The sequence below is a fragment of the Delftia sp. WSY_10 genome (assembly GCF_043104705.1).
Lineage (GTDB): Bacteria > Pseudomonadota > Gammaproteobacteria > Burkholderiales > Burkholderiaceae_C > Comamonas > Comamonas tsuruhatensis.
In genome coordinates, this window is the sequence record NZ_JBICKY010000056.1 from 111676 (window position 1) to 221839 (window position 110164).

109 protein-coding genes and 1 pseudogene (1 of these 110 cut by a window edge) are annotated in these 110164 nt (G+C 68.1%); 67 read left to right on the plus strand and 43 right to left on the minus strand.

The genetic code is table 11. From position 1 onward, the window contains the following. The first annotated feature begins 60 nt into the window (after positions 1-60). On the plus strand, positions 61-1209 hold the full coding sequence (locus tag ACF8ML_RS23095) for an acyltransferase (protein WP_016449864.1): 1149 nt from the start codon (positions 61-63) through the stop codon (positions 1207-1209). 81 nt (positions 1210-1290) lie between these two features. Here ACF8ML_RS23095 and ACF8ML_RS23100 read toward each other — a convergent pair whose 3' ends face one another. Together ACF8ML_RS23100 and yjjJ are read right to left on the minus strand one after the other, a co-directional pair. After that, positions 1291-1938 (minus strand): DUF924 family protein, encoded by a 648-nt coding sequence (locus ACF8ML_RS23100; protein ID WP_392408120.1) that lies wholly within the window; start codon positions 1936-1938, stop codon positions 1291-1293. A 200-nt stretch (positions 1939-2138) separates the two neighbouring features. Beyond that, entirely contained in the window at positions 2139-3491 is a 1353-nt protein-coding gene (gene yjjJ / locus ACF8ML_RS23105; RefSeq protein WP_392408121.1) for a type II toxin-antitoxin system HipA family toxin YjjJ, read from the minus strand. Between the two features lie 497 nt (positions 3492-3988). Between yjjJ and ACF8ML_RS23110 the strand changes: the two genes are divergently transcribed. The 3 genes from ACF8ML_RS23110 to ACF8ML_RS23120 all read left to right on the plus strand — a co-directional run bounded on the left by ACF8ML_RS23110 (position 3989) and on the right by ACF8ML_RS23120 (position 6576). Further along, the gene (locus ACF8ML_RS23110; protein ID WP_223275342.1) at positions 3989-4438 is read left to right on the plus strand and encodes a DUF1439 domain-containing protein; all 450 of its coding nucleotides are present in this window, start codon (positions 3989-3991) and stop codon (positions 4436-4438) included. 237 nt (positions 4439-4675) lie between these two features. Beyond that, the gene (locus ACF8ML_RS23115) at positions 4676-5398 is read left to right on the plus strand and encodes a glutathione S-transferase C-terminal domain-containing protein (RefSeq protein WP_016449860.1); all 723 of its coding nucleotides are present in this window, start codon (positions 4676-4678) and stop codon (positions 5396-5398) included. 131 nt (positions 5399-5529) lie between these two features. Next, positions 5530-6576 (plus strand): pirin family protein, encoded by a 1047-nt coding sequence (locus ACF8ML_RS23120; RefSeq protein WP_012202840.1) that lies wholly within the window; start codon positions 5530-5532, stop codon positions 6574-6576. 6 nt (positions 6577-6582) lie between these two features. Here ACF8ML_RS23120 and ACF8ML_RS23125 read toward each other — a convergent pair whose 3' ends face one another. From ACF8ML_RS23125 to ACF8ML_RS23135, 3 genes are read right to left on the minus strand one after another with little or no spacing between them, the layout of a single operon-like run. Beyond that, entirely contained in the window at positions 6583-7035 is a 453-nt protein-coding gene (locus tag ACF8ML_RS23125; protein WP_088165816.1) for a carboxymuconolactone decarboxylase family protein, read from the minus strand. A 16-nt stretch (positions 7036-7051) separates the two neighbouring features. Next, a complete protein-coding gene (locus ACF8ML_RS23130) occupies positions 7052-8428 on the minus strand; it encodes a lyase family protein (protein ID WP_392408122.1) in 1377 nt (458 codons plus the stop codon). A gap of 16 nt (positions 8429-8444) precedes the next feature. Next, positions 8445-9470, minus strand: a complete 1026-nt coding sequence (locus ACF8ML_RS23135) for a Bug family tripartite tricarboxylate transporter substrate binding protein (RefSeq protein WP_392408123.1) — start codon at positions 9468-9470, stop codon at positions 8445-8447. Between the two features lie 101 nt (positions 9471-9571). Here ACF8ML_RS23135 and ACF8ML_RS23140 point away from each other — a divergent pair, with 101 nt between their 5' ends. Both ACF8ML_RS23140 and ACF8ML_RS23145 read left to right on the plus strand, forming a co-directional pair. Continuing rightward, positions 9572-10465 (plus strand): LysR family transcriptional regulator, encoded by an 894-nt coding sequence (locus ACF8ML_RS23140; RefSeq protein ID WP_047326367.1) that lies wholly within the window; start codon positions 9572-9574, stop codon positions 10463-10465. A 111-nt stretch (positions 10466-10576) separates the two neighbouring features. Continuing rightward, on the plus strand, positions 10577-11047 hold the full coding sequence (locus ACF8ML_RS23145) for a peptidylprolyl isomerase (RefSeq protein ID WP_034399899.1): 471 nt from the start codon (positions 10577-10579) through the stop codon (positions 11045-11047). Between the two features lie 87 nt (positions 11048-11134). Here the strand turns inward: ACF8ML_RS23145 and ACF8ML_RS23150 are convergent, their stop codons facing one another. Beyond that, positions 11135-11980, minus strand: a complete 846-nt coding sequence (locus ACF8ML_RS23150) for a class III extradiol dioxygenase family protein (RefSeq protein WP_016449853.1) — start codon at positions 11978-11980, stop codon at positions 11135-11137. Between the two features lie 47 nt (positions 11981-12027). Continuing rightward, positions 12028-12369 (minus strand): protocatechuate 4,5-dioxygenase subunit alpha, encoded by a 342-nt coding sequence (locus tag ACF8ML_RS23155; protein ID WP_392408125.1) that lies wholly within the window; start codon positions 12367-12369, stop codon positions 12028-12030. 76 nt (positions 12370-12445) lie between these two features. Here ACF8ML_RS23155 and ACF8ML_RS23160 point away from each other — a divergent pair, with 76 nt between their 5' ends. Next, positions 12446-13465: a LysR family transcriptional regulator gene (locus ACF8ML_RS23160; RefSeq protein ID WP_392408126.1), complete on the plus strand. Its 1020-nt coding sequence runs from the start codon at positions 12446-12448 to the stop codon at positions 13463-13465. On the opposite strand, the gene ACF8ML_RS23165 is transcribed toward ACF8ML_RS23160, so the two are convergent. Then, positions 13367-14248 (minus strand): gamma-glutamyl-gamma-aminobutyrate hydrolase family protein, encoded by an 882-nt coding sequence (locus tag ACF8ML_RS23165; protein ID WP_012202849.1) that lies wholly within the window; start codon positions 14246-14248, stop codon positions 13367-13369. The two genes, ACF8ML_RS23160 and ACF8ML_RS23165, sit on opposite strands and share 99 nt — an antisense overlap. A gap of 371 nt (positions 14249-14619) precedes the next feature. Between ACF8ML_RS23165 and ACF8ML_RS23170 the strand changes: the two genes are divergently transcribed. After that, positions 14620-15000 (plus strand): HPF/RaiA family ribosome-associated protein, encoded by a 381-nt coding sequence (locus ACF8ML_RS23170; protein ID WP_016449850.1) that lies wholly within the window; start codon positions 14620-14622, stop codon positions 14998-15000. A 97-nt stretch (positions 15001-15097) separates the two neighbouring features. On the opposite strand, the gene ACF8ML_RS23175 is transcribed toward ACF8ML_RS23170, so the two are convergent. Next, positions 15098-16036 carry a pirin family protein gene (locus ACF8ML_RS23175; protein ID WP_016452068.1) on the minus strand — a complete coding sequence of 313 codons (939 nt, stop codon included), beginning with the start codon at positions 16034-16036 and terminating at the stop codon, positions 15098-15100. A gap of 191 nt (positions 16037-16227) precedes the next feature. Here ACF8ML_RS23175 and ACF8ML_RS23180 point away from each other — a divergent pair, with 191 nt between their 5' ends. Next, the gene (locus tag ACF8ML_RS23180) at positions 16228-16524 is read left to right on the plus strand and encodes a hypothetical protein (RefSeq protein ID WP_392408127.1); all 297 of its coding nucleotides are present in this window, start codon (positions 16228-16230) and stop codon (positions 16522-16524) included. A gap of 81 nt (positions 16525-16605) precedes the next feature. Here the strand turns inward: ACF8ML_RS23180 and ACF8ML_RS23185 are convergent, their stop codons facing one another. Then, positions 16606-17016 carry an OsmC family protein gene (locus tag ACF8ML_RS23185; protein ID WP_047473446.1) on the minus strand — a complete coding sequence of 137 codons (411 nt, stop codon included), beginning with the start codon at positions 17014-17016 and terminating at the stop codon, positions 16606-16608. Positions 17017-17073: 57 nt separating this feature from the next. Further along, positions 17074-17970: an MBL fold metallo-hydrolase gene (locus ACF8ML_RS23190; protein ID WP_392408128.1), complete on the minus strand. Its 897-nt coding sequence runs from the start codon at positions 17968-17970 to the stop codon at positions 17074-17076. A gap of 81 nt (positions 17971-18051) precedes the next feature. On the opposite strand from ACF8ML_RS23190, the gene ACF8ML_RS23195 reads away from it, so the two are divergent. From ACF8ML_RS23195 to ACF8ML_RS23210, 4 genes are all read left to right on the plus strand, one after another. Further along, a complete protein-coding gene (locus ACF8ML_RS23195; RefSeq protein WP_017404646.1) occupies positions 18052-18369 on the plus strand; it encodes a helix-turn-helix transcriptional regulator in 318 nt (105 codons plus the stop codon). A 25-nt stretch (positions 18370-18394) separates the two neighbouring features. Further along, a complete protein-coding gene (locus ACF8ML_RS23200) occupies positions 18395-18925 on the plus strand; it encodes a rhodanese family protein (RefSeq protein WP_016452065.1) in 531 nt (176 codons plus the stop codon). 101 nt (positions 18926-19026) lie between these two features. Continuing rightward, positions 19027-20409, plus strand: coding sequence for an aminopeptidase P N-terminal domain-containing protein (locus ACF8ML_RS23205; protein ID WP_392408129.1), 1383 nt, complete (start codon positions 19027-19029; stop codon positions 20407-20409). Further along, a complete protein-coding gene (locus ACF8ML_RS23210) occupies positions 20402-21220 on the plus strand; it encodes a hypothetical protein (RefSeq protein WP_016449842.1) in 819 nt (272 codons plus the stop codon). The genes ACF8ML_RS23205 and ACF8ML_RS23210 overlap by 8 nt, the downstream gene beginning before the upstream one ends. A 39-nt stretch (positions 21221-21259) precedes the next feature. Here the strand turns inward: ACF8ML_RS23210 and ACF8ML_RS23215 are convergent, their stop codons facing one another. Beyond that, on the minus strand, positions 21260-22531 hold the full coding sequence (locus ACF8ML_RS23215; protein WP_212645182.1) for a TIGR03118 family protein: 1272 nt from the start codon (positions 22529-22531) through the stop codon (positions 21260-21262). Positions 22532-22997: 466 nt separating this feature from the next. Here ACF8ML_RS23215 and pyk point away from each other — a divergent pair, with 466 nt between their 5' ends. Further along, the gene (gene pyk, locus ACF8ML_RS23220; RefSeq protein WP_016449840.1) at positions 22998-24434 is read left to right on the plus strand and encodes a pyruvate kinase; all 1437 of its coding nucleotides are present in this window, start codon (positions 22998-23000) and stop codon (positions 24432-24434) included. A gap of 75 nt (positions 24435-24509) precedes the next feature. Here pyk and ACF8ML_RS23225 read toward each other — a convergent pair whose 3' ends face one another. Both ACF8ML_RS23225 and ACF8ML_RS23230 read right to left on the minus strand, forming a co-directional pair. Further along, on the minus strand, positions 24510-25079 hold the full coding sequence (locus tag ACF8ML_RS23225; RefSeq protein WP_034389851.1) for a phosphatase PAP2 family protein: 570 nt from the start codon (positions 25077-25079) through the stop codon (positions 24510-24512). A 12-nt stretch (positions 25080-25091) separates the two neighbouring features. Further along, positions 25092-25868, minus strand: a complete 777-nt coding sequence (locus ACF8ML_RS23230; RefSeq protein ID WP_199135956.1) for a phosphatase PAP2 family protein — start codon at positions 25866-25868, stop codon at positions 25092-25094. Positions 25869-25961: 93 nt separating this feature from the next. Between ACF8ML_RS23230 and ACF8ML_RS23235 the strand changes: the two genes are divergently transcribed. The 3 genes from ACF8ML_RS23235 (at position 25962) to fba (ending at position 29236) form a co-directional block, all read left to right on the plus strand. Continuing rightward, positions 25962-26660: a response regulator transcription factor gene (locus ACF8ML_RS23235; RefSeq protein WP_043825458.1), complete on the plus strand. Its 699-nt coding sequence runs from the start codon at positions 25962-25964 to the stop codon at positions 26658-26660. Beyond that, positions 26657-28042, plus strand: a complete 1386-nt coding sequence (locus ACF8ML_RS23240) for a histidine kinase dimerization/phospho-acceptor domain-containing protein (RefSeq protein WP_392408130.1) — start codon at positions 26657-26659, stop codon at positions 28040-28042. The genes ACF8ML_RS23235 and ACF8ML_RS23240 overlap by 4 nt, the downstream gene beginning before the upstream one ends. Positions 28043-28171: 129 nt before the next feature. Then, entirely contained in the window at positions 28172-29236 is a 1065-nt protein-coding gene (gene fba, locus ACF8ML_RS23245) for a class II fructose-bisphosphate aldolase (RefSeq protein ID WP_013804528.1), read from the plus strand. Between the two features lie 55 nt (positions 29237-29291). Here fba and ACF8ML_RS23250 read toward each other — a convergent pair whose 3' ends face one another. Further along, positions 29292-30128, minus strand: coding sequence for a TSUP family transporter (locus tag ACF8ML_RS23250; RefSeq protein ID WP_209672468.1), 837 nt, complete (start codon positions 30126-30128; stop codon positions 29292-29294). 132 nt (positions 30129-30260) lie between these two features. After that, on the minus strand, positions 30261-31049 hold the full coding sequence (locus tag ACF8ML_RS23255) for a nucleotidyltransferase family protein (RefSeq protein WP_061287286.1): 789 nt from the start codon (positions 31047-31049) through the stop codon (positions 30261-30263). A 117-nt stretch (positions 31050-31166) separates the two neighbouring features. Between ACF8ML_RS23255 and tkt the strand changes: the two genes are divergently transcribed. The 6 genes from tkt to ACF8ML_RS23285 all read left to right on the plus strand — a co-directional run bounded on the left by tkt (position 31167) and on the right by ACF8ML_RS23285 (position 36357). Beyond that, positions 31167-33203 (plus strand): transketolase, encoded by a 2037-nt coding sequence (tkt, locus tag ACF8ML_RS23260; RefSeq protein ID WP_392408133.1) that lies wholly within the window; start codon positions 31167-31169, stop codon positions 33201-33203. Positions 33204-33258: 55 nt separating this feature from the next. Beyond that, on the plus strand, positions 33259-33720 hold the full coding sequence (locus ACF8ML_RS23265; RefSeq protein ID WP_152683519.1) for a hypothetical protein: 462 nt from the start codon (positions 33259-33261) through the stop codon (positions 33718-33720). A 15-nt stretch (positions 33721-33735) separates the two neighbouring features. After that, positions 33736-34524, plus strand: a complete 789-nt coding sequence (locus ACF8ML_RS23270; RefSeq protein WP_152683518.1) for a hypothetical protein — start codon at positions 33736-33738, stop codon at positions 34522-34524. A 40-nt stretch (positions 34525-34564) separates the two neighbouring features. Next, positions 34565-35566, plus strand: a complete 1002-nt coding sequence (gene gap, locus ACF8ML_RS23275; RefSeq protein WP_047326356.1) for a type I glyceraldehyde-3-phosphate dehydrogenase — start codon at positions 34565-34567, stop codon at positions 35564-35566. A 127-nt stretch (positions 35567-35693) separates the two neighbouring features. Beyond that, positions 35694-35927 carry a hypothetical protein gene (locus ACF8ML_RS23280; protein WP_047217871.1) on the plus strand — a complete coding sequence of 78 codons (234 nt, stop codon included), beginning with the start codon at positions 35694-35696 and terminating at the stop codon, positions 35925-35927. 70 nt (positions 35928-35997) lie between these two features. Then, positions 35998-36357, plus strand: a complete 360-nt coding sequence (locus tag ACF8ML_RS23285) for a tRNA-binding protein (protein WP_026062619.1) — start codon at positions 35998-36000, stop codon at positions 36355-36357. Between the two features lie 101 nt (positions 36358-36458). On the opposite strand, the gene ACF8ML_RS23290 is transcribed toward ACF8ML_RS23285, so the two are convergent. Further along, positions 36459-37352, minus strand: coding sequence for a LysR family transcriptional regulator (locus ACF8ML_RS23290; protein ID WP_017406318.1), 894 nt, complete (start codon positions 37350-37352; stop codon positions 36459-36461). A 141-nt stretch (positions 37353-37493) separates the two neighbouring features. Between ACF8ML_RS23290 and dkgB the strand changes: the two genes are divergently transcribed. Together dkgB and ACF8ML_RS23300 are read left to right on the plus strand one after the other, a co-directional pair. Next, complete coding sequence (gene dkgB / locus ACF8ML_RS23295; protein WP_016449827.1) at positions 37494-38315, plus strand: 2,5-didehydrogluconate reductase DkgB; 822 nt, start codon at positions 37494-37496, stop codon at positions 38313-38315. A gap of 158 nt (positions 38316-38473) precedes the next feature. After that, positions 38474-40153 (plus strand): long-chain-fatty-acid--CoA ligase, encoded by a 1680-nt coding sequence (locus ACF8ML_RS23300; RefSeq protein ID WP_047217875.1) that lies wholly within the window; start codon positions 38474-38476, stop codon positions 40151-40153. A gap of 68 nt (positions 40154-40221) precedes the next feature. Here the strand turns inward: ACF8ML_RS23300 and ACF8ML_RS23305 are convergent, their stop codons facing one another. Further along, entirely contained in the window at positions 40222-41667 is a 1446-nt protein-coding gene (locus tag ACF8ML_RS23305) for a transporter (protein ID WP_392408136.1), read from the minus strand. A 143-nt stretch (positions 41668-41810) separates the two neighbouring features. On the opposite strand from ACF8ML_RS23305, the gene ACF8ML_RS23310 reads away from it, so the two are divergent. The 9 genes from ACF8ML_RS23310 to ACF8ML_RS23350 all read left to right on the plus strand — a co-directional run bounded on the left by ACF8ML_RS23310 (position 41811) and on the right by ACF8ML_RS23350 (position 49342). Then, on the plus strand, positions 41811-42302 hold the full coding sequence (locus tag ACF8ML_RS23310) for an Lrp/AsnC family transcriptional regulator (protein WP_016449824.1): 492 nt from the start codon (positions 41811-41813) through the stop codon (positions 42300-42302). An 81-nt stretch (positions 42303-42383) separates the two neighbouring features. Then, a complete protein-coding gene (locus ACF8ML_RS23315; protein ID WP_013804518.1) occupies positions 42384-42974 on the plus strand; it encodes a TetR/AcrR family transcriptional regulator in 591 nt (196 codons plus the stop codon). Positions 42975-43110: 136 nt separating this feature from the next. Further along, positions 43111-43995 (plus strand): NAD(P)-dependent oxidoreductase, encoded by an 885-nt coding sequence (locus ACF8ML_RS23320; protein ID WP_392408137.1) that lies wholly within the window; start codon positions 43111-43113, stop codon positions 43993-43995. A gap of 22 nt (positions 43996-44017) precedes the next feature. Beyond that, positions 44018-45214: an MFS transporter gene (locus ACF8ML_RS23325; RefSeq protein ID WP_392408138.1), complete on the plus strand. Its 1197-nt coding sequence runs from the start codon at positions 44018-44020 to the stop codon at positions 45212-45214. A 182-nt stretch (positions 45215-45396) separates the two neighbouring features. Continuing rightward, a complete protein-coding gene (locus ACF8ML_RS23330; protein WP_016449821.1) occupies positions 45397-45927 on the plus strand; it encodes a cupin domain-containing protein in 531 nt (176 codons plus the stop codon). Between the two features lie 14 nt (positions 45928-45941). Further along, positions 45942-46796: an alpha/beta fold hydrolase gene (locus ACF8ML_RS23335; protein WP_017406313.1), complete on the plus strand. Its 855-nt coding sequence runs from the start codon at positions 45942-45944 to the stop codon at positions 46794-46796. Positions 46797-46818: 22 nt separating this feature from the next. Beyond that, entirely contained in the window at positions 46819-47625 is an 807-nt protein-coding gene (locus ACF8ML_RS23340; RefSeq protein WP_047217879.1) for an IclR family transcriptional regulator, read from the plus strand. A gap of 54 nt (positions 47626-47679) precedes the next feature. Beyond that, a complete protein-coding gene (locus ACF8ML_RS23345) occupies positions 47680-48477 on the plus strand; it encodes an aspartate dehydrogenase (RefSeq protein WP_392408139.1) in 798 nt (265 codons plus the stop codon). A 103-nt stretch (positions 48478-48580) separates the two neighbouring features. Then, positions 48581-49342: a 5'-methylthioadenosine/adenosylhomocysteine nucleosidase gene (locus tag ACF8ML_RS23350; protein WP_016452051.1), complete on the plus strand. Its 762-nt coding sequence runs from the start codon at positions 48581-48583 to the stop codon at positions 49340-49342. Positions 49343-49354: 12 nt separating this feature from the next. On the opposite strand, the gene ACF8ML_RS23355 is transcribed toward ACF8ML_RS23350, so the two are convergent. The 3 genes from ACF8ML_RS23355 to ACF8ML_RS23365 form a co-directional block, all read right to left on the minus strand. Then, positions 49355-49663, minus strand: coding sequence for an XRE family transcriptional regulator (locus ACF8ML_RS23355; RefSeq protein ID WP_016452050.1), 309 nt, complete (start codon positions 49661-49663; stop codon positions 49355-49357). Further along, positions 49660-50007 carry a type II toxin-antitoxin system RelE/ParE family toxin gene (locus tag ACF8ML_RS23360; protein ID WP_017406311.1) on the minus strand — a complete coding sequence of 116 codons (348 nt, stop codon included), beginning with the start codon at positions 50005-50007 and terminating at the stop codon, positions 49660-49662. Before ACF8ML_RS23360 ends, ACF8ML_RS23355 begins: the two co-directional genes overlap by 4 nt. A 263-nt stretch (positions 50008-50270) precedes the next feature. Then, complete coding sequence (locus tag ACF8ML_RS23365) at positions 50271-50546, minus strand: hypothetical protein (RefSeq protein WP_082145171.1); 276 nt, start codon at positions 50544-50546, stop codon at positions 50271-50273. 552 nt (positions 50547-51098) lie between these two features. Between ACF8ML_RS23365 and ACF8ML_RS23370 the strand changes: the two genes are divergently transcribed. From ACF8ML_RS23370 to ACF8ML_RS23425, 12 genes are all read left to right on the plus strand, one after another. Further along, positions 51099-51869 carry an SDR family oxidoreductase gene (locus ACF8ML_RS23370; RefSeq protein ID WP_012202888.1) on the plus strand — a complete coding sequence of 257 codons (771 nt, stop codon included), beginning with the start codon at positions 51099-51101 and terminating at the stop codon, positions 51867-51869. 11 nt (positions 51870-51880) lie between these two features. Further along, a complete protein-coding gene (locus tag ACF8ML_RS23375) occupies positions 51881-52774 on the plus strand; it encodes an IclR family transcriptional regulator (protein ID WP_392408140.1) in 894 nt (297 codons plus the stop codon). Further along, entirely contained in the window at positions 52767-53564 is a 798-nt protein-coding gene (locus ACF8ML_RS23380; protein WP_047217882.1) for an SDR family oxidoreductase, read from the plus strand. Before ACF8ML_RS23375 ends, ACF8ML_RS23380 begins: the two co-directional genes overlap by 8 nt. A 34-nt stretch (positions 53565-53598) precedes the next feature. After that, positions 53599-55305, plus strand: coding sequence for a thiamine pyrophosphate-binding protein (locus ACF8ML_RS23385; protein WP_392408141.1), 1707 nt, complete (start codon positions 53599-53601; stop codon positions 55303-55305). 35 nt (positions 55306-55340) lie between these two features. Beyond that, on the plus strand, positions 55341-56816 hold the full coding sequence (locus tag ACF8ML_RS23390; protein ID WP_012202892.1) for an aldehyde dehydrogenase: 1476 nt from the start codon (positions 55341-55343) through the stop codon (positions 56814-56816). 12 nt (positions 56817-56828) lie between these two features. Then, positions 56829-57791 carry a VOC family protein gene (locus ACF8ML_RS23395; protein WP_016449101.1) on the plus strand — a complete coding sequence of 321 codons (963 nt, stop codon included), beginning with the start codon at positions 56829-56831 and terminating at the stop codon, positions 57789-57791. A gap of 52 nt (positions 57792-57843) precedes the next feature. Further along, positions 57844-58821, plus strand: a complete 978-nt coding sequence (locus ACF8ML_RS23400; RefSeq protein WP_047217886.1) for a tripartite tricarboxylate transporter substrate binding protein — start codon at positions 57844-57846, stop codon at positions 58819-58821. 43 nt (positions 58822-58864) lie between these two features. Then, entirely contained in the window at positions 58865-59086 is a 222-nt protein-coding gene (locus ACF8ML_RS23405) for a recombinase-like helix-turn-helix domain-containing protein (protein WP_012202895.1), read from the plus strand. 24 nt (positions 59087-59110) lie between these two features. Beyond that, entirely contained in the window at positions 59111-60136 is a 1026-nt protein-coding gene (locus ACF8ML_RS23410; RefSeq protein ID WP_392408142.1) for a Rieske 2Fe-2S domain-containing protein, read from the plus strand. Continuing rightward, positions 60133-61092, plus strand: a complete 960-nt coding sequence (locus ACF8ML_RS23415) for a PDR/VanB family oxidoreductase (protein WP_016449105.1) — start codon at positions 60133-60135, stop codon at positions 61090-61092. Before ACF8ML_RS23410 ends, ACF8ML_RS23415 begins: the two co-directional genes overlap by 4 nt. 68 nt (positions 61093-61160) lie before the next feature. Further along, on the plus strand, positions 61161-62228 hold the full coding sequence (locus ACF8ML_RS23420) for a porin (RefSeq protein WP_012202898.1): 1068 nt from the start codon (positions 61161-61163) through the stop codon (positions 62226-62228). Between the two features lie 29 nt (positions 62229-62257). Further along, a complete protein-coding gene (locus tag ACF8ML_RS23425; RefSeq protein ID WP_392408143.1) occupies positions 62258-63553 on the plus strand; it encodes an MFS transporter in 1296 nt (431 codons plus the stop codon). Between the two features lie 6 nt (positions 63554-63559). On the opposite strand, the gene ACF8ML_RS23430 is transcribed toward ACF8ML_RS23425, so the two are convergent. Next, positions 63560-64468: a LysR family transcriptional regulator gene (locus tag ACF8ML_RS23430; RefSeq protein ID WP_043789127.1), complete on the minus strand. Its 909-nt coding sequence runs from the start codon at positions 64466-64468 to the stop codon at positions 63560-63562. Between the two features lie 72 nt (positions 64469-64540). Between ACF8ML_RS23430 and ACF8ML_RS23435 the strand changes: the two genes are divergently transcribed. The 4 genes from ACF8ML_RS23435 to ACF8ML_RS23450 all read left to right on the plus strand — a co-directional run bounded on the left by ACF8ML_RS23435 (position 64541) and on the right by ACF8ML_RS23450 (position 67833). Next, entirely contained in the window at positions 64541-65206 is a 666-nt protein-coding gene (locus ACF8ML_RS23435) for an HAD family hydrolase (RefSeq protein WP_034363438.1), read from the plus strand. Positions 65207-65272: 66 nt separating this feature from the next. Further along, positions 65273-66286, plus strand: a complete 1014-nt coding sequence (locus tag ACF8ML_RS23440; protein ID WP_012202902.1) for a tripartite tricarboxylate transporter substrate binding protein BugD — start codon at positions 65273-65275, stop codon at positions 66284-66286. A gap of 19 nt (positions 66287-66305) precedes the next feature. Then, complete coding sequence (locus ACF8ML_RS23445; protein WP_047326344.1) at positions 66306-67448, plus strand: DSD1 family PLP-dependent enzyme; 1143 nt, start codon at positions 66306-66308, stop codon at positions 67446-67448. Beyond that, positions 67438-67833 carry a RidA family protein gene (locus ACF8ML_RS23450; RefSeq protein WP_047326343.1) on the plus strand — a complete coding sequence of 132 codons (396 nt, stop codon included), beginning with the start codon at positions 67438-67440 and terminating at the stop codon, positions 67831-67833. The genes ACF8ML_RS23445 and ACF8ML_RS23450 overlap by 11 nt, the downstream gene beginning before the upstream one ends. Positions 67834-67864: 31 nt before the next feature. Here ACF8ML_RS23450 and corA read toward each other — a convergent pair whose 3' ends face one another. The 4 genes from corA to tsaB form a co-directional block, all read right to left on the minus strand. Continuing rightward, entirely contained in the window at positions 67865-68851 is a 987-nt protein-coding gene (corA, locus tag ACF8ML_RS23455) for a magnesium/cobalt transporter CorA (protein WP_016449112.1), read from the minus strand. Positions 68852-69024: 173 nt separating this feature from the next. Next, positions 69025-69966: a uracil-DNA glycosylase family protein gene (locus tag ACF8ML_RS23460; RefSeq protein WP_392408144.1), complete on the minus strand. Its 942-nt coding sequence runs from the start codon at positions 69964-69966 to the stop codon at positions 69025-69027. After that, positions 69957-70481, minus strand: coding sequence for a ribosomal protein S18-alanine N-acetyltransferase (gene rimI, locus ACF8ML_RS23465; protein ID WP_016449114.1), 525 nt, complete (start codon positions 70479-70481; stop codon positions 69957-69959). The genes ACF8ML_RS23460 and rimI overlap by 10 nt, the downstream gene beginning before the upstream one ends. Next, positions 70478-71218, minus strand: a complete 741-nt coding sequence (gene tsaB / locus ACF8ML_RS23470) for a tRNA (adenosine(37)-N6)-threonylcarbamoyltransferase complex dimerization subunit type 1 TsaB (protein WP_016449115.1) — start codon at positions 71216-71218, stop codon at positions 70478-70480. Before tsaB ends, rimI begins: the two co-directional genes overlap by 4 nt. Positions 71219-71287: 69 nt before the next feature. Here tsaB and dacB point away from each other — a divergent pair, with 69 nt between their 5' ends. The 3 genes from dacB to ACF8ML_RS23485 all read left to right on the plus strand — a co-directional run bounded on the left by dacB (position 71288) and on the right by ACF8ML_RS23485 (position 74957). Further along, complete coding sequence (gene dacB / locus ACF8ML_RS23475; RefSeq protein WP_034363446.1) at positions 71288-72856, plus strand: D-alanyl-D-alanine carboxypeptidase/D-alanyl-D-alanine-endopeptidase; 1569 nt, start codon at positions 71288-71290, stop codon at positions 72854-72856. A 264-nt stretch (positions 72857-73120) separates the two neighbouring features. Beyond that, positions 73121-74254, plus strand: a complete 1134-nt coding sequence (locus ACF8ML_RS23480) for an SGNH/GDSL hydrolase family protein (protein WP_160851538.1) — start codon at positions 73121-73123, stop codon at positions 74252-74254. Positions 74255-74285: 31 nt separating this feature from the next. Further along, positions 74286-74957, plus strand: a complete 672-nt coding sequence (locus ACF8ML_RS23485; protein ID WP_016449118.1) for an OmpW family protein — start codon at positions 74286-74288, stop codon at positions 74955-74957. A 64-nt stretch (positions 74958-75021) separates the two neighbouring features. Here the strand turns inward: ACF8ML_RS23485 and ACF8ML_RS23490 are convergent, their stop codons facing one another. Beyond that, on the minus strand, positions 75022-76560 hold the full coding sequence (locus tag ACF8ML_RS23490) for a CoA-acylating methylmalonate-semialdehyde dehydrogenase (RefSeq protein ID WP_016449119.1): 1539 nt from the start codon (positions 76558-76560) through the stop codon (positions 75022-75024). A gap of 82 nt (positions 76561-76642) precedes the next feature. Between ACF8ML_RS23490 and ACF8ML_RS23495 the strand changes: the two genes are divergently transcribed. Beyond that, the gene (locus tag ACF8ML_RS23495) at positions 76643-77593 is read left to right on the plus strand and encodes a LysR family transcriptional regulator (RefSeq protein ID WP_016449120.1); all 951 of its coding nucleotides are present in this window, start codon (positions 76643-76645) and stop codon (positions 77591-77593) included. Positions 77594-77603: 10 nt separating this feature from the next. Here the strand turns inward: ACF8ML_RS23495 and ACF8ML_RS23500 are convergent, their stop codons facing one another. The 4 genes from ACF8ML_RS23500 to iolC are packed head-to-tail and all read right to left on the minus strand — an operon-like array spanning position 77604 to position 82469. Next, on the minus strand, positions 77604-78584 hold the full coding sequence (locus ACF8ML_RS23500; RefSeq protein ID WP_016452035.1) for a tripartite tricarboxylate transporter substrate binding protein: 981 nt from the start codon (positions 78582-78584) through the stop codon (positions 77604-77606). 46 nt (positions 78585-78630) lie between these two features. After that, positions 78631-79650 carry a tripartite tricarboxylate transporter substrate binding protein gene (locus ACF8ML_RS23505; protein WP_082145170.1) on the minus strand — a complete coding sequence of 340 codons (1020 nt, stop codon included), beginning with the start codon at positions 79648-79650 and terminating at the stop codon, positions 78631-78633. 45 nt (positions 79651-79695) lie between these two features. Further along, positions 79696-80499 (minus strand): 5-deoxy-glucuronate isomerase, encoded by an 804-nt coding sequence (iolB, locus tag ACF8ML_RS23510; protein WP_017404006.1) that lies wholly within the window; start codon positions 80497-80499, stop codon positions 79696-79698. Further along, positions 80496-82469 (minus strand): 5-dehydro-2-deoxygluconokinase, encoded by a 1974-nt coding sequence (gene iolC, locus ACF8ML_RS23515; protein ID WP_047326403.1) that lies wholly within the window; start codon positions 82467-82469, stop codon positions 80496-80498. Before iolC ends, iolB begins: the two co-directional genes overlap by 4 nt. 104 nt (positions 82470-82573) lie before the next feature. Here iolC and ACF8ML_RS23520 point away from each other — a divergent pair, with 104 nt between their 5' ends. Then, complete coding sequence (locus tag ACF8ML_RS23520) at positions 82574-83473, plus strand: MurR/RpiR family transcriptional regulator (RefSeq protein ID WP_016449125.1); 900 nt, start codon at positions 82574-82576, stop codon at positions 83471-83473. A 36-nt stretch (positions 83474-83509) separates the two neighbouring features. On the opposite strand, the gene ACF8ML_RS23525 is transcribed toward ACF8ML_RS23520, so the two are convergent. The 6 genes and pseudogenes from ACF8ML_RS23525 to ACF8ML_RS23550 all read right to left on the minus strand — a co-directional run. Continuing rightward, positions 83510-84199 (minus strand): NYN domain-containing protein, encoded by a 690-nt coding sequence (locus ACF8ML_RS23525; protein WP_235434575.1) that lies wholly within the window; start codon positions 84197-84199, stop codon positions 83510-83512. A 213-nt stretch (positions 84200-84412) separates the two neighbouring features. Further along, on the minus strand, positions 84413-85411 hold the full coding sequence (locus ACF8ML_RS23530; RefSeq protein ID WP_047326340.1) for an L-threonylcarbamoyladenylate synthase: 999 nt from the start codon (positions 85409-85411) through the stop codon (positions 84413-84415). Positions 85412-85422: 11 nt separating this feature from the next. Beyond that, positions 85423-86589 (minus strand): 5-(carboxyamino)imidazole ribonucleotide synthase, encoded by a 1167-nt coding sequence (locus tag ACF8ML_RS23535; protein WP_047326339.1) that lies wholly within the window; start codon positions 86587-86589, stop codon positions 85423-85425. Continuing rightward, entirely contained in the window at positions 86586-87083 is a 498-nt protein-coding gene (gene purE, locus ACF8ML_RS23540) for a 5-(carboxyamino)imidazole ribonucleotide mutase (protein ID WP_016449129.1), read from the minus strand. The genes ACF8ML_RS23535 and purE overlap by 4 nt, the downstream gene beginning before the upstream one ends. 83 nt (positions 87084-87166) lie before the next feature. Then, positions 87167-88555 carry a hypothetical protein gene (locus ACF8ML_RS23545; protein ID WP_016452028.1) on the minus strand — a complete coding sequence of 463 codons (1389 nt, stop codon included), beginning with the start codon at positions 88553-88555 and terminating at the stop codon, positions 87167-87169. Then, positions 88552-89472, minus strand: a pseudogene (locus ACF8ML_RS23550) (ABC transporter ATP-binding protein); the annotation flags it as partial. The pseudogene ACF8ML_RS23550 and the gene ACF8ML_RS23545, both read right to left, overlap by 4 nt. A 334-nt stretch (positions 89473-89806) precedes the next feature. On the opposite strand from ACF8ML_RS23550, the gene trxA reads away from it, so the two are divergent. Further along, positions 89807-90763, plus strand: a complete 957-nt coding sequence (gene trxA / locus ACF8ML_RS23555; RefSeq protein ID WP_016449132.1) for a thioredoxin — start codon at positions 89807-89809, stop codon at positions 90761-90763. 62 nt (positions 90764-90825) lie between these two features. Here trxA and ACF8ML_RS23560 read toward each other — a convergent pair whose 3' ends face one another. Further along, entirely contained in the window at positions 90826-91632 is an 807-nt protein-coding gene (locus tag ACF8ML_RS23560; RefSeq protein ID WP_392408147.1) for an aminotransferase class IV family protein, read from the minus strand. Between the two features lie 99 nt (positions 91633-91731). On the opposite strand from ACF8ML_RS23560, the gene ACF8ML_RS23565 reads away from it, so the two are divergent. Further along, complete coding sequence (locus tag ACF8ML_RS23565) at positions 91732-92667, plus strand: LysR substrate-binding domain-containing protein (protein WP_392408148.1); 936 nt, start codon at positions 91732-91734, stop codon at positions 92665-92667. Between the two features lie 9 nt (positions 92668-92676). On the opposite strand, the gene ACF8ML_RS23570 is transcribed toward ACF8ML_RS23565, so the two are convergent. From ACF8ML_RS23570 to ACF8ML_RS23580, 3 genes are all read right to left on the minus strand, one after another. Then, positions 92677-94638: a J domain-containing protein gene (locus ACF8ML_RS23570; protein WP_392408149.1), complete on the minus strand. Its 1962-nt coding sequence runs from the start codon at positions 94636-94638 to the stop codon at positions 92677-92679. After that, positions 94635-96335, minus strand: coding sequence for an Hsp70 family protein (locus ACF8ML_RS23575; RefSeq protein WP_392408150.1), 1701 nt, complete (start codon positions 96333-96335; stop codon positions 94635-94637). Before ACF8ML_RS23575 ends, ACF8ML_RS23570 begins: the two co-directional genes overlap by 4 nt. Positions 96336-96421: 86 nt before the next feature. Then, positions 96422-97312: a LysR family transcriptional regulator gene (locus ACF8ML_RS23580; protein WP_267178261.1), complete on the minus strand. Its 891-nt coding sequence runs from the start codon at positions 97310-97312 to the stop codon at positions 96422-96424. A gap of 94 nt (positions 97313-97406) precedes the next feature. On the opposite strand from ACF8ML_RS23580, the gene ACF8ML_RS23585 reads away from it, so the two are divergent. After that, positions 97407-98267 (plus strand): transporter, encoded by an 861-nt coding sequence (locus ACF8ML_RS23585; RefSeq protein ID WP_392408151.1) that lies wholly within the window; start codon positions 97407-97409, stop codon positions 98265-98267. Between the two features lie 29 nt (positions 98268-98296). On the opposite strand, the gene ACF8ML_RS23590 is transcribed toward ACF8ML_RS23585, so the two are convergent. Together ACF8ML_RS23590 and ACF8ML_RS23595 are read right to left on the minus strand one after the other, a co-directional pair. Further along, the gene (locus ACF8ML_RS23590) at positions 98297-98881 is read right to left on the minus strand and encodes a DJ-1/PfpI family protein (protein ID WP_016449139.1); all 585 of its coding nucleotides are present in this window, start codon (positions 98879-98881) and stop codon (positions 98297-98299) included. A gap of 142 nt (positions 98882-99023) precedes the next feature. Then, positions 99024-99947: a phosphoribosylaminoimidazolesuccinocarboxamide synthase gene (locus ACF8ML_RS23595; protein WP_016449140.1), complete on the minus strand. Its 924-nt coding sequence runs from the start codon at positions 99945-99947 to the stop codon at positions 99024-99026. A gap of 364 nt (positions 99948-100311) precedes the next feature. Here ACF8ML_RS23595 and hpf point away from each other — a divergent pair, with 364 nt between their 5' ends. The 9 genes from hpf to ACF8ML_RS23640 form a co-directional block, all read left to right on the plus strand. Continuing rightward, entirely contained in the window at positions 100312-100671 is a 360-nt protein-coding gene (gene hpf, locus ACF8ML_RS23600) for a ribosome hibernation-promoting factor, HPF/YfiA family (RefSeq protein WP_016449141.1), read from the plus strand. 155 nt (positions 100672-100826) lie between these two features. Next, a complete protein-coding gene (locus tag ACF8ML_RS23605; protein ID WP_016452020.1) occupies positions 100827-101300 on the plus strand; it encodes a PTS sugar transporter subunit IIA in 474 nt (157 codons plus the stop codon). 31 nt (positions 101301-101331) lie between these two features. Beyond that, a complete protein-coding gene (gene hprK / locus ACF8ML_RS23610) occupies positions 101332-102288 on the plus strand; it encodes an HPr(Ser) kinase/phosphatase (RefSeq protein WP_016449143.1) in 957 nt (318 codons plus the stop codon). Positions 102289-102520: 232 nt separating this feature from the next. Continuing rightward, positions 102521-104698: a TonB-dependent siderophore receptor gene (locus tag ACF8ML_RS23615; protein WP_244387608.1), complete on the plus strand. Its 2178-nt coding sequence runs from the start codon at positions 102521-102523 to the stop codon at positions 104696-104698. 4 nt (positions 104699-104702) lie between these two features. Next, the gene (fes, locus tag ACF8ML_RS23620) at positions 104703-106469 is read left to right on the plus strand and encodes an enterochelin esterase (protein ID WP_392408152.1); all 1767 of its coding nucleotides are present in this window, start codon (positions 104703-104705) and stop codon (positions 106467-106469) included. Between the two features lie 14 nt (positions 106470-106483). After that, positions 106484-107494, plus strand: coding sequence for a siderophore ABC transporter substrate-binding protein (locus ACF8ML_RS23625; protein WP_392408153.1), 1011 nt, complete (start codon positions 106484-106486; stop codon positions 107492-107494). Between the two features lie 46 nt (positions 107495-107540). Beyond that, positions 107541-108524, plus strand: coding sequence for an ABC transporter permease (locus tag ACF8ML_RS23630; RefSeq protein ID WP_392408155.1), 984 nt, complete (start codon positions 107541-107543; stop codon positions 108522-108524). Continuing rightward, entirely contained in the window at positions 108521-109519 is a 999-nt protein-coding gene (locus ACF8ML_RS23635) for an iron chelate uptake ABC transporter family permease subunit (RefSeq protein ID WP_047217905.1), read from the plus strand. The genes ACF8ML_RS23630 and ACF8ML_RS23635 overlap by 4 nt, the downstream gene beginning before the upstream one ends. Then, positions 109516-110164: the 5' portion of an ABC transporter ATP-binding protein gene (locus ACF8ML_RS23640; protein ID WP_034363473.1), read on the plus strand. It continues 110 nt past the right edge of the window; the window shows 649 of its 759 coding nt (coding positions 1-649); the start codon lies at positions 109516-109518; its stop codon lies off the right edge, out of view. Before ACF8ML_RS23635 ends, ACF8ML_RS23640 begins: the two co-directional genes overlap by 4 nt.

The window sequence follows — 110164 nt, forward strand, 5'->3', positions numbered from 1 at the left end:
ACGTGCCGTCTCTCTTATCGCGCTGGACCATGCGTTGCACCCTTCGGGGCCGGCTGCGCCATGGCCGCGTGCTCCATTTTCTTGGGGTTTGTTCATGGCTCGGGGCCCATTGCTCCGGCGTTGGAAAGGTGTCCGGTTTTGGTGGTCAAGGATTTCAAACTGCGCTACAACCCCGCCCTTGACGGGCTGCGGGGCGTGGCGATCCTGTTGGTGATCTTGTCGCACTCCCATGCGCCTCTGTTTGATGGCGCGTTCTTCGGGGTCGACCTGTTTTTCGTGCTCAGCGGCTATCTGATCACTTCGCTGCTGCTGATGGAGAACGATTCCGAGGGCCGCATCGGCTTCTGGCGCTTTTACCGCCGCCGCTTCTTCCGCCTGATGCCGGCGCTGGCCCTGTTTCTGGCCGCGTACTGCATCTTCGCGCCCATGCTGTGGCCGGACCTGAACGACATCTACTCCGATGCGCTGGTCTCCATCCTCTATCTGGCCGACTACGGCATCGCCTTCTTCGACAGCCCGGACACGCTGCTGCACATGTGGTCGCTGTCGGTGGAGGAGCACTTCTACCTGATCTGGCCGCCGCTGCTGGTGCTGCTGCTGCGCTTTTCCAAGCCGGGCCGCCTGTGGCGCCCCATTGCCCTGCTGTGGGCGCTGAGCTGGCTGTGGCGCGTGTACTGGGTGGACCAGGGTCAGCACTTCTATGAGATCTTCTTCCGCTTCGACACCCGCGCCTCGGGCCTGTTCGCCGGTGCGCTGCTGGCGGCGCTGATGATCGAGCGCCCGGACTTCATCGCTGCGCTGAAGGCGCGCATGCACCACGCCATGTGGGTGCCGCTGGCCGTGCCGCTGTTGATGGCGCTGCAATGGGACAACCAGGACGCCATGGTCTGGGGCATCACCGTGGTGGAGTGCGCGGCCGTTGTGCTGCTGGTGGCGGTGAGCCAGGGCTCGGGCCTGGTCTACGACATGCTGTCGTCGCCCATGCTGGTGAAGCTGGGACGCCTGTCCTATGGCGTCTATCTCTGGCACTACCCGGTGGTGCGCTATCTGCGCGCCGACTTCTCGTGGCCCGTGGTCGTGGTGCTGGGCCTGGCGATCTCGGTGGTGCTGTCGGCGCTGTCCTTCTACACCATCGAGCGCTGGGCGCTGCGCATGCGTGATGGCGAGCGCAAGGGCGGCGAGCGCCAGCCGCAGGCGCAGCCGGCCTGAATGCCGGCAGGGCGCCGAAAGCAAAAAAGGGAACGTTGGCACGTTCCCTTTTTTTGTGGGTGAAGGAGATCCGCTGCGCTCTCAGAACCCTGCGCCGGGCTGGGACAGGTACTGCAGTTCCTCGGGCGTGCTGGTGCGGCCCAGGATGGCATTGCGGTGCGGAAAGCGGCCATAGCGCACGATGACGTCGCGGTGCCGGTGGGCGTAGTCCAGCGTGCCGGCCAGGAACTCGCGCACGCCCTCGCCGACAGCGTCACCGGCCTGGTCGGCCAGGGCCTGGAAGGCGGCCACGCTGCGGTCCTGCAGGGCCAGGTCCTCGGCATGCTCCAGCGGCAGGTAGCAGAAGATGCGGGCCACGGCGGGCAGGTCGGCATGCCGGTCATGGGCCTGGGCGATGCCGTCCAGCGCCAGCTGCAGCGCCTGCGGGTCGCCCGCAAAGCTGCGCGCCGTGCCCCGGAACAGGTTGCGCGTGAACTGGTCCAGCAGCACGATCAGCGCCAGCCTGCCCAGCGCCGTGCCGGCCCAGGCGTCGAGTCGGCCGGCCAGCGCGTCTTCGACCAGGGCGCCGAAGCGCTCGCGGATCTGGTTGTCGGTGGCATCGGACTTGATGAACCACAGGTTCTTGCAGGCCAGGGCGCTTGCATTGTCGGGGCGGGTGGAGCCCAGCCAGTAGCCGAGCACGTCGGCAATGCGGGGGTCTGCGGCGGAGGGGGGTGCAATGCTGGTCATCGGGGGCCCGTGTCTGGTCGGATGAGGAAAGCTTCGATTGTGCAGGCGGTGGCGGGCCGAGGCTGTGGATGGCCGGTTCTACGCAGATGGATAACAGTTTGTGCAGAGGTTTTTCCAACCAATATGCACAGATTTTTCAAGAGGATTTCTATTGGTTATCAACAGGTGGTGTCATTGATTCCATTGGAGGTGATTGAAAATCAGGCGGCAAGGGCATCAAGATTGCTTTCGGCAATACTGCGGAATTCCCCGGAGATGCGCGCATCCTGCGCCACGGCCCGCCAGAAGCGCCGCGCCAGTGCCTGGGCGCGCGGCCATTCGGCCAGCGTGGCGGCCGTGGGGCGCGGGGGCTGGGCGCTGAAGTCGCGCTCCACGATCTCGCCATTGATGGGCATGTAGAGCATGGGCAGCATGTCGTAGGTGGGCGACAGCGCCCAGTCGCCCTGCGGCTGCGGCAGCACGAAGGAGATGTTGCCGTAGTGCCGGTCGGTGTTGGCGATGAGCTGGCCGTAGGCCTCGAGCAGGCGCAGGCTGCGCGCATCGGTCTCGGTGATGAGGCCACGCGCCGCCAGGCGGCTGGCCGTGGCGGCCCAGTTGTCCACCTCGCCCACGTACTGGGCATTGAGCACCTGCAGGGAGACCATGCCTATGCGTCCGGGGTTGCGGTCCGGCGGCGGTGCGCAGCCCGGCTCGGGCTGGCTGCGATCGAAGCGCTCCGATTCGAGAAAGGCCCGGCCGCCATCCATGAACAGCCGCGTGCGCGCGGCGGGCAGGCCGTCTTCGGCCAGGGTCTGCAGCGCCAGATGCTCGCAGACCAGCAGGTCGCGTATGCGCTGCTCGGCCGGCGCGTCGCCTGCCGGGGAGAACTTGACGATGACGCTGCGCCCGGCCGTGGTGCAGCAGAACTTGGGCTGCTCGCCGCCCGCCGACGAGCCCGGATGCGTGCCCTGCATGGCCTGCATGGCCAGGCGCGGATACTCGGCCGGCGACTCGGCGCGCAGCGCGCGGGCGGGCAGGGTGTGGAAGCGCTCGAACGCGGCTTCGCCCACGATGAGGTTGCCCGGCAGGTCCTCGCCGAATCGGGCCAGGGCGCGCAGCACGTCGTCCTCGCCCCATTGGCGCGGGTCGCCGCCCAACTGCAGTTCGGGATGGCTGTGCGCAAACGTGCGGCCGATGAAGCCCTGGGGCCGCATGTCGTCCAGGAACCAGGGCAGGCCGTCGTGCTGCTCGCTGAGGCCATCGGCCTCGTCCACCCAGAAGCCGCCGCCGTGCAGCGCGATCATGCGGCCGAAGGGCGATGCGTGGCCTTCGGTATCCACGCGCATGATGGCCACCTCGGCGCCCACGCCCGTCACCTGGCGCGGCAGCACATAGCGCTGCGTGCGCGCCGCACCCACCTTGCGCACCTGGCCCGACCGGATCAGCGGCGCCAGCGCGCGCGACACGGTGGGCTGGCTCACGCCCAGCATCTGCTGCAGCTCGCGCGCCGCCAGCGCACCGCCCTGGCGGCGCAGTGCCGCCAGTACCTGGGTGGAGAGGTCTTCCAAGGCCATGGGAATCAATTGATGAATGAATAAAAATAAGGGGTAATTTATTGAAAATCAATGATTTATGCAAATCAATGAATGAATATATGAATAGATTCATGCGCCGGTGAAGGGCCGTGCCCAAGGCCGCGGCAAAGCTGGGCGGGCGGGAGGGCCGGCCAGAAGGATTGGGTGATGTTTCCGTACGGAGGGCGGTACTGCCTATGTCCGATGGGCACTCGCTGTGAAGCGCCTTCGCGCAGGTGCCGGGCAACACCCACTGCAGGGACAGGGAATAGCCCCTGGCGGGACAATGCCGATCTCAAAAAACATAGCGCCATGCGTATGGCATGCATGGCGCTTCAGGGTTTCGTGTCGGGCTTTCTGGGGCTTGTGCTGTCGTGATGAATCGCCGCTTTTTGTTGATGGTCCTGGCCGCGGGCTGCAGCCTGGCTGCGACCGGATGTTCGGGAAAGTCCGGGCCTGGAAATGTCTCGATTTCGCGGCAAAGGCTGCAGGAGGTGGTGGCCCAGCGCTTTCCACGGCAATTCCCCGTGGCCGGCATGCTGCAGCTCAAGCTGCATTCGCCGGTGCTGGGATTGCTGCCCGAGCGCAACGCGCTCAATGCGGTGTTGCAGGCCGATCTGTCGGGACCCGTGCTCAAGCAAGCCTATGGCGGCCATCTGAACCTGGACTTCGCGCTGCGCTACGAGCCCACGGACCGCACGCTGCGCGCCCACCAGATCAAGGTCAACAGCCTGGTCATCAACGACCTGGCCCCCGCCATGAGCGACATGATCACCACCTACGCCAGCGCCCTGGCCGAGCAGGCGCTGGGCCAGCTCGTGCTCTACCAGCTGCAGGACAAGGACCTGGCCCTGATGGACTCTCTGAACATGGAGCCCGGCGCCATCACGGTGACGCCGGACGGCCTGAGCGTGGCCCTGGTCCAGAAGCCCGTCGCGCCGCGCTGAGAGCTGCGCCGGGCGGGCGGTGCACGGTTCAGCCGTGCGCCTCCATCCGAGCGCCTCGGTAGCCGGTGCATGGCGGCGAGCGCGGAGACTGGCCATGCAATCTGCGTGGGTTGTCATGACCCGGCGGCAGGGCCGGGTCCGCCGTTATTTGGCGTGCCAAGCATGGCTGGGCGCCGAACGCTACGATGCAGCGGCCATCGATTTCTTGGCGAACCCGTCCAGCCTTCAAGGTGCCCCATGACTCCACAGAATCCGCTTTCCGCCTTTTCCGTCACGCGCAAGTGGCCGGCCATGCAGCCGGACCGCATCCAGCTGTATTCCCTGCCCACGCCCAACGGCGTCAAGGTGTCGATCGCTCTGGAGGAGATGGGCCTGCCGTATGAGGCGCACCGCGTGGGCTTCGAGAGCAATGACCAGCTCTCGCCCGAGTTCGTGGACACCTTTCCCAACAACAAGATCCCGGCCATCCTGGACCCGCAGGGTCCGGGCGGAAAGCCGCTGGCGCTGTTCGAGTCGGGCGCCATCCTGGTCTACCTGGCCGAGAAGTCCGGCAGCCCGCTGCTGCCCGCCGACCCGGCCGCGCGCTATGAAACGCTGCAGTGGCTGATGTTCCAGATGGGTGGCGTCGGCCCCATGTTCGGCCAGCTGGGGTTCTTCCACAAATTCGCGGGCAAGGACTTCGAGGACAAGCGTCCGCGCGACCGCTACGTGAACGAGTCCGTGCGCCTGCTGGGTGTGCTGGAGCGCCGCCTGGCCGGCCGCGCCTGGGTGATGGGCGAGCAGTTCACCATTGCCGACATCGCCCTGTGGCCCTGGGTACGCAACATGGTGGTGGAGCAGGGCTACAACGCGGCCGAACTGCTGGGCTGGGAGCGCTTTCCCGAGCTGCAGCGCGTGCTGGCCGCCTTCGTGGCGCGCCCGGCCGTGCAAAAGGGCCTGGTGACGCCGCCGCGCAACTGACCCGGCGGGCGTTGCATTCCTGGGCCGCACTGTCCCAGCCATGGTGGCTTTCAAAACCGGCGCGGGGGCCGCATCTGTCCGAGAATGCAGCGCCCCCCTTTTCTTGCGGGCGCAGCCTCACAGGAGCCACGATGACCGCAGCCACCACCCCCGTCCTCCAGAGCCAGCCGCTGGGCCCGCTGTGGCCCACCATGGACCCCTTCCTGTTCTGTGCCCACCATGACGATGCCTATCCGCCCAGCGATGGCCGACTGGGCGTGCAGGCCGTGGACCTGGAAGGCCGCCAGATGGGCAGCGACTTCAGCCGCAAGGACGGCTTTTCCATGTACCACGGCGATGGCGTGCCGGGCTTTCCCGGCCACCCGCACCGCGGCTTCGAGACCGTGACCCTGGTGCGCAAGGGCCTGATCGACCATTCCGATTCGCTGGGCGCAGCCGCGCGCTTTGGCGGCGGCGACGTGCAGTGGCTGACGGCCGGCAAGGGAATCCAGCATTCGGAGATGTTCCCGCTGCTCAACAGCGACGCGCCCAATCCGCTGGAGCTGTTCCAGATCTGGCTGAACCTGCCTGCTCGCTCCAAGATGGTGGAGCCGCACTTCACCATGTTCTGGAACGAACGCATCCCGCGCCTGGAGCATGCGGACGCCGCAGGCCGCAGGACCGTGGTCACCGTGGTCGCAGGCAGCCTGCCCGGCACGGCGGCCGCCCTGCCTCCGCCGCCCGAATCCTGGGCCTCGCAACCCGAGGGCGACGTGGCCATCTGGACGCTGCGCCTGGAGCCCGGCGCACGCTGGACGCTGCCGCGCGCAGCCGGCGCGGACACGCAGCGCATGCTGTATTTCTTTGCGGGCCAGGCACTGCAGGTCGGGCCCACGGCGCTGGCCCAGCATGCGGCCCTGCATGTGGATGCCACGCAGGACTGGGAACTGCACAACAGCGGCGCCGACGCCGTGGAATGCCTGGTGCTGCAGGGCCGCCCCATCGGCGAGAGCGTGGCGCAGTACGGCCCCTTCGTGATGAACACGCAGCAGGAAATCATGCAGGCCATGCAGGACTACCGGCGCACCCAGTTCGGCGGATGGCCCTGGGCCGAGCAGGACCCGGTGCATGGCGCAGAGAACCGGCGCTTTGCGCGCTACCCGGGCGCTGCGGCCGAGGAGCAGCCTCCGGCCGCCTGAGTCCGGTCAGGCCGTGTCTGCGGGTGGGTGAAAGCTGGCCGGCGCGGGCGTGCGCCCCAGCTCCTTGAGGATCTTCAGCGTGATGGCCATGCCGGTGTTGCCTGCGGGCACGCCGGCATAGACGGCGGTCTGCAGCAGCACTTCGCGGATGGTGTCCAGGTCCAGCGGCGCGGCCTCGGCATCGGCCGGGTCGGCCAGCAGCCCCGTGCGGATGTGCAGCTCGAACTCTTCCCAGCGGCCCATGGATGCCGTGATGGCCAGCACCATGATGCGGCGCGTGCGGCGCTCCAGGCCGGGGCGGCTCCAGATGCCGTCCCAGGCATAGGCCGTGATCATGCGCTGGAACTCCACATTCAGTTCGTTGGCGCGCGCCACGGATTGGTCCACCCATTCATCGCCCAGCACGCGGCGGCGGTTGGCAAGGCCGCGCTGCAGGGCGTCGGCGGAAGATTCGGTCATGGCGGGGGTTCCTGTGTCAAGCATCGGAATGGGCATTGGCGTGGGCGTGGGTCTGCGGCGCTGCCAGCAGCGCCAGGCATGCATCATGCGATGCCTGCACGGCGCGGGCCGGGTCGCAGGCCCGGGCCAGCGCATCTTGCAGCGCCTGCAGGGCCGCTGCGTCCAGCCGGGGCGCAGCCCATTCGGCCAGCAGCAGGCGCAGCTCGCGCCCCTGCTCCAGCGCCTGCGGGGCCAGCAGCTCCACGGCGGCCAGGGCCTCGGGCTTGCCCGTCCAGGGCGCCATGGCGTGCACGCAGGCCTCTGAAAACACCAGTCCCTGCAGGCCCCGCACATGGCCCAGCATGCGCTGCGGATGCACCTGCAGCGACTGGGCGGCCTGGCGCAATGCGGCGGCGGCGCCATGCACATGGCGCCACAGATCGGGCCAGTGGGCGACCTCGGCCTGCCACTCGCCCAGCGCGCGTTCATGGGCCTGGGCCATGCAGCCCAGCAGCAGGGCCGCGAGTTGGGGGATGGCCTGGGCCTGTGCCACCGCCTGCATCAGGTGCACGGGATTGCGCTTGTGCGGCATGGCGCTGGAGGTGCTGCCGCGCGGCGCCTCGCTGACCTCGCCCACCTCGTACTGCGCCATCAGCGACCAGTCCCGGGCCAGCTTGGCCAGGCTGCCGCCGCATACGGCGGCCTCCATGGCCAGGCGCATCCAGTCGTCGCGCTGCGTATGCCAGCTGCGGCCGCAGGCCGACAGGCCCAGGCGCCGGGCCAGTGCCTGCTCCACCTCGGCACGGTGGCTTCCCAGCACGGCGCCATTGCCCACGGCGCCGCCCAATTGCACGCACAGCGCAGCGGTGGCAAGCCTTTCAAACTGTTCGATGCTGCGCCCCACGGCGGCTGCCGACTGCGCGCACTTGAAGCCGAAGCTGGTGATCTGCGCGGGCTGCAGCAGGCTGCGCGCCAGCATGGGCGTGGCCGCGTGCGTGCGGGCCAGGGCCTGCAGCGCGGACTGCAGCCCGCCCAGCTCGGCCAGCAGCGCCTGCAGGGCCTGCTGCGTGAGCAGGGCCTGCGCCGTGTCCACGGCGTCCTGCGTGGTCGCACCCCAGTGCAGCCAGGGCAGGCCTTCCGGGGCGTAGGCCTGCAGCCACTGCTGCAGCGGCCGCACCACAGCCAGGCCCAGCGCGCCGCTGGCGCGCGCCTGCTCCACCACGCCTTCGCACGTGAGCGGCGCCTGCGCGCAGGCGCGCGCAATGGCCTCGGCGGCCGGGCGCGGCACCAGGCCGCAGTCGGCCTGGGCCTGGGCCAGCGCGCTCTCGAAGCGCAGCAGCGCGTCCAGCCAGCGCGCGTCTGCAAACCAGTGGCCGCTGTCGGCCGGGCCCAGATAGTCCTTCACCAATGACATGCTGTCCTTGCCGGTCTCAGGCCGTGGCGCCCGAGGCCTTGATCACGGCGGCCCACTTGGCGCTCTCCACCTGGATGCGGGCCGCGTACTGCGCGCCATCGCCCAGCAGCGGCACGGCGCCCTCGATGCCCAGGCGCGACTGGAAGGATTCGGCAGACGCCACCTTGAGGACGTCGCGCCCCAGCGCGCGCACCGTCTCGGCAGGCGTGCCCTTGGGCGCGAGGATGCCGTAGGTCAGCGAGCTCTCGAAGTCGGCCAGCGCACGCACGCCGGACTCGGCCACCGTGGGCACGTCGGGCAGCTGGGGCTGGCGTTTGGCGCCAGTCACGGCCAGGGCGCGCAGCTTGCCGGCCTTCACCAGGGCCATGGCCGCGGGAATCACGCCAAAGCTGAAGTCCACATTGCCGCCCACCAGGTCGGTCAGCGACGGGGCCGTGCCTTTGTACGGCACATGGATGGCCTTGGCGCCCAGCGCGTGGGCGAACATCTCGCCCGTCAGGTGGCCGCCCGTGCCCGATCCGCTGGAGGCGTAGTTCATCTCGCCGCTGCGCTTGCGCATCTGCTCGGCCAGGTCGGCCACGCTGCGCACGGGCGAGGAAGCCGGCACCACCAGCAGCAGGGCCGACGATGCGAACATGGCCACCGGCTGCAGATCGGTGGCCGCATTGAACTTGAGGCCCGGGTACAGCGAGGGATTGATGGACACCGTGCCCGTATGGCCCAGCAGCCAGGTGCCGCCGTCGCCGGCTGCACGCACCACGGCTTCCGTGCCCAGGTTGCCGCCCGCGCCGGCCTTGTTCTCCACGATCATCCCGTAGCCGAAGGACTCGTTGAGGCCGTGCGCCATCTGCCGCGCAAATACATCGTTGCCGCCGCCTGGCGCAAACGGCACCACCAGGCGGCTGCCGCGCTTCTGGGCCCAGGCCGGCAGCGCACAGGCGGCCAGCGCGGCAGCGGCGGCGGACAGCCACATCCGGCGCGGCAAAGAGGTCTGAGAGGCTTGAGCGGTTTGAGAGGTTTGAGCGGTGGGCCGGGAATCCATGCGTCTGTCTCCTGGAAATAGTCGTTGTCACGCAGTGTGGTGCAGCGCAGCCTGGGAAAACAGCAGTTGCATCTGCGTTGTGATTCAAGAAAATGTGTGAAATGGACGTGAGATACATACACAATTTCTTGAGAGTAGTGGACACCGGCTCCATGTCCGAAGCCGCTCGCCAGCTGGATCTGAGCCCCTCGGCCATTGCCCAGCAGATGCGCGTGCTGGAAGGCGAGCTGGGTGCGCCGCTGCTGGTGCGCCATGGCCGCAGCGTGCGCGCCACCGAGGCGGGCGAGCGGCTGTTCGAGCGCGGCCGCCAGCTGCTGCAGGACTTCGAGGGCCTGCGCGAATGGGTGGCCTCGGACGCGGACGGCGGCGAGCTGCGGCTGGGCACCGTGAACACGGCGCTGCACGGCTTTGTGCCCGCCGTGATGCGGGCCTTCGTGGCGCGCCACGCCGAGGTGCGCATCAGCGTGCGCGCCGGCCTTACGCCCGAGCTGTACACGGCCCTGGTCCAGTCCGAGCTGGACGTGCTGATCTGCCTGCAACCCTCGTTCGACCTGCCCAAGACCGTGTGCTGGGCCGAGCTGCGCCAGGAGCCATTGGTCGTGCTGTGCCGCGCCCGCGACGCGCAGCAGGATCCGCTGGCCCTGCTGCGCACCAGGCCCCTGGTGCGCTACGACCGCTCCCTGGCCGGTGGCCGGCTGGCCGACCGCTACCTGCGCGCCCAGGGCATTGCGCCGCTGGAGCGCATGGAGCTGAACTCGGTGCTGGCCGTGGCCATGATGGTGGACCAGGGGCTGGGCGTGGGCCTGGTGCCCGACATCGGCCCCGTGCTCTCCCAGGGCCGCGACGTGCGCGTGCTGGCGCTGCCCGATCAGGCCGGCGGCGAAGGCCCCCGGCCTGCCGATGCGCGCAAGGTCGGCCTGCTGTGGCTGAACACCTCGGCCCGCGCGCGCTGGGCGCGCAGCCTGCTCGAATGCGCGCGCGAGTGCCTGGGCTGAGGCTGGGCAGCCGGTGAACCCCCGGTCCCGACGCTGGAATGCCCCAGGTCGCCGACAATGACGGCTTTGCGCGGCGCGCCTTTTGCGCTGCGGTTTTCCAAGGCCTTTGCCATGAACATCACCAAAGACACCGCCGTCACCATCAACTACAAGATCACCGACAAGCTGGGCAAGCTGCTCGACAAGGGCGACGTGGCCTATCTGCATGGCGGCTACGACAACATCTTCGCCAAGGTGGAAGCCGCCCTGGACGGCAAGGCCGTGGGCGACACGCTGACCGTGGACCTGGCCGTGGAAGACGCCTTCGGCGCGCGCGACGAGAGCCTGACCCGCACCATCCCCAAGGGCGAGTTCCCGCCCGGCGTGAAGGTGGGCGGCCAGCTGCGCGGCACGGATGACCAGGGCCAGCCCCAGATCTACCACGTGGTCAAGATCAAGGGCCCCGTGGTGCTGCTGGACGGCAACCACCCGCTGGCCGGCATGGCGCTGCACTTTGCCTGCAAGGTCACCGAAGTGCGCGCGGCCAAGCCCGAGGAAATCGAGCACCGCCACGTGCACGGCGGCCACGGCCACCACCATTGAGAGGCAGGGCCGGGATACACCCGGTCCGCACGGCTACGCAGAGCACAAAGGCCGCCTGGCATGCCCGGCGGCCTTTGTGCTTTGCGACTAGACCGCCTCCAGCGCCAGCAGCGCCGTGGCGGTGTTGGAGATCGGTATGTGGTAGTTGCCGTGCACGCGGCGCACGCCGGGCGCAGCCGCGGACAGGGCGCCGCGCATGGCCAGCCACATCAGCAGTTCCACGCCCTGGGTGCCGGTCTTTTCCACGAGTTCATGCACGCTGAACTGCGTGGCCCATTCGGGATTGGTGGCCATGCTTTCAAGGAATTGCAGGTCGAAGGCCTTGTTGATGAAGCCCGCGCGCTCGCCATCGAGCTGGTGCGACAGGCCCCCTGAGGCAATGACGGCCACGCGCTGGTCGCTGTTCCAGCGCGCAATCGCCCGGCCCACGGCCTGGCCCAGCGCATAGCAGCGGCGCGCCGAGGGCAGCGGGAACTGCACGGTATTGATGCACACCGGCACGACGGCCACAGGGCAGTCGCCCTCGGGCCAGAACAGCTTGAGCGGCAGCGTGCAGGCATGGTCCACCAGCATCTCCTGGCAGCTGACCACATCGAAGTCCTCCCCCACCAGGGACTCGATCAGGTGCCATGACAGCTCCGCGTGGCCGCGCAGCGGTGCCAGCGTGGGAATGCCCCAGCCTTCGTCGGCGTTGCAGTAGCGCTCGGCCGCGCCCACGGCGAAGGTAGGCATCTTGTCGAGGAAGAAGTTCAGGCCGTGGTCGTTGTAGAACACCACCACCACGTCGGGGCGCTGGGCGGCCAGCCATTCGCGGATGGGCGGAAAGCCGTCGAAGAAGGGCTTCCAGTACGGCTCGTTCTGCAGGCCCTTGTGGATGGCGTTGCCGATGGCGGGAATGTGCGAGGTGCCGAGGCCGCCGATGAGATGTGCCATGGTGGGTGTCTCCTGTACTGTGTCTTGCGTGTGGTCTGCGGCGGGGCTCAGGCGTGCGAGTGCAGCAGGGCCTGGAATTCGGCCTTGGTCATGCCGGTCTGCTGGGCGCCTATGTCCTGCATGTCCAGGTGGAAGATGCCGGCCAGCTTGGCCAGGTAGTAGGCGTTGCCGCCGGCCGCGATCATCTGCAGCACGTTGCGCGCGCGCACGGCCTCGGCCTGCTCCTGGTTCAGCCCGTAGCTGCGCATATAGGCCTCTTCGTCGGCCAGGAAGGCCTGGCGGTTGGCCAGCTCGTTGAAGGAAAAGCACATGCTGTTGAGCGCATAGCCCTTGCGGGCCTGCCTGCCGTCGAACAGGGTGGTGCCGGGAATCTGCGGCTGATCGGCCATGTTTTGTCTCCGGTATTTGCGTTGGATCAGCGGCAGTGTCCGGCGCGCGTTGCCAAAGATAAAGCGGCGGCCAATCATGGAATGCATGAGACAAATCGATGGATCGCAGCTCGATGGCAGGCTGCTGCAACTGCTGCTGGCCGTGCTGGAGACCGGCAGCGTCACGGCGGCGGCGCAGCGCCTGGGCGTGACGCAATCGGCCGTCAGCCATCTGCTGGACAAGCTGCGCGCCATCACGGGCGACCGATTGTTCGTGCGGCAGGGGCGGGGCATTGCGCCCACGGCCCATGCACTGGCGCTGCAGGACCCTGCGCGCGAGCTGCTGCGGCAGATGCAGCAGTTCGGCCGAGGGCCCAGCTTTGACCCCGCGCACTGGCGTGCCGAGATCACCATTGCCGCCAACGACCTGCAGCGCGAGCTGCTGCTGCCAGCGCTGGCCCGGCGCCTGCGCTCAGCCGCGCCCGGGACGGTGCTGCGCGTGATCGACAGCGGCGCGCCGGATGCCGAACTGCTGCGCTCGGACGCCTGCCTGCTGGCCATCAGCCCGCGCCCGCCCGATGCCACGGACATCGTGCAAAAGCGCCTGTTCAGCGATGAGTACGCAGTCTTCTATGACAGCGCCGTGCGACAGCCGCCGGCCAGCCTGGCCGACTATCTGCGCGCCGACCACGCCACCGTGGCCTATGCCGACCGCCAGGCGCTGGACCTGGACCTGCAACTGCAGGCGCGCGGGCTGGAGCGCTGCTTTGCCGTGCGCGTGCCGGGCTTTGCGGCGCTGGCCGCCTTTGTGCGCGGCACGCCGCTGCTGGCGACGGCGCCGTCGCTGCTGGGCCGCACGGCCCTGTCATCGCTGGCCAGCGTTGCGGTGCCCGTGGACTGCCCGCCGCTGCCCATGTTCATGATCTGGCACGCGCGCCACCAGGCCGATCCCGCCCATGCGTGGCTGCGCGGGCAGTTGCAGCAGGTGGTGGCGCAGGCGCTTGGCGGCGCCGAGCCGTCAATGCCTGCGAAGCAAGGCGCGCCGCAGCAGGCGCGCGGCGCGGTTGCGGATCTGGAAGGGGCTGTGGCTCACGGCCGGGCTCACGCGGGCGCGTGAGCAGGCAGCCAGGAAGTCGCGCAGCAGCACGCTGTCATCCAGCGTGCTGGTGTCCGGGTTGCGGAACTGGAATTCGGGGTGCCACTGCGTGGCGGCGATATAGCTCTTGAGCGTGCCGGGCTTGCGGAAGATGGCCTCGGGAATGCGGTCGGGCAGGCTCCAGGCCTCCACATCGAACTCGGGCGCCACGTCCTTGATGCCCTGGTGGTGGATGCTGTTCACGCGTGCGCGGTCCAGCGTGGGGTACAGCGCCTCCAGCCGGCTGCCGGGCACGATGGCGATGTCGTGGTAGTGGCGGTCGTACTCGGTGGGATTGCGGTGCAGCTGCGAGCCGGGCACCTGGGTCTCGATGTCCTGGTAGAGCGTTCCGCCGAAGGCCACGTTGATCAGCTGCAGACCGCGGCAGACGCCGAAGATGGGCTTGCCGGCCTGGGAAAACGCCTCAACCACGGCCAGGTCGTAGAGGTCGCGCACGCGGTCGCCCAGCCATTCGGGGCGCATGGGCTCCTCGCCATAGCTGCCGGGCCAGACATCGGCGCCGCCATGCATGACCACGCCATCCAGCCACTCGGCATAGTGCTCCAGCGTCACATCGCCGCGCGCGGTCTCGCCTGTGGGGCAGGGCACCATCACCACCATGGCGCCGGCCGACATGATCCAGTGCGCTATCGATTGCTCCACGTACTGCAGCGTCTTGCCCGTGAACAGCGGACGCTGCGGGTCCGCATGGGAGAAACAGGCCGAAAGGCCGATCTTGAGGCGGCGTGAGGCAAGTGGGCTCATGGGGTGGTGGGCAAGGGGAAAGTCCTGATGGTCACGTTGTAAGCCCAATCGTGCCTGCGACCTGTAGGAAGGGGTTGAACGCCCGCGACCGGCGCAGGGCCATCACCGCAAATAGGTGTAGGTGAATGCAAGAGTTGTCTTGAGGCATCTCAAGCTTCTTCAGCGCGCTGAACCCGGCGTCGCCCCTCTGGGTGTAGCCTGTAGGCAGGGTGGGGACTGCGGATGCTGCAGTGCGAAAAACCTGACGACGCAGGGTGCGACTTGCTGTGCAGGCAGCCCGCATGGCGTTACGATGGTTTCGCCAGTTCATCAATGGCCCCGACAACCCCGCCGCGCCGGTGGTGCGGCTTTTGGCGACTAGGAGGATATGCATGCAAGTTCAGGTTCATGCCGACGATTCGATCCAGGGTGGCGAGTCCTTGGCGCAATGGGCGCAGGAAGAAATCAACGCCAAGCTGGCGAGATTGAAGGACTATGTGGTGCGCGTGGAGGTGTTCCTCACGGGTGTCGATGCGCTCAAGACCTCGGGGGCTCCCGGCAAGCGCTGCGTTCTGGAGACCCGGGCCAACGGACGCCCGCCGATCGCCGTGAACGCCGAGGCCGAGAAGGTCAAGGACGCCTTCAACGCCGCCATCGATAAGCTGAAGCGGGCGGTGGAAACCGATCTGGGCAAGCTCAAGGACAAGCATGGCCGCGAGAGCGTGCGCGGCGTGGAAGATGGCACCGAGGTGGATGCGGCCAGCCCGGCCTGACCCTCGAAACTCCCGCAACATCAACGGCAAGGCGCCCCTTTCGGGGCGCCTTTTTGCTGGGGCAGCGATCGCCGCGAAGACTGCGGTACGGCGCGTTTCAGCGCGAGGCGCGCAGCACCACGCCGTCCAGCGAAGGCGCATGCAGCGGCGCCAGGGGCGAAGCCAGCGGCGGTCCGAAGCGGCGCGCCGCAGTGGCGGGCTGCCGGGTCTCGGCCTCCCACTGCGCGCGGGCCTCGGCGATTTCCTCTCCCGTGCGCGCCACGAAGTTCCACCACAGCAAGATGGCTTCATCCATGGGCTCGCCGCCAATGACCAGCAGGCGGCTGCCGGGCGCCGCTTCGATGGCGACCGAGGGCGTGCCCAGGGGCAGGTAGAGCAATTCCTCCACCGGCAGCGGCTGGCCGTTCACGCGCACGTCGCCTTCCAGGCTGAGCACGGCATGCTCGAAATCGGCGCGCAGCGGCAACGTGGCGACGGCATTGGCGCTGCGTGCGCTGTCCGCATGCAGGTCCACGCTCATCAGGGGCGTGTGCACCTCGGCGGGCGACGTCAGGCCCAGCGCCTCGCCGGCCAGCACCGTGGCCGTGAAGTCCCCCACCGTGGTCCTGGGCAGCTCGGGGTAGTGCTGGAAGCGAGGCGGACCGTTGCGGTGCGATTCGGGCAGCGCAATCCACAGCTGGGCGGCGTGGATGTGCGAGGGCGTCTGGCTTTCCTCGGAATGGGCGATGCCGTGGCCTGCCGTCATCAGATTGACCTGTCCGGGCCGGATGATCTGGGTGTTGCCCAGGCTGTCGCGGTGCAGCACTTCGCCGCGGATCATCCAGGTGAAGGTCTGCAGGCCGATATGGGGATGCGGGCCGACCTGCATGCCGGGCGGCGCGGGATCGGCGGGGCCGGCGTGGTCGAGAAAGCACCAGGCACCGACCTTGCGCAGGGCGCGCTGCGGAATGGCGCGCTGGATGGGAATGCCGCCCACGTCGGCGGTGCGGGTGGGAAGGTGCTGGGGCTGGGAGTTGGGTGGGGACGTGTCGGACATGGGCGGATCGGCCTGGTTCGTGGGGGAGGCCACCAGTGTCGTGCAGCTCGGCGCAGCAGGCAAACCAGGATCGCAGATATTGGGCCTGTTCGCTGACAGCGCATTCTCAGGAACATTGTTTACATTCGAGGAACGGCCCGGCGCCCGTCCTTTTGGCGGGCGCCGGCCTCACTCTTACAGGAGAAAACGCCATGAATACATCCGTACAGACGCACGCCGAAGCCGCTGAAGAGGCGGTCCAGAGCGCCGTGGAAGTCCAGCGATTCCCCGAGAAATTCGAAGCCACGGTCACCGGCAATGTGCAGCACCGGGTAGGCGATGGCCAATTGGAAGACATTCCGCGTGGCACCCGTGTGCAGGTAACCACGGCCATCGGAAGCTATGTGCTGTCCTGGACCCAGGAGGATCAGCCGATCACCGTGTCGCTGGCCAAGCGGGAGTTCGAACTCTATGTCGATACGGGGGAGATCGAGGTCAGCGAAGCCTGACGCCGGCCATGTCCCCGTCCACTCCGAAGGCCCTGCGGCATACCTGCCGCAGGGCCTTTTGCATGGTGGCCAGTCCTTCGCTCAGGCGGGCAACTGCAGCGCGGTCTGGATGCGCACTTCGCCGGCCAGCAGCTTGTGCACGGGGCAGGCCTCGGCCACCTGCAGCAGGCGCTGGCGCTGCTCGTCGTCCAGGTCGCCTTGCAGCGTGATCTGGCGTTCGATCAGGTTGCCGCTGGCCGGCGTGCCTTCGGGGTTCAGGCGCAATTGCACATCCACCTGCTCCAGCTTCCACTGCTTGCGCGCCGCATACATCTGCAGCGTGACCGTGGTGCAGGCGCCCAGGGCCGACAGCAGCAGCTGCAGGGGGTTGGGCGCCGTGTCGCCGCCGCCCTTGTCCGCGGGCTCGTCCACATGCCAGCTGTGGCCTTGGGGGTCGCCAAGCGTGACGCGATAGGGGGTGTCCGTGCTGGTGGCATGGGCGCTGTGGATCATGGAAGGTCCTTTGTCCTGGGGGTGTCGCAAGAGGGGTGGGGGAGCCAACGGACGACTCTACGCCTGCTTCGCGTCCGCTGCCTGGGGCCGATGCTTCATGCGCAGCGGAATTTTGAGGTAGTGCACGCCGTTGGCCTCGGCCTCGGGCCAATGGCCTGCGTGCATGTTGACCTGGATGGCGGGCAGCAGCAGGGCGGGCGCCGACAGCGTGGCGTCGCGCCGGTTGCGCATGGCCACGAAGCTGGCCTCGTCCACGCCCGCGTGCACATGCACGTTGCCGGCACGTTGGTCGGCCACGGTGGTTTCCCAGGCGTGGCGGTCGCGGCCCGGCGCCTTGTAGTCATGGCACATGAACAGGCGTGTTGCGGGCGGCAGGGCCAGCAGGCGCTGGATGGAGCGGAACAGCGTGCGCGCATCGCCGCCCGGAAAGTCGGCGCGCGCCGTGCCGTAGTCGGGCATGAACAGCGTATCGCCCACGAAGACCACATCCTCGATGCGGTAGGACACGCAGGCGGGCGTATGGCCGGGCGTGTGCATCACCTCGATGCGCAGCCCGCCCAGGGGCAGGCTGTCGCCGTCTGCCAGCAGTCGGTCGAAAGGCGGCTCCCCGGCGGGCGCGGGCAGGTTGAAGACGGGGCGGAAGATGCGCTGCACCTCGCGGATGTGCTCGCCCACGGCGATCGGGGCGCCTGTGCGCTCGCGCAGGTACGGGGCCGCGCTGAGGTGGTCGGCATGCGCATGGGTTTCCAGGATCCAGCGCAGGCGCAGGCCCTGGGCCTGCGCGGCGGCCAGCACGGCATCGGCCGAGCCGGTGTGGGCCTGGCCGCTGGCATGGTCGTAGTCGAGCACGGGGTCGATGGCGGCGGCCTCGCCCGTGTTCGCATCCCAGACCAGGTAGGTCACGGTATGGGTGGCTTCGTCGAAGAATGGCGCGATGCGCAGCGGCGAGGTCATGAAAGCACTCCTTTGTCGATGGCTCCAGTGCAGCCTGCCGGCAAGTATATTAGAATTTGCTAAATTAGATTTTTCTTAATCATGAACCAACCCATCCTCTCCTCCGAACAGGCTTTCTTGCAGCAGGGTGCGGCGCGCGCCGCCGCCCTGCTGCGCGCCGTGGGCAACGAGAGGCGCCTGCTGGTGCTGTGCCTGCTGATCGAGCATGGCGAGCTGTCGGTGGGCGGGCTGCTGGAGCGTATCCCGCTGAGCCAGTCGGCCCTGTCCCAGCATCTGGCGCGCATGCGCGAGGAGGGCCTGGTCGCCTACCGCCGCGAGTCGCAGACCCTGTACTACCGCATCGCCGATCCCGATGCGCAAAAGCTGGTGGCGGCACTCAAGAGCATCTTCTGTCCCTGAAAACCCCCACCCCAGGAGTCGTCCCATGTCCCTTCCCCTCATCTCGGCCCAGGCCGCCCGCCAGTTGCAGGCGCAAGGCGCCTGGCTCATCGACATCCGCGCGCCCGACGAACATGCGCGCGAACGCATGGCAGGCGCCCGCAGCATGCCCATGGAGCGCCTGGGCGCCCAGGCCTGGGGCGATGCGCCGGCCGCCGTGGTCTTTCACTGCCGCTCCGGCAACCGCACGCGGCTCAACGCCCAGGCCCTGGCGGCTGCCTTGCCGCCCGGCTGTGCCGGCCATGTGCTCGACGGCGGCCTGGACGCCTGGAAGGCCGAAGGCCTGCCCGTGCTGCAAGACAGCCGCCAGCCGCTGGAGCTGCAGCGCCAGGTGCAACTGGGTGCGGGCGGGCTGGCTCTGCTGGGCGCCGTGCTCGGTGCCACGGTTTCACCGTGGTGGCACCTGCTTTCGGCCTTCGTGGGCTGCGGTCTGATCGTGGCTGGTGCCACCGGCTTTTGCGGACTGGCGCGCATGCTGATGAAGGCGCCCTGGAATCGGCGCGCCCTGGGGCAGTGACGGTGTCTGCGCTGAAGTCCACCTGACGCCGGCCGGCTGCCCCCCCTCCTTCCCCTGTTCCGGGGACTGTGGAGAACCCCGGACGGCAGTACGATAGCTGCATGACATCTGTTTATGCCCAACGCCGCGCACGCTTGGCCGCCCAGTTGGGCGCCGGCGGCATCGCCATCATTCCCACCGCTCCCGAGCGCCAGCGCAACCGGGACACCGGCTATCTGTACCGCCACGACAGCTATTTCTATTACCTGACCGGCTTTGCCGAGCCCAATGCCTGCCTGGTACTGGCCGCCGATGGCACCAGCGTGCTGTTTTGCCAGCCCAAGGACCTGGAGCGCGAAATCTGGGACGGCATCCGCCTGGGCCCCGAGGCTGCCGTGGCCACGCTGGGCGTGAGCCAGGCGTTCTCCAGCGCCGAGATCGATACGCGCCTGCCGCGCCTGCTGGAGAACCGGGGCCGCCTCTGGTATCCGTTCGCCACGCATGAAGGGCTGGCCGTGCGCGTGGAAGGCTGGCTGGGCCAGGTGCGCGCACGGGTGCGCTTTGGCGCGCTGTGCCCGTCCGAGCAGGGCGACCTGTGCACGCTGCTGGACGAGATGCGCCTGGTCAAGGACGCCCACGAGCAGGACATCATGCGCCGCGCCGCCGCCATCAGCGCCCAGGCCCATATCCGCGCCATGCAGCGCTCGGCGCGCATGCTGCGCGCAGGCCAGGAAGTGCGTGAATACCACCTGGATGCCGAGCTGCTGCATGAATTCCGCCAGCAGGGCTCGCAGTACGTGGCCTACGGCTCCATCGTGGCCGCCGGCGCCAATGCCTGCGTGCTGCACTACCAGGCCGACAAGGCCCCCGTGCGCGCGGGCGAACTGGTGCTGATCGACGCCGGCTGCGAGCTCGACGGCTACGCCAGCGACATCACGCGCACCTTCCCCGCCGATGGCCGCTTCACCGGCCCGCAGCGCGCGCTCTACGAGCTGGTGCTGGAAAGCCAGAAGGCTGCCGTGGCGGCCACGCGGGCCGGCGCGCGCTTCAACGATCCGCACGACGCCACCGTGGCCGTGCTGGCGCAGGGCATGCTGGATCTGGGCCTGCTGGACAAAAAGGTCTATGGCAATGCCCAGGACGTGATCGAGCAGCGCGCCTTCTTCCAGTTCTACATGCACCGCACCGGCCACTGGCTGGGCATGGACGTGCATGACTGCGGCAGCTATGTGGAGCCTTCGGAGCTGGGCCAGTCGCACGAGCGCAAGGACCCGCTGTCGGGCGAGTCCATCACCAACCGCCCCAGCCGCATCCTGCGTCCGGGAATGTGCACCACCATCGAGCCGGGCATCTACGTGCGCCCTGCGGCCGGCGTGCCCGAGCAGTTCCACAACATCGGCATCCGCATCGAGGACGATGCCATCGTCACCGAGACCGGCTGCGAGCTGATCACGCGCGGCGTGCCCGTGGAGCCCGACGAGATAGAAGCCTTGATGCGTGACTGACAACGCCAGCCTGCCCACCACCGGCCCCGTGTCCACTCTCATGCCCGCCCCATCGGCCTATGCCGCACCCGCACTGCCCCGGCTGAGCTGGCGCATCTTCACGGTGCTCTGGCTGCTGGGGCTGCCCGGCGTGGCGGCCATGGCCTGGTTCGTGCTGCCCGACTGGATGCGCATGCTGGGCCTGCCCGTGGAGCCGCTGGTCACGCCGCTCACCGGCATCGGCGTGATGGCCGCGCTGCTGGCCCTGCCCGTGGGCGTGGGCGTGTGGCTGGGGCCGCGGCTGGGCCTGTCCGCACCGCTGCTGACCACCTGGGTGGCCGGGCGTTCGCCCCAGCGCGCCGTGCGCTACCTCACGCTGCCGGGGCTGGCCGGCGGCGTGGTCGGCGCGGCCTGGCTGGTGACCCTGGCCCTGGCCTGGCCCGACGACCTGACCCTGATCGACCCCGTCTACGCCATGCCGCTGGGCGCCAAGATGCTGTACGCGGGCATCACGGCCGAGCTGGTGATGCGGCTGGGCGGCATGACGCTGGTGATGTGGCTGCTGTGGCGGCTGAGCGGGCGCACAGACCGCCGCCCGGGATGGACGCTGGGCTGGTGGTCCGTCATGCTGTCGGCCCTGCTGTGGGGCATGCTGCAGCTGGCCCTGGCCTGGAGCACCTGGGGCGGCCTGTCGGACGCGCTGGTGCTGCAGTTGCTGCTGTTCGAGGTCGTCCACGGCGCCGTGGGCGGCTTCCTGTTCTGGCGCTATGGCCTGGAGGCGGCCATGGTGGCCCATGCCATCACCTACCTGCTCTCGCACGGGCTGGTGTGAGGCCTGGCGTCTGCGCAATGACACCGCCAGGATGAAGCGTCACAGAAGCCTCAGCGAGCCGAACAGGCCCTCGGTCTCGTCCTCGGGGCCGGCGGCGAAGTAGAGCGCGTCGCTGTCGCCCAGGGCCACGCCGTTGCCGAACTGCAGGGCCCACAGGCCGGGGATGGCCACGGGGCGGTGCTGCGCGTCGCGCAGATCGTCCACATAGCGGCCCGTGGACAGGTCGAAGGCACAGATGCGGCCTGCTCCCCCGAAGTTGCCGACCAGCAGGTGCCCCGCCAGTGCGCCGAAGCCGTCAGGAGCGATGGCCACGCCCCAGGGCGCATTCAGGCGTCCATCGTCCTCATACATGCGCAGCAGGCGGCCGTCGAGGTCGAACTCGGCCAGCCTGCCGCGCGCAGGCCGGTTGCCGCTGGCCGCTTCTGCGGCTGCGTCCAGCGCATCCTCCTCGCCGGCATGGAACGCCAGGGGATCGTCCGGGTCGGGCTGGCTGATCGCATAGAGCACGAACACGCGGTCGCGGCGGCCGTCGTTGACGACCTGGATGTTGAAGGGCACCGGATCACCGGGCCGGGCCTCGCCTGCCGCGCCTGATGCGAACGGGTTGGCGAAGCCCTGGGTGGGCACCAGTTGCCACTGCGCGTCCAGCGTGCGGATCTGGGGCCGGGCGCCGAAGTCGGCCATCCACACGCGGTCCCATCGGCCCGTGTGGATGGCGGCCCCGAAGAAAGCCATGCCCTGGTCGGCGCCATTGAACATTTCCACCGCAGGGCCGTCCACCCGGACGATGGCGCCCGTCTGCGCATCGCGCTCCGTCCAGGCGCTGACGCTGCCGCTGTCGGTCACGAAGACGAAGCGGGCCGAGCCCTCGAGCAGTCGTCCGGCGGCAGGCTGCTGCCGGACCCGCAGCAGCTGCGAGTCCAGGGGCGCACCGTTGTAGACCACGCCGGTGACTTTGCCGGCACTGTCATCGCCGGTCAGGGCATCGGAGCGCGGAACGGCCACTTCGCGCAGGCCGTCCTGGTGCAGGGCGCGCATCCCGGGATCGGCCGAGCGAGCCACGTCACCGATGAACTGCCAGGACGTGCCCCCGCCGCCAATCCAGAAATGGCCTCCCGCGCCGGCCGGGCGGATGGCGATGCCCCAGCCGTTGACGAAGCCGGGCTGCGTGAAGCGCGCGCCGTAGCGCGCATGGCTGGCGAGCAGGGGAGTCTGGACATAGCGGTTGGCGGCAACATCGCCACCCGCGCCGCAGGCGGTCAGCGCCGGGGAGGCCAGGGTGGTCAGAACAAAGCGTCTGCGGTCAAGCATGGTGGATTTCCTGGTGGCATGGCAAAGCTGTGGATGGACTGGCTGAGCATGCGAAACCAAGGGGAACCGTATGTTCTGGCTGCGGCCTGCGGGCCGGGTGGACCACAGGAATATGAAGGCGATGCTAGGAAGCAGGGGCGGGCCGCGTCAATGTGGACCAGTCTGATTCTGTGGTGTCCTGCGGCGCGGTGAGCATTGCGAACGCGGCGGGCAAAACTGCTTTCACAGGAGGCCGGCATGGCACAGCGCCTTTGCCGGGAATGCTGCCGTGCAGCATCAAAAGCAATAGCGGCAAAGGCAGTGCACCGCAGTGTTCGGCGATGGCAACGGCATCCGGCCGCCCCCTTGCGCAGGCTCAGGACGCGGGGTCTTCAGGCCCGCACCGCATGCCGGAATGTTGCCTTCATGTAACCGCATTCGTGTGAGAATTGAAACCCGATTACAAACCCTGAGCGAGAGACATTCCATGCAAGTGAGCCGTGCCACCAAGATCGTCGCCACCCTGGGCCCCGCTTCCAGCGACCCGCAACTGCTGGAACAGATGGTGCGCGAAGGCGTCAACGTGGTGCGCCTGAATTTCAGCCACGGCAAGGCGCAGGACCACATCGACCGCGCCACCATGGTGCGCGAGGCGGCCCAGCGCGCAGGCCGCGAGGTGGCCATCATGGCCGACCTGCAGGGCCCCAAGATCCGCGTCGGCAAGTTCGCCGAAGGCAAGGTCATGCTGGAGCCCGGCGCGCGCTTCGTGCTCGACGCGTCGCGCACCGAGCCCGGCGACATCAACGGCGTGGGCCTGGACTACAAGGAACTGCCGCGCGACGTGAAGCCCGGCGACGTGCTGCTGCTCAACGACGGCCTGATCGTGCTCACCGTGGACCATGTGCGTGGCGACGAGGTGCACACCACCGTCAAGCTCGGCGGCGAACTGTCCAACAACAAGGGCATCAACAAGCAGGGCGGCGGCCTGACGGCCCCGGCGCTGACGGCCAAGGACATGGAGGACATCAAGACCGCCATGAGCTTCCAGGCCGACTACGTGGCCGTGAGCTTTCCCAAGAACGCCACCGACATGGAGATGGCGCGCCAGCTGTGCAACGTGGCTGCGGCCCAGTACGGCCACAAGCCCGGCCTGATTGCCAAGATCGAGCGCGCCGAGGCCATTCCGCGCCTGGAAGAGATCCTGCATGTCTCCGACGGCATCATGGTGGCGCGCGGCGACCTGGCCGTGGAAGTGGGCAACGCGGCCGTGCCCGCGCTGCAAAAGAAGATGATCCGCATGGCGCGCGACATGGACAAGTTCGTGATCACCGCCACGCAGATGATGGAAAGCATGATCACCAACCCCGTGCCCACGCGCGCCGAGGTCAGCGACGTGGCCAACGCCGTGCTGGACGGCACGGACGCCGTCATGCTCAGCGCCGAGACCGCCGCCGGCAGGTACCCGCTGGAGACCGTGCAGGAAATGGCCAAGATCTGCGCCGCCGCGGAAGCGGCCGAAGACCCGGACAGCGATGCCGAGTTCACCGGCCGCCAGTTCTCGCGCATCGACCAGTCGATCGCCATCGGCGCGCTGTTCACGGCCCACCACCTGGGCGCCAAGGCCATCGTCGCCATGACGGACAGCGGCTCCACCGCGCTGTGGATGAGCCGCCACCGCATCCACATCCCCATCTACGCGCTCACGCCCAAGATCTCCACGCAGCGCAAGATGGCCATGTACCGCAACGTGCGCCCCCTGCTCATGGACACCAGCGCCGACCGCGACACCGCGCTGGACCAGGCCGAAGGCCATCTGCGCGCGCGCAACATCGTGCAAAGCGGCGATGTCTATGCCATCACCTGCGGCGAGCCCATGGGCCAGCCCGGCGGCACCAACATGCTCAAGATATGTCGTGTGAACTGATGCGCACGCATCTGCTGCGCGTCAGTGATTGAACCCACCCGGGACAGGCCCACAGGCCTTCCCGGGTTCTTTGTTTCAGAGCGTGCCTGAGCCCAGGCGTGCCAGCAGCGGCCCGCCTGCACGGCGGCGCCACAGCGCGGCATGCCAGACCAGGGTGGCGCTGCAGATGCCCACGATGGCGCCGCCGACCACATCGGACGGGAAGTGCACGCCCAGGTGCACGCGGCTCCAGGCCATGCCCAGGGCCAGCGACCAGGCTGACACCATGACCCAGCGGCGGTGACGCGTGCAGCCCAGGGTCAGCGCCTGGGCCAGGGCAAAGGCGCCCGTGGCGTGCATGCTCGGAAAGCTGGACCGCAGCGCGTGTTCCACCCATTGCACGCCCATGCCCAGCTGGGCAGGACGCGGCGCCGGGAAGCCCCAGCGGATCAGCCGCGCCACGGCCCAGGCGGCCAGCATGGACAGCAGGGCCAGCACCAGGGTGCGGCGCAGGGCGGGCGAGCCGCGCAGCAGCCCGGCCATCACGGGAAGGGCGCACAGCGAGGGAAGCCAGGACGAGATGGCGCGCGCCGCCTCGATCGAGATGGCGGGCGTTTGCGCGTTGGCGTTCAGCAGCGTGAACAGGGCGGGGTCCAGGGGCAGCATGGCAATGCTCGATCAGGGTGCGGAAGGCGGAAGGCTGGCGGCGGGCCACAGGGAGTCGGGCGCGCTGTCCCGGGTGCGCAGCGCACGCGTGACCGCCAGGTCGAAGAGCCAGCCCGCCGTCCAGCACAGCCAGCCGGTCCACAGCGTGTGGCTCATGAAATGGGCACCGCGCATCTGCTGGGCCAACCCCATCAGCAGACCTGCGGCCAGCGAGACGGCCAGCCAGATCCAGGCTGCGCGCGGTGCATGGCGGCGCAGCGCGAAATAGCCGGCCAGAAAGGCAAAGCCCGCCGAGGCATGGCCTGCGGGAAAGCAGCGGCCCGGGCCGCCATCGGCCAGTCCCAGCGACCAGTGCGAGACATGGCGCGCCACGCCGCCGAACTCGGCCAGGTCCCAGGGGCAGCTGGTCGCGCTGGTGTACTTGAGCAGCGATATCAGGGCCAGCGACAGCAAGATGCCCGCCACCAGCTGCACGCGCCGCCCATGGGGCAGCAGGCGCAGCGGGCCCACGGGCCGCCAGACGCACAGCGTCAGGCCCAGCACCACCAGCCAGGCCAGGCGGCGTGCGCTTTCGTGGGCGATGTTCACGAAGAACCAGTCCGAACGCAGCGCAAAGCCATCGGCGTCGCCAAACCAGCGGGCCATGGCCAGGTCCAGGGCGCTGGCATCCCAGGCCAGGACCACGGCCAGGGCCGCCAGGGTCCACAGCAGGGTGCTTTTGAAGGAGGGGCCCTGCGCGGGGGCGGCGGAGAAATCTCGGGGTTCAGGTGTCGGCATGGCCGGCAGCATGAGAAGCGCGGCTTAAACCCGTCTTAACGCATGCGCCGGAGTGCGGCCATCGTCTGGCGCCGCAGCCGGCAGCGGTCATTGCACAATGCGCGCATGCGAATACTGGTCGTCGAAGACAACGCGGGCATTGCCGCAGGCCTGCAGGCCAATCTGCAACAGCGCCGCTATGCGGTCGACGTCTGCTCCACCGTGGCCGATGCCTGGCATGCGCTGGAGATGGAGCGGTTCGACGCCGTGCTGCTGGACCTGGGCCTGCCCGATGGCGATGGCAGCGAAATCCTGCGCCGCCTGCGGAGCCCGCGCCGTCCGGGTGGCGACAGCCAGGCCCTGCCGGACCCCAACACGCCCGTGCTCATCCTGACCGCGCGCGACCAGGTGCGCGAGCGCATCGCCGGGCTGGACCTGGGTGCCGACGACTACCTGGTCAAGCCCTTCGACATCGACGAGCTGGAGGCGCGGCTGCGCGCCATGCTGCGCCGCGCAGGAGGCCAGGCGGCACCCGTGATCCGCCATGGCGAGCTGGAGGTCGACCCGGCCGCGCGCACCGTGCGCCGCGACGGAAAGCTGGTGGAGATGTCGCCGCGCGAGTTCTCCGTGCTCTGGGTGCTGCTGCAGGCGCGCGGGCGCGTGCTCTCGCGCCAGCAGATCGAAGAGCACCTCTACAGCTGGGGCACGGCCGTGGAAAGCAATGCCGTCGAAGTCCACATCCACCACCTGCGCAAGAAGCTGGGCAATGCCAGCATCGTCACCATGCGTGGCGTGGGCTACTTCCTGCCCGTGGAGAACACATGAGCACTGCGCCGGACCGCCGCCCCTCGCTGATCTGGCATCTGATGGCCTGGATGCTGGGCGCGCTGGTCGTGGTCTGGGCCAGCTTCGTGGCGCTGGGCTACCAGACCGGCGTGCACGAGGCCGACGAGCTCACCGACGGCCACCTGGCCGGTGTGGCCGCACTGGTGCTCAACCTCCACGTGGATGGCGCGGTGGACCACGGTGAGGCTACGCCCGTGCACGAGCCGCCGGGCCTCATGGCCCACGACTACCAGCAGTCGCTGAGCGTGGCCCTGTGGGATGGCTCGGGCCGGCTCATCTCGCGCACGGGCGATGCGCCTGAGCCCTCCTTCGACACCGAGCAGGGCTTTGCCACGCTGCGCCTGGGCCCGGAGCGCCGCGCCTGGCGCAGCTTCACCCAGTGGAGCCGCGACCATGCGCGCAAGGTCAGCGTGATGATCGAGCTGCAGGAGCGCGACGAACTGGCCGACGACATTGCGGGCCAGATGGTCGAGCCCGGCCTGTGGCTGCTGCCCGTGGTGGCGCTGGCGCTGGGGCTGGCCATTCGCCGGGGCATGCGGCCGCTCAACGAACTCTCGCGCGAGGTGGAGCGCCTGGACCTGGCCCAGGCCGAGCGCGTCTCGCACCGCCACGCGCTGCGGGAATTCATGCCCGTGGTGAACTCCATCAACACCTTGCTGGACCGCCAGCAGGAGGCGCTGGAACGCGAGCGCAGCCTGGCCAACGAAGTGGCCCATGAACTGCGCACGCCGCTGGCCTCCATCGCCTTGCAGGCGCGTGCCCTGGGCGATGCGCCGGCCGGCGCCATGGATGCCCCGGCCCAGCGCGCCGCGCTGGCGCGCATAGGCCAGGACGCGCTGCACGCCGGCCATGTGCTCAGCCAGCTGCTGGCACTGGCGCGCGCAGGACGCGCCATGCTGGCCGACCCGCCCGTGCCCGTGGACCTGGCCGCGCTGGCCCGTCAGGTGGTGGCCGCCCATGCGCAGGCGGCCTGGCAGCGCGGCTGCAGCCTGTCCGTGCAGGCGCCTGAGGCACTGGGCGTGATGGGCAATGCCGTGCTGCTGGAGCTGGCGCTGCGCAACCTGGTGGAAAACGCCCTCAAGCACACGCCGCACGGCACGCAGATCGAGGTGCAGGCCGGGCAGGGGCCGGATGGCGAGGTCTGGCTGCAGGTCTGCGATGACGGCCGCCGTAGCGACGGCCGCCGTGACGGCGCAGAGCGCGCGGCAGCGCCCGTGGACAGCCTGCACCTGGGCCACGAGATCGTGGCGCGCGTGCTGCGCGCCCACCAGGGAAGCTTTGGCGAGGCCGCGCCGCCCGAAGGCTTCACGACCTGCTACCGCATGGGAATGCCCGGGACAGGGTTGGCGGCAGCTGGTTAAAATCGCCAGTTACCAAGCGGTTACTGCCGCGATCCCCCGGCCGCAGCCCCGCAGCGAACCCATGACGCAGCGGCGGCCGCCATGCGGCAGGGGCATCCCCCTCTCAACAACTTGATACGGACCCTACACATGCCTCTCGTTTCGATGCGCGAACTGCTGGACCACGCTGCCGAAAACGGCTACGGTCTTCCCGCCTTCAACGTCAACAACCTGGAGCAGGTGCAAGCCGTGATGTCGGCCGCCGACGAAGTGGGCGCGCCCGTCATCCTGCAGGCCAGCGCAGGCGCCCGCAAGTACGCCGGCGAGCCCTTCATCAAGCACCTGATCCAGGCCGCCGCCGAGCAGTATCCCCACATCCCTCTGGTCATGCACCAGGACCACGGCACCTCGCCCGCCATCTGCCAGGGCGCGCTGAACCTGGGCTTCGGCTCGGTGATGATGGACGGCTCGCTGATGGAAGACGGCAAGACGCCTTCCTCCTTTGAATACAACGTGGACGTGACCCGCAAGGTCGTGGAAATGGCCCACAAGCTGGGCGCCACCGTCGAAGGTGAGCTCGGCTGCCTGGGCTCGCTGGAAACCGGCATGGCCGGCGAGGAAGACGGCGTGGGTGCCGAAGGCGTGCTCGACCACTCGGCCCTGCTGACCGACCCCGAGGAAGCGGCCCAGTTCGTCAAGGCCACGCAGCTGGACGCGCTGGCCATTGCCATCGGCACCAGCCACGGCGCCTACAAGTTCACGCGCAAGCCCACGGGCGACATCCTGTCCATCCAGCGCGTCAAGGAAATCCACGCCCGCCTGCCCAACACCCACCTGGTCATGCACGGCTCCTCCTCCGTGCCCCAGGAACTGCTGGAAATCATCCGCCAGTACGGCGGCGCCATGAAGGAAACCTACGGCGTGCCCGTCGAGGAAATCCAGGAAGCCATCAAGCACGGCGTGCGCAAGATCAATATCGACACCGACATCCGCCTGGCGATGACCGGCGCCGTGCGCAAGTTCCTGGCCGAGAATCCCGAGAAGTTCGACGCCCGCGAATGGCTCAAGCCCGCCCGCGAAGCCGCCAAGCAGATCTGCAAGGCCCGCTACATCGAGTTCGGCTGCGAAGGCCAGGGCGCCAAGATCAAGGGCTACACGCTGGAGCAGATGGCAGCCAAGTACGCTGCCGGTTCGCTGCAGCAGGTCGTGAACTGATCGGTTCCTTCCCCTTCAAAAAAGCCCGCCGGTCCGCCTGCGGGCTTTTTTGTTGTCAGCGCGGCGCGGGGGCCGCAGCCTGGGACCGCTGGGGCACGGCCATGGCCATCTCGTCATCGGGCACCACGGGCTGGGGGTGGCTGGCGTTCCAGCCCGACACCAGCAGGCTGGTGCCCGACAGCACCAGCAGCAGGCAGACCATCCATTCGACCAGCCGCTTGGGCAGGGCGGGCGGATGGCGCATGTGCAGCCAGGTCACCACCGTCACCACGGGAAAGGCCAGGGCCGCCGCCAGCAGCACGCTGGCGGTGATCTCGCCCTCCCAGGCCACCATCGCCAGGCGCAGCAGCGCGCAGGTGAGGAACATGGCAAACAGGCACTGGCGCACCACCAGGCGGTCCAGCGGCTGGCGGTACAGGTGGTAGACCATGGGCGGGCCCGGCGTGGCAAACAGCCCGCCCAGCAGCCCCGAGGCCACACCGGCCACCCACAGCGACACCGGCCCCGACACCTGCGCGTTGACCTGCTTTTGCAGCAACAGCAACAGCGCGCAGGCCACGATGGCCAGGCCCAGCAGCATGCGCAGCCCGCTCAGCGCATTGCCGCTGAGCCACTGCAGCAGCAGCACGCCGCCGATCACGCCGATGACGCTGCTGATCAGCATGGGCTTGAGCAGGGACCACTGCGGCACCTGGCGGTGGGCGCGCAGGTAGGCCACGCCGTTGACCACGGACAGCAGGCAGGCCACGTTGGCCGCATCGCCAATGCCCATCAGGTGCGTGGCACCGGCCACGCCCACGAAGATCAGCCCGAAGGCAAAGCCCGTCAGGTTCTGGCAAAACGTGGCCAGGCCCACCAGGGCCAGGAACATCACATACTGGATCACACTCATCGAAACGCTTTCTGGCGCGCCGCTGCGCCGAACCGGCGACGCTAACACGGAGCGCCTTCGCCTGCCCGGGCGCCGCAGTCACCAGCGGGCGCCCCAGGCCAACGTGCCAGGCCGGCGTGTCAGTCCGACGTCTCAGGCGGCTGGCGTGTTGAGCCGCTGCAGCCGCTCGGGCGTGCCCACGTCGGTCCAGCGCCCGGCATACAGGCTGGCGCTCACCTGGCCGGCGGCCATCGCCCGGCGCAGCAGCGCCACCAGCGGCACGCGCCAACCGTCGGGGTTGCCGGGCGGGATGTCGCACCAGGGCGCGGCAAACAGCTCGGCGCGCAGCAGCGCAATGGTGCCGTAGGTCTGGCGCGGACGGGCATCGCCCTCGGGCCAGTCGCAGGCCAGGCCCAGTTCGTCCACGCCGAAGTCGCCACGCCGATGGTGCTCGGGGTTGGGCACCAGCCACAGATGGGCCAGCCGTCCGCTGGCGGCAAATTCGCGGGCCGCCTCGAACGGGAAATCAAAGTCGGGCGCGTAGACATCGCCGGCCGCCAGCCAGAACACCGTGTCCAGAAGCGGCAACGCGCGCGCAATGCCTCCTGCGGTCTCCAGCGCCTGCTCGGGCTCGGGGGAATAGGCCAGATGCAGCGGCTCGCCACCTGTGTCGGGCGCGAAGCGCGCCCCGAAGCGCGCGGGAATCTGCTCGCCCAGCCAGCCCGTGTTGACCACGGCGCGGCGCACGCCGGCCTGCGCAAGGGCCTGCAGGTGGTGCTGCAGCAGTGGCCGGCCCTGCACCTGCAGCAGCGGCTTGGGGCAGGTGTCGGTCAGCGGCCGCATGCGCTCGCCACGGCCTGCGGCCAGCAGCATGGCCGGTGGCTGCTCGGTGAGGAAAAGCGCCTTGGCGGCGGGGAACGGCTGGATGGGCGAGGCGGTCATGGAGCGCAACTGTAGACCATTGCCAGCGGCCATTGCCCCGCGCGCGGGAGCCGAAAACCCACGTCCTTTAAAATAGCCGGCTTACTCTGATTACCCCCTCCTTCACGGAGCGCCCTGATGGCCAACACTCAACAAATGGCGAATGCGATCCGCGCACTCGCAATGGATGCCGTTCAACAAGCCAACTCCGGCCACCCCGGCGCCCCCATGGGCATGGCCGACATGGCCGTGGCACTGTGGAGCCGTCACCTCAAGCACAACCCCGTCAACCCGCAATGGGCTGACCGTGACCGCTTCATCCTGTCCAACGGCCACGGCTCCATGCTGATCTACGCGCTGCTGCACCTCACGGGCTACGCGCTGCCGATCGACGAACTCAAGAACTTCCGCCAGCTGCACAGCAAGACGGCCGGCCACCCCGAAGTGGGCATCACCCCCGGCGTGGAAACCACCACCGGCCCGCTGGGCCAGGGCATCACCAATGCCGTGGGCTTCGCGCTGGCCGAAAAGCTGCTGGCCGCCGAGTTCAACCGCGCAGGCCACGCCATCGTCGACCACCACACCTACGTGTTCCTGGGTGACGGCTGCCTGATGGAAGGCATCAGCCACGAGGCCGCGGCCCTGGCCGGCGCCTGGAAGCTGGGCAAGCTGGTGGCGCTGTACGACGACAACGGCATCTCCATCGACGGCAAGGTCGCCCCCTGGTTCATCGACAACACGCCCGCCCGCTTCGAAGCCTATGGCTGGAACGTGGTGCGCGACGTGGACGGCCACAACGTGCAGGCCATCGATGCCGCCATCGCCACCGCCAAGAAGAGCAGCGACAAGCCCACGCTGATCTGCTGCAAGACCAGCATCGGCAAGGGCTCGCCCAACCGCCAGGACACGGCCAAGGCCCACGGCGAGCCCCTGGGCGCCGAGGAAATCGCGCTGACCCGCGCGGCCCTGGGCTGGGAGCACGGTCCCTTCGACATCCCCGCCAGCGTCTACGGCGACTGGGATGCCAAGGCCGCCGGCGCCAAGGCCGAAGCGGCCTGGAACAAGAAGTTCGCCGCCTATGCCAAGGCCTTCCCCGAACTGGCTGCCGAATTCAAGCGCCGCATGGCCGGTGACCTGCCCGCCAACTTCGGCGAGATCGCCGCGCAGATCGCCTCCGACGCGCACGACGCAGGCGCCACCGTGGCCAGCCGCAAGGCCAGCCAGCTGGCCCTGGAGGGCCTGACCGCAGCCCTGCCCGAACTGCTGGGCGGCTCGGCCGACCTGACCGGCTCCAACCTGACCAACACCAAGAGCACGCCTTCGCTGCGCGTGGACGACAAGGGTGCCGTGGTCCTGACCGAAGACGGCAAGATCGGCCGCCACATCAACTACGGTGTGCGCGAGTTCGGCATGGCCGCCATCATGAACGGCATCGCCCTGCATGGCGGCTACATCCCCTACGCAGGCACCTTCCTGACCTTCAGCGACTACAGCCGCAACGCCATCCGCATGGCCGCGCTGATGAAGCAGCGCGTGGTCCACGTCTTCACGCACGACTCCATCGGCCTGGGCGAAGACGGCCCCACCCACCAGTCCATCGAGCACGCCGCCTCTCTGCGCCTGATCCCGGGCCTGGATGTCTGGCGCCCTGCCGACACCACGGAAACCGCCGTCGCCTGGACCGTGGCCCTGAGCCAGAAGAACAAGCCCACGGCCCTGCTGCTGTCGCGCCAGAACCTGGCCTACGCAGCCAAGACCGAAGACGCGCTGGACGACATCGCCTGCGGCGCCTACGTGCTGTCCGAGCCCAAGGCCGTCGGCCTGAACAAGAAGGCCCAGGCCGTCATCATTGCCACCGGCTCCGAAGTGCAGCTGGCCCTGGCCGCCCAGAAGCTGCTGGCCGAGCGCAAGGTCGCCGTGCGCGTGGTCTCCATGCCCAGCACCACCACCTTCGACGGGCAGGACGCCAAGTACAAGAGCCAGGTGCTGCCGGCCAACCTGCCGCGCATCGCCGTGGAAATGGGCGTGACCGACTTCTGGTGGAAGTACGGCTGCGCCGCTGTCGTCGGCATCGACACCTACGGCGAATCGGCCCCCGCGCCCGTGCTGTTCAAGCACTTCGGCTTCACGGCCGAGAACGTGGCCGACACCGTGCAGGCTGCGCTCAAGCGTTAAGTCGACAGCCCGCCTCTTCGTAACCAGTGCAATGCAGCCACCACGGACGAGCGAAATGGAAGACAGAAAAGCCATCAAGGTGATACGTCTCGTTTTGGTCGGCCTGGTGGCTGCATTTTTACTGTTCTGGGGTTTCGTTTGGTCTACTTTTGATGTGAGCGGTGCTGGTCGATATTCGATTGCTTTACGCGTTGGAGCGCCCGCACATCTTCGATCTGTTGAGCTTGTGGCGGAATGTAGAGATCCCAAGTATCGATGGAAAGGCCGTGATGGTGCGGGTGCCCCATTCAGCTCGGTGACTTATGGCAGCTTGGCGCCAGGTGTTGATATTTTAAAAGAATACGAATCAATATATAAGAATAAATCTTGCAAAAATAATTCTTCCATATCTAATTCAAATTCCTCAATTATATTGAATATGGATTGTGAGAATAGTGATTTTCTGACGGCTAGAGTATTTCTTTCGGGAGATGGTGTGTGCAAGGATGTTACTGTTGAATTCTTAGGTAACGAGTAAACACAGGGGGAAGGGATGAGTAAGCGCGAAGATATATTGGATGGTTCGCTGGCCGCGAACAGCGTTTATGGGCTTGTCTATACCTGCAACTTTGGATGGCTCGATTTAGGGCATATGAATCCAAAATCCAAGAGAGCTCATACTGGCGCGGAGACTCTTTGGCGCGAAATCAATGCTGGTGGTCCCGATGTTAGACAGTGCCTTGGCTCACATCCGCAGCTTTGTACCCTCCCTTCAAGGGCGAATGCTTACCCATTAGTGACGTTTCCGGACAAGATTTCTACAGGTTTTAGAGTGGTGCACGTTCAAGAAATGTTTGCACTTGGCAATAGAATTTCTTCAGGAGTTAAGCGGGAATATATTGTTCGACACAATTTATCTGTGGCGGAGAAAAAATCGGTTGCATTAGCCATTTTCATGGAGGTGAGTTTGGAATTCGAGGCTCATCAAGAATTATTTCCGAAATTTGTCACTGATAGTGGGTTCAGTCAGGAAGATTTGGTCTCTAATTTGATCGGCTTTCATATAGGTGTCGGAACGGTGACCTTGGCGGAAGTAATCGCAATGGCGAAGCCTGTTTCAAAGGAAACGGCCTTGGCTATATGGGACCGAAATGGCGCAGTGGGCAGTCATAAAAATAGAGGGTTCAAACCGATGTATAGCCCAGATACCTTTATGTTGTCAGACAAATCTTGTATTGATGAATGTCGTGGTATTGTTCCTCGTGCACCCGTTTTTTTCGAAAAAATAAAGCCTGCAAAAAAAGGTGAACTATTTATGAATAATATGCTGGGCGGTATTTGATTAGCAAGGTTCTTGAAACTTTTTTACTGAGGAAATTTCTATGGCAATCAAAATTGGTATCAACGGCTTCGGCCGCATCGGCCGCATGGTGTTCCGCGCTGCCGTGCAGAACTTCAGCGACATCGAAGTCGTGGGCATCAACGACCTGCTCGAGCCCGACTACCTGGCCTACATGCTCAAGTACGACAGCGTGCACGGCCGCTTCAAGGGTGAGGTCTCGGTGGAGGGCTCCAACCTGATCGTCAACGGCAAGACCATCCGCCTGACGCAGGAGCGCGACCCCGCCAACCTGAAGTGGAACGAAGTCGGCGCCGACATCGTGATCGAGGCCACCGGCCTGTTCCTGACCGACGAGACCGCACGCAAGCACCTGGCTGCCGGCGCCAAGAAGGTCATCATGTCCGCGCCTTCCAAGGACAGCACCCCGATGTTCGTCTTCGGCGTGAACTGCAAGACCTACGCTGGCCAGGACGTGATCTCCAACGCCTCCTGCACCACCAACTGCCTGGCTCCCGTGGCCAAGGTGCTCAACGACAAGTGGGGCATCAAGCGCGGCCTGATGACCACCGTGCACGCTGCCACCGCCACCCAAAAGACCGTGGACGGCCCCAGCAACAAGGACTGGCGCGGCGGCCGCGGCATCCTGGAAAACATCATTCCCTCCAGCACGGGCGCAGCCAAGGCCGTGGGCGTGGTGATTCCCGAGCTCAACAAGAAGCTGACCGGCATGTCCTTCCGCGTGCCCACCTCCGACGTGTCGGTGGTGGACCTGACGGTGGAGCTGAACAGCGAAGCCAGCTACGAAGAGATCTGCGCCGAAATGAAGGCCCAGTCGCAAGGCGCGCTCAAGGGCGTGCTGGGCTACACCGAAGACAAGGTCGTGGCCACGGACTTCCGCGGCGAGTCCTGCACCTCGGTGTTCGATGCCGAAGCCGGCATCGCCCTGGACAAGACCTTCGTGAAGGTCGTGTCCTGGTACGACAACGAGTGGGGCTACTCCAACAAGTGCCTGGAAATGGTGCGCGTGGTCGCCGCCAAGTAATCCTGGCGCGAACCCCTGCGGGGCCTGTCGAAGGGCCTCGCACCAGGCCGGCATCGGACGCGATGCCGGCCTTTTTCATGGAAGCTGCGACACTGGCGGCCTGTTCATCTTCCGTGATTCGACCGCCATGCAACCCGCCCTTTGCAGCGTCTGCAACAAGGACCCGACGCAGGAACCCGGCCCGCTGCACGGAGCCTGGCTGTGCTTTGCCGACCATTGCGCCGAGCAGGCCGGCATGCTGTCCCATCCGCAGGGACTGGCCTATTTCTGCTCTGTGCATCTGCCGGCGGCGAAGGCCCTCACGCATTTGCCGCAGCAGGAAGCGATGGCACGGCTTGCGCATGCCTGCGCGCGTTCGTGAGCCCGCCACTGTCCCGCACTGCAAGCGTTGCTCGACAAAGCCGGCACCGGCGGCGCGGCATCATGGCCGCATGACTACTTCATCCGCATTGCACGAGACCATTGGCTTTGACGACTTCCTCAAGGTGGAGCTGCGCGTGGGCCGCATCGTGGACGCCCAGGTGTTCAAGGAGGCGCGCCGCCCGGCCTATGTGCTGCAGGTCGATTTCGGCCCCGAACTGGGCCTGCGCAAGTCCAGCGCCCAGATCACGGCGCTGTACCGGCCCGAGGAACTGATAGGCCGCCAGGTGGTGGCCGTGCTGAACTTTCCCAGCAAGCAGATCGGTCCCATGCGCTCGGAATGCCTGGTCACGGGATTCCACAACGAGAACGGCGAGGTCGCGCTGTGCGTGCCCGACCGCGAGGTGCCGCTGGGCACCAAGCTGCTGTGACGGCCTTGCGGACTATTCGATGCGCGCGCCGGCCGCCTTGACGATGCGGCCGGCTGCCTCCCAGTCGTTCCCGGGGCGGCGTCGGAATGCGACGCCACCTCTCAACCTGCCGCCATGCGCTGCGCGAGAAAGTCCAGGAAGGCCGTGATGCGCGCGGCCAGCGCCGTGTTGCGGTAGTAGACGGCGTGGATGGGCTGGCGCTGCTGCACGGTCTCGCGCGCCAGCACCTGCACCAGCTCGCCCTGGGCGCGATCGCGCACGGTCATGAAGTCGGCCAGGCAGACCACGCCCTGGCCGGCCAGGGCCAGCTGGCGCATGGTCTCGCCGCTGGAGGCCGTGAGCTGGGGCGCGGCATCCCAGCGGTCGCCGCCCTCGGGCGTGCGCAGCGGCCAGTGGTTCAGGCCCGGCACCTGGCTGTTGCCGATGCGCTGGTGGCGCGCCAGCGCGGCCACGCTCGCCACGGGGCCATGGGCCTGCAGGTAGGCGGGGCTGGCCAGCACGCGCAGCAGGCTGTGGCACAGCAGCCGCGCATGCAGCGTGGAGTCGCGCAGCTCGCCGATGCGGATGGCGATGTCGGTGCGCTGGGCCAGCAGGTCGATGTGCAGGTCATCGGTGTTCAGCTCCAGCGTGATCAGCGGATAGAGCGCGCGGAACTCACCCACCAGCGGCACGATGGCATGCAGCATGAAGGGCGAGGCCGCGTTGACGCGCAGCAGCCCGGCCGGCGCCTCACGGCGCGCGGCCAGTTCCTCCTCGGCCGCGTCCAGGGCCTGCAGCACCTCGCGCGTGCGGGCCAGGAAGCGCGCGCCTTCCTCGGTCAGCTCCAGGCTGCGCGTGGTGCGCCGCACCAAGGTGGTGGCCAGCTTTTTCTCCAGGCGCGACAGGCTGCGGCTGATGCCCGAGGTGGTCTGTCCCAACTGCTCGGCCGCCGCCGTGATGCTGCCGCAGTCGATCACGGCGCGAAAGGCCTGCAACTCGTCCAGGGTGGTTTTCATGGGATGCCAGCTTGGCGCAATTGTTGCTGTAGCGTCAAATATTTTCTGCTGATACCAGGCTTTATCTGCAAGCGTGAACGCGCCAGACTGCAGTCTTCGAGGCGTTGTTCCGCGCCTTGTTTGCTTTTTTGAAAGACCTGCATGACATCGACTGCCTCTCTCGCTTCCGTGGTGCCCGCGTTCGGCCTGGGCACCTTCCGCCTCAAGGACGAGGTGGTGCGCCACTCCGTGGGCCAGGCCCTGGAAGTGGGCTACCGCGCCATCGACACCGCCCAGATCTACGGCAACGAGGCCGATGTGGGGGCCGCCATCGCCGCCAGCGCCGTGCCGCGCGATCAGCTGTTCCTCACCACCAAGATCTGGACCGAGAACCTGTCCGCCGACGCGCTGATCCCCAGCCTGGAGCGCAGCCTTGAAGCCCTGCGCACCGACCATGTGGAGCTGACGCTGATCCACTGGCCTTCGCGCAGCGTGCCGCTGGAGGACAGCCTGGGCGCCCTCATGCGCGCCAGGGAGCAGGGGCTGACGCGCCACATCGGCGTGTCCAACTTCAACATCGCGCTGCTGCAGCAGTCCATCGCCGCCGTGGGCGCCGCGAACATCGCCACCAACCAGATCGAGCTCAGCCCCTATCTGCAAAACCGCGCCGTCACCGACTTCGCACGCCAGCAGGGTATCCACACCACCTCGTACATGACGCTGGGCTACGGCAGGCTGCTGGCCGATCCCGTGCTGGCCGACATCGCCGCCGCCCGCGGCGCCACGCCCGCCCAGGTGGCGCTGGCCTGGACCATGGCCATGGGCTATGCCGTCATTCCCTCGTCCACCCGGCGCGCCCACCTGCAGGCCAACCTGGACAGCTGCCAGCTGGTGCTGGGCGCCGAAGACATGCAGCGCATCGCCGCGCTGGAGCGCGGCGACCGCCAGGTCAGCCCAGACGGGCTGGCTCCGGCCTGGGATTGAACCGCGGTCGTGACGGAGGGCCTGGGCGGCCCGGCGAGCTTTGACCTGGAGCAACGCAATGCGGACCCTAGGGGTAGTACTAGGGTTATCACAGTATCGAACGACCGTGCTTTTTATGAGAATGCACGATTAGTCGAGACAACCAGGAGACAAGCAGCATGAGTGACCGCCCATGGCTGGGTGCCTATCCGGCAGGTGTGCCCGCCGACATCGATCCCTCCCAATACCCTTCGCTGGTGGCCCTGATGGAGGAGGCCTTCAGCCGCTACGCGGACCGTGTGGCCTATTCCTTCATGGGCAAGGAGCTGACCTACTCACAGGTCGATGCGCAAAGCCGCGCCTTCGCTGCCTATCTGCAGAGCCTGGGCCTGGCCCGCGGCGACCGCGTGGCGCTGATGATGCCCAACGTGCCCCAGTACCCCGTGGCCGTGGCCGCCGTGCTGCGCGCCGGTTTCGTGGTCGTCAACGTCAACCCGCTGTACACGGCGCGCGAGCTGGAGCACCAGCTCAAGGACTCGGGCGCCAAGGCCATCGTCATCATCGAGAACTTCGCCCACACGCTGCAGGCCTGCAAGGCCGCCACGCCCGTGCAGCACATGGTGCTGTGCACCATGGGCGACCAGCTGGGCATGCTCAAGGGCGCCATCGTCAATTACGTGGTGCGCAAGGTCAAGAAGCTGGTGCCGCCGTTCTCGCTGCCAGGGGCCGTGCGCTTCAACGACGCGCTGGCCAAGGGCATGCGCTCGCCCTTCCAGGCACCGCAGCTGCAGGCCTCCGACATGGCCCTGCTGCAGTACACGGGCGGCACCACGGGCGTGAGCAAGGGCGCGGTGCTGCTGCACAGCAACATCATCGCCAACGTGCTGCAGTCCGAGGCCTGGAACCAGCCCGCCATGGGCAAGGTGCCGGCCGGCGAGCAGCCCACCAGCATCTGCGCGCTGCCGCTGTACCACATCTTCGCCTTCACGGTGAACATGATGCTGTCCATGCGCACGGGCGGCAAAACCATCCTGATTCCCAATCCGCGCGACCTCAAGGCCACGCTCAAGGAGCTGTCCACGCAGCGCTTTCACAGCTTCCCGGCCGTGAGCACGCTGTTCAACGGCCTGGCCAACCACCCGGACTTCAACACCGTGGACTGGTCGCACCTGAAGGTCTCGGTCGGCGGCGGCATGGCGGTGCAAAGCGCCGTGGCCCAGCTGTGGCTGCAAAAGACCGGCTGTCCCATCTGCGAGGGCTACGGCCTGTCGGAGACCAGTCCCTCGGTCAGCTGCAACCCCGTCACCTCCACCGAGTTCTCGGGCACCATCGGCGTGCCCCTGCCCAGCACCTGGATGAAGCTCGTCGATGACGAAGGAAACGACGTGACCACCATCGGCGAGCGCGGCGAGGTCGCCATCAAGGGCCCGCAGGTCATGGCCGCCTACTGGCAGCGCCCCGACGAAACCGCCAAGGTGTTCACCGCCGACGGCTACTTTCGCACCGGCGACATCGGCACCATGGACGAGCGCGGCTACTTCAAGATCGTGGACCGCAAGAAGGACATGGTCCTGGTCAGCGGCTTCAACGTCTATCCCAATGAAGTGGAAGACGTGGTCTCCAACTGCCCCGGCGTGCTCGAATGCGCCGTGGTCGGCGTGCCCGACGAGAAGACCGGCGAGGCCGTCAAGCTGGTCATCGTGCGCAGGGACGACAGCCTCACCGAACAGGCCGTGCGCGACTTCTGCCACGACAACCTCACGGGCTACAAGCGGCCCCGCGTGATCGAGTTCCGCACCGAACTGCCCAAGACCCCGGTTGGCAAGATCCTGCGCCGGGAGCTGCGCGACAGCAAGTAACGCGGGCGGCTTGCCGTGTTTGCAAAGAGGCGCTGCGGCGCCTCTTTTCATTGGGAGGGAACACGTCTTCAGAACACGCCCGGACCCGCCAGGGCCAGCGCCGCCAGCGCCACGGCCGCCGCATTGAGGCAGGCCAGCGCAAAGCCGAAGCGCACCAGCTCGCCTTCTTCCTGCGCGGTGGTCCGTGCCAGGCCCAGCACCAGCATCACGATGGACAAAGAGCCCAGCGCCGCATGCCCGGCGGCGCTGTTGTGCACGGCGGCCAGCAGCAGGCGCGAGGACTCGGGCAGCAGGGCGATGGCGGGCATGAAGATCGCGTTGCCGCCCACGTTGGAGCCCGTCATGTAGCCGGCCAGCGCACCGAAGGCGGCCACGATGGGCGCCAGGGCCGCAGGCGCCAGTTCGGCCAGCATCTGCACCAGGCCGGACAGGAAACCGGCCTTGACCATCATCTGGGACATCGCCAGGAAGAAGAAGATGGTCAGCAGCGGGCGCTTGGCGCGGGCGGCCAGTGCACCAGCCAGGGCAACGCCACGGCCGGCCCCGCGCGCCAGCAGCAGGGCCAGCACCAGGGTCAGCGCCACGCCCGGGGAGGCCAGCGGCTTCCAGGCCACCTGGGCGCCCTGCACGATCCAGCGCTGGTCCCACTGCGTGGCCAGGGCCAGCAGCTTGAGCAGCACGATGGCAAGGGCGAGCGCCAGATACGGCCAGGCCTGTCGCGGCCAGCCGGGTGCCGCCTGGGCCGTTCCGCGCAGCAGCAGTGCGCGTACCAGCATGCCCAGCGCCACTGCAAAGCCCGCGCCCACGCCCGCCACCTCGGGACCCAGCCAGCGGCTGATGCCATGCAGCACGCCCACGAACAGCAGGCCAAAGCCGCCCAGCAGCAGCCAGGCCCGCGCACCGCGCTCGCCTGCCAGGTGCAGGGACAGGACGCCCAGCACCAGGAACACCGGCGCGCTGGTCAGCGAGGACACAGCGGCCAGCGCGGCCGCATCCACATGGGCCAGCGAGGCACCGATCACCGTGGCCAGGCCCAGCGTGCCCCAGGGCATGATGGCCATGCCCGCCAGCGCCATGCGCAGCGCGGCGCGCCGCTCGAACAGGCTCAGCAGCAGCGGCACGGTGGCGATCAGCGACACGCCAAAACCCGTCATCGCCTCCAGCAGCGGCGCCAGGCCCAGCACGATGAACACCACCTGATCGGCGGGCCCCAGGCCCAGCGAGCGCACCCACTGGCTCAGCGCCTGGTTGACACCCATGCGTTCGATGAGGATCACGAAACCCAGGCCCGGCACGATCACGAAGGCCGTGCTCAGGAACAGCACAGCCGTGTCGCGCGCAGCGGCCAGCGCCGCCCCCGCAGGCGCGGCACTGGCGGCCAAGCCGGCATCGATCAGCCACAGCAGGGCGACCAGCGCCGCCCCGGCCATGGCCGCCTGCACAGGCGGGCGGCGCAAAACCATGAGCATGGACATCACAAGAAACACGGGAGACAGGTGGAGCAGGGTGGCCATGGGATGGGCTTTCTCGGCAGGCAGGTCCGCATGCGTTGGATGCGGAAAACGACGAAATACTATTTCGCAGCACCTGTTTTTTGGTCTCTGAATTGAGGGTGTTTGCGAGAAAATTTCTCACCCTCCAAAAGTCCTCGCTTCCCATGACCAAGCACACCGCCCACCCTGCACACCTGGCCGATCTGGACGGCTTCGACCGCGCCATCCTGGCCATCGTCCAGCGCGACAGCACGGTGCCGCTGCGCCTGCTGGCCGAGCAGGTCAACCTGTCCACGGCCGCCGTGCAGCGCCGCCTCAAGCGCATGCAGGCCGAAGGCGTGATCACCGGCCAGGCCGCCACCGTGGACCCCACGCGCGTGGGCCGGCCCATCACCATCATCGTGGAGGTCATGACCGAGCGCACCAGCATCGACGCGCTCAACGCCATGAAATCGCACTTCGCCGTGCCCGAGGTCCAGCAGTGCTACTACGTCACGGGCGAGGTGGACTTCGTGCTCGTCCTCACCGTGGCCACCATGCAGGAGTACGAGGCGCTGGCGCGGCGCCTGTTTGCCGAGAACCCCAACGTCAAATGGTTCAAGACCATCGTGGCGCTGGACCGCGTGAAGGTCGGGCTGGAAATTCCCTGCGAGTGAAGGCCCTTTGGCGCAATCTTGACAGCCGCTAAACGGCCGCCTACATTTAATGGAATGATCGTTCCAATTCAATGAGCCACCATGCGCACCAAGGACTTCGACCCCGATGACATCGCAGACGCCGCCATGCAGGTGTTCTGGCAGCGCGGCTACGCGGCCACCTCGGTGCAGGACCTGGTGGACGGCACGGGCCTGTCGCGCAGCAGCCTGTACGGCACCTTCGAGAACAAGCAGGGGCTGTTCCAGCATGCGCTGCGCCGCTATGAGGCCGTGACCACCTCCAACGTGGAACTGCTGTCCGGCCCGGGACGCGCCCGGGACCTGGTGCGGCAGCTGCTGCTGCGCATCGTGCAGGACGAATTGAGCGATGCCGGGCGCCGGGGCTGCCTGGTCGCCAATGCCGCGCTGGAGCTGGCCGGCCATGACGAGGCCGTGGCCGAGAGGGTGGCCGGCAACTTCCAGCGCCTGCAAAAGGCGCTGGAAAAGCTCATCCTGCGCGGCCAGCAGGAAGGCGACATCACCGACAGCAAAAAGCCGCGTGCCCTGGCGCGCTTCGTCCTGAACACCGTGCAAGGCCTGCGCGTGCTGGGCAAGGGCAGCAGCGCGCCGCAGCGCCGCCAGTGCCTGATGGATGTGGTCGACGTGGTCGACATGGCGCTGCAGGCGCAATAGCCGGCCACTCGCCACCCGCCGCGCGCATGTCGTGCCGTTGCGGGTTTTTATTTTCCTTGAATTGGAATGATCGTTCCGGTAATCCGGCTTTCAGTTTTCCGTGTCTGTTTCACTCTCTCATCACCCTGGAGTTCCCATGCATTCAAACCTTCAAACCACCATTGCCGTGCTCGGCACGGGCCTGATCGGTGCGCCCGTCGCGCGCAACCTGCAACGCAAGGGCTTCACCGTCCGCGCCTGGAACCGGACGGCCGCCAAGGCCCAGGCCCTTGCGGCCGACGGCGTTCAGGCCTGTGGCGACGCGGCCGACGCCGTGCGTGGCGCCCGCATCGTCGTCACCGTGCTCAAGGACGGGCCGGCCGTGCTGCAGGCCATGCAGGCTGCAGCGCCCGCATTGCAGCCGGGCACACTGTGGCTGCAACTGAGCACGGTGGGTGTGGACGCCATCGCGCCGCTGGCGCAGTTCGCCGATCGACATGGCCTGGTGTTCTACGACTGCCCCGTGCAGGGCACGCGCCAGCCGGCCGAGCAGGGCCAGCTGGTCATCCTGGCCGCAGGCCCGCTGGCGCAGCGCGGCCAGGTGCAGCCAGTGTTCGATGCCATCGGCAAACGCAGTCTGTGGATTGCGCAGCAGGCAGGCGCTGCCAGCCGGCTCAAGCTGGCGCTCAACCACTGGGCCTTCGCACTCACGCATGGCCTGGCCGAAAGCCTGACGCTGGCCAAGGGGCTGGACATAGAACCGGCCCTGGTGGTCGATGCCGTCACGGGCGGGCCCATGGACAGCGGCTTCTTCCAGGCCAAGGCCGCTGCCATGCTGTCAGGCCGCTACGACGCCAGCTTCACCGTGGCCAATGCCGTCAAGGACGCGCAACTGGTGGCCGATGCCGCCGCCGGCGCAGGCCTGCTGCTGGATGGCGCCCAGGCCGGGCTGCGCCGCTTCGAGCGCGCGCTGGCCGCCGGGCATGGCGACAAGGACATGGCGGCATCCCACCTGGCATCCCATCCAGCCTCCCATGCCTGAGATGCGCAGCAAGGACAAGGCAATGAATTCGTCCATGGACACCTCCTTCGACACAGGCCTGCCACTGGGCAGGCTGCTGGCCCTGGCGATGGCAGGCTTTCTGGCCATCATGACCGAGGCCCTGCCGGCCGGCCTGCTGCCCCAGATCGGCACGGGACTGGCAGTGTCCGAAGCCATGGCCGGCCAGATGGTCACGTTGTACGCGCTGGGTTCGGTGCTGGCCGCCATTCCCGTCGTGGCCGCCACGCGCGGGCTCAGGCGCCGGCCGCTGTTCATGGCGGCGGTGGGCGGGCTGCTGCTGTTCAACAGCCTCACCGCGCTGTCCGGCCACTACGGCCTGACCCTGGCCGCGCGCTTTGCCGCAGGCATGGCTGCGGGAGTGATCTGGGGGCTGGTGGCCGGCTATGCGCGGCGCATGGTGCCGCCGCATCTGCAGGGGCGCGCACTGGCCGTGGCGGGCGTGGGCCAGCCATTGGCCCTGGCGGCCGGCGTGCCGCTGGGCGCCTGGCTGGGCAGCCTGTTCGACTGGCGCGGCGTGTTCTGGGCGCTGTCGGCGCTATGGCTGCTGCTGCTGGCGTGGGTGCGGCTGGGTGTGCCGGATTACGCCGGGCAGACGGCGCAGCAGCGCCTGCCCGTGGCGCGCATCCTGCTCATGCCCGGCGTGCGCCCCGTGCTGCTGGCGCTGTTCGGCTGGATGCTGGCCCACAACATGCTCTACACCTTCATCGCGCCCTTCCTGGCTTCGGCGGGTCTGGGGCAAAGGGTGGATGGGGTGCTGCTGCTGTTCGGCCTTGCGGCCATTGCCGGCATCTGGCTCACGGGCCTGCTGGTGGACCGCTGGCTGCGCGCACTCACCGTGCTGAGCCTGGCCTTGTTCGCCGTGTCTGCGTTGGTGCTGGGCCTGGCCGGGCAGTCGGCCGTGGCCGTTCTGATCGGCGTTGCGGCCTGGGGCCTGAGCTTTGGCGGCGCGCCCACGCTGCTGCAGACCGCGCTGGCCGACGCGGCAGGCGAGGGCGCCGACGTGGCCCAGTCCATGCTGGTGACGGTCTTCAACCTGGCCGTGGCGAGCGGCGGCGTGGCCGGCGGACTGCTGCTGGGCTGGCTGGGTGCCCGCGCCTTGCCCTGGGCGCTGGCGGTGTTGGCACTGGCCTGCCTGTCCGTGGTCTGGCCGGCCAGCCATGCGGGCTTTCGGCCTGGGCGGCGCAGCATGGCTGCCTGAGGCACGGCCATCGCTGTTCCCTCAACAGACGGGCAGCAAAGGGGCCACATGCCGCTGCGCATGTGGCCCTTGTTGCGTGCGATCAATCTTCCTATAATTGTTTTACCCCATGAACTGTGATTCATGGATAAAACAAATGGCACCTTCCCCGCCATGATCCACCGACGTTGATGGAGAGACACATGTCCGAATCCGCTCAGAACACGCCCCGCACCTGGGACCAGCCCGAAGGCTCCAGCTTCGAACAATGGATGGAATCGCGCGTGGCGCGGTTTTCCACGCGCAAGTACGACTTCGACGCGCTGAAGTTCCAGGCCGACTTCGATCCCAAGTACCGCCGTGGCCAGATGCGCTACATCGGCACGGGCGGCACGGGCGTGGCTGCGGACAGCAACACCATCCCGGCCGAGCACTTCACCTTCTCCACCATGGTCATCCCGGCCGGCAATGAAGGCCCATCGCACCTGCACACCGATGTGGAGGAAGTCTTCTTCCTGATCCGCGGCAAGCTCAAGCTCGTGCTGGAGAAGGACGGCCAGCGCTTCGAGACCATCCTCACCGACCGCGACGTGGTCTCCGTGCCGCCCGGCGTGTACCGCGAGGAAATCAACATCGGCGACGAAGACGCGCTGATGTGCGTGATGCTGGGCGCCAAGAAGCCCATCACGCCCACCTATCCCCCAGAACACCCCCTGGCAAAAATCAAACGTTGAGTAGCGGGCCTGCCATGACCGCGCAGACGCTGCAGCGCATGGAGCAGCGCCTTCAGGCGCAGTTCCCCGAACATCTCATCGCCCTGCCCGGTGGCGCTCAGGCCGCCTGGCGCGAGGCCGGCGACACGGCCTCGGACTTTGCCGTGGTGATGCTGCACGGCATCAGCTCGAGCGCCGCCTCCTGGCTGGACGTGGCCCTGGCGCTGGCACCGCGCACGCGTGTGCTGGCCTGGGACGCGCCCGGCTATGGCCGCTCCACGCCGCTGGCACCCGCCGCGCCCACGGGCGCCGACTACGCCCGCGTGCTGGAGCAGTCGCTGCAGGCGCTGGGCGTGCGCCGCTGCCTGCTGGTGGGCCACTCGCTGGGTGCGCTCATGGGCACGCCCTGGGCGGTGCAGGCCGGTGCCGGGCGCGTGCAGCAACTGGTGCTGATCAGCCCCGCTGGCGGCTATGGCGCACCCGGCATGGGCGAGCAGCAGGCCAAGGTACGCCAGGGCCGTCTTGCGGCCCTGCAGGAAAAAGGCATCGAAGGCCTGGCCGCCGCCATCGACCAGCGCCTGGTCTCGCCCGCCGCGCCCGAGCCCGTGCGCCAATGGGTGCGCTGGAACACGGCGCGCCTGCATGCCGCAGGCTACGCCCAGGCCGTGGAGCTGCTGTGCGGCAGCGACCTGGGGCAGGCGGCGGGGCGCCTTGCCATGCCGGTCGAGGTCTGGGTGGGAGAGCACGACGTGGTCACGCCGCCGGCTGCCTGCGCGGCCTGGGCCGCAAGACTGGGGGCGCGGTACGTTACGCTTGCGGCAGCCGGCCATGCCTCTGTCGTCGAACAACCTGCGGATGTCGCACAGAGGCTGGCCACCCTGCTGACCTGATGGCCTACCTGCCCGAATTGCGATGAGCGATACCTCCGAAACCCTCTCCACCGACAACGACCGCTACACCGTTCCCGCGCTGGAGCGCGGCCTGCGCCTGCTGGCCTGCTTCACGCCTTCGCAGCCCGTGTGGAGCGCGCCCGACCTGGCGCGCACCCTGGCGCTGCCGCGTTCCACGGTGTTCCGGATGCTGACGACGCTGGAGAACATGGGGTATCTGCAACGCTCGGGCACCGAATACCGGCTGGGCCTGGCCGTGCTGCGCCTGGGCTACGACTACCTGTCCACCCAGCCGCTGGCCCAGCTGGCCGAGCCCGTGCTGCAGTCGCTGTGCGACCGGCTGGGCTTCACCACCAACCTGGCGCTGCTGGACGGCACCTCCGTGGTCTACGTGGCGCGCATCGCGCCGGCCGGCGCCTTCCAGGGCGCCGTGCGCGTGGGCTCGCGGCTGCCGGCCCATGCCACCGTGCTGGGCCGGGCACTGCTGCAGGACATGGACGCGGACCAGCTGCGCGCCCTGTTCGGCGGCAGCGAACTGCCCCAGTTCTCGGAAAGCACGCCGCGCAGCGTGGAACAGTTGCTGCAGTTGCTGCAGCAGGACCATGAACGCGGCTACGCCATGGGCGAGGGCTTCTACGAGCCCGGCGTCTCCAGCATCGCCGCGCCCGTGCGCGATGCGCAGGGGCGCATCGTGGCGGGCCTGGGCATGGCCGTGGCCTTCACCGAAATCGCTCCCGGCCGCATGGCCGACTGGGTGGAGCAGGTACGTGCCGCCGCCGATGAGCTGGCCGGCCACCTGCGCACCCAGCATCCCGGTTTTCTGCGCTGAACGGATGGTGGGCACACCGGCCGCCAGCGCATTCCTTCCCAGAAAGATATGACGATGAAGATTGCTGTGATTGGCTGCGGTGCGATTGGCGCCAGCGTGCTCGAACTGCTCAAGGGACATGCCGCCGTGCAGGTGGGTTGGGTGCTTGTGCCGGAAGTGACCGACGCCGTGCGCGCCACCCTGGCCCTGCATGCGCCCCAGGCGCGTGCCGTGCCTGCGCTGGCGGCCGAAGACCGGCCCGACCTCATCGTGGAGTGCGCGGGCCATGCCGCCATCGAGGAGCATGTGCTGCCCGCCCTGCGGCGCGGCATTCCTGCCGTCGTGGCCTCCATCGGCGCACTCAGCGCCCCGGGCATGGCCGAGGCCGTGCAGGCGGCGGCCGAGGCCGGAGGCACCCAGGTGCAATTGCTGTCGGGTGCCATCGGCGGCGTGGATGCGCTGGCCGCTGCGCGCATCGGCGGCCTGGATGAAGTGGTCTACACCGGCCGCAAGCCGCCCATGGCCTGGACCGGCACGCCCGCAGAACAGCGCTGCGACCTCGCCAGCCTCCAGGAAGCCTTCTGCATCTTCGAAGGCAGCGCACGCGAGGCCGCCCAGCTCTACCCCAAGAACGCCAACGTGGCCGCCACCCTGTCGCTGGCCGGCATGGGCCTGGACCGCACCACGGTGCGCCTGTACGCCGACCCGGGCGTGGACGAGAACGTGCACCATGTGGCCGCGCGCGGCGCCTTCGGATCCATGGAATTGACCATGCGCGGCAAGCCGCTGGCGGCCAACCCCAAGACCTCGGCCCTCACCGTCTACAGCGTGGTGCGCGCCGTGCTCAACCAGGCCACGGCCATCGCCATCTGAGCCGCGCCGGGCACAGGCTCGCGGCACAATGGGCGCTTTCGCCCCGCAGGCGGCCCCCGGGCCGCCTTTGCTTTTTCCCTGTGCCGTTGAAAGAGAAGCCACCATGACCATCGCCATCCTCAGTGCCCTGCCGCAGGAACAGGAAGGCCTGGTCCATGCCCTGTCCGACGCCCAGGGCACGGCCCACGCCGGCCGCATGTTCTGGCGCGGGCGCCTGCACGGGCACGACGTGGTCTGCGCGCTGTCGGGCATAGGCAAGGTGGCGGCGGCCACCACGGCCACGGCGCTGATCGAGCGCTTCGGCGTGCGCCGCATCGCCTTCACCGGCGTCGCCGGCGGCCTGGGCGAAGGCGTGCGCGTGGGCGATGTCGTCGTGGCCGACGAATACCTGCAGCACGACCTGGACGCCTCGCCCATCTTCCCGCGCTGGGAAATGCCCGGCTACGGACGCACGCGCCTGCCCTGCGACCCTGAAATGACCGCCGCGCTGCTGGCCGCCGCCCAGGCCTGCGTGGCCGAGGCGGGCGAAGACCTGCGCGCTGCCCACGCCACCACGGCGCCGCGCGCGCACCAGGGGCTGATTGCCAGCGGTGACCAGTTCGTGGGCACGGCGGGCGCTTCTTGCGCCCTGGCGCAGGGCCTGCGTGCTGCAGGGCATGAGGTGCTGGCGGTGGAGATGGAAGGCGCCGCCGTGGCGCAGGCCTGCCTGGACTATGGCGTGCCGTTTGCGGCCATGCGGACGGTTTCCGATCGGGCGGATGACAGTGCGCATGTGGACTTTGCGGAGTTTGTGAGGGTGGTGGCGAGTCGGTATGCGTTGCGGGTGGTGGATGGGTTTTTGCGGCGGCTGTCGGCGCAGCGCTGAGCGGTCGTGCTTTTATGCCGCTGATGCCTGGAAAACCGTCGCATCGTCCAGTTCAAAGTGCAAAGCCGTGCCAAGCGCCACGCTGGCGCGGGCCAACGTGGCCAGGGTGACGCCGGTGTCGTTTTCGTCCAGCAGGCGGTTCACCACCATGCGGCTGGTGCGCATGCGTGTCGCCATCTCGGTCTTGCTGACTTTCTGGGCTTTCATCGCCTGTGCGAATTGCGAGGAAATCACCCGCTTCACTGCGATAGCTGTGGCCTCCTCAAGCAGGCCTTCTTCTTCGAGGAAGTCATCGAAATTGCTGCCTAGATGTTTGTTCATGGGGTATTCCTCAGCTTCTTGAGCCGGTTTCTGGCAGTTGTCAGATCCGGCGCGGGGGTCTTGGCCGACTTCTTGATGAAGCCATGCAGCAGAACCATTTTTCCATTCTGGGCCGTGAATAGGACACGTGCGATGCCATCGCCAATGCTGCACCGCACCTCCCACAGTCCTGGCTCCATCTTGCGTACTACGGGCATGCCCAGAGGCCAGTTGTATTGGACAGTCTTGATATCGGCGCCGATGGCTTTGCGGTCTTCCACCGTAAGTTCAAGAAGCCAGTCACGCACGGGCTCCTTGCCGGCATCGGACCGGTAGAAGACAACGGAAAGAATGGGCTCTTCCATCGGAAAAGTGTATCTAAAAAAGTACTATTTTGCTGCGTATCTTTACTGATGACCGTGTAGCCCGTGTGTCATCGGAGGCCAAAGCCTTGACGCTGGACGCGAGGGGAATTCCTGCTACTGCGATTGCTTGGTTTCGATGCCTGGTTCCTGGCCTGGCAGCCGATGGCCCATCTTGATGCGCCAAGAAAGGTCAGGTCAAAGACGGCAACCCGAATGCCCGCGACCCCTTCGCTGCGCTCGGCCGGATGTGGCCGCCCTCGCGGCTATGGGCTTTGAGTGGGGTCGCAACCTACGCTTCTGGCTTCGCCTTGCACATAGTCGGCCAGTGACTCAGCGCCGTCGCGGATGGCGCGCAGTGCGTGAGCCATGGCTTGCGGACGTCGCAAGTCTTCTGGTGCATGGAGGCTGGCCAATGCAAGTTGGGCCAGGGCCCATATTTCGTTGCAGCCTTCCTGTACCCATCCATTGGTGTCGGTGATGGTGCGAGCCAGTTGCTCGAAGCTGGCGCGCGTGGGAAGAGCGGTGCGCTGATCGTTCATGTTTTCGTACTCCTGTGCGAGACGGAAACAACCGACCGGCGTTTCAAGCGAAGGAAGGGTGGATGGGATGTTGAAAACACGCACACAGACGTGCGGGCAGCCTTGCGGGTAGCCCCATCCCATCCAAAACCGTGTGGACGTGCGGGTGCGATGCCCACTGTCCAAGTGTTCAGACGTGACGAGGCCTCTCTTTCGGGGAGGCTCTGCCGCTGTGTGTTGATGGTGTTTTCAAGCACCAGCCCCGGAACAGGGGGCCACCGAAATCATAGAGGCATTCCACAACCCCGCCTCAAACCCCAGGCCGAGCGAAGCGACGGCCCGCACCCACTCCCCGTATGAACGCGCCCGCAGGGCGGGCATGTCCTCGCAAGCCATAAAAACGCCCCCATCCAAAACACACCCAGACACACCTCTGTCATCCATTTCCCACACGTCTCCGTGTTTTCCCCAATCCCACCCCGAACCATCAGTCCTAAACTCACGCTTGTTTCAAGAAAAAAGTGTCATTTCAAATTTGAAACAGAAACAAACCCCCTTCGATTGAGGTACGCCATGAACACCACGCCCTCCACAGGCCAGCTTGCCGGCCGCCGCATCCTCGTCACAGGCTCGGCGCGCGGCCTGGGCTTTGCGTTCGCCAAGGCCTTTTGCGAGCAGGGCGCGCGTGTCGCCATGGCCGATCTGCGCGAGGAGCTGCTGGCCGAGTCCGTGGCCCGGCTGCGTGCGCAGGGCTTCGAGGCCCATGGCTTCGGGCTGGATGCCGGCAATCCGGAGTCGATAGAGCGCTGCGCGCAGCAGGCCGTGCAGGCGCTGGGCGGGCTGGACGGCCTGGTGAACAACGCGGCCGTGACCGATTCGGGCGGCAAGGGCATGGACGACATCGATCTGGACAAGTGGGACCAGGTGATGAACGTGAACGTGCGCGGCGTGTGGCTGATGACGCGCGCCTGCCGCGCCGCGCTGCGCGACAGCGGCCGGGGTGCCATCGTGAACCTGGCGTCCGATACCGCGATGTGGGGCGCCCCCAACCTGATGGCCTATGTGGCCAGCAAGGGCGCTGTGATGGCCATGACGCGTTCCATGGCGCGCGAGCTGGGGGCCGACGGCATCACCATCAACGCCGTGGCGCCGGGCCTGGTGCTGGTGGAGGCCACGGAGTACGTGCCCGAGCACCGCCACCGCCTGTACATCGACCAGCGCGCGCTGCAGCGCGAGCAGCGGCCCGAGGATGTGTCGGGCGCCGTGGCCTATGCCCTGTCCGATGGCGCGCGCTTCGTGACGGGGCAGGTGCTGCCCGTCAACGGCGGCTTCGTCATGAATTGAAGGGGTTCGCCATGACCGACACCCCCTCTTCCGGGAATGCCGAGAGCGCCGACAGCGCGGACAACGGCGCCGACAAGTACATGGTGCCCGCGCTGGAGCGCGGCCTGCGCCTGCTGCAGGAGTTCGGGCGCGGCAATGCCACGCTGGGCGCGCCCGAGCTGGCCCGCCGCCTGCAGCTGCCGCGCGCCACGGTGTTCCGCATGCTCAACACGCTGGAGGCCATGGGCTTTCTGCAGCGTGCCGAGGGCAGCAATGACTACCGGCTGGGCCTGTCCGTGCTGCGCCTGGGCTTCGAGTTCCTGTCGTCCATGGACCTGACCGAGCTGGGCCAGCCCGTGATCGCGCGGCTGTGCGGCGAGATCCGCTACCCCTGCAACATCGTGGTGCGCGATGGCCGCTCCATCGTCTATGTGGCCAAGGTCACGCCGCCCACGCCGCTGACCAGTTCGGTGCGCGTGGGCACGCGCCTGCCCGCCCATGCCACGGCCCTGGGCCGCGTGCTGCTGGGCGACCTGTCCCTGCCCGAACTGCGCGCGCTCTATCCCGAGGAGCACCTGGAAGCGCACACGCCCAAGACGCCGCGCACGGTCCTGGACCTGTTCAACCTGGTCGAGGCCGACCGCGAGCGCGGCCATGTGTTCAGCGAAGGCTTCTACGAAAGCTCCATCTGCACCATCGCCGCCCCCGTGCGCGACCACAGCGGCCGCGTGGTGGCGGCGCTGGGTACGACGGTTCCCGCGCCCCATGTGGAGGAGGGCCGTGCCGAGACCCTGATCGCCGGCGTCTGCGACGCGGCGGCCGAGCTGTCCGAGCTGCTGAACTACCGCCCGCAAACGCAGACGCAAACGCAGACGGCACAGCTGCTTTCCCTCAATTCCCGGCGCGCAGGAGGCGGCCATGTTTGATTCCCAACTCAAGGACACCACGGCCGTCGTCACCGGCGGCTCTTCGGGCATTGGCCTGGCCACGGTCGATCTGCTGCTGTCGCAGGGCGCGCGTGTCGCCCTGTGCGGGCGCAGCGCCGAACGCCTGGAGCAGGCCGTGCAGCAGCTGCGCGGACGCCATCCCGAGGCCCGCCTGTTCGCCCAGGCCTGCGACGTGCTCGACGCCGCCCAGGTGCAGCAATTCGCGCGTGACAGCGAGGCTGCGCTGGGTCCGGCCTCCATCCTCGTGAACAACGCGGGCCAGGGCCGGGTCTCGACGTTTGCCAGCACCGACGATGCGGCCTGGACCGAGGAGCTGCACCTGAAGTTCTTCTCGGTGCTGCATCCCACGCGCGCCTTTTTGCCGCAGCTCGAGCGCACGGCTGAGCCGGCCATCGTCTGCGTCAATTCGCTGCTGGCCTCGCAGCCCGAGCCGCACATGGTGGCCACCTCGGCCGCGCGCGCCGGCCTCAAGAACCTGGTGCGCTCCATGGCCACCGAGTTCGCGCCCAAGGGCGTGCGCGTCAACGGCATCCTGGTCGGCCTGATCGAGTCCGGCCAGTGGCGCCGCCGCTTCGAGGCGCGCGAGGACCGCAGCCAGGACTGGAACGCCTGGAGCGCCGACCTCGCCCGCAAGAAGTCCATTCCGCTGGGCCGCCTGGGCTCGCCCGACGAGGCCGCGCGCGCCATCTTCTATCTCGCCACGCCCCTGTCCTCCTACACGACCGGCAGCCACATCGACGTCTCCGGTGGTCTTGCACGGCAAGCGTAGTGCTTCAGCCCCTTCACCCGATTCAAAGCAGAACATGACTTCTTCCGCATCCAAAATCACCGTCGGCGCCGTTGTGGCCCAGTTCCTCGAACACTGCGGCGTGCAGGCCGCGTTCGGGGTGATCTCCATCCACAACATGCCCATCCTGGACGCGATGCATGCGCGCGGCAGGGTCCGCTTCGTGATGGCGCGCGGCGAGGCCGGCGCCGGCAACATGGCCGATGCCTGCGCGCGTTCCACCTCCAGCCTGGGCGTGTGCATCACCAGCACCGGCCCGGCCGCAGGCAACATTGCGGGCAGCCTGGTGGAGGCCTATACGGCCGGCACGCCGCTGCTGCACATCACGGGCCAGATCGAGACGCAGTACCTGGACCAGAAGCTGTCGTACATCCACGAGGCGCCCGACCAGCTGACCATGCTGGGCGCCGTGTCCAAGGCGGCGTTCCGCGTGCGCAGCGCCGAGACCTGCCTGTCCACCCTGAAGGCCGCCGTGCAGGCCGCCATGACCGCGCCGACCGGTCCGGTGAGCGTGGAGATTCCCATCGACATCCAGCAGACCGTGATCGACATGCCGGCCGACCTGTCGCCGCTGCCGGTGGCCGTGCTGGCCCCCAGCGAGGCATCGCTGGATGCGCTGGCCGACACGCTGGCCAAGGCACGCCGCCCGCTGCTGTGGCTGGGTGGCGGCGCACGCCACGCAGTCGCTGCCGTGCAGCGCCTGAAGGCGCTGGGCTTCGGCATCGTCAGCACGGGCCAGGGCCGCGGCATCGTGGCCGAGGACGATCCGGCCTCGCTGGGCGCCTACAACATCCAAAAGCCCGTGGAGGCCTTCTACCAGCGCTGCGACGCCATGCTGGCCGTGGGCACGCGCCTGCGCAGCAACGAAACGTTGAAGTACGAACTGAAGCTGCCGCGCCCGCTGCTGCGCATCGATGTGGACGCCGCCCAGCAGGGCCGCTGCTATGCCGATGACGGCTTTGTCTGCGGCGACTCGGCCCTGGCGCTGACGGGCCTGGCCGACCGGCTGGAGGCGCGCGGCTACAAGGCCGACCCCGAGCTGCTGGCCGACCTGCGCCAGGTGCACGACGAGGCCGTGGCCACCATGCGCGACGGCCTGGGCCCGTACAGCGTGCTGGTGCAGGAGCTGCAAAAGGCCGTGGGCCGCAACTTCAACTGGGTGCGCGACGTGACCGTCTCCAACAGCACCTGGGGCAACCGCGAGCTGCGCTTTTTCGAGCCCAACGCGGGCGTGCACGCCACGGGCGGCGGCATCGGCATGGGCATGCCCATGGCCATCGGCGCGGCCGTGGGCGCGGCGGTCAGCGGCTCGGGCCGCAAGACGCTGGGCCTGGCGGGCGATGGCGGCTTCATCCTGAACCTGGGCGAGCTGGCCACGCTGGTGCAGGAAGAGTGCGACACCCTGATCGTGCTGATGAACGACCAGCGCTACGGCGTGATCCAGAACATCCAGGATGCCTCCTACGGCGGCCGCCGCTGCTATGTGGAGCTGCACACGCCCGACTACGCGCAGCTGTGCGCCTCCATCCAGCTGCCCCATGCCCGCGTGCAAGACCTCAAGGAGCTGCCGGCCGTGCTGGCCTCGGCCTGGCCGAAGAAGGGCCCCTTCCTGCTGGAGATCGACATGCGCGCCATCGGCAATTTCAAGGCCACGTTCTCTGGCCCGCCCGTGAACAAGCTGGACCAGATCCCGGCCACCACCACGGCGTCCAAGGCCGCCTGAGGCGGCTGGATTCGAACGAACGAGAGAGGCTCACCATGTCGAACCTGGAACTGCTCCCCATCAATATCGCCGGCGAATGGCGCCTGGGCGGCGGCGGCGAATCCACCACGCTCTATCCCGCCACCGGCGAAGTGGTGGGCCGCCTGCGCGCGCCCAGCCTGGAGGATGTGGAGGAGGCCATCCAGAAGGCCGACCACGCCTTCCGCACCAGCGGCTGGGCCCAGAAAAAGCCCCATGAGCGCGCGGCCGTGCTGCACCGCGTGGCCCAGCTGATCCGCGAGCGCGCCGAGCCCCTGGCCCAGCTGCAGCGCCTGGACAACGGCAAGCCCATCAAGGAAACACGCATGCTGGTGGCCAGCGCCGCCGCCACCTTCCAGTTCTTTGCAGCCGCCTGCGAGACCATGGAGGAAACCATCACGCCCTCGCGCGGCGACTTCATGACCATGAGCGTGTACGAGCCCATGGGCGTGGTGGCGGCCATCACGCCGTGGAACTCGCCGATCGCCAGCGAGGCGCAAAAGCTGGCGCCCGCGCTGGCCGCCGGCAACGCCGTGGTCGTCAAGCCCGCCGAGGCCACGCCGCTGCTGGCGCTGGAGCTGGCCAGGATCTGCGAAGAGGCCGGCGTGCCCAAGGGCCTGGTCAGCGTGCTGCCGGGCCGTGGCTCGGTGATCGGCGATGCCATCACCAAGCATCCGCTGGTCAAGCGCGTGTCGTTCACGGGCGGCACGTCCACGGGCAAGCACATCGCCCACATCGCGGCCGACAAGATGATGCCGGTCTCGCTGGAGCTGGGCGGCAAGTCGGCCACCATGGTGCTGGCCGATGCCGACATCGACCATGCCGTCAACGGCGTGCTCTACGGCATCTTCAGCTCCTCGGGCGAGTCGTGCATCGCGGGCTCGCGCCTGTTCGTGGCGCGCAGCCTGCATGCCGAATTCATGCAGCGCCTGACGGCCAAGGCCGCCGCGCTGCAGGTGGGCGACCCGGCCGACGAGCGTACGCAGATGGGGCCGCTGATCACCGCCAAGCACCGCGAATCCATAGAGAGCTATGTGGCCCTGGGCCTGTCCGAGGGCGGCCGGCTGCTCACGGGCGGCCAGCGGCCCGAGGGCGCGCAGTTCGAGCGCGGCTACTACTACCGCCCGACCATCATCGACGGCGTGAAGAACGACTGGCAGATCTGCCAGCAGGAAATCTTCGGCCCCGTGCTCGTGGCCATGCCCTTCGACAACGAGGACGACCTGCTCGCCCAGGCCAATGACAGCGTCTACGCGCTGGCCGCCGGCATCTGGACGCGCGACTACAAGAGCGCCTGGCGCATTGGCCGCGCCGTGCAGGCCGGCACGGTCTGGATCAACACCTACAAGCAGTTCTCCATCTCCACGCCCTTCGGCGGCTGGCGCGACAGCGGCCTGGGCCGCGAGAAGGGACGGCTGGGCATACAGCAGTACATGGAGCAAAAGAGCATGTACTGGGGCTTGAACGACCAGCCTTTGGCCTGGGCGAACTGAAAGGGAATCGACATGAGCGTACTGGGCATAGACGAAATCACCTACGGCGCGGACGACCTGGCCACCTGCCGCCGCTTCTTCCTGGACTGGGGCCTGGCGCTGGTGCAGGAAGCGGACGACCGGCTGGTGTTCGAGACCCTCAACGGCTGCCGCGTGATCGTGGCCGCCGTGGACCATCCCGATCTGCCGCCCGCCATCGAGGCCGGCCCCACGCTGCGCGAAGTGGTCTGGGGTGTGGAAAGCGAGGCGGACCTTGCGCTGTACGCCAGCCGCATTGCCGCGTTGCCGGGCTTCACACAGGGCCAGGGGCGCATAGGCTGCACCGACCCCAACGGCCTGTCCGTGCGCCTGCAGGTCACGCAAAAGCGTGATGTGGATGTGCAAGGCGCCGCCTACAACACCTGGGACCGCAAGGACCGCGTCAACCAGGCCAGCCCGGCCTACGAGCGCGCCCAGCCCATCGAGGTCGGCCATGTGGTGTTCTTCGTCAAGGACGTGCAGGCCTGCGAGCGCTTCTACGTGGACAACTTCGGCTTCGCAGCCTCGGACCGCTACCCCGAGCGCGGTGCCTTCCTGCGCTGCGCGCCCGACGGCGGCCACCACGACATCTTCCTGCTGCAGCGCCCCGCCAAGGACGCGGGCCTGAACCACGTGGCCTTCACGGTGCGCGACATCCACGAGGTCTTCGGCGGCGGCATGCACATCTCGCGCTGCGGCTGGGACACCCAGCTGGGCCCGGGCCGCCATCCCGTGTCCTCGGCCTATTTCTGGTACTTCCGCAATCCGGCCGGCGCCCTGGTCGAGTACTACGCCGACGAGGACCAGCTCACCGCCGACTGGCAGCCCCGCGAGTTCGAGCCCGGCCCCACGGTGTTTGCCGAATGGGCCATCGATGGCGGCATCGACGGCAACACCCGGCGCCAAAAGGGCGTGGGTACCAGCGACGGGAAATTCATCACCGACAAGCGGCATTGAGACCGCGCCTGACGGCCTACCCCCACAACCCAACCACCCCACGGCCCCCACCATGAACAAGACACGTCGCCAGGTTTCTCTTGCCGCTGCATTCCTGGCTGCAGCCACGCTGTCCGGCACCGCGATGGCCCAGGCCTATCCGGCCAAGCCCATCACCATCATCGTGGCCTATCCGGCCGGTGGCGACACCGATGCCATGGCGCGCCTGTATGCCGAGAAGCTGTCCACGCGCCTGGGCCAGCCCGTGCTGGTGGACAACCGCCCCGGCGCCAGCGGCACCATCGGCAGCGTGCATGTGGCCAAGGCCTCGCCGGACGGCTACACGCTGCTGCTGGCGCCCAATACCTTCGCCATCGCGCAGTTCGTGCTCAAGACGGCCTCGGGCTCCAGCTACGACGTGCTGCACGGCTTCACGCCCATCGTGCAGACCAGCGTGCAGCCCATGTTCGTGGCCACCAACCAGGCTTCGGGCATCAAGGACATGAAGACCCTGATCGCCCAGGGCAAGCGCGACGGCCTGACCTACGCCAGCCCCGGCAGCGGCTCGCCCATGCACATCCTGGGCGAGATGTTCAACCGCGCCGCCGGCACGCGCATCGCCCACATTCCCTACAAGGGCGTGGCACCTGCCGTCAACGACCTGATCGGCGGCCATGTGCCCACGACCTTCATGACCTGGGGACCGATCGCGCCCTACGTCGGCGGCAAGGTCACCGCCCTGGCCGTGGCCGACAGCCAGCGCAGCGCGCTGGCCCCCAATGTGCCCACCCTGGCCGAGCTGGGCGTCAAGGATGTGGAAGTGTCCGCATGGCAGGGCCTGTTCGGCCCCAAGGGCATGTCGCCCGAGACCGTGAAGCTGCTGAACACGCACCTCAACGAGATCCTGAAGATGCCCGACGTGGTCTCCAAGATGGCCACCTTCGGCGCGCTGCCCGCAGGCGGCGAGCCCGCGCGCCTGGAAAAGACGAATGCCGCCGATTTCAATCGCTTCGGCAAGCTAATCAAAGACCTGGACATCCGCGCCGACTGAGCGCAGCCAACCCCACACAAGACAGTTTTCGAAGGAGAGAACCATGGCCGCTGATCGCTATCTCGAGCCGCACCAGGCGCGCGAACGTGCCCCCACCCTGATGGAAGACCTGCTGGGCGATTCCATCGAACGCGCCTTCGGCGAAGGCGTGCAGACCCTGCCCGAACTGGTGGCCTATCTCAACCGCAGCGGCCCCGCCGGCGAAAACGGCCAGGCCTGGACCGAAGACAGCTTCCAGGCGCTGATGGCGCGGCTGGGCTATTGATACCGAGCAGGACTGGAGAGCCCCATGAACGTACAAACCATCACCATCGACCCGGTGGACGGCCTGCTCAACAAAGGCCTGAAGAACCTCTGGTACGCGGTCTGCCCCTCGGACTTCGTGAAGACCCAGCCCGTGTCGGTGCGCCGCTTCGGCCGCAAGATCGCGCTGTGGCGCGATGCCGCCGGCCAGGTCCACGCGCTGGAAGACCATTGCCCGCACCGCGGCGCGCCGCTGTCGCAGGGCGTGATCCTGGGCGACCGCCTGGCCTGCCCCTACCACGGCGTGGAAGTGCGCTGCGACGGCACGGTGACCAAGGTGCCCGGCAGCCCCGGCTGCAAGCTCGAAGGCTCGCGCGCGGCGCTGGCCTTCCATGCACGCGAGGTGCATGGCGCCATTTTTCTCTACAACAGCGACAAGGCCGTTGACGAGGCGCCCGAGTTCACGCTGCCCGAGGAGCTGACCTCGCCCGAGTACTCCAACTTCCTGTGCTATGCCGAGTGGCGCAGCGACTACCGCTATGCGCTGGACAACGTCATGGACCCCATGCACGGTACCTTCCTGCACAAGCAGTCGCACTCCATGGCCGAGGGCGACAGCAAGGCCACGTTCCAGGTGCGCGAGACCGATGACGGCTTCGTCTTCGAGAAGGTGGGCCAGCGCGGCGTGAACTTCGACTGGACCGAGTGGGGCAGCACGGGCGTGCACTGGATGCGCCTGGAAATCCCCTATCCCAAGACCGGCGGCCCCGGCGGCAACTTCGCCATCGTGGCCTGCGTCACGCCCATCAGCGCCGACCTGTGCTCCGTGTTCTTCTGGCGCTGCCGCAAGGTGCAGGGCTGGATGCGCGACACCTGGCGCTTCCTGTACCGCAACCGCCTGGAGGCGCGCCACTGGGCCGTGCTGGAGCAGGACCGGATCATGATGGAGCAGATGGAGCTGGACGCCAACGAGCGCGAGAACCTCTACCAGCACGACATCGGCCTGGTGCGCCTGCGCCGCCACCTGCGCCGCCTGGCCCAGGAGCAGATCGACGAAGGCGCCGCATCATGAGCACCAACCTCCAGGCCTTCGTGCACACGCTGCGCTTCGAGGCCCAGGACACCATCAGCGTGGACCTGCGGCCCGTGGCGGGCGGGGAGCTTCCCGCCTTCACGCCGGGCTCGCACATCGATCTGCACCTGCCCAACGGCCTGGTGCGCAGCTACTCGCTGAGCAACCCCAGCGAAGAGCGCCACCGCTACGTGGTCGGCGTGCTGCGCGACCGCGCCAGCCGCGGCGGCTCGCGCTGCGTGCACGAGTCGCTGCGCGTGGGCATGCCCATCACCATCTCCGAGCCGCGCAACCATTTCGCGCTGGACGAAAGCGCCGCGCACACCGTGCTGGTGGCCGGCGGCATCGGCATCACGCCGCTGCTGTGCATGGCGCGCCGGCTCAAGGGCCAGGGCCGCTCGTTCGAGATGCTGTACTTCGCCCGCGAGCGCAAGGGCGCGGCCTTCCTGGAAGAGCTGCAGGCGCTGGGCATGCCGCTGCACCTGCACTTCGACAGCGAGGCCGGCGGCCCGCCCGACCTGCGCGCGCTGCTGGCCCAACGCCAGCCCGACGCGGGCACGCACCACTACGCCTGCGGCCCCACGCCCATGCTGGACGCCTTCGAGAAGTTCTGCGCCGAGCTGGGCCACGCCAACGCCCACATCGAGCGCTTCACGCCCGTGGAGGTCAAGGCCGCCGATGACGCGCGCAGCAACTACACGGTGGAGCTCAAGCGCAGCGGCCGCTTCATCGAGATCACGCCCGAGAAGTCGCTGCTCGACACCCTGCTGGATGCCGGCATCCAGATGGACCACAGCTGCTGCGAAGGCGTCTGCGGCTCCTGCGAGACGCGTGTGCTCGAAGGCATTCCGGACCACCGCGACTCGGTGCTCAGCCCCAAGGAAAAGGCCAGCAACAAAGTGATGATGGTCTGCGTTTCCGGCTGCAAGAGCGAACGTTTAGTGCTCGATATCTGAGCAGGCAATCAGACCTGCACGGCAACAACCCACCACCCCCAAGCCACCACCCCAGAGGAGACAACCCCATGAAAACCATCCATACGCCCATGCTGGGCGTGGCGCTAGCCTGCCTGGCGTCCTTGCCCGGTGCCGCTTCGGCGCAGTCCAAGGTCGAGATCTTCGGCGTCGTCGATGTCGGCGTCACGCACCTGAACGGCTCCGGCCCCTCCAAGACCGGCCTGTCCACGGGCGGCGCCAACATCAGCCGCATCGGCTTTCGCGGCACGGAAGAGCTGGGTGGCGGCCTGCGCGCTGGCTTCTGGCTGGAGGCGGGCATGGACGTGGACAGCGGCTCGGGCAAGGCCAGCGGTGGCGGCCTGAGCTTCAACCGCCGCTCCACCGTGAGCCTGTCGGGCGACTTCGGCGAAGTGCGCCTGGGCCGCGATGACTCGGCCACCTTCCTGAGCACGCTGATCTTCGACCCCTTCCTCACCAACGGCGTGGGCGGCACCATGGGCTTCACCATGCTGGGCATTCCCGGCACGGGCACGGCCACGGGCGGCGCGCCCATCCAGATCAGCAACGCGGTCAGCTACTTCCTGCCGCAGAACCTGGGCGGCTTCTACGGCCAGGTGCAGGTGGCCATGGGCGAGCAGGCGCGCAGCGCGCCCAACAAGAACCAGGGCGACTACCGCGGCCTGCGCTTCGGCTACCGCCAGGGCCCCTTCAACGGCGCACTGGCCACGGGCAAGTTCTATGGCGACAGCGATGCGACCAACCTCACGGCCAGCAACGTGGGCCTGAGCTGGGACTTCGGCGTGGCCAAGCCCATGCTGCTGTGGGCCAGCGAAAAGCGCGGCGCCCTCAAGGTCACCGCCCTGCAGCTGGGCGTGACCGCGCCCGTGGGCATGGGCGAGTTCAAGGCCTCCTACGGCCACTACAACACCGACGGCAGCAATGCCGACTGGAACAAGATCAGCGTGGGCTACGGGCACAACCTGTCCAAGCGCACCCAGGTCTACGGCACGGTGGCCTTCCTCAAGAACAAGGACGGCGCGGCCAAGTCCATCGGCGTGCAGGGCCTGTCGGCCCCGGGCACCACGCTGGGCGGCCGCTCCTCCGGCTTCGAGGTGGGCGTGCGCCACTTCTTCTGATACAGCCCATCGGGCGATAGAGACTTGCCATGAAAGATATGCGTGCGGCCCGCTGGTGGGGGGTGATCAGCCTCTTCATCATCGTCGCCATCTCCTATGTGGACCGGATCAACCTTTCGATCCTCATCCTCGACCAGGGATTTCTGGACCACATCGGGCTGACGCACGACGACCGCACGCGCCAGGGCCTGCTGGCCACGGCCTTCATGGTGGGCTACGGCGTTTCTTCCTTCGTGTTGACGCCGTTTTGCGCGGCGCTCTTCGGCGTGCGCCGAAGCCTGGTGGTCGGCCTGCTGCTGTGGGGCGCCGTGTCCTTTCTGTCCCCGGCCATGAACAGCTATGGCCTGCTGCTGGCCTCGCGCATCCTGCTGGGCATCTCCGAAGGACCGCTGTACTCGCTGGCGGGCAGCTACATCAAGGCGCATTTCCAGAGCCACGAGAACGGCTTGCCCAACTCCTTCGTGAACATGGGCACGGGACTGGGGCTGGCGGTGGGCTATCCGCTGATCGGCTACCTGGTGGCCGGCCATGACTGGCGGACCTCGTTCCACGTGCTGGGCCTGATCAATGTGGCCATCGGCATTCCGCTGGTGCTGGCCTTCATCCGCATGCCCCGCGTGGACACCGGCATGCCGCGCCCGCGCTCGCTGGGCGAGGCGGTGGGCCAGGTCGGCCAGATCGTGCGCGGCGCCATGCACACGCGCTATCTGGTGCTGGTGGCCGTGCTGTCGGCGGCCTTCTTCTCCTACCTCTGGGGCAGCAGCAACTGGCTGCCGGCCTACCTGGAGTCGCGCGGCTTTTCGCTGCGCGAGATGGGCTGGCTGGCCTCGCTGCCGCAGTACGCCACGGTATTGGCCGTGCTGGTCGGCGGCATCGTCATCGACCGCCTGCCGCGCCGCCAGGTGCCGCTGATCTTCGTCGGCGGCAGCCTGGGCCTGGCGTTGGCCATCTGGCTGGCCATCCACATGGAAGACCGCTACGCGGCGGCCTACTGCCTGATCGCCGCCAACTTCTGCTGGGGCCTGATGAGCCCGGCCATCCCCAGCACCGTGCAGTACTGCGCGCGGCCCGAGCATGTGGCCAGCGCCTACGGCGTCGTCAACGGCACGGCGACCCTGGTGGCGGGCTTCATGCCTGCGCTCATGGGGGCCGTCATCGGCTGGACATCGCATTCGGCCGGTGGCGGTTTCGTTGCCGGCTTCGGCCTGCTGGTGGGCACGCAGCTGGTGGTCATGGTCTGCGGCCTGGTGCTGTGGCTGCGCGAGCGCGGCCAGGGCACCCACGGTGCCAGAGATGCCCGGGACACCTCCGCGCGCACGGCCTGACCTGCACTACAGCGCGCCCGCTGCGGCGCACTGCTCCAGAAACGTCACCAGGGCCTGCACGCGCGCCGTGCGTCCCTTGCGCGTGGGCACCAGCAGGGTGACGGGCGCGCTGCCGAAATGCCAGTCGGGCAGCACGCGCACCAGCCGGCCCTCGGCAATGGCCGGTGCCATGTCCCATTGCGAACGCAGCACCAGGCCCAGGCCCTGTTCGGCCCAGTGGCGGGCCACGCCGCCATCGTTGGTCACATAGGACGGCGTCACACGCAGGGTCTGGCCGTCCACGGCACGCCGGCTGGCGGCGGGGCGCAGGTGCCACAGCGTCACATCCTCCTCGTTCTCGCGGATGCAGATGCAGGCGTGCTCCAGCAATTCGCGCGGCGTGGCGGGCGTGCCATGGCGGCGCAGGTAGCCGGGGCTGGCGCACAGCCAGCGGTCGTTGGCAGCCAGCTCGCGCGCCACCCAGGAGGAGTCGCGCACCGTGCCGATGTGGACCACGGCATCGGCATCGTGGCGATCGGGGAACGGCGTTTCGCGCAGGTCCAGCTGCAGTTTCAGTTGCGGGTGCTGGCGCGTGAAGGGCACCAGGGCCGGGGCCAGCCGGCTGCGCCCGTAGCCAAAGGGCGCGGCCAAGCGCAGCGTGCCGCCCAGCTGGCGGGCATCGCCGTGCAGCGAGTCGCGCAGCTCCTCGATCTGGCCCAGCAGCCGCACGGCCTCGCGGGCAAAGCGCTCGCCCTCGGGCGTCAGCGCCAGGCGCCGCGCGCTGCGGTTGGCCAGGGACAGGCCCAGTTCGGCCTCCAGTCGGCGCAGGCGCATGGACAGTGCAGGCGGTGTCACGTCAAGCGCACGGGCCGCCGCGCTCAGCGAGCTTTCGCGTAGCAAGGCGGCGGCAAGCTGCAGGTCTTCGATGGCAATCATTCAATTTGCCTTAACGATTGATGACGGAGGATTTAACCACGACCATGGTCTTGGTCCGTACAGTGCCAAGGCATGAACACCCCATACCCCACCTCTGCCGCATGGCCCCGGGCCGTGCTCTTCGACCTGCTGACCGCCTTGCTGGACTCCTGGACCGTCTGGAATGCGGCCGCCGGCAGCGAGGCTGCCGGGCGCGACTGGCGCGCCGAATACCTGCGCCTGACCTATGGCTGCGGCGCCTACCAGCCCTATGAGGACCTGGTGCGCACGGCGGCCCGCAACCGGGGCCTGCCCGAGGCGGTGGCCGACAGGCTGGAGGCGCAATGGGAGCAGCTGCAGCCCTGGGATGGCGCACGCGAGCTGCTGGCCGCCCTGCGCCCGCACTGCCGCCTGGCCGTGGTGACCAATTGCTCCGAGCGCCTGGGTCAACGTGCCGCCGCGCTGCTGGGCGTGGATTGGGATGTGGTGGTGACCTCGGAAGCAGCAGGCTTCTACAAGCCCGACCCCCGGCCCTACCAGCTGGCGCTGGACCGGCTGGGGCTGCCTGCGGGCCAGGCCGCCTTCGTGGCCGGATCGGGCTATGACCTGTTCGGCACCTCGGCCGTGGGCCTGCGTACCTTCTGGCACAACCGCGTGGGCCTGTCGCGGCCCACGGGCGCGCCGCAGGCCGAGGCCGAAGCACCCACGCTGGCGCCCGCACTGCCCTGGCTCAGGGACTTTTCCCCGCAGCAGGGCTGAACCCCGAGGGTGCAGCCGGTGCTGTGCCCGCCGTCCTTTCCTGTCCACCCTTGTGAGGAGCCTGCCATGCAGCTGCGTCCAGCCCTGCCGTTGTCCCTTGTGTCCGCATTCCCGGTCCTGTCCATCGTCTGTGCCATGGCGTGGAGCCAGGGAGCCCTGGCGCAGGCCGGCGCTGCCTTTCCGGCCAGGCCGGTCACGCTGGTCGTGCCGTTTCCCCCGGGAGGCCCCAGCGATGCGCTGGCCCGTGCCGTGGCTCAGAAGATGGGGGAGCATCTGGGCCAACCCCTGGTGATCGAGAACCTGGGTGGCGCCAATGGAACCATCGGCCTGAACCAGGCGCGCAAGGCTGCCGCCGACGGCTACACCCTGTCCTTTGGCGGCATAGGCACGCATGTGGTCAATGTGGCCTTGTACCGCAAGCTGCCCTATGACCCCGTGGCCGACTTCGCCCCAGTGGGACCTGCGGGCGCGGCGCCCATGCTGCTGCTGGCGCGTGCCAATCTGCCGGCCTCCGACCTGCGCCAGTTCGCCGAGTGGCTCAAGCGCAACCAGGCCGCAGCCTCCTATGGCAGCGCCGGCGTGGGCTCGATATCGCACTATGGGTGCGTGCTGCTGCTGTCGGCGCTGGGCCAAAGCCCCACCCATGTTCCCTATCGCGGGATCGCGCCTGCCATGAACGATCTCATGGGCGGACAGACCGATTTCATGTGCGACCAGACGACGACGGCGCTGCCGCAGATCGCGGGCGGCCGCATCAAGGCGATTGCGGTGCTGGGAACACAGCGCCTGGCTCAGCTGCCGGGCACGGCGGCCAGCGCCGAGGCCGGCCACCCCCTGCAGGCGCGCTCATGGAACGCGATCTTCGCACCACGCGGCACGCCGCCGGCGGTGCTCGCGCGGCTGACGCGGTCGCTGCAGCACGCCATGGGCGATGCGGGCCTGCGCGCACAGATGGCCGCGCTGGGGGTGGAGCTGCCGTCGCCCGAGCAGGCCGTGCCGGCCACGGTCTCCGCCTTGATCGAACAGGGACTGCGCAACGACGTGCCTGCCCTCAAGGCCAAAGGCCAATACCTGGATTGACGATGGAGAGAGAAACACCATGCAAGACACACTTCTGACCCTGGACACGCCCGCTGCCGTGATCGACCTCGCACGCATGCAGCGCAACATCCACCGCATGCAGCAGCGCATGGACGCGCAGGGCGTGCGCCTGCGCCCCCATGTGAAGACCAGCAAGAGCGTGCCCGTGGCCGCCGCGCAGCGCGCGGCCGGGGCCTCGGGCATCACGGTCTCCACCCTGAAGGAGGCCGAGCAGTTCTTTGCCGCTGGCACCACCGACATCCTCTATGCAGTCAGCATGGCGCTGCACCGCCTGCCGCAGGCCCTGCAACTGCGCCGGCGCGGCTGCGATCTCAAGCTCATCGTGGACAGCGTGGCGGCGGCCCAGGCCATTGCCGCGTTCGGCCGCGAACAGGGCGAGGCCTTCGAGGTATGGATAGAGATCGACACCGACGGCCACCGCTCCGGCGTGGGCGCCGAAGATGCGCCGCTGCTGCTGGCCATTGGCCGCACGCTGCACGACGGCGGCATGCGCCTGGGCGGCGTGCTCACGCATGCCGGCTCCAGCTACGAGCTGGACACGCCCGATGCGCTGCAGGCGCTGGCCGAGCGCGAGCGCGCCGGCTGCGTGCAGGCCGCCGAAGCCCTGCGCGCGGCCGGCCTGCCGTGCCCCGTGGTCAGCGTGGGCTCCACGCCCACCGCGCTGGCGGCATGCCGGCTGGACGGCGTGACCGAGGTGCGCGCAGGCGTCTATGTGTTCTTCGACCTGGTGATGCGCAACATCGGCGTGTGCACGGCCGAGGACGTGGCGCTGTCGGTGCTGGCCACCGTGATCGGCCACCAGGCCGACAAGGGCTGGGCCATCGTGGACGCAGGCTGGATGGCCATGAGCCGCGACCGGGGCACAGCGAAACAGCGGCAGGACTTCGGCTACGGCCAGGTCTGCGACCTGCAGGGGCGGGTGATGCCGGGCTTCGTGCTGACCGGCGCCAACCAGGAGCACGGCATCCTGGCGCGCGCTGATGGCGCGATAGAGGCCGACATCGCCGCCCGCTTTCCCCTGGGCACGCGGCTGCGCATCCTGCCCAACCATGCCTGCGCCACGGGCGCGCAGTTCCCGGCCTACCAGGCGCTGGCGGCAGATGGCTCGGTGCAAACCTGGGAGCGGCTCCATGGCTGGTGAAAACGGGATCGATCTGCGCCATGCATCGCCGAACCTGCCTGCGCCGGGCGGCCACTACAGCCACACGGCCACGGGCCAGGGGCTGGTCTTCGTGTCAGGGCAGCTGCCCATACGGCCCGACGGCACGCGCCTAGTGGACGCCAGCTTCGAGGACCAGGCGCGCCAGGCGCTGGCCAATCTGGCGGCGGCGCTGGAGCTGGCCGGCAGCGGCGTGCCCCGCCTGCTGCAGGTGCGCGTGTACCTGGACGACATGGCGCACTGGCCGGCCTTCGACCGCCTCTATGCCGACTGGGCCGGCACGCACCGGCCCGCGCGCGCCGTGGTGCCCACGGGGGCGCTGCATTTCGGGTTGAAGGTGGAAATCGAGGCCGTGGCGCTGGCCTGAAGAAAGCCCGGCCCGAGGGGGCCGGCTGCCGCTACTTCAGCCAGCCGCGCTTGCGGAAGTAGAGCATGGGCCCCACGGCGCTGAGCACCATGAGCGCGATGACGTAGACGTAGCCGAACTCCCATTCCAGCTCGGGCATGAAGCGGAAGTTCATGCCGTAGACGCTGGCGATCAGCGTGGGCGGCAGCAGGGCCACGCTGGCCACCGAGAAGATCTTGATGATCTTGTTCTGGTTGATGTTGATGAAGCCGACGGTGGCATCCATCAGGAAGTTGATCTTGTCGAAGAGGAAGGCCGTGTGGCTGTCCAGCGATTCGATGTCGCGCAGGATCTGGCGCGCTTCCTCGAACTGCTCGGCATTGAGCATCTTGGAACGCATCATGAAGCTGACGGCGCGGCGCGTGTCCATGACGTTGCGGCGGATGCGGCCGTTCAGGTCTTCCTGGCGCGCGATGGCGCCCAGCACTTCGCGGGCCACGTCGTCGGTCACGTCGCCGGACAGCACCATCTTGCTGGCCTTCTCCAGGTCGTCGTAGATGCCTTCGAGCGTATCGGCCGAGTACTCGGCGTCGGCGTCGAACAGCTTGAGCAGCACGTCCTTGGCCTCGTCGATCAGGCCCGGCGCGCGGCGCGCGCGCATGCGCAGCAGCCGGAAGACCGGCACGTCCTCGTCATGGATGGAGAACAGCACGCCGCAGCTGCGCAGGTTCTTGTTGTGCTCGTTGACGATGAAGGCCACGCGCACGGAGCGGGGGTCCTCGTCATCGTCGATCAGGAAGTCGCTGCGGATGTGCAGCTCGCCGTTGTCTTCTTCGTAGAAGCGGGCCGATTCCTCGATGTCGTCGTCCATCGCATCTTCGGGGATGGACAACTCGTAGTGCTGCTTGATCCAGCGCTTTTCCTCGACCGTGGGCGACTCCAGGTCCACCCAGATCGGCTTGAAGCGGGACAGCTCCTCCAGCGACTCGATCTCTTCTTGAACCAGGCGGCCATTGGCCAGCGTAAAGATGTTGAGCATAGGCTCACTCCAGGTGTTCTTCTCAGGCGTGCGGGGTATCGGGGGTGCTTTCAACCCCACAGGCCAACCGGGAGTTGAAAGCTACCAACTGGGGTAGGTTTCCACGGAGCTTTCTCCAAGATGCAAAGCATCGGATTATGCAGCGTTGCGCTGCAGCATGCGGGCCGGCCGCGCTATTCGGAAGCGGCTCCAGGGGGCATCTGGCGGCCTGTCACAAAAGCCTGGGCATGGCACAGGTCGGCCCAGGCGCCGGCCTTGGCCTGGGGGGCGCGCAGCAGATAGTTGGGGTCGTAGCTGACCACGGCCGGCACACCGGCGATGCGGTGAGGCTCGGCGCGCAGGCGGCCCAGGGCCTCCTGGCGCCCCAGCACGGCGCGCGCCGTGGCCAGGCCCAGCACCAGCACGCAGGCCGGGCGCAGATCGCGCAGCAGTGCCTCCAGCGACGGTTGCAGGGCCGGGACCTCGGGCGCCTCCTGGCCTTCGGCCGGAGGCTGCACGCGGTGCAGGGCGGCGCTGTACAGGCGCGGATGGTCCTGCAGGTTCAGCGCGCGCAGCATGTTGTCCAGCAGCCGGGCCGCGTCGCCTTCCAGCGCGGTGCGCGCGCAGTCGGGGCCGGGGCGCCGGGCGGGCGGCAGCGGCAGGGAGTTGGCCGGCGGCTCCAGCAGGATCAGCCAGCCGCCTTCGCCGCCATCACCGGCCGGCGGCGTTGCCGCATACACGGGACGCACGGGGCCCAGCCGCCAGCCCAGGCCCGGTGCGCCGGCCACGGGCTGCTGCACGTAGCGGCGCGGCGGGCGTTCGCGTTCGGGGATGACGGGTGCGGGAGGCGGTGGCGCCTGGACCGGCGCCTGAACGCGTGCGGGCGTTGGCGCGGCGACAGGCGCCGGTGCATCAGGCGCCGGTGCAGCAGACGCCGGGGAGGGCGCCTCCTGCACGGGCGGCGGCACGGGGCGGGCCACCAGCGGATCCGCCAGGGGCGCCGCTGCAGGCGCATCGGCGGGCACAGCCAGGGCCTCGGACAGCACGGCGGGCGCGGTCTCGGGTTCGGGCAGCCAGACAGTGATGCCCATGGCATGCAGCATGGCCCGCTGGCGGGTGTCTAGATTCAGGGCCATAGCTTGAGGCTCATGAGCACGGCATGCTCGCGCGGGCCGTCGTGCATGGGGTAGTAGTTCTTGCGCAGGCCCACCTCCTGGTAGCCATGCGCGGCGTAGATGCTGCGTGCGCGGACATTGCTCTCGCGCACTTCCAGCCAGATCCATTGGGCCTGGCGCTGGCGCGACCACAGGGCCAGGGCGTCCAGCAGGATGCGGGCCCAGCCCTGGCGCTGGCGCGCCGGGGCCACGGTGATGTTGAGCAGGTGCACCTCGTCGAGCACGATCATGGCGACGAAGTAGCCGACCAGCCCGCCCTGGGCATCCACCAGCAGCTGGGTTTCATAGCCGGCCGCCATGGCGTCGATGAAGTTGCCGCGCGTCCAGGGATGGGAATAGGCCTGCTGCTCCACGGGCAGCAGCGTGTCCAGCCACAGCACGTTCAGCGGCTCGAAGCGCACGCTGTCCCGCTCCGACGCCAAGGCGTCGGTCAGGGGCGGCAGCGGCCGCGAGGGCTGTGGCGTGTGCGTGCTCATGCCTGGGCAGGAGGGGTCTCTGTGGTCTGCACGGGTGAAGCAAGCGCGGCTGCCGCCTTGGCAGCCTCGCGCTCGGCCGTGGTCTGCGCGACTTTATCGCGGATGTAGCGCGGCAGGGCCTGGTCGGCCGGCAGGGCGCGGTCGGCCGCCAGCATCGCAGGGGCCAGGCGCAGCATGGCGGCGGCCGTGGGCAGCGCAGCCACATGGCTGGCCTGGGGCGCCAGGCGCTCGCCATAGGCGGCCAGGGCGTTGCCGGCCACCACGGTGCCGGGCGGCAGCTGCAGGGCCTCGGGCGCGCACAGGCCGAAGTCGCCGCTTTGCTCGCCGATGTCGTTCCAGCGGCCATCGGCCCAGTGGTAGGCGGCGTGGTAGACCTCGTTCATGCGCGCATCGATCACGGCGATGAGGTCGGTGCAGCCGTATTGCATGCGCGCCTGCTCGGCCACGGCCAGCAGGCTGTCCATGGGCAGCACGGGCACGCGGGCGGCAAAGGCCAGGCCCTGGGCCACGGAGCACGCCGTGCGCAGGCCTGTGAACGAGCCCGGACCCCGGCCGAAGACGATGGCCCGCAGCTCGGCGAACTCCAGTCCGGCCTGGGCCATAAGGGCCAGGATGGCGGGGATCAGCTCGGTCGAGGTCTGCGGGCCGCCGGGGCCGCTGTGTTCCCAGACGGCATCGCCGCGCTGCACGGCGATGGAGAGGGTGTCGGTACTGGTGTCTAGGGCAAGAAGATTCATGGCGTGGGGCAGGCGGCGGTGCCGCAGCAAGCCCTGGATTATCGGTGCCCCGCCCGGCCCGCGCGCGGCATGGCCGCAATGACCGGCGTAGACTTGCCGGCCATGTTGCATCTTTCGCTGTCTTCTTTCCTTATTTCCTCGATTTCCTCCGCCTTCTCACTCGGAACGCCGCGTTCACACCGGGGCCTGGCAGCCGCGCTGCTGGCGGCGGCTGCCCTGCCCGGCATGGCCATTGCCCAGGCCGATGCGCCCACGTCACCGGCGGCCCTTTCCACCAAGACTGCGCGCGAAAGCCGGCTGCCGCCTCCCGTGGAAGCCGCCCTGGCGCGCGCCAAGCTGCCGCGCGAGGCGGTCTCCGCCCTGGTGGTGGAGGTCGATGGCCGGGCCGCTCCGCGCCTGGACTGGCAAAGCCATGTGGCCATGAACCCGGCCTCGGTGATGAAGCTGGTCACCACCTATGCGGCGCTGGACCAGCTGGGTCCTGCCCATGTCTGGCGCACGCCCGTCTTCCTGGGCGGGCCGGTGCAGGACGGCGTGCTGCGCGGGCCGCTGTACATCCAGGGCCAGGGCGATCCCAAGCTCGTGATGGAGCGGCTGTGGCTGATGCTGCGCCGCCTGCAGGGCATGGGCATCAAGGTCATCGTGGGCGACATCGTGCTGGACCGCAGCGCGTTCTCCGTCCCCGCCCACGATCCCTCCACCTTCGACAACGAGCCCTGGCGCCCCTACAACGTGGCGCCCGACGCCCTGCTGGTCAACTACAAGGCCGTGACGGTCGGCTTTGTGCCCGACGCCGCGGCGGGCGTGGCGCGGCTGCAATACGACCCGCCGCTGGCCGGAATCCAGCAACAGGAAACCGTGCCCCTGGCGCCGGCAGGCAGCGAGTGCGGCGACTGGCGCGCCCGGCTGCAACTGGACATGGCCGACCCGTTGCGCATCGCCTTTGCCGGCACGTTCCCGGCCAGCTGCGGCGACAAGAGCTGGTCGCTGGCGCCGGCCCAGCCCGAGGCCTTCGCGGCGCGCGCCATCGAGGGCATGTGGCGCGAGCTGGGCGGCAAGCTCACGGGCACCGTGCGCGACGGCCGCGTGCCGGCCGGCCTGCAGCCGGCCTTCCAGAGCGAATCGCCCTCGCTGGCCGAGGTGGTGCGGGACATCAACAAATACAGCAATAACGTCATGGCCCAGCAGGTGTTCCTGACCATGGGCATGCAGCGCACCGGCGTGGCCAGCTTCGAGGCCTCGCGCCAGGCGCTGGGCCAGTGGTGGCAGGCGCGCTGGGGTGCGGCCGAGCAGCCCGTGGCCGACAACGGCGCGGGCCTGAGCCGCGAGGCGCGCATCACGGCCTCCGGCCTGGGCCGCATGCTGCAGCAGGCCTGGGCCTCGCCCGTGATGCCGGAGTTCGTGGCCTCCATGCCCATCGTCGGCGTCGATGGCACGCTGCGCCGCAGCCTCAGCCGCGTCCAGGGCATGGCGCACCTGAAGACCGGCACGCTGCGCGATGCCTCGGCCCTGGCCGGCTATGTGGATGGCGCCAGCGGCCGCCGATACGTGCTGGTGGCCATGGCCAACCACGCCAATGCGGCCGCCGCGCGCGCGGCCTGGGATGCGCTGGTGGACTGGACGGCGCACGACCGCTGATACGCCGCCTGCGCTCCTGTTCCAGGGCCTGCTTTTGCAGGCCCTTTCCGTTGTGTTTCCGCCTCCTGCCCGGCAAGGGCCTTGTCCTGCCTGCGGGCGCCAGACCGGTATTTATCGTCTATTCGCCCGCGTGCGAAATGCCCGGTCGGCCCGCGATTCCTATCGGTACTTGCCCGGTGTCGCCAAGGTGCGACTGTCGCTACGATGGCAATCACCAAAAAAAGCACGGTCGTGCTATTCACAACACTTCACGGAGATCACACCTTGGCAAATCGTTATCGAATCCTCGCGGCCTCCCTGGCCACGGCCGGCCTGCTGGCCGCTTGCGGTGGCGGCAGCGGCGCCGACACCACCCCCCGTGCCAAGATCACCTCCGTCAAGGTGATGGGCGACAGCCTCTCCGACAGCGGCACCTTCGGCTACAAGTTCACCGTGCAGAACGCCACGCTGACAGGCGCCGGCTCCAACCAGGTCTGGGCCGAGCGCGTGGCGGGCCTGTACAACATCTCCCTGTGCCCGCGCTTCAACGGCACGGCCTTCACGCCCAACACCTCGTGCAACAACTACGCCGTGGGCGGCGGCCGCATCAACTACACCAGCGCGCCCACGGCGCCCATCTCCATCACGCAGCAGATCCTGCTGGCCGGCGCGGCTGGCTTCACGGCCGATGACCTGGCCGTGATCGACGGCGGCGCCAATGACGCGGCCGACGTGATCGGCGCCTTCCTGGCCGCTTCCAGGGACCAGGGCGCCAACTTCAAGGCGCTGCTGTCCACCAAGATCGACGCGGCCACGCTGGGTGCGCTGCTGCAGCAGGGCCAGGCCGGCATGGCCCAGGCCGGCGGCCTGTACATGCAGAACCTGGCCAAGGGCTATGTGTCCACCATCCAGGCGAATGTGCTGGGCAAGGGCGCCACGCGCGTGGCCATCCTCAACGTGCCGGCCATCACGCTGACGCCGCGCTTCCAGCTGGTACTGCAATCGGTGGCCCAGCAGCAGGGCTCGGCCGCCGCCGCCCAGCTGGAGACCGTGTTCGACGGCTGGGTCAAGGCCTTCAACCAGCAGGTTGCCAACGGCTTCGCGGGCGAGAGCCGCGTGGCCATCATCGATTTCTACAGCGAGTTCCGCCAGCAGATGGCCGACCCCGCCCAGTACGCCTACACCAACGTGAAAAAGGCGGCCTGCCCTGCCACCGGCGTGGGCGCCGACGGCCTGCCCACCTACAGCTTCCCGACCTGCACCGAGGCCGCGCTGTCCGCCTCCATTCCCGTGGGCGAGACCAGCGCCAACTGGTGGAAGAGCTATGCCTTTGCCGACAGCTTCCACCCCACGCCCTATGGCCATCAGCAGATGAGCCAGCTGGCCTCCCGCACCCTGGCCCGTGCCGGCTGGCTGTGATCGCAGTCATGCAGCACGAGGAGACACATCCATGAAGACATTCCTGCGCATCACCGCCGCCGTGGCCATGGCCACGGCCTGCATGGCCGCCACCGCCCAGTCCGCCGGCACCTGGAGCGTGCGCCTGGGCGCCACGCGCATCGATCCCCAGACCAGCAGCGGCTGGCTGAGCACACCCAGCTTCCCCGACACCCGCGTGGACGTGAAGGCCAACAGCCAGCTCACGGGCGGCGTGACCTACATGGTCACCAACAACTGGGCCATCGACGTGCCCATGGGCCTGCCGTTCAAGCATGACTTCGTGGGCAATGGCGCCATCTCCGGCACGGGCAAGCTGGGCCGCACCAAGGTGCTGCCCGCCACCGTGTTCGCGCAGTACCGCTTCGGCGAGGCCAACTCCGCCTTCCGCCCCTACCTGGGCCTGGGCGTGACCTATGCCAAGTTCTTCGGCGAGCGCACCACGGCCTCCCTCAACGGCCTGACCGGCGGCACGCTGGCCAACCCGACCACGGCCTCGGTGGACAGCAAATGGGGCCTGACGCCCCAGATCGGCTTCGTCTACAACTTCAACGAGCGCTGGTTCCTGGACGTGGCCTACTACAAGAGCTTCCTGAAGACCACGGCGCACCTGTCCTCGGGCCAGAGCGTGTCGCTCAAGCTCAATCCGAACGTCTACGCCATCGGCATCGGATACCGCTTCTGACAGGTCGCAGTCCCCAAAGAAAAACCAGCCCGCGGGCTGGTTTTTTCATGGAGGGGGACTGCGCCTACTTGGCCGTGGGCATCACGAATTCCGCACCCTTGGGCGTGCTCTCGGGCCAGCGCTGCATGATGCTCTTTTGGCGGGTATAGAAGCGCACGCCTTCCTCGCCATAGGCGTGCATGTCGCCGAACAGGCTGCGCTTCCAGCCGCCGAAGCCGTGCCAGGCCATGGGAACGGGAATCGGCACGTTGATGCCGACCATGCCGACCTCGATGCGGCGGCCGAACTCGCGCGCCACATTGCCGTCGCGCGTGAAGCAGGCCACGCCGTTGCCGAACTCATGGTCGTTGACCAGCTGCACGGCCTCGGCGAAGTCCTTGGCGCGCACCACGGCCAGCACGGGGCCGAAGATCTCTTCCTTGTAGATGCGCATGTCGGGCGTGACATGGTCGAACAGCGTGCCGCCCAGCCAGAAGCCGCCCGAGGTGTCCGTGCCTGTGGAGGAGCCGGCCGCCTTGCCGTCGAAGCCCCGGCCATCGACCAGCAGCTGCGCGCCTTCCTTGACGCCCAGGTCGATGTAGCCGCTGATGCGCTCGTGCGCGGCGCGGGTCACGATGGGGCCCATTTCCGCGGCCAGGTCCTCGCCGTCCAGCACCTTCAGCGCCTTGGTGCGCTCGATCAGGCGCGGCAGCAGCTGGTCGGCCACGTCGCCCACGAGCACGGCCACGCTGATGGCCATGCAGCGCTCGCCGGCCGAGCCGTAGCCGGCGCCGATCAGTGCGTCCACGGCCTGCTCGATATCGGCATCGGGCATGACCACCATGTGGTTCTTGGCGCCGCCCAGGGCCTGCACGCGCTTGCCGTGGCGCGCGCCCGTCTCGTAGATGTAGTTGGCAATCGGCGTGGAGCCCACGAAGCTCACGGCCTTCACGTCGGGATGCTCGATCAGCGCGTCCACCGCCTCCTTGTCGCCCTGCACCACGTTGAACACGCCGTCAGGCAAGCCCGCCTGCTTGAGCAGGTCGGCGATCAGCAGCGACGGTGTGGGATCGATGGGACTGGGCTTGAGCACGAAGGTATTGCCCGCCGCAATGGCCACCGGGAACATCCACATCGGCACCATCACCGGGAAATTGAAGGGCGTGATGCCCGTGACCACGCCCAGGGGCTGGCGCAGCGTCCAGTTGTCGATGCCGGTGGAGACCTGGTCGGTGAAATCGCCCTTGAGCAGCTGCGGAATGCCGCAGGCGAATTCCACGATGTCGATGCCGCGGCTGACTTCGCCCTGCGCATCGGTGAAGACCTTGCCGTGCTCGGCCGTGATCGCATGGGCCAGCTCGTCCTTGTGCTGGTTGAGCAACTCCAGGAAGCGCAGCAGCACGCGTGCACGGCGGATGGGCGGCGTATCGGCCCACTTCGGGAAGGCCGCCTTGGCCGCCGCCACGGCGGCATCGACATCGGCGCGCGAGGCCAGGGCCACGCGGCCCGTGACCTGGCCGGTGGCCGGGTTGGTCACGTCCTGCCCGCGGTCGCTGGCACCTGCCGTGCGCTGGCCGTTGACGTAGTGGACGATGGAAGCGAAGGAGGTGTTTGCGGTGTTCATGCCAGGCAGTCTAGAAGTGCGCTTTCTGCCTGCCTAGGCGCTGCGCTTGAATTGATTGTTCAATTTGCTGAACAATCCATGCATGGCAAATGAAAAACCCGATGCCAAGGCCGAGGCCTTGTGGAGCCACCTGCACTGGCTGGTCGTGCTGGAGCAGCAGGGCAGCTTCACCTCGGCCGCCGCGCGCCTGGGCGTGAGCAAGGCGGCCATGAGCCAGCGCGTGGCCGAACTGGAGCGTGCAGCCGGCATCGCCCTGGTCACCCGCACCACGCGCAGCGTGCGCCTGACCGAAGCGGGCCAGCGCCTGGTGGACGACACGCGCGGTGCCTTCGAGCACATTGCCCACAGCTTCTCCGGCGTGCGCGACCTGGCTGCCGCACCGCGCGGCCTGCTGCGCGTGACGGCGCCGCTGGCCTTTTCGCGCCAGCAACTCATGCCGCGCCTGCCGGCCTTCCTGCGCGCCCATCCGCAGATCCGGCTGGAGCTGGACCTATCGGACCAGATACGCTCGCTGGCGCTGGAAGGGTTTGATCTGGCCATACGCCACGTCACGGCGCCGCCCGAAACCCATGTGGCCTGGGCGCTGGCGCCCACGCGCTCGCTGCTCGTGGCCAGCGCGGACTACCTGGCCGCGCACGGCACCCCGTCCACGCCGCAGGACCTGGCCGCGCACCACTGCCTGCACTATCCACGCACCCAGGGTGCCCCGGCCTGGAGCTTCGTTCCCCGCGACGCCGGCGTGGACGGCGTGCGCGTCGTCGTTCCCGTGACCGGCGGCTTTGCCGCCAACAACAGCGAAATCCTGCGCGACGCGGCACTGGCCGGCCTGGGCATCGCCCTGGTTCCGGACTTCAGCGCGCAATCGGGCCTGGCATCCGGCCACCTGAGCGAAGTCCTGCCCGGCTGGCGGCCCGTCGACGCCTTCGGCGAACAGCTGTTCGCCATCCGCCCCTACGCCAGCCACGTCCCGCGCGCGGTGGCGGTGTTCGTGGACTTTCTGCGGGAGTCGTTTGCGGCAGGGTTCATCCGCTGAGGGCGAGCCCTCAGGCCTTGATCCCCAGCTTGTCCACCAATTGCTTGAACACCGCGTTGTCGCGGTCGATCACGGCCTTGAATTCGGGCTGGTCCAGGTAGCCCTCGCCCATGTTCTGCTTGGCCATGGTTTCGCGCAGGACGGGGTCCTTGAGGGTCAGGGCCATGGCCTTGCGCAGGGTCTGGACCACGGCGTCGGGCGTGTTGCGGGGCACGGCCAGGCCGCGCCAGCCGCCGATGAGCAGGTCGATGCCGCGCTCCTTGAGCGTGGGCACGGCTTCCCAGCCGGCCTGTATGCGCTGCTCGGCCATGATGGCCAGCGGGCGGATCTTGCCGGCCGCCACATAGGTGGCCACCTCCACGGGCGTGACGGCCACGGCCTCGATGTGGCCGCCCAGCAGGTCGAGCACGGCGGGGTTGGCGCCGCGGTAGGGCGCGTGGTTGAACTTCACGCCCGCCTTGTCCTGCAGCGCGGCGGCGGCCAGGTGGCCCAGCGAGCCCGGGCCGGCATTGCCGATGCGCACCGCGGCCTCGTCCTTGCGCGCGGCGGCGATCAGTTCCTCGATGCTGCGATAGGGCGAGTCGGCACGCACGGCGATGGTGGCGGGGTCGGCGTTCAGGCGGGCCACGGGCAGCAGGGCGTCGGAGCTGATCTTGGTCAGCCCCATGTGCGGGATCATGGTCAGCTCGACGGTGATGATGCCGATCTTGTAGCCATCCGGCCGGGCATTGGCCAGTTCGGTCCAGCCCACGGCGCCGCTGGCGCCTGCGCGGTTGAGCACGATCAGGTCCTGCGGCAGGTGCTTGCGCGCCACCTCGGCCAGCGCGCGTGCCAGCACGTCGGTGCCGCCGCCTGCAGCGAAGGGCACGATGAGTTCGATGGGACGCTGGGGCCAGGCGCCGGCAGGCGCTTGTGCCACGGCGGGCAGGACGGGCGCTGCGGCCAGGGCGCCGAGTGAGCGGATGAAATGGCGGCGGGATGCGGTGGTCATGTTGTCTCCGGAATCTGTTCTAAGTGTCTTTTGTCGCTGCTGCGCTTCAATCCATTTTGATTTGGGCCGCCTTGATCACGCCGCTCCACAGCGCCTGTTCCGAGCGCACGAAGCCTGCGAACTGCTGCGGCGTCATCTCCATGGGCTGTATGCCGATCTCTTCGAGCTTGGCACGCGTCTCGGGGTGGCGCAGGGCGGTGGCCAGGCTCTTGTTCAGGCGCTCGGTGAGCGCAGGGCTCAGGTGGGCGGGGCCGACAAAGCCCTGCCAGGCATAGGCTTCGAAGCCGGGCACGCCGGCCTCGGCCATGGTGGGTATGTCGGGCAGGATGGGCAGGCGCTGAGGCGTGGCCACGGCCAGCACGCGCAGCTTGCCCGCGCGGATGGCCGAGATGCTGGGCGGCAGGTCCACGAACATGGACTGGATCTGGCCGGCCATGAGGTCCTGCAGCGCCGGGGCCGAGCCCTTGTAGGCCACGTGCAGGATCTGGGTGCCCGTGCGCTGCTTGAACAGCTCCAGCGCCACGTGCAGCGGCGAGCCCGGCCCCGACGAGGCCGAGGAGATGCCGCCCGGCTCCTTGCGCGCCATGGCCAGGAATTCCTGCACGTTCTTCGCAGGGAAGGACGGATGCACGGCCAGCACCAGCGGCATGCGGCCCAGGCCGCCGATGTAGCTGAAGTCCTTGCCCGCGTCATAGCTCAGGCGCGCATACATGGCGGGGTTGAAGGCCAGCGTGCCCGAGTCGGCCGTGCCCAGCGTGTAGCCATCGGCCGGGGCGCGTGCGATCAGCGTGGCGCCGATGATGCTGGCCGCGCCGGGACGGTTGTCCACCACCACGGGCTGGCCCAGGTCCTTGCCCATCTGCACGGCCAGCTGGCGCGCGATCACGTCGGTGGTGCCGCCCGGTGCGTAGGGCACCACCCATTTGACGGGCTGGGTGGGCCAGGCTGGCGCACTCTGGGAGGACGGGGCTGGGGCGGATTGCGCCTGGGCGGTGCCCATGCCCAGCGTCAGCAGGGCGCAGGAAAGCCAGGCCTTGCGGTGCAGGGCCATTGGGTTGAACAGCATTTTTTTGTCTCCGGTGGTTTTTATGGGTGTCTGTTGCGCCGTGCGTCAGCGCGGCCGCAGCATCCATTCATGCGCGGGGTCGTTGCGAAAGGCCCAGCGCCGCTCGGGCCCGGCCATGGTGTTGAGGTAGTAGAGGTCGTAGCCGTGCGGGGCCACGCAGGGGTGGTAGCCGCGCGGCACCATCACGGTGTCGCGGTGCTCCACCGCCATGGCTTCGTCGATGCTGCGGTCATCGGTGTAGACGCGCTGGAAGGCAAAGCCCTGGCTGGGGTTGAGCAGGTGGAAGTAGGTTTCCTCCAGCACGGTCTCGGCGTCCGGCGCGGCGGGGTCGGCGCTGTCGTGCTTGTGCGGCGGGTAGCTGGACGAGTTGCCCGCCGGCGTGATGACCTCGACCACCAGCAGGGACTCGGCCGCCTCGGTCTCGGGCAGGATGTCGCAGACATGGCGCGTGTTGCTGCCCTGGCCGCGCACGCTGCGGCGCATGCTTTCGGGGGCGATCACGCGCGTGGCGTGGCGGCCCGTGGCGGGTGCGGCGCTCAAGGCAACGTCGGCTGGGCTGCGCGCCGTGATGCGCAGGCTTTGGCCGGGCGGCACGTACACCGCCGTGGGCGCACTCTCCTCGAACACGCTGGCGCGGCTGCCCAGGGCGCTGAACGCCTGGCTGCCGACCTGCACATCCACCTGGCCGGTGAGCACGGTGATGCAGTATTCAAGCGGTCCCGTGGACAGCTCCTCCTGCTCGCCTGCCTGCAGCCTCAGGGCCTTGAAGTGGATGTGCTTCCAGCCCGCACTGGCCGGCGTGATGTCGGTGACGATGCGGCCGGGCGCGGCCTTGACGAGCAGGCTCATGCTGCAGCTCCTTCGGTGATGTCCTGGGAGGTTTCCACGCGGCTGGCATCCCAGCCGGCGATCAGCGCACGGAAGTTGGCGGCGACGGCATCGCGCAGGCCGGCATCGTCCAGCTCGTTGCGCAGCCACTGCAGGGCCGGGCCGGCCCAGACGCTGCGGCCGATCATGAAACCCTTGACCACGGGCGCCCGCGCCTGGGCAAAGCCCTGCACCAGTTGCTCCACGGGCTGGGACAGGCCCAGGATCACGGCGCCCCGGCACCAGGGGTCGCGTTCGTTCACCAGGGCGTCCAGCGCCTCCCAGTTCTCGCGCACCATGGTGCCGACCTTCCACCATTCGGGCCTGAGGCCCAGGTCGTAGAAATGGCGTATGGCGCGCAGCACGGCCTCGCCCCGGTCGTCGGGCGCCAGCGTGTCCTTTGGCGGGATCACTTCCAGCAGCAGCTCATGGCCGCTGGCGCGCGTGGCGGTCCAGACCTGCTGCAGCCAGGCATCCTGCTCGGCGCGCAGTGCGGGCGTGTCGTCGGGGTGGTAGAAGACCAGGCATTTGACGGTATGGCTTTGCGGCCAGTGCAGCAGCTCGGAAGCCAGCGAGTCCGTGCCGTCGAAGCGCAGCGGGCGCGAGCCCGGCAGCTCGATGGGCCGGCCTATCCACCAGCCGCGTCCCGTGGCGTCGTGCAGCGCGGCCTCGCCCAGGTCGTGCCGGCCGTCGATCAGCACGCCCATGCGGCCCGCATTGCCCGGATCGCGCTCGACCTGGGCGACCACCTCGTTGATCAGCCGCTTGAGCGGGCGCAGCCGCGCGGGCGCTGCGCCGGCCTCGCGCGCCAGATCGTCGAACTGGCTGCGGTGGTCATAGGCCAGCACGCACAGCGCGGGCCACTGCGGCCGCGCGCGGCTGACGCGGTGCAGGTGGGACAGCTCGGGGTCCTGATCGGGACGCGGATGGCGGTGGCCCGAGAACCAGTGCGCCAGCTCGGCCTGCGTGGGCATGGCCGGCGCGCAGCCATGGCGCGAGACCACGATGGCGCCGCAGGCGTTGGCAATCGCCGCAGATTCGGCCAGGCTCTTGCCGCGCAGCAGCCCCGACAGAAGGCCGGAGGCAAAGGCATCGCCCGCGCCCAGCACATTGAGCACTTCCACGCGTTCGCCCGGCACCGTGGGCGCATCGGCGATCGCATCGGGCACCTCGCCCTCGATCAGCGAGCAGCCCAGCGGCCCGCGCTTGACCACGAAGACGGCGCGGCTGCATTCGCGCACGCGGCGCAGGCTGGCGATCAGGTCACCCTCCACGCCGCCGGCGATCAGCCATTCCTCTTCGGTGCCGATGATGAGTTCGAACGGGCCCAGCTCGGCCTGCAGCCTGCGGCTGACCTCGGCGCTGGCGACATAGCGTGTCTCGCCGTCGCCCCGTCCGGTCAGGCCCCACAGCACGGGCCGGTAGTCGATGTCCAGCACGCGCACCAGTCCGTGGCGGCCTGCGATCTCCAGCGCCCTGCGGCTGGCGGCCAGCACGCCGGGCGCGCTCAGGTGGGTGCCCGTGATGGCCAGGCAGCGGCAGCGGGCCAGGAATTCCTCGCTGATGGCTGCGGCGTCCAGCGCCATGTCGGCGCAGTCCTCGCGGGCGAACAGCAGGGGGAAGGTCTCCTGGTCCTTGATGCCCAGCAGCACCATGCCGGTCAGGCGCCGGGCATCGACCTGCACCTGGCTGGTGTCGCAGCCCTCGCGCTGCAGCGTCTCGACCAGGAAGCGGCCGTTGTGCTCATTGCCCACGCGCGAAATCATGGCCGAGCGCAGCCCCAGGCGCGCCGTGCCGAAAGCCATGTTGCCGGAGGAGCCGCCCAGGTACTTGGCAAAGCTGCCGGCCTCCTCCAGGCTGCAGCCTATCTGCTGCGCGTACAGGTCCACGGCCAGACGGCCCAGGCAGGCCACGTCCAGCGGACGGTCGGAGGGAAAGTTCAGCATGCTCATGGTCATAGGCCCGTGCGTTGCGAGGGGCCCGGGGCGTGCGGGCCTCCCCATAATCGTTGCGTTCGTGCGATCATAGATCGAAATAGAAAATATTTTCCACAAATATGAAAAATAGAAAAACACCAGCCGATGCGGGCGCCACTGCGGCCTGCGGCCCCTACGCCGACCGCGCTGCCTTCCTGGACGTGCTGCGCCAGGGCTTCGAGGCGCTGAGCCGCCAGCTCAAGGCCATAGGCCGGCATGTGGAGATGCAGGGCGACCGCCTGGCCTTCGACGGCATCCAGGCCACGGCCGAGCAGTGCGGTGTGCAGCCTTCTGCCGTGGTGCGCTTTGCCAAGCATTTCGGGTTCTCGGGGTACTCGGAACTGCAGGCGCTGTTCCGCGCCGATGCGGCGCGCCAGCTCTCGGCCCAGCATGACTACCAGGACCGCATCCGGGGCCTGATCGCCTCGGGCAACGAACCGCGCAGCGGCGCGCGCCTGGCGCACGAGGTCATCGAAGGCAGCATCGAAAGCCTGCAGGCCCTGCAGCGCGGCCTGCCGCCCGAGCAGTTCGAGGCGGCGGTGGACCTCATGCTGGATGCCCCCTCGCTTTGGCTGGCCGCCTCGCGCCGCGCCTTCCCCGTGGGCGCCTATCTGGCCTACGCGCTGCAGCACACCGAAAAGCCCGTGCACTGGCTGCACGGCCTGGGCGCCATGCAAAAGGGCGAGCTGCGCGCGCTGTCGCCCGGCGACGTGATGCTGGCCGTCTCCTTCGAGCCCTATGCGCCCGAAACGCTGGAGGTGGTGGACGCGGCCCTGGCACGCGGCGCGCGCCTGCTGGCGCTGACCGACAGCCAGCTCAGCCCCCTGGCATCCCGCGCCACCGTCACCCTGCTGGCCCAGGACGCAGCCACTTTCGGCTTCCGCTCCCTGACCAGCACGCTGACCCTGGCGCAGTCGCTGTTCCTGGCGCTGGCCTACCGGATGGAGCTGGCGTACGAGCCTTCGGTGAAGAGGTCCTAGGCGGCAGCGTTCCGCCCAGGGCCGCTTTGTGGGGGTTCACCAATGCGCAGGCTTGCTGGCTGGTTTTTTCCGCGTCTGCACGTTCAGCGGCAACTGCGATTGCGCCAGCTCGTCGTCCCTGATGTGATGGCGAACCCAGTGCGCCAACGCCGTCAAGCGCTTGTTGGGCACTTTGCCGTCTGCTGCGGTCCTGTCGCGCAATGGCATGACCAGCCCCAGCCTGGCGGCGGGCACGTCCTCGCGCAGCATGCGCAGTGCGGGTTCCACGTCACTGTCGTTGGAGCAGATCACCAGCTGGTCGCATTCGCCACGTACTGCATCACGGTAGGCGTGCAGCGCAAGGTTCACGTCGGTCTGCTTTTCTTCGATCATCCAGACGCGCGACACGTTGTTCTTGCTCGGGTTGGCGCCCGCTTGGTAGCTCGGCAGGGATGTGGGTTCGAAGACGTGGAAGCCGTTGACGATCTGGATCAGGCCAGGGTCTCGTGCCCGCAGGGCGCGAAGGTACTGGGTCTGTGCCTGGACCGATGCCTCGCCATGCCGGGCGTACGAGGCTTTGACGGGGGCCGTGAAGTACTTGATGGCGACAACCTCTGCGCCAGGGTCTTGCGGCAGCAGGATGCGATCACGAAACAGCGCAGCAATGTCCAGCCACTTGTACGGCGTGCCCTTGAGCCGCGAGTAGTAGAGGTTGTAGCCGTCGATGTAGATGGTTGTTCTGGTCAATGTCCAAGCCACCAATGAAAAGACCACCTTGCGGTGGCCTTTTCGCCCTAAGCCTGAGCCAACTGAATGACACCGCGAAGGGATTGTGTAGCGCAATTCTAGCAACTCCTGCCATTCAAAGGCCTGGAACTGCGCCTGTTCCTGCGCCGCACGCCGTTGGACAGGCGCGCGGGTTGAGCCCCATGCGGCACTGCAGTCCCGGGGGGACCTCTTCTACCCCGCAGCCGCCGCGCGCAGCAGCCGGTCGCGCACGCCTTCCCAGTCCGGCGTGTCGGGCGGGGTCTCGATCCAGATCAGCTGGGCGCCGATCTCGTCGAAGTCGCGCAGGGCGCCGAACAGCTCGCGTGCGGTGGCGGCGGCGTCGGCGGGCATGGCGCGCAGCGTGACGGCGCGCGAGGCGGTGCGCAGCGGTGCGCGGTGGTAGACGGCCAGGTTCCTGGCGTCGGCGCCCAGCACGTCCAGCCCGGCCTGCAGCTGCCTTGCATCCATGAGCCGGACCTTGGCGTTGGGCGCGTAGTGGGCCAGCAGCGTGCCGGAGGCGCGTGGCGTGTTCTCCAGCAGCTCGTCCTTGGACAGGGGGCGCTGGCCGCAGGCGCGCTCGATATCGTCGCGCGTGATGGCGCCGGGGCGCAGCAGCACGGGCACGCCGCGCGTGCAGTCCACGATGGTCGATTCAATCCCCACTTCGCAGGCGCCGCCGTCCAGCACCAGCAGCGTGTCGCCGAACTCGTCGGCCACATGGGCCGCCGTGGTGGGGCTGACGCGGCCGAACTTGTTGGCGCTGGGCGCCGACACGCCCCAGACGGGCGGCTGCAGCTGCTGGCAGGCGGCCAGCACGGCATGGGCGACGGGATGGGAGGGGCAGCGCAGGCCCACGCTGTCCTGGCCGCCGGTCGAGGCCCGGGCGGCTTGGGGCAGGCGCGGCAGGATGAGGGTCAGCGGGCCGGGCCAGAAGGCGTCGATCAACTGCTGCGCGAACAGCGGCACTTCGCGTGCGTAGCGCGTGATGGCGCCGCTGTCGGCCACATGCACGATGAGCGGATGGTTGGGCGGCCTGCCTTTGGCGGTGAAGATCTGCGCGACGGCCGCGTCGTTGTCGGCGTCGGCCGCGAGGCCGTAGACGGTTTCCGTGGGCAGGCCCAGCAGTTCGCCGCGCTGCAGCGCCTGTGCGGCGGCCTGGACAGAGGCCGCCAGCGTTCCATCAAGAATCATCGCGCGGGCCTTCAGAACGGCTCTATACCCAGGATGGCAGCGGCCTGCAGGGCGGTGGAGCGCACGGCCTCGGGCGTGGGGCCGGTGACGTTCAGGTGGCCCATCTTGCGGCCGCGCTTGGCGTCGTGCTTGCCGTACAGGTGCAGGTGGCAGCCGGGCAGGGCCAGGACCTGGTCCCAGGCCGGCGCCTTGGCCTGTTCGCCGTCCTTGAACCACAGGTCGCCCAGCAGGTTCAGCATGATGGACGGGCTGTGCTGGCGCGGCTGCGTCAGCGGCAGGCCGGTCATGCAGCGCACCTGCAGCTCGAACTGCGAGACATCGCAGGCGTTCTGGCTGTAGTGGCCGCTGTTGTGCGGGCGCGGCGCGATCTCGTTGACCACGAGCATGCCGTCCTGCAGCACGAAGAATTCGACGCAGAGCACGCCCACGTAGTCCAGGCCGTCGGCCACGGAACGTGCGGCGGCCAGCGCCTGCTCGACCTGGGCCTGTGGCAGGTTGCCTTCGTAGACCTCGGTGACGGAGAGGATGCCCTCGCGGTGCAGGTTGCGCTGCACGGGCAGGTTGACCATGGAGCCGTCACGGCCGCGCGCCACGATGACCGAGCATTCATGGGCCAGCGGCAGCATTTTTTCCAGCACGCAGGCCACGCGGCCCAGTTGCTCCCAGGCGGTGGCCAGCTCGGCGGCGTTCTTCACGCGCACCTGGCCCTTGCCGTCGTAGCCCATGCGCGCGGTCTTGAGGATGCCGGGCAGCAGGCTGGCGTGCACGGCGGCCAGCTGGGCCGGCGTCTCGATCACCGCGTAGGGCGCGCAGGGCACGCCGCAGCGCACGAAGTGGGCCTTCTCCTGGGCGCGGTCCTGGGCAATGGCCACGGACGAGCCTGCCGGCGAGACCGGCCGCTGGGCGGCCAGCAGGTTCAGCGCCGCGGCGGGCACGTTCTCGAATTCGGTGGTGACGGCGGCCGACAGGCGCGCCAGTTCGGCCAGGCCCTGCGGGTCTTCGTAGCCGGTGCGTATGTGGTGGTGGCTCACCAGGCCCGCGGGGCTGGTCGGGTCGGCGTCGAGCACGGCCGTGAAATAGCCCATGGCCTGGGCCGACTGCACGAACATGCGGCCGAGCTGGCCGCCGCCCAGAACGCCCAGGGTGGCGCCGGGCAGGATCACTTCAGCGGCGCTCATGCGGCCACCGAGGGAAGCGTCATGGCACGCGCGGCGGCGGTCTGCTCGGCGCGGAAGGCTTCGAGCTTCGCCCGCAGGGCCGGGTCCTCATTGGCCAGCAGGGCCACGGCGAACAGGGCCGCATTGGCCGCGCCGGCCGCGCCGATGGCAAAGGTGGCCACGGGCACGCCCTTGGGCATCTGCACGATGGAGTGCAGCGAGTCCACGCCCTGCAGGTGGCGGCTGGCCACCGGCACGCCGAGCACGGGCACCACGGTCTTGGCGGCGATCATGCCGGGCAGGTGGGCGGCGCCGCCGGCGCCCGCGATGATGGCCTTCAGGCCCCGGCCGGCGGCGGCTTCGGCATAGGCGAACATGTCGTCGGGCATGCGGTGGGCCGAGACGACCTGGGCTTCATGGGCGATGCCAAATTGCTGAAGAATGGCAACTGCGTGCTGCATGGTCTCCCAGTCGCTGCTGGAGCCCATGACCACACCGATCTGGATGGAGTTCATGTCGTGAGGGCGCCTGCGGCCCGGCCTAGTGGAACCCGCGATTTTACTTTTTTAGTCCGGATCGGCCCGCATCCCCCTGCAAATCACCGCACAGCCGTGTGCTGCTCGCGCGCAAAACCCAGCACACGCTGGCGAAACACATGGGCCAGCCAGGCCAGGGCCATCGCCACCTGCACGGCCAGCGACAGCCACATGCCGCTGGTGACGGGCTTGGTCAGGCCGGCTGCCAGCGGCTGGGCCAGCATGGCGGCATCGGCCCCGGCAAGGCCAAAGGCCAGCAGCGGCAGCACGATGTTGACCAGCAGCCAGGTGACGGCGAACGCGGCCAGCGGCGACTTGATGCGCCCGGCCAGCAGGGAAAAGCCCGTGGCCAGCGCGGCATCACGCAGCAACTGCGCCGTTGCCAGTGCCGCCAACTGGGCTGTACCGGGCAGGATGGGCTGGCCGCCTGCGGGCCACAGCAGCCACAGCGCACAGGCCAGCACGGCCAGCAGCCAGCTCACAGGCCACAGCGGCAGGGCCTCGAGCGCGCCACGCCAGCGCCCCTGCAACACGCACCATTGCACCTGGCGCCAGCTGCGCAGGCCTTCGTCCATGCCGTGCAGGCAGACATAGGCCGTGCCCGCCAGCGCCAGCCCCGTGGTCCATGCGAAGAAGGAGGCCGGGCCGGGGCCCTGCAACTGCATTGCATCGAGGTGCATGCCGCCAAAGGCCAGGCCCGCCACGCACAGGCCCAGCGGCCAGGCCCAGGGCAGGGTGCGCACATCCAGCCGCGTGCACAGCAGCCGCCACAGGGCCAGCAGGCCCAGCCCCAGCGCGATGGCGCCGAACAGGTAGATGGCGCCGCGCCCGTGCAGCGGTACGGACCACCACAGCACAGGGCGGCCTTCTTCGCGGCCCAGCTGCTCGGTCAACCGGCCCAGGATGGGGCCGGGCAGCACCATCACGAACAGTAGCGGCACCAGCACGAAGCGGATGCGGCGCGCGGGCTGCTCCTTCGGCCCCCAGCCCATGAGCACGGAGTGCATGCTCCAGGCCTGCAGGGCCAGGCCCCACAGCACGGCCTGCAGCACGGCGTGCACGCCCCAGGCCAGCCCGCCCGGCTGGCCTGCCGAGGTGGCCAGCACTGCCAGCGCGCACCACAGCATGTACAGCCAGGCCGGCAGCGGGGCGCCCAGCAGCTTGCCCCAGGCCATCTGCCAGGGCGTGAGGGCTGACAGGCGCTGCCAGTCCCAGGTGTGCTGGCGCGCTTCCTCGTTGAGGCCGCGCCCGGCCAGCACGCTGCCCAGGCCGGCCGCGGCGATCCACATGCCGACCAGGGCGGCGATCAGCAGCGTGTGCAGGCGGCGGTCGGGCTGGACCAGGGCCATTGGCGTGGCCAGCAGCAAGGCGGTGAGCAGCAGGCTCCAGCCCAGCTGGGACGGCCGCCAGTTGAGCCAGAGCTGGCGCTGGAATTCGGGGTTGTGCGTCATGGCTGCTCCGCAGGCGTGGGGGTTGCTGCGTTCTGCAGGCCGCGCGCATAGCGGTCCTGCAGGCGCTCGCGCACCGGGGCCAGGCTGGCCACGGGCAGGCCGGTACCGACCAGGCGGGCCAGCAGATCGGCGCGCTCGCGCGGCAGGGTGGGCAGCCACAGCTGCAGGTGCACCAGGCCCTGGTCATCGGGCGGCGGCACAGGGGTGTCGGGAAGGACCAGATGCAGCTGCCGTGCCAGCGACCCGGCCGAGGCACCCGGGGGCGGCGCCAGCTCCAGCGCGTACAGTGCCAGCGGGGCATCGTCGCCGGCGGCAGGTGCCTTGATGCCGCCGTGCAGGGCCTCGTGGCTTTCCACGCGGCCGCCGCGCAGGCTCAGGATGTGGGTGCAGTACTCGTCCAGTTCGCTGAGGATGTGGCTGGAGACGATCAGGGTCATGCCCTGGGCCTGCAGCGCACGCATCAGCCGGGACAGGCTGGCGCGTGCCTCGGGGTCCAGACCGCTGGCCGGCTCGTCCAGCAGCAGCACGCGCGGCTGGTGGACGATGGCCTGGCCGATGGCCACGCGCTGGCGCTGGCCGCGAGACAGCTCGGTGGGAAGGCGCTCCAGCAGGTCGGCCAGGCCCAGCTGCCCGGCCACGTGCGCCACGCGCTGCGGCGCCTCGGACGGGGGCACGCCCATGGACAGGGCTGCGTACTGCAGGCAGCGCCGCACGCTCAGGCGGTCATAGAGGCCGAAGAAATCCGACAGATAGCCCAGGTGCCGGTGCACTTCGCGGGGCTGCTCCTGCACGGCAATGCCATGCACCTCGACCTGGCCCGACAGCGGCTGGTCCAGCCCGGCGATGCAGCGCATCAGCGTGGATTTTCCGGCGCCGTTGGGGCCTACCAGGGCCGTGACGGTGCCTGCGGCGATATGGACGCTGACGCCGTCCAGCGCGCGGTGGCCAGGGTACTCGAACACCAGCTGCGAAACCTTGATCAAGGCGAGCCCTCCCTCATTGTGTTGATGGCAGGCCGCAATGGCGGCTCAGCGCGCCAATATAGCCCAGCGCTGCCGCGCCTCGTCCCCGGCCGGGCGGCTTGAAATGCACGCAGCCGGCTCCCAACTGGGGTGGTTGCCGTCCATGGCGCCCACGCCATGGAATTGCTGGAGAATCACACGGTCCGCATCGGAGGCATCCGGCCGCCGAACTCCGAACCGCCACAGTTCGCGCGCCCTGGCCGCGCGCCTTGCCACAGGGTCTGATCACATGATTGATGTCACCATTGAGAATTTCGAAGCCGAAGTCGTCGCCGCCTCCATGCAGGTGCCGGTGCTCGTCGACTTCTGGGCGCCCTGGTGCGGCCCGTGCAAGACGCTGGGCCCCATCCTGGAAAAGCTGGAAGTGGCCTACGAAGGCCGCTTCAAGCTGGTCAAGATCGATTCCGACCAGGAGCAGCAGCTGGCCGGCATGTTCGGCATCCGCTCCATCCCGACCTGCATCCTGATGATGGGCGGCCGGCCCGTGGACGGCTTCATGGGCGCCCAGCCCGAAGGCAAGCTGCGCGAGTTCCTGGACAAGCACCTGCCCTCCGAAGGCGAGCTGGCGGCCGAGGCCGAAGCCGACGAGGCCCACCAGCTGCTGGAAGCCGGCGACACGCAGGCCGCCCTGCAAAAGCTGGCCGACGCCCTGGCCGCCGACCCGGCCAACGACGATGCGCGCTTCGACTACGTGCGCCTGCTGATCGCCACGGGCGGCTACGAAGAGGCCGGCGCCCTGCTGACCGAGCCGCTCAAGCGCATTCCCCAGCCCACGCGCTTCGAGGCGCTCAACCAATGGCTGCAGTGCATGCTCTTCGTGCACAACGACGATCGCGGCAACTGGGAGTTTGCCCAGTTCGATGCCGTCATCGCACAGAACAAGCGCGACTTCGACACCCGCTTCGGCAAGGCCCAGGCCCTGGCCGCCGAAGGCCAGTGGGCAGCCAGCATGGACGAGCTGCTGGAAATCATCATGCGCGACAAGGAATGGAACGGCCAGGCCGCGCGCAAGCTCTATGTGGGCATCCTGGAGCTGCTCACACCCCCGAAGCCCAAGAAGCAGGACGCCATCCCCGGCAAGAGCAGCGGCGGCATCGAGCTGCTGGGCAAGGGCGCGGCCGAGCAGGACGAGGCCACGCAGCTGGTCAACGGCTACCGCCGCAAGCTCAGCATGGCGCTGAACTGAGTCCGGCCGCGCGCCGGTGAAGAGACGGGAGCCTTGCGGCTCCCTTTTTTCATGGCGAGGGCTCAGGGTGCAACCGGCTCCTCGGCCGCATGCGCGCGGTGCAGCAACTGCACGAAGCCGGGCGCATCCGGCAGATGCACCTCGGCCAGGCGCCTGACCGCAATGCCGGGGGACCATGAATTCATCACCACGGCGCCGGCCATGTCGGGCAGGTCGGCCAGGGTCAGAACGGCCTCGCGCTGCGCCACGCCCATGCGCTGCAGCTGGCGGCGCAGCATGGACTCGGTCGTGCCCGGCAGCACCTGGGCGCGCGGCCAGACCACGGCATCTCCATCCCAGAAGGCCAGGTTCCAGATGGTGGCCTCGCCAATACGGCCGTGGCGATCGGCAAAGGCGGCATCGTCAAAGCCCTGGGCTACGGCGCGACGCAGCAGATGCGTCTTCGCCACCTCGCCCACATGCTTGAGGTGGGGCAGCATGCGTTCATGCTCGAACAGCGCCAGGCTCAAGGGCCCGGCAGGGCCCGAGGCGGGTGCCGAGGTCCGCACCAGCATGCGCGGCCGCGCATCGGCGGCCGTGAATTCACCGGCAGGCGAGTACACCGTGGCGGTCAGCGACACATCCTGCGGACCACCGGCAAGCGCCGCCCTCAGCTGTGCCTGGACATGGTCATCGGACAAGGCCTGGCCGTACAGCTCCAGCGAGGCCTGGCGCAGACGCTGCAGATGCAGGTCCAGCCCGCGCAGCCGGCCGCCGCGCACCTGCATGGCCGTGAAATGGGCATGGCCTGCAAAGGCCAGGGCGGCGAGTTCGGCCGCCGTAGCGGGCTGCCCATCGATAAGGCTGGTGAAGAAAGAGGCGGTTTCCATGGATTCATCCATCAACAAGTTTTCTTGATTGTTCGATGGCGCTTCCAAAAGAGGAAGCAAGCAGTATTCGATGCTCCATCAAGAAAAATTTGAAGATCCATGCGCCAGCTTCCACCGGGCACACGCGCCCTGCGCAGCTTCGAGGCCGCAGGGCGCCACTTGAACTTCACGCGTGCGGCCGACGAACTGGGGCTGACCCCGGCGGCGGTCAGCCACCAGATCAAGGAGATGGAGGAACAGCTGGGCCTCGTCCTCTTCACGCGCAACAGCCGCAGCATGCAGCTCACGCCCGCAGGCAGCGTGCTGCTGGAGGCCACGGCCGAGGCGCTGGGCCTGCTGCGGCGCGCCACCGCCCGGGCGCGCCAGCTGGCCCGGGGCGAGACGCGGCTGCGCCTGTCGCTGGGCGCGCGCTTTGCCACGCAGTGGCTGCTGCCCCGGCTGCCGCGCTTTCGCGCCGCGCATCCGCAGATCGAACTGAGCTTTGACATCAGCGACGAGGTGCGCGACTTCGACGCCGATGACATTGATGCCGCCATCCGCTTCGGCACCGGCCGTGATGCGCACACCCTGGCGGTGCGCCTGTTCGACGCCAGGGTGATCCCCGTCTGCAGCCCGGCCCTGCTGCAGTCCGGCCCGCCGCTGGCGCGGCCCGTTGACCTGCTGGCGCACACGCTGTGCCATGTCGATTGCAGGGTGGACGGCCAGGTCTGGCCGAACTGGCCGATGTGGATGGCGGCGGCCGGCGTGGAGGGCCTGGACGCAGGCCGCTGCATCGCCTTCACCGACTCCAGCCATGTCGTGCAGGCCGTGCTGGACGGCGGCGCCGTGGGCCTGGTCGAGCAGGACCTGGTGGCCGAAGACCTGGCCCGCGGCCGCCTGGTGCGCCTGTTCGACATCGCCGTGGGCCTGGGCCCGGCCTATGCCTACCACCTGCTCTACCCCCGGCGCAGCCAGGGCCAGCCGGCCATCGAGGCGCTGCGTGCGTGGGTGCTGCAGGAGGCCGGGCTGGCAGGAGACGGGCTGCTGCCCGCCTGAGCCTGCGATTCAGGTGTTCGCAGGCTTGATCCTCTGGAACTGGAACCAGCCCTGGTTGAGAAACACGGGCAGCAGCGGCACCAGATAAAAGACGGTGGCGTCCAGGAAAGGTGACCCCGCGGCCTCCTTGTGCGGCGCACCGCCAAGGAGTGCGTGGATCGCAGCGGGATCGCGCCAGTACATCCCGGCCCAGATCAGCCACAGGCCCAGCATCGCCAAGCCGAGCCAGCCGCGCCAGGCGGACTTCGGCTGGTCGGGTATCAGGGCGGTCGCTGCGTTGTCGAAGCAGAGACTGCTGAACAGGGATACAGCGGCCATGGCACAGGCCGTCAGAGGGATCTGCCACGCACGATATTCGGGGACGATGGCCACCATCGACATGCAAAGTACAGCAGCCAAGAAATGGGGGGATTGTTCCGAGCCCAGCACCATCAGCCGGTAGGGCAGTGCGATTGTGCGGCGCAGCAATGCCAGCGAGAGTACGAGTATTTCCTGCAGGCTCGAACTGCGCCGCTGCTGCTTGCGCAGAACGACCGACTGCCTGAATCCATGCCATGCCTGCTCCATGCGGTCACCGTGCAGCGTGTACGCGATGGCACAGACCAGAAACCAGGTTGCGCCGACCAGGGCTCCGGTCCAGGGCATGCCCTTGAACCATGGCAGGGCCTGCACGGCCAGGGCGCACCACAGCAGCAGAGGCGGCAAGGCCTTGCCAGCCGGGCTGGCGGGCAGCAGCGCCAGCCAGTAGGCAACCAGCACCAGCATCACGGCCACGAAGAGCAGCGGCGTGCTGTCCACCGAGGTGAAGAGCACGGGCCACATGCGGGCCTCCCATATGCCGAAAATGGCCGTCGCCGTCACCATGAGCGCCACGGCAGTCCAGACCATCGCCAGCATCCTGTTGCGGCTGAGTCGCCCCTTCCACAGTGCCGCGTGCTGGGCGTGCTTGACGTGCAGCACCCCGCGGTAGGCGTAGCCGGCCATCACGAACGTGCCATACCCGATGAGGAGCACCGCCATGAGTCGGACCCACCAGGGCTCATGGGCATATTCGCTCCAGGACATCAGCACGGACGAGAGAAAGACCACCAGGGCAGTCCGGAAGGCGCAGCCCATTTCCATGGCGTGGTCGGCAAGTGAATGCAGCGGCGGCTTCGGGACGCCGAGCGCATAGCGCTGCCCCGGGCTGAGTTCGTTCCATAGGCGGGCAAGCCGGCTGGGGGCGAGCATCGCCAGCAGGTAGATGCGCCACTTTGCAAGCTGCTGCACCAGTTGCCCGAACAGCGCGATTTGGCCGTAGTACTGCCTGAAGGCAGGATCGGGGTAGAAACGGGATTCCAGTTGGTCCAGTTGCTCCCGCAAGGCGGTGGCGCGGGCATGCCCCATCCATTGCCAGGCGCGGAAATCCGTCTCCCAGGCGAAATACTCCGACAGGGCGCGCGCAAATGCCGGCGGAAGCTCGGGCACCTCGATCACCAACTGCGCAAACCAGTTGCAGGCGTCAGGACGCTGTGACAGGGGCAGCTTGTCCAGCTCCCGCCGCAGATTGGGCCAGCCGTTCAGCAGTGCATCAGGCCCTGCCTGTTTGAGGTAGTTGAGCGTTTCGTGCGCCAGATCCCTGGGCGGGATGAAGGCGGCTTCCTGTGCCTGGGGTTCTGCTGCGTCCGTGTTGCCGGGCAGAGGTTGAGTCCCGGGGCCCGGGACCGGCTCCGACAGCGGTGCAGGCTCTTGTTCCTGCTGCGCAGACCTGGCACTGGATACCTGCTCAACTGCAGCCATGCTCGGCATCTGCGTATCGCCCGTGGCCGGTCGCCTGGCGTGCTGCAGGGCCAGGTCATAGGCCTCGCGCAGTGATTGATAGGCGGCCGCATCGTCATCGGGCCGCGTGTGCTTGAGCCTGGATGCGTAGGCCTTCTTGATGGCCGGCAGGTCGGTCGTGGCTTCAATGCCCAGTACTTGCCAGAAGCTCATAGCACGAAGCCCTTGTCGATGCTGTCCAGGTACTTCCTGAACTCGCCGCGCCACTGGCGGATCTGCTGCTCGTCCTGGCTGTCGAGAATGGCTTCGAAACGCGCCAGCGCGTGACCTATGTCCTGTCGCGCAGGGCCCAGCCTGTCTTCGTACAGCCGCTTGGCCCGGGCGACCAGATAAGCGTTTTCCTGTTTGTCGCGCGGATGGATCTTGAGTGCGCGCAGCTTGAGCAGGGCCTCCTGGATCTGCTCGTCGCTCAGGACATGATCGCTGCGCTTGATCAGCGTGCTGGTGGTCTGGCCGGTTGCCGGAATATGCCCTTCCACTTCGAGCAGACCATTGACGTCATAGGTGAAGCGGATATTGATGCTGATCTCGCCGCGTCCCTTCGCCGGTATCTCGACCTCCAGATCGCCGAGTTTCAGGTTCTCTGTGCCAATGGGTGACTCGCCCTGGCGCACGTCGATGACGATGCGCGTCTGTCCATCCTGAACGGTGCTGTAGGTCTGGACACGCGATACCGGCACCGGCGTATTGCGTTCGATGATGGGTGAAAAGCGGTCGCTGTAATGCCGTCCATCGATATTTTCCGAACTCACGACTCCCAGCGAATAAGGCATCACATCGGTCAACACGATTTCGCTGAGTGCGGCATTGCGTGATTTGAGGCCGGCCTGAATGGCTGCGCCGTGTGCAATCGTTTCATCGGGATGGATGGTGCGCAGCGGCAGTCGGCCGAACAGGCGCGTGACCAACTGGCGGACCATGGGCATGCGGCTGGCGCCCCCGACCAGTACCACTTCGTCCAGATTGGCGATGTCCAATTGCGCATCGAGCATGGCGCGTTCCAGCGGCCTGCGCAGTCGCTGCAGCAGGTCTGCGCAGCGGTTTTCATAGTCGGCACGGCTGAGCGTCAATGCATGCGGCGTCTCCTGGTAGGTAAACCGCATTTCAGTCGACTCGCTCTCGCTGAGGTCGCGTTTGGCCTGTTCAGCGGCATGCCAGAGCCCCCCGTCCGAAGACAGGGTCTCCCGCGGAACGCTGCGCAGGGCAGGCGTCTGCTCAATGAACCAATCCACCAATACCTGCGCGAAGTCCTCGCCGCCCAGGCGCGTGTCCCCGGCGCTGGCGCGCACTTCCACCACGCCTTCGAAGTACTCGAGCACGGAAACGTCAAAGGTGCCGCCGCCCAGATCGAACACCAGAAAGGTCGAGTGATCCGGCCTTTCCTTCAGGCCATAGGCGAGGCCCGCTGCCGTGGGCTCGTTGAGCAGCCGTTCCACCTTGATACCTGCCAATTGGCCAGCCGCCTGCGTGGCTTTGCGCTGCACATCGTTGAAATAGGCCGGCACGGTAATGACTGCCTCGGTCACGGGTTCGCCCAGATAGGCTTGCGCATCCGCCACCAGTGCGCCAATGACCAGCGCGCTCAACTCCTCGGCGCGCAGACGCTTGGGCCCCAGCACAACCGTGTGGTCCGTGCCCATCCAGCGTTTGAACGCCATGGCCGATTGTTGGGGATGCGTGGTAACACGTTCCCGGGCCGCCAGGCCCACCAGAATGGCACCATCGTCCGAAATGCTGATGGCCGACGGAGTCAGGAAATGGCCCAGCGAATTGGGTATGAGTTCGGTCTTGCCATCGCGATAAATGCTGATCAGGCTATTGGTGGTGCCCAGATCGATTCCAACTAGCATTGCACTCCCTCTCAATGATGTGGGGAGGCATTTTGTCCGATGTTATAGGCCCCGACTATGGGATTTCGAGGGCTGGGCTGCCGCGATCAAAGAGTGTCGGCAAATCGCATCAACCCGCGCACCACGGCCTGCACGGCCGGGTCTTGTTGTGCGGCGCTGCGGCAGGCCAGACCCAGCGGGCGTGTCAGGGCGGGACTCAGCCCGCGCTGCTGAAGGGTGCGGCTGACGGCGTCCATGGGCTCCTCGCGTGGCAGGACGGTAGGACCGTGGCCTGCGGCGACCAGGGCGCGTATACCTTCGGGATAACTCATCTCCATGCGCGGCTGGGGCAGCAGGCCGGCCTGGGCAAACCATTGCGACAGCAGGCGGTGCATCTGGGTGCCGGCGGCAAAGCCTATCCAGGGCTGGGCGTTGAGCCATTCGGGCGTGATCTGGTCGGGCAGCGGCATCTGCGGCGGCGCGAACAGCTCCATGGGGTCGTTGCGCCAGGCCAGCACCTCGAGCCCCGCAGCCACGGGCTGGGGCAGACCGACCAGGGCCAGGTCCAGGCTGCCGGCCGCCAGGCGCTGCATGGCCTGGGCCGAGCTCACGACTTCCAGGCGCAGCTCCACGCTCGGTGCGTGCTCGGCCAGCCATTGCAGCAGTTCGGGCAGCAGCAGGGGGCTGACGCCGGCCGAGGCGCCTATGCGCACGCTGGCGCCAAAGCCCTCGGCACGCTTGCGCACCTGGCGCAGCAGGGATTCGCTGTCTGCCAGCAGGCGGCGTCCGCCTTCGGCCAGCAGTTCGCCCGCAGGCGTCAGCTGCGCCTGGCGCTTGCCGCGCACCAGCAGCGGTGTGTCCAGGCGCGCTTCCAGCTCCTGGATGTGCAGGCTGACGGCAGGCGGCGACAGGTGCAGGGCCTGGGCCGCGGCGGCCAGGGTACCCAGGTCGGCCACGGCCACCAGGGTCTGGAGCTGGTCGAGGTTCAGGCGTCGCATCAGGTTTCCTGAAGATAAGGTTCCGAAGATTCGACTTTATCTAATCTGGGTGCGAATCCATCATCCCGTCCCGTATCAGGAACGAGGCCATGGAATGGAATTGAGCAATGCGGTGCTGGCCGCGGCCCTGGGGGCCGCGCTGATGAATGCGGGATGGAACAGCGCCATCAAGCTGGGCGGCGACAAGATGGTCGCCATGGCGCTGACCACGGGGCTTGCCAGCCTGTGGTCGCTGCTGGTGCTTCCCTGGCTGGACTGGCGTGCGGCGGCGCTGTGGGACGCATCGGTGTGGTGGTGGCTGGCGGCTTCGGTGGCCGTGCACACCGTCTACCACTTCGTGCTGCCGCGCGCCTACCAGCATGGCGAGTTCGGCGTGGTCTACCCGGTGGCACGTGGCAGTGCGCCGCTGTTCGTGACGCTGGGCGCGGCGCTGCTGGCCGGTGAGTGGCCGGGCGCGACCGGGCTGGCCGGCGTGCTGTGCCTGTCGCTGGGCGTGCTGGCGCTGTCGTTGCGCAGCGGCGCGGCCAGCGGTTATTTCGGCAGCGGCCATGCGCTGGCCACGGGCGCCATGATTGCCTGCTACACGGTCATCGACGGGCTGGGTGCGCGCGCATCCGGCTCCGCGCTGCTCTATGCGGCCCTGCTCACGCTGGGCGATGGCCTGGCCACGGTGCTGATCGTTGCCTGGCGGCGCGGCCCCGCCGTGCTGCGCGCCGATGCACGCACCTGGCGCCTGTGTGCCCTGGCCGCCGCCATGCAGCTGAGCGCCAGCTGGATGGCGACCTGGGCGCTGTCGCAGGCGCCCATGGGGCTTGTGTCTGCACTGCGTGAAAGCAGCGTGCTGTTTGCAGGCTGGATTGCCGCCTGGCTGATGCGCGAGCGCCTGGGCCGCGTGCGCATGCTGGCCTCGGCCCTGGTGTTCGGCGGCATCGTGCTGGTGCGCTGGGGCGGTTGATCCGCCCGGCGCCAACGTCCGCTGCGTGCTCAGCCGTGGCTGATGCGCGTGCCCAGCAGGGACAGGAACTGTGCGATCCAGGCCGGATGGGCCGGCCAGGCGGGGGCGCTGACCAGGTTGCCTTCGGTGTGCGCCTGGTCCACGCCGATGTCGGCGTAGGTGCCGCCGGCCAGTTCGACCTCGGCACGGCAGGCCGGGTAGGCCGAGCAGGTGCGGCCCTTGAGCACGCCGGCGCCGGCCAGCAGCTGGGCGCCATGGCAGACGGCGGCCACGGGCTTGTTGTTGTCGAAGAAGTGGCGCACGGCGGCGCGCACGGCATCGTAGTTGCGCAGGTATTCGGGGCCGCGTCCGCCGGGGATCACCAGGGCGTCGTACTGCTCGGGCTTGATGTCGGCGAAGCTGGCGTTGAGCGTGAAGTTGTGGCCGGGCTTTTCGCTGTAGGTCTGGGCGCCCTCGAAATCATGGATGGCCGTCTTGATGTGGTCCCCCGCCTTCTTGTCGGGGCAGACCGCGTGCACCGTGTGTCCCACGGCCTGCAGGGCCTGGAACGGGACCATGGTTTCGTAGTCCTCGCAGTAGTCTCCGCAGATCATCAGAATCTTCTTGCCGGCCATGTGCTTGCTCCTTCGAAAAAAGTCAGAGGGAACAAGCATTGTGGCAGTGTCGGTGACGCCGGCGTGACCGGCTGCAGAAACGGGCCCGCGCAATGAAAAAGAGAGCCGAAGCTCTCTTTTGCGGGGACAGGCAGGCGGCAGCTCAGGCCGTCAGGCGCTGCAGCGCTTCGCGGTACTTGGCGGCCGTCTTCTCGGTCACCTCCTGGGGCAGGCGGGGCGCCGGGGCGCTCTTGTCCCAGGGCTTGCCGTTGACCTGGGCCTGCTCCAGCCAGTCGCGCACGAACTGCTTGTCGTAGCTGGGCGGGTTCTCGCCCTTGGCCAGCGCCTGGGCATAGCCTTCCACGGGCCAGTAGCGCGAGCTGTCGGGCGTGAGCACCTCGTCCATCAGCACCAGTTCGCCGTTTTCGTCCAGGCCGAATTCGAACTTGGTGTCGGCAATGATCATGCCCTTTTCGAGGGCGATGGCCGCAGCTTCCTTGTAGATGCGGATGGCTGTATCGCGGATCTGGGAGGCCAGCTTCTCGCCGACCATCTCCACCGTGCGCTCGTAGGTGATGTTCTCGTCATGGTCGCCCATCTCGGCCTTGGCGGCCGGCGTGTAGATGGGCTCGGGCAGCTTGGCGGCGTTGGTCAGGCCTTCGGGCAGGGGAACGCCGCAGACCGAGCGCGATTCCTGGTATTCCTTCCACCCGCTGCCGGCCAGGTAGCCGCGCACCACGGCCTCGATCAGCACGGGCTTGAGGCGCTTGACCAGCATGGAGCGGCCCGTGACCTGGGGCACTTCGGCGGGCGTGACCACGGATTCGGGCGCTTCGCCGGTCAGGTGGTTGGGGCAGATGTGGCCGAGCTTGTCGAACCAGAACAGCGCCATCTGCGTCAGCAGCTCGCCCTTGCCGGGGATGGGCTCGCCCATGATCACGTCAAAGGCCGAGAGGCGGTCCGAGGCCACCATCAGGATGCGGTCATCGCCCACGGCATAGTTGTCGCGCACCTTGCCGCGCGCGAGCAGCGGCAGCGAGGCAATGTTGGAAGTGTGCAGGGCGGAGGGACGGGACTGGGTGGTCATGTGAGGCAAGGGGCAATCTGGCAAAGAGGCTGCAGGGGCCGGAGGGCTGCAAGCGGCACGCGCAGGAGCGCGATTCTACCCAACGGCGCCTCACGGTGACGGACGGCCTGTGGCCACCCCCACCCCAGGGGCGCAGCCTGGCAAACCCGCCGATTGTGCGCCCAATCGCATGGCGCGCAAAACCCGCCTCCAAGGCCCTGCACCGTCCTGCGCTATCGGCTTGCGGCGTTGCTTTTGACCCGACCCGGGCGCATAGTGGATTCGCAAGCAAACGAATGCGCATTCCGGCCTGCAAGCACCTGTCCCGGCGGATCGTCCCCCGGTGGACCGGGCTGTTTCCATCCAGAGCAAGGAGTGTTTAGATATGAATCTGACGATTAGTGGGCATCACCTGGAGGTCACTCCCTCGCTGCGCAGTTACGTCATGGCCAAGCTCGAACGCATTCTTCGACACTTTGACCAGGTGGTGGATGTCAAGGTCTTGCTGACCGTTCATAACCAGAAGGAGAAGGAAAAGCGCCAACGTGCCGGTTGCACGCTGCGCGTCAAGGGCCAGGATCTCTTTGTCGAAACCTCTCACTTCGACCTTTATGCCGCCGTCGACGCGCTGGCTGACAAGCTGGACCGCCTCGTGGTGCGCTACAAGACCCGCCAGCAGGGCAGCCGCTACGGCACGGCCAAGCGGCTCGATGATGCTGGACTGACCCTGGCGTCAGTCGGGTGACAGGTAAGGCGCCGGCCCTGTGCGGGCGCTTACAATACCTGCGTTTTTGTGGCTGATGTGCCACGCACGACCACCGCCCTTCGGGGCGGTTTTTGATGGGGGTCAGGGTTTCCCCACGGTTTCCGGCACTGCGGTGCATAATTGTTTCCCGAACCATGAACCGTCTTGCCTCCATCCTGCCCGCCGCTCAAGTGCTCGTGAGCGTCGACGTCACCAGCAAAAAGCGCGCTTTCGAAGAAGCAGGTCTGCTATTCGAGAGCCTGCATGGCCTGTCCCGCGCACTCATCACCGACAGCCTCTTCGCGCGTGAACGCCTGGGCTCGACGGGGCTGGGCCATGGCGTGGCCATTCCCCACGGTCGCATCAAGGGGCTGACCGCTCCGATGGCAGCCGTGTTCCAGCTGGACCATCCCATTGGCTTCGATGCGCCCGATGAGCAGCCTGTGGGCCTGCTGATCTTTTTGCTGGTGCCCGAAGCGGCGACGCAAAAGCATCTGGAAATCCTTTCTGAAATCGCCGAACTGCTCAGCGACAGCCAGCTGCGCGAGCGGCTGAAGTCCTGCGGCGATGCGGCCCGGCTGCATGGAATGATTGCCGGCTGGCAGTCTTCCGCCGCTCCGCTGGTCTAGACTTTCTCTTCCCCTTTTCACGGGCCTTGCCATGAGACCCAGTGCCATCAGCGCCGACGTCCTTTTCGAGGAGTTCCGCTCCAGCCTGCGCTGGGAGTGGGTGGCGGGCCTGGGGGCCTCGGAGCGCCGCTTCGACGAGATGGCCGTGCGCTCGGCGCGCTCGGGCGCCGATCTCGTCGGCTACCTGAACTACATCCATCCCTACCGGCTGCAGGTGCTGGGCGAGCGTGAGATCGCCTATCTGACCAACGCCACGCCGCAGGACTGCCAGCGCCGCGTGGCACGCATCGTCACGCTGGAGCCGCCCGTGCTGGTGCTGGCCGATGGCCAGACGGCGCCCGAGGCGCTGCTGTCCATGTGCGAGCGCGCCCACATTCCCATGTTCGCCACGCGCGAGCAGTCGGCCTTCGTGATCGATGTGCTGCGTGCCTACCTGGCCAAGCATTTCGCCGACCGCACGACCATGCATGGCGTGTTCATGGACATCCTGGGCATGGGCGTGCTGATCACGGGCGAGTCGGGCCTGGGCAAGAGCGAGCTGGGGCTGGAGCTGGTGACGCGCGGCAACGGCCTGGTGGCCGACGATGCCGTGGACCTGTACCGCATCAACCAGACCACGATCGAAGGCAAGTGCCCCGAGCTGCTGCAGAACCTGCTGGAGGTGCGCGGCATCGGCCTGCTCGATATCCGCGCCATCTTTGGCGAGACGGCCGTGCGCCGCAAGATGCGCCTCAAGCTCATCGTGCACCTGGTGCGCAAGGAAACCATGGAGCGCGAATACGAGCGGCTGCCAGCCGAGCCGCTGACGCAGGACGTGCTCGGCGTGCCCGTGCGCAAGGTGGTGATCCAGGTGGTGGCGGGCCGCAACATCGCCGTGCTGGTGGAGGCGGCCGTGCGCAATGCCATCTTGCAGCTGCGCGGCATCGACACCTACCAGGAATTCGTGCAGCGCCACCGCCGCGCCATGGAACGCGGCGACACCTTCTAGAAGTCTGCGCCGTCGCGGCGGCCGGCGGCCTGTTGCCTGGCCCCCACTGTTTTCCCCGGGATTGTTTGCGGACCGTGCGCCCATGTTTGCGCGCGGTGCGTTGTCGTTGTTTTCTCAAATAAGAATAATTCTCATTTTCTATAATTCGGGCAGATGCCGTATCCGGCCTGTGTCCCGACGGGCTGCGGGCCTGGATGCGGCGCATTTTCTTCCGCCTTGAAAGCCCTCCCGGATGTCCTCTCGTTCCCGCACCGGCCTGCCGCGCGCAGGCGCTGTCAGCCCCTTCGCCCCCGTTTCACCGTTCCACGGCCTGGGCACCATCGCCCGTGTCTGCGCCATGGTTGCCGCTGCCGCTTTGCCCGCCGCCTCCTGGGCGGCCGACGCCGAACTGGGCGAGATCACGGTGCGCAGCACCACCGATCCCCAGGCACTGCCCACCGTGGCGCCGGGCGGCCAGGTGGCCAAGGGCGCGGGCCTGGGCGTGCTGGGCCAGCGCGATGTGATGGATACGCCGTTCAACATCACCTCCTACACGGCCGAAGGCATTGCCGACCAGCACGCGACCACGCTGATGTCGGTGCTGGAAAACGACCCCTCCGTGCGCTTCACCACCAACACCGGCCACGCCTACGAGAACTTCACCATCCGCGGCCTGGGTGTGAATGCCTCGGAACTGGGCTTCAACGGCCTGTACGGCCTGGCGCCCGATGGCCATGTGCCCACCGAGATGATCGAGCGCGTGGAAGTGCTCAAGGGCCCGGGTGCGCTGCTGAGCGGCATGACGCCGGGCGGCGCCGTGGGCGGCACCATCAACCTGGTGACCAAGCGCCCGCTGGCCCGGGACCTCACGCGCGTGACCACCATGCTCAGCAGCTCCTCGCAGCTGGGCCTGCAGGCCGATGTGTCGCGCCGCTTCGGCCCGGAACGCCGCCTGGGCATACGCATCAACGGCAGCACCTCAGGCGGCGATACCGAGATCGACGGCCAGAACCGCCGCCATGGCCTGGGCGCACTGGCGCTCGACTACCAGGGCGACGGTTTCACGCTGGGCCTGGATGCCTACAGCTACCGCTCCAACATCCGTGACGGCAGCCCGATGATGGTCAGCATGCAGAACCTCAAGCAGGTGATTGCAGCGCCCGACGCCAAGACCAATCTCTTCCCGGGCATACGTGCCCAGCAGCAAAGCGATGCGCTGATGCTGCGCGGCTCGGTGGACCTGGGGGCGGACTGGACGCTGTTCGGCTCGGTGGGCAGCGGCAAGCATTCCTATGACGGCATGCTCAACGGCACGCGCGTGGTGCTGCGCGCCCAGGGCGACGGCTCGGCCGTGGGTCAGACCTACAACCAGTACGGCTACACCGACAGCATGGCGGCCGAGTTCGGCGTGCGCGGGCGCCTGCGCACGGGTAGCGTGAACCATCTGCTGGTCGCCTCCGTGAACTGGATGAACCAGAAGGGCGGCCGCGCGGCCGTGGCCACCAGCGCCAGCTACATCACCAACATCTACGACCCTGCGCCCATCACGCTGGCCGGCCCCTACGGCGCCATCAAGCAGGAGCGCGACGACGTGCTCAGCAGCCTGGCCCTGGCCGACACGCTGAGCTGGGGTGGCGACACCGTACAGCTCACCGTGGGCGCGCGCCTGCAGCGCGTGAACCAGAAGATGGCGCGCTATGACGAACATGCCATCTCGCCCGCGCTGGGCCTGGTGGTCAAGCCCTGGGGCGATACGGTCTCGCTGTACGCCAACCATGTGCAGGGCCTGAGCGCGGGCTCCATCGTCGGCGCCACCTACGCCAATGCCGGCGAAGTGTTCGCGCCCTACAAGACCAAGCAGTTCGAGATCGGCGCCAAGTGGCGCACGGGTGATTTCACGCAGACGGTCTCGCTGTTTCAGATCGAGCGGCCTTCGTCCGTGGTGGAGACCGCGACCAACCGCCTGCTGATGGATGGCGAGCAGCGCAACCGGGGCCTGGAGTGGAATGTGTTCGGCGAGCCGTTGCGCGGCACGCGCGTGCTGGGCGGCCTGGCCTATACGCAGGCCATCCAGAGCAAGACCCAGGGCGGCGCGCGCGACGGCTACGGCGTCTACGGCGTGCCGCGCTGGACGGCCAACCTGGGCGGCGAGTGGGATGTGCCCGCGCTGCCGGGCGCCACGCTCACCGGCCGCCTGATCTACACGGGCGCGCAATGGGTGAATTCGGCCAACACGCTGAAGATGCCCAGCTGGACCCGCGTGGACGTGGGCGCGCGCTATGCCACCCGCATCGCGGCCAAACCCGTCACCTTCCGCGCCACGGTGGAGAACCTGTTCGACAAGTCCTACTGGGCCGGCAGTTTCAACGACAACTTCGCCACCACGGGCGGCCCGCGCACGGTGCGTGTCTCGGCCACGGTGGACTTCTGACGCCATGGCGCAAGCTGCACGACAAGGCCTGTGCGTGGCTGCCTCGCTGCTGTGCCTGCTGGGCGCAGCCGTCCATGCCGGTGAAGACATGACGGCAGCCGCATCGCGGCAGGCCCTGGCCGCACGGCCGGGCACGCTGGCGCCGGGCCAGGCGGCCACAGGGGTCCTGGCTGCCGGTGGGCGCGAGTTCTGGCGCGTCGATCTGCCTGCCGGCCATGTGGTCCAGGGTGAATTCGAGGGGCAGGGCGTGGCCCTGGACCTGGAGGATGCCCAGGGCCGGCACCTGCGCCGCCTGGCCAGGCCTGATGGCGGCGCCCAGTCGCTGATGTGGGTCACGGAGGGAGCCGGACGGCAGCGGCTGGTGGCCAGGCGTGTGGCCCTGGCTGACCCCCGTTCCGGCGGTGAGGCGCAAGAAGCGGGGCGCTTCGCGCTGCGGCTGACCTCCAGCCTGGCGCCTGCCGGCAACAAGGCCTCGGCCACCTCCGAGCCTCCGGCACTGCAAAGCCCGCGGCTGAGGGCTCTGGCGCAGGCAATCCAGCGCGGCGCGGGGGCTGGTGTGGCTGCCGACGCCTTCTGGCGGCGCGTGCAGGAGGAAGGAACACCCATGGTCGAGCCTCTGTCCGAGGGGCACTCCCTGGTCACCTTCCTGTGGCGCGGCCAGCCGCGTGCGGGCATGCAGGGCGTGCGCCTGTTCGGCAGCCCGGCCGGCAACCATGATCCGCTGCAGCATCTGCCCGGCAGCGATGTCTGGTGGGCCAGCTTCCGCATGGCGGACAACGCCAGGCTCAGCTACCGGCTGGCGCCCGATGTGCCGCTGATCGAAGGCACGGCCATGGAGCAGCGCCGCGCCCTGCTGGCCACGGCGCAGCGCGATCCGCTCAATCCCAAGACCTTCCCGCAGCCGCCCGAGGGCGGCTTCATCGATGTCTTCCAGGGCGCCTCCGTGCTGGAGCTGCCCAAGGCGCCGCCCCAGCCCTGGACGGCGCCGCGCGCGGGCGTGGCCCAGGGGGCGCTGGTGCAGCACCGCCTGTCCAGTCGCGTGCTGGGCAACAGCCGCGATGTCTGGACCTACCGCCCGGCGGGCGGCCAGGCGCCCGAGGCGCTGCTGGTGCTGTTCGACGGCAATGCCTATGCAAAGCAGGTGTCCACGCCCACCCTCATCGACAACCTCATGGCCGACGGCCTGATCCCGCCCACGGCCGTGGTGCTGGTGGACAACGCCAGCCCGCAGGCACGCGGCAGGGAATTGCCGCCCAACACCGCCTTCGCGCGCTTTCTGGATGAGGAGCTGATGCCCTGGGTGGAGGAGCAGGGCCTGGGCCAGCCTGCGGCGCGCACGGTGATCGGCGGCTCCAGCTTCGGCGGCCTGGCCTCTGCCTATGCGGGCCTGGTCAATGCGCGCTGGTTCGGCAACGTGCTGAGCATGTCGGGATCGTTCTGGTGGTCGCCCGCCGGCGAGGTGCCGGGCTGGGTGCAGCGCCGCTATGCCCAGGAGCCGCGCCAGCCCGTGCGTTTCTATCTGGATGCAGGCCGCTACGAGCGTGCACGCGGCGGGCAGGACGGCATCCTGGAAACCAACCGCCACCTGGCCGACGTGCTGCGCGCCAAGGGCTACGAGGTCACGCAGGCCGAGCATGAAACCAGCCATGACTACCTGCAATGGCAGGGATCGCTGGCCTGCGGCCTGGTTGCCCTGCTCAACCCCGGGCGCTTTGCCCAGGGCCTGCCGGCCTGCGAGCGCATGCCGGACAGCACGTCCGCACTTCCCTGAGGCCGCCAAGGCCAATGTTTGAACTTCCTGGCGATACAGCAATCATTGAAAGAATGAACACCTTGAATGCAAATCATTCCCGGCGCCACATCCTGGCGACGATGGGCCAGGGCGCGGGCATGCTGGTCACGCTGCCTCTGGCACTGTCCATGGCCCATGCGCAGACGGCAGCGGTCGGCAAGACCGTGACCGTGCCGCACGCCAAGGGCGAGATCCAGGTGCCCTTCAAGCCTGTGCGCGTGCTGGTGTTCGAGCTGGCGGCGCTGGACACGCTGCAGGCGCTAGGCGGCGAGGTGCGTGGCGTACCCGAGTTCAAGATGCCGCCGCTGCTGGCCCGCTATGCCGATGCCAGGTATGCGCGCATCGGCAGCCTGTTCGAGCCCGACTACGAGGCCGTCAAGGCGCTGTCGCCCGACCTCATCATCGTGGGCGGCCGCTCCGAGGCCAAGTACAAGGAGCTGTCGCGCTTCGCCCCCGTGCTGGACCTGAGCGTCAGCGACCAGCACCAGATGGCCGATATCTACCGCAACATCCGCACGCTGGGCGCCGTCTACGGCCTGCAGGACAAGGCCGAGGCCGAGGTCCGGGCCGTGGAGCAGGCCATCGCCGCGCTGCATGGCAAGGCGCAGAACGCGGGCAAGGGGCTGGTGCTGCTGACCTCGGGCGGCAAGCTCAGCGCCTACGGTCCGGGCTCGCGCTTCGGCATGCTGCACGATGTGTTCGGCGTGAAGCCGGCCATCGACAACCTGACGGTGGCGCGCCATGGGCAGGTGGTCTCCTTCGAGTTCCTGCTCAAGACCAATCCCGACTGGCTGTTCGTCATCGACCGCGACGTGGCCATCGGCCAGGATGGCAAGACCGCCCAGCAACTGCTGGACAACCCGCTGGTGCGCGCCACCAAGGCCTGGCGCGGCAAGCAGGTGGTCTATCTGAACGCTGCCAACTGGTACACCCTGTCCAACGCCGGGCCGGGCGCGCTGAAGGCCAATATCCAGCAACTGTCGGATGCCTTTGCCCGCACATGACGCCAAAGCGTTGAGCCCGCCTGTCGCCACCGCGCACGCCGTGCCCATGTCACGCCCCTCTCGCCAGGCCCTTGTCTGGCTTTTCGCGCTGGGCCTGCTGCTGGCGCTGTCGCTGGCCAGCTTGATGGTGGGCGCGGGCGACATGCACTGGAGCGTGCTGTGGTCGCGCAGCGAGGACGACCTGGCCAGCCAGGTGCTGGTCTACAGCCGCGTGCCGCGCACCCTGGCCCTGGTGCTGGCCGGCGCATCCATGGCGGTCTGCGGACTGCTCATGCAGATGCTGGCGCGCAACCATTTCGTGGAGCCTTCCACCGTGGGCACGGTGGAGTCGGCCAGCCTGGGCATGCTGGCCGCGTTCCTCTGGGTGCCGGACTGGCCGGTGATGGCCAAGATGGGCATCTCGGCCGTGGCGGCACTGCTGGGCACGGCGCTGTTCCTGGCCGTGCTCTCGCGCATCCGGCTGCGCTCGTCGTGGATGGTGCCCCTGGTCGGCCTGGTGCTGGCCGGCGTGCTGGAGGCTGCGGGCAGCTTCGTGGCGCTGCAGTTCGACATGATGCAGGCGCTCAAGTCCTGGTCCAACGGCGATTTCTCGCTGGTGGTTCAGGGCCGCTACGAGTTGCTGTGGCTGTCGCTGGGTGTCACCGCCCTGGCCTGCCTGGCGGCCGACCGCTTCACCGTCGCCGGCCTGGGCGAGAGCTTTGCCACCAATCTGGGCCTGAACTACCGGCGCCTGGTCTGGCAGGGGCTGGTGGTGGTGGCCGTGGCCACTTCCGCCGTGGTGGTCACGGCCGGCAGCCTTCCCTTTGTGGGACTGATCGTGCCCAACGTGGTGCGCCTGGTCCTGGGTGACAACGTCCGCCGCAGCGTGCTGTGGGTGGCGCTGATCGGCGCGGGCCTGACCCTGCTGTGCGATCTGGTCGGGCGCATGCTGATCGCGCCCTATGAAATCCCCGTGGGCACCGTGCTGGGCGTGCTGGGCAGTGCCTTGTTCCTGGCGCTCATCCTGCGCCGCCGCAAGGGCCGTGCATGAGCAGCCTGCCGCAATCCGTTGCTTGCGCCGATCCGGCTGCGCGCAGTTGGGGCCGGGGCCGACGCCTGGCGCTGCTGGGAGGGCTGGCGCTGCTGTGCCTGCTGGCCTTCATGACCGTGGGCGTCAGGACCGACTGGGCCTTCGTGCTGGAGCACCGGGGCGCCAAGGTGCTGACCATGGCGCTGGTGGCCTGTGCCATCGGCCTGTCCACCGTGGTGTTCCAGACCGTGTCGCACAACACCATCCTCACGCCTTCGGTGATGGGGCTGGATGCGCTGTACCTGTTCGTGCAGGCGTCCATGGTGCTGATGCTGGGCGCGGCAGGCGTGTCCGCCATGGGCGAGGTCGGGCGCTATGCGCTCAACATCGTGCTGATGGTGGGCTTCAGCGTGCTGCTGATGCGCTGGCTCTTCGTGGGCCATGCCAGCAGCCTGCACCTGATGCTGCTGGTGGGCATGGTGGGCGGCATCTTCTTTCGCAGCCTGGCGGGGCTGGCCATGCGCGTGCTCGATCCCAATGAGTTCACGGCGCTGCAGGACCGCATGTTCGCCAATTTCAACGCGGTGAACCTGCAGCTGCTGGTGCCGTCGCTGCTGCTGATCGCCCTGGGCAGCGCCTGGATCTGGCGCCAGCGCCACGTGCTGGACGTGATCTCGCTGGGGCGCGATGCCGCCATCGGCCTGGGCCTGGACTACGATGGCCGCGTGCTGCGGCTGCTGGCCGTGGTGGCCTGCATGGTGGCCGTGTCCACGGCCCTGGTCGGGCCTGTCATCTTCTTCGGCCTGCTGGTCAGCAACATGGCGTATCACGCCATGGGCACGCGCCGCCATGCCTGGGTGCTGCCTGCGGCCGTGCTCTGGGGCTGCGTGCTGCTCATGGGCGGCCAGGTGCTGCTGGAGCAGCTTTTTCAATTCAATACCGTGCTGAGCATCGTGGTGGAGTTCCTGGGTGGAATCGTCTTCATCGTGCTGCTCATGCGCAAGGGGACCCAATGATCGAGGTGCGTGATCTGCTCAAGCGCCATGGCGGCACGACCGTGCTGCAGGAGCTCAACTTCAACGTGCCCGAGCGGGCGCTGACGGCCATCATCGGCCCCAACGGGGCCGGCAAATCCACGCTGCTGTCCCTGGTCAGCCGCCTCATGCCGATCACGGAAGGCCAGGTGCTGGTGGCTGGCCGCGACGTGGCCACCACGCCCACCGAGGCGCTGGCGCGCATCATGGCCATCCTGCGCCAGGACAACCAGAGCACGCTGCGCCTGACGGTGCGCGACCTGGTGGGCTTCGGCCGCTTTCCGCACAGCAAGGGCCGGCTGGGCCCCGAGGATGTGCGCCATGTGGACGAGGCGCTGGAGTACCTGCAGCTCACGCCGCTGGCCGAGCGCTTTCTCGACGAGTTGTCAGGCGGCCAGCGCCAGCGCGCCTACATCGCCATGGTGCTGTGCCAGGACACGCCTTTCATCCTGCTGGACGAGCCGCTGAACAACCTGGACATGGCCCATGCCGTCAGCATGATGGGCCTGCTGCGCCGCGCCGTCACCGAACGCGGCAAGACCGTGGTCATGGTGCTGCACGACATCAACTTCGCCTCCTGCTACGCCGACCACATCATCGCGCTCAAGGACGGCCGCCTGGCCGTGG

Bases quoted from the DNA above. Each gene is read 5' to 3' on its own strand.
- ACF8ML_RS23325 (WP_392408138.1), top strand. From the start codon at position 44,018: ATGAATTCGTCCATGGACACCTCCTTCGACACAGGCCTGCCACTGGGC.
- ACF8ML_RS23390 (WP_012202892.1), top strand. From the start codon at position 55,341: ATGTCGAACCTGGAACTGCTCCCCATCAATATCGCCGGCGAATGGCGC.
- ACF8ML_RS23615 (WP_244387608.1), top strand. From the start codon at position 102,521: ATGTCCTCTCGTTCCCGCACCGGCCTGCCGCGCGCAGGCGCTGTCAGC.
- ACF8ML_RS23625 (WP_392408153.1), top strand. From the start codon at position 106,484: ATGTTTGAACTTCCTGGCGATACAGCAATCATTGAAAGAATGAACACC.
- ACF8ML_RS23545 (WP_016452028.1), bottom strand. From the start codon at position 88,555: ATGACGCACAACCCCGAATTCCAGCGCCAGCTCTGGCTCAACTGGCGG.
- ACF8ML_RS23460 (WP_392408144.1), bottom strand. From the start codon at position 69,966: ATGGCCCTGAATCTAGACACCCGCCAGCGGGCCATGCTGCATGCCATG.
- ACF8ML_RS23190 (WP_392408128.1), bottom strand. From the start codon at position 17,970: ATGACCTCGCCGCTGCGCATCGCGCCATTCTTCGACGAAGCCACCCAT.
- ACF8ML_RS23425 (WP_392408143.1), top strand. From the start codon at position 62,258: ATGAAAGATATGCGTGCGGCCCGCTGGTGGGGGGTGATCAGCCTCTTC.
- ACF8ML_RS23140 (WP_047326367.1), top strand. From the start codon at position 9,572: ATGGACGTGAGATACATACACAATTTCTTGAGAGTAGTGGACACCGGC.
- ACF8ML_RS23380 (WP_047217882.1), top strand. From the start codon at position 52,767: ATGTTTGATTCCCAACTCAAGGACACCACGGCCGTCGTCACCGGCGGC.
- ACF8ML_RS23415 (WP_016449105.1), top strand. From the start codon at position 60,133: ATGAGCACCAACCTCCAGGCCTTCGTGCACACGCTGCGCTTCGAGGCC.
- ACF8ML_RS23520 (WP_016449125.1), top strand. From the start codon at position 82,574: ATGAAAAATAGAAAAACACCAGCCGATGCGGGCGCCACTGCGGCCTGC.
- ACF8ML_RS23630 (WP_392408155.1), top strand. From the start codon at position 107,541: ATGTCACGCCCCTCTCGCCAGGCCCTTGTCTGGCTTTTCGCGCTGGGC.
- ACF8ML_RS23120 (WP_012202840.1), top strand. From the start codon at position 5,530: ATGACCGCAGCCACCACCCCCGTCCTCCAGAGCCAGCCGCTGGGCCCG.
- ACF8ML_RS23495 (WP_016449120.1), top strand. From the start codon at position 76,643: ATGGCAAATGAAAAACCCGATGCCAAGGCCGAGGCCTTGTGGAGCCAC.
- ACF8ML_RS23330 (WP_016449821.1), top strand. From the start codon at position 45,397: ATGTCCGAATCCGCTCAGAACACGCCCCGCACCTGGGACCAGCCCGAA.
- ACF8ML_RS23445 (WP_047326344.1), top strand. From the start codon at position 66,306: ATGCAAGACACACTTCTGACCCTGGACACGCCCGCTGCCGTGATCGAC.
- ACF8ML_RS23530 (WP_047326340.1), bottom strand. From the start codon at position 85,411: ATGATTCTTGATGGAACGCTGGCGGCCTCTGTCCAGGCCGCCGCACAG.
- ACF8ML_RS23575 (WP_392408150.1), bottom strand. From the start codon at position 96,335: ATGCTAGTTGGAATCGATCTGGGCACCACCAATAGCCTGATCAGCATT.
- ACF8ML_RS23205 (WP_392408129.1), top strand. From the start codon at position 19,027: ATGACATCTGTTTATGCCCAACGCCGCGCACGCTTGGCCGCCCAGTTG.
- ACF8ML_RS23160 (WP_392408126.1), top strand. From the start codon at position 12,446: ATGGAATGCATGAGACAAATCGATGGATCGCAGCTCGATGGCAGGCTG.
- ACF8ML_RS23145 (WP_034399899.1), top strand. From the start codon at position 10,577: ATGAACATCACCAAAGACACCGCCGTCACCATCAACTACAAGATCACC.
- ACF8ML_RS23435 (WP_034363438.1), top strand. From the start codon at position 64,541: ATGAACACCCCATACCCCACCTCTGCCGCATGGCCCCGGGCCGTGCTC.
- ACF8ML_RS23200 (WP_016452065.1), top strand. From the start codon at position 18,395: ATGTCCCTTCCCCTCATCTCGGCCCAGGCCGCCCGCCAGTTGCAGGCG.
- ACF8ML_RS23135 (WP_392408123.1), bottom strand. From the start codon at position 9,470: ATGGATTCCCGGCCCACCGCTCAAACCTCTCAAACCGCTCAAGCCTCT.
- ACF8ML_RS23560 (WP_392408147.1), bottom strand. From the start codon at position 91,632: ATGGAAACCGCCTCTTTCTTCACCAGCCTTATCGATGGGCAGCCCGCT.
- ACF8ML_RS23185 (WP_047473446.1), bottom strand. From the start codon at position 17,016: ATGATCCACAGCGCCCATGCCACCAGCACGGACACCCCCTATCGCGTC.
- ACF8ML_RS23240 (WP_392408130.1), top strand. From the start codon at position 26,657: ATGAGCACTGCGCCGGACCGCCGCCCCTCGCTGATCTGGCATCTGATG.
- ACF8ML_RS23195 (WP_017404646.1), top strand. From the start codon at position 18,052: ATGAACCAACCCATCCTCTCCTCCGAACAGGCTTTCTTGCAGCAGGGT.
- ACF8ML_RS23410 (WP_392408142.1), top strand. From the start codon at position 59,111: ATGAACGTACAAACCATCACCATCGACCCGGTGGACGGCCTGCTCAAC.
- ACF8ML_RS23320 (WP_392408137.1), top strand. From the start codon at position 43,111: ATGCATTCAAACCTTCAAACCACCATTGCCGTGCTCGGCACGGGCCTG.
- ACF8ML_RS23230 (WP_199135956.1), bottom strand. From the start codon at position 25,868: ATGCTGCCGGCCATGCCGACACCTGAACCCCGAGATTTCTCCGCCGCC.
- ACF8ML_RS23300 (WP_047217875.1), top strand. From the start codon at position 38,474: ATGAGTGACCGCCCATGGCTGGGTGCCTATCCGGCAGGTGTGCCCGCC.
- hprK (WP_016449143.1), top strand. From the start codon at position 101,332: ATGAGACCCAGTGCCATCAGCGCCGACGTCCTTTTCGAGGAGTTCCGC.
- ACF8ML_RS23420 (WP_012202898.1), top strand. From the start codon at position 61,161: ATGAAAACCATCCATACGCCCATGCTGGGCGTGGCGCTAGCCTGCCTG.
- ACF8ML_RS23395 (WP_016449101.1), top strand. From the start codon at position 56,829: ATGAGCGTACTGGGCATAGACGAAATCACCTACGGCGCGGACGACCTG.
- ACF8ML_RS23115 (WP_016449860.1), top strand. From the start codon at position 4,676: ATGACTCCACAGAATCCGCTTTCCGCCTTTTCCGTCACGCGCAAGTGG.
- gap (WP_047326356.1), top strand. From the start codon at position 34,565: ATGGCAATCAAAATTGGTATCAACGGCTTCGGCCGCATCGGCCGCATG.
- ACF8ML_RS23100 (WP_392408120.1), bottom strand. From the start codon at position 1,938: ATGACCAGCATTGCACCCCCCTCCGCCGCAGACCCCCGCATTGCCGAC.
- trxA (WP_016449132.1), top strand. From the start codon at position 89,807: ATGATTGATGTCACCATTGAGAATTTCGAAGCCGAAGTCGTCGCCGCC.
- ACF8ML_RS23440 (WP_012202902.1), top strand. From the start codon at position 65,273: ATGCAGCTGCGTCCAGCCCTGCCGTTGTCCCTTGTGTCCGCATTCCCG.
- ACF8ML_RS23500 (WP_016452035.1), bottom strand. From the start codon at position 78,584: ATGACCACCGCATCCCGCCGCCATTTCATCCGCTCACTCGGCGCCCTG.
- ACF8ML_RS23400 (WP_047217886.1), top strand. From the start codon at position 57,844: ATGAACAAGACACGTCGCCAGGTTTCTCTTGCCGCTGCATTCCTGGCT.
- ACF8ML_RS23505 (WP_082145170.1), bottom strand. From the start codon at position 79,650: ATGCTGTTCAACCCAATGGCCCTGCACCGCAAGGCCTGGCTTTCCTGC.
- ACF8ML_RS23580 (WP_267178261.1), bottom strand. From the start codon at position 97,312: ATGCGACGCCTGAACCTCGACCAGCTCCAGACCCTGGTGGCCGTGGCC.
- ACF8ML_RS23165 (WP_012202849.1), bottom strand. From the start codon at position 14,248: ATGAGCCCACTTGCCTCACGCCGCCTCAAGATCGGCCTTTCGGCCTGT.
- ACF8ML_RS23405 (WP_012202895.1), top strand. From the start codon at position 58,865: ATGGCCGCTGATCGCTATCTCGAGCCGCACCAGGCGCGCGAACGTGCC.
- corA (WP_016449112.1), bottom strand. From the start codon at position 68,851: ATGCTCAACATCTTTACGCTGGCCAATGGCCGCCTGGTTCAAGAAGAG.
- ACF8ML_RS23180 (WP_392408127.1), top strand. From the start codon at position 16,228: ATGAATACATCCGTACAGACGCACGCCGAAGCCGCTGAAGAGGCGGTC.
- ACF8ML_RS23635 (WP_047217905.1), top strand. From the start codon at position 108,521: ATGAGCAGCCTGCCGCAATCCGTTGCTTGCGCCGATCCGGCTGCGCGC.
- tkt (WP_392408133.1), top strand. From the start codon at position 31,167: ATGGCCAACACTCAACAAATGGCGAATGCGATCCGCGCACTCGCAATG.
- ACF8ML_RS23130 (WP_392408122.1), bottom strand. From the start codon at position 8,428: ATGTCATTGGTGAAGGACTATCTGGGCCCGGCCGACAGCGGCCACTGG.
- rimI (WP_016449114.1), bottom strand. From the start codon at position 70,481: ATGAGCACGCACACGCCACAGCCCTCGCGGCCGCTGCCGCCCCTGACC.
- ACF8ML_RS23485 (WP_016449118.1), top strand. From the start codon at position 74,286: ATGAAGACATTCCTGCGCATCACCGCCGCCGTGGCCATGGCCACGGCC.
- iolC (WP_047326403.1), bottom strand. From the start codon at position 82,469: ATGAGCATGCTGAACTTTCCCTCCGACCGTCCGCTGGACGTGGCCTGC.
- fes (WP_392408152.1), top strand. From the start codon at position 104,703: ATGGCGCAAGCTGCACGACAAGGCCTGTGCGTGGCTGCCTCGCTGCTG.
- ACF8ML_RS23280 (WP_047217871.1), top strand. From the start codon at position 35,694: ATGCAACCCGCCCTTTGCAGCGTCTGCAACAAGGACCCGACGCAGGAA.
- ACF8ML_RS23270 (WP_152683518.1), top strand. From the start codon at position 33,736: ATGAGTAAGCGCGAAGATATATTGGATGGTTCGCTGGCCGCGAACAGC.
- dacB (WP_034363446.1), top strand. From the start codon at position 71,288: ATGGCCGCAATGACCGGCGTAGACTTGCCGGCCATGTTGCATCTTTCG.
- ACF8ML_RS23490 (WP_016449119.1), bottom strand. From the start codon at position 76,560: ATGAACACCGCAAACACCTCCTTCGCTTCCATCGTCCACTACGTCAAC.
- ACF8ML_RS23340 (WP_047217879.1), top strand. From the start codon at position 46,819: ATGAGCGATACCTCCGAAACCCTCTCCACCGACAACGACCGCTACACC.
- ACF8ML_RS23285 (WP_026062619.1), top strand. From the start codon at position 35,998: ATGACTACTTCATCCGCATTGCACGAGACCATTGGCTTTGACGACTTC.
- ACF8ML_RS23235 (WP_043825458.1), top strand. From the start codon at position 25,962: ATGCGAATACTGGTCGTCGAAGACAACGCGGGCATTGCCGCAGGCCTG.
- ACF8ML_RS23585 (WP_392408151.1), top strand. From the start codon at position 97,407: ATGGAATTGAGCAATGCGGTGCTGGCCGCGGCCCTGGGGGCCGCGCTG.
- iolB (WP_017404006.1), bottom strand. From the start codon at position 80,499: ATGAGCCTGCTCGTCAAGGCCGCGCCCGGCCGCATCGTCACCGACATC.
- ACF8ML_RS23375 (WP_392408140.1), top strand. From the start codon at position 51,881: ATGACCGACACCCCCTCTTCCGGGAATGCCGAGAGCGCCGACAGCGCG.
- ACF8ML_RS23355 (WP_016452050.1), bottom strand. From the start codon at position 49,663: ATGAACAAACATCTAGGCAGCAATTTCGATGACTTCCTCGAAGAAGAA.
- ACF8ML_RS23175 (WP_016452068.1), bottom strand. From the start codon at position 16,036: ATGTCCGACACGTCCCCACCCAACTCCCAGCCCCAGCACCTTCCCACC.
- ACF8ML_RS23305 (WP_392408136.1), bottom strand. From the start codon at position 41,667: ATGGCCACCCTGCTCCACCTGTCTCCCGTGTTTCTTGTGATGTCCATG.
- ACF8ML_RS23450 (WP_047326343.1), top strand. From the start codon at position 67,438: ATGGCTGGTGAAAACGGGATCGATCTGCGCCATGCATCGCCGAACCTG.
- hpf (WP_016449141.1), top strand. From the start codon at position 100,312: ATGAATCTGACGATTAGTGGGCATCACCTGGAGGTCACTCCCTCGCTG.
- ACF8ML_RS23535 (WP_047326339.1), bottom strand. From the start codon at position 86,589: ATGAGCGCCGCTGAAGTGATCCTGCCCGGCGCCACCCTGGGCGTTCTG.
- ACF8ML_RS23255 (WP_061287286.1), bottom strand. From the start codon at position 31,049: ATGACCGCCTCGCCCATCCAGCCGTTCCCCGCCGCCAAGGCGCTTTTC.
- ACF8ML_RS23360 (WP_017406311.1), bottom strand. From the start codon at position 50,007: ATGGAAGAGCCCATTCTTTCCGTTGTCTTCTACCGGTCCGATGCCGGC.
- ACF8ML_RS23290 (WP_017406318.1), bottom strand. From the start codon at position 37,352: ATGAAAACCACCCTGGACGAGTTGCAGGCCTTTCGCGCCGTGATCGAC.
- ACF8ML_RS23385 (WP_392408141.1), top strand. From the start codon at position 53,599: ATGACTTCTTCCGCATCCAAAATCACCGTCGGCGCCGTTGTGGCCCAG.
- ACF8ML_RS23370 (WP_012202888.1), top strand. From the start codon at position 51,099: ATGAACACCACGCCCTCCACAGGCCAGCTTGCCGGCCGCCGCATCCTC.
- ACF8ML_RS23215 (WP_212645182.1), bottom strand. From the start codon at position 22,531: ATGCTTGACCGCAGACGCTTTGTTCTGACCACCCTGGCCTCCCCGGCG.
- ACF8ML_RS23315 (WP_013804518.1), top strand. From the start codon at position 42,384: ATGCGCACCAAGGACTTCGACCCCGATGACATCGCAGACGCCGCCATG.
- ACF8ML_RS23590 (WP_016449139.1), bottom strand. From the start codon at position 98,881: ATGGCCGGCAAGAAGATTCTGATGATCTGCGGAGACTACTGCGAGGAC.
- yjjJ (WP_392408121.1), bottom strand. From the start codon at position 3,491: ATGGCCTTGGAAGACCTCTCCACCCAGGTACTGGCGGCACTGCGCCGC.
- ACF8ML_RS23170 (WP_016449850.1), top strand. From the start codon at position 14,620: ATGCAAGTTCAGGTTCATGCCGACGATTCGATCCAGGGTGGCGAGTCC.
- ACF8ML_RS23155 (WP_392408125.1), bottom strand. From the start codon at position 12,369: ATGGCCGATCAGCCGCAGATTCCCGGCACCACCCTGTTCGACGGCAGG.
- fba (WP_013804528.1), top strand. From the start codon at position 28,172: ATGCCTCTCGTTTCGATGCGCGAACTGCTGGACCACGCTGCCGAAAAC.
- tsaB (WP_016449115.1), bottom strand. From the start codon at position 71,218: ATGAATCTTCTTGCCCTAGACACCAGTACCGACACCCTCTCCATCGCC.
- purE (WP_016449129.1), bottom strand. From the start codon at position 87,083: ATGAACTCCATCCAGATCGGTGTGGTCATGGGCTCCAGCAGCGACTGG.
- dkgB (WP_016449827.1), top strand. From the start codon at position 37,494: ATGACATCGACTGCCTCTCTCGCTTCCGTGGTGCCCGCGTTCGGCCTG.
- ACF8ML_RS23605 (WP_016452020.1), top strand. From the start codon at position 100,827: ATGAACCGTCTTGCCTCCATCCTGCCCGCCGCTCAAGTGCTCGTGAGC.
- ACF8ML_RS23125 (WP_088165816.1), bottom strand. From the start codon at position 7,035: ATGACCGAATCTTCCGCCGACGCCCTGCAGCGCGGCCTTGCCAACCGC.
- ACF8ML_RS23350 (WP_016452051.1), top strand. From the start codon at position 48,581: ATGACCATCGCCATCCTCAGTGCCCTGCCGCAGGAACAGGAAGGCCTG.
- ACF8ML_RS23265 (WP_152683519.1), top strand. From the start codon at position 33,259: ATGGAAGACAGAAAAGCCATCAAGGTGATACGTCTCGTTTTGGTCGGC.
- ACF8ML_RS23595 (WP_016449140.1), bottom strand. From the start codon at position 99,947: ATGACCACCCAGTCCCGTCCCTCCGCCCTGCACACTTCCAACATTGCC.
- ACF8ML_RS23430 (WP_043789127.1), bottom strand. From the start codon at position 64,468: ATGATTGCCATCGAAGACCTGCAGCTTGCCGCCGCCTTGCTACGCGAA.
- ACF8ML_RS23150 (WP_016449853.1), bottom strand. From the start codon at position 11,980: ATGGCACATCTCATCGGCGGCCTCGGCACCTCGCACATTCCCGCCATC.
- ACF8ML_RS23310 (WP_016449824.1), top strand. From the start codon at position 41,811: ATGACCAAGCACACCGCCCACCCTGCACACCTGGCCGATCTGGACGGC.
- pyk (WP_016449840.1), top strand. From the start codon at position 22,998: ATGCAAGTGAGCCGTGCCACCAAGATCGTCGCCACCCTGGGCCCCGCT.
- ACF8ML_RS23225 (WP_034389851.1), bottom strand. From the start codon at position 25,079: ATGCTGCCCCTGGACCCCGCCCTGTTCACGCTGCTGAACGCCAACGCG.
- ACF8ML_RS23335 (WP_017406313.1), top strand. From the start codon at position 45,942: ATGACCGCGCAGACGCTGCAGCGCATGGAGCAGCGCCTTCAGGCGCAG.
- ACF8ML_RS23565 (WP_392408148.1), top strand. From the start codon at position 91,732: ATGCGCCAGCTTCCACCGGGCACACGCGCCCTGCGCAGCTTCGAGGCC.
- ACF8ML_RS23345 (WP_392408139.1), top strand. From the start codon at position 47,680: ATGAAGATTGCTGTGATTGGCTGCGGTGCGATTGGCGCCAGCGTGCTC.
- ACF8ML_RS23570 (WP_392408149.1), bottom strand. From the start codon at position 94,638: ATGAGCTTCTGGCAAGTACTGGGCATTGAAGCCACGACCGACCTGCCG.
- ACF8ML_RS23250 (WP_209672468.1), bottom strand. From the start codon at position 30,128: ATGAGTGTGATCCAGTATGTGATGTTCCTGGCCCTGGTGGGCCTGGCC.
- ACF8ML_RS23095 (WP_016449864.1), top strand. From the start codon at position 61: ATGGCCGCGTGCTCCATTTTCTTGGGGTTTGTTCATGGCTCGGGGCCC.
- ACF8ML_RS23365 (WP_082145171.1), bottom strand. From the start codon at position 50,546: ATGAACGATCAGCGCACCGCTCTTCCCACGCGCGCCAGCTTCGAGCAA.